This window comes from Rhodospirillales bacterium, assembly GCA_028824295.1.
Classification (GTDB): Bacteria; Pseudomonadota; Alphaproteobacteria; order TMED109; family TMED109; genus VXPW01.
In genome coordinates, this window is the sequence record JAPPED010000001.1 from 1 (window position 1) to 115343 (window position 115343).

Sequence of the window (115343 nt, forward strand, 5' to 3'; positions counted from 1 at the left end):
CTCATCGGGACGCTGGAAGTAGTTGGGTGGCCCGTAGTTGAAGGTAGTGCCGTCCCGGGGCACGAACTGGTCGCGCTCTACCTTGTAGTCGAAGCCGTCCAGATCCTGCGCCTTCAGCAGGCCAAAGTCCGAAAAGGTGCCCTGGGGCTGGGTGGCGGAGCCAGAACACATGGTCAGATCGCTGCTCAAGGCACACGAACTGTAGTCCCGGTCCCCTTGGAGGACCGCCTCGATATCGCGGTACGTTGCATAGACCGTGACGTTGCCCCGGCCGCCACCGAAGCCAGTTCCGGCCACCAGCGATGCATTCGAGATGTCGCCATCCCGGATCGAACCGTCGGCAGTTTGGTAGCCGGCCTCCCGCACGATTCGCTGCCAGCGCCCGTCATCGTTGCCGTGCTGGTACTGGCTGAATTGATACTGAAGCTTGACGCCCTCGAAGTCGTTCAGGAGCCGGAAATTCACGACACCGGCCACAGCGTCCGATCCGTAGGTGGCCGAGGCGCCGCCCGTCAGCACGTCGACGGTCTCGATCAGCGCGCCCGGGATCTGGTTGACGTCGGCGCCGATGCCCCCTTGGAGCGGCGACCCGACCGGGACGCGGCGGCCGTTGACCAAAACGAGCGTACGGGCGGCCCCCAGCCGGCGGAGATTGAGCGTTGCCGTACCGGTGGCGCTGTTGGACTGGCCTGCCCCCTGTTGGACGAATACCTGCGGGAGGTCGCGGAGCATGTCCTCCACCCGGACGGTGCCCCGGGATGATAGGTCCTCCGCATCCGTCCGCACCAAGGGACTGGAGCTGGTCAGATCAGGCCTTCGGATGCGCGTTCCAGTTACGATCAGCCGCTCAAGCTGCTGCAGTTCCGGGTCGGTGGCAGGATTCTCGTGATCCGATGCCAGGGAGGCTTTCGGGTCGGCCAGCAGGAGCAACGTCACGACGGCCCAACAGCTAATTCGCAAGAAGGTACGTGCCATCGTGTTTCCTCCCCGACGGTCTGCCTTCCCAGGCCGTTTGCCACGGAAGGCATCCGCTGCGCTCGGCGCCGCCAGCGGACAGCTCGTGACTGCCGCTGGACCAGAAATCGCCAATTGGGCGAGCGGTTGCCTGAGGACACCCGTCGATCATGTCGGCCGCGTGTCCGGACCCGCCGACATCGCCGCGATCGGCGGCGCGGGGGGTGGGCGCTTCACGATCCCTGACGCGGGAGATCGTACACCAGGCCCAGTCCTCGCACGTCCGCGTAGGGCCCAAGCGCGATGTGTAGCTGCCATACTCGCTGGCCCGATGCGCTCGGCTCTCCATGACTCCGGTAGCGTGCCGGTGACGGACCCTGCTTCTGCTTCCACCCTTTGGGCTACGGGACCCATGATCAATGGGTACATCGCCACCGCGGTTGACGGGCCCCGGGGCGTCGACGAGAACAAGGTGCCGCGCCGTCGGGCGTGGCGGCATCCGCATCTGCCGGGCGTCCGTGACCTTCATGCCCGGGAACCGTTAGGCCGGAAGCACGCGGGCGCAGGCCGTCTTGCGAGGGTGCCAGCATGAGTGCTCGCCCAACTCTGCATCTGCTCAAGATCGCTCAGGGGATCGAGTCGCCGGTCGCGCTACGCCGGGCGCAGCAGCGTCGCCTCCGCTCGGCTGCCAAGGGGCAAGGGCGGCTCGCCCATTTCACCCGTAATCGTCCGGTGCGCGCTGCCGAACTCTTGGCGGGCGGGTCGATCTACTGGGTGATCCGGGGGCATATCTCGGTTCGACAGCGTTTGCTGGACATCGTGGACGCGACCAATGCCAGAGGTACCCAAGGGGTGGAACTGGTGTTTCACCCGGACTTGGTCACGACCGAACCGCGCCGCCATCGGGCGTTCCAGGGCTGGCGGTATCTCGATGCAAGCCTGGCGCCGCCGGACCGGGCCACCGTCATTGATCCAGGTCTGCCCGACTCGTTGGCCCGAGACCTGTATCGTCTTGGATTGCTGTAACGGCCTCAGCTGCAGCATGCACCACGCGGCGTGAATCCATATCTTCACTTTTGCGCGCTACGATTTCACGGTGCATCCCAATTGGAGTTTCCCCATGAAGAAATTTGCAGGTCTGTTGATCGCCGGAGTATTTACTGCCGGTCTCGCCCCCGCCGCGTCGGACGCGCATGTCGAGATGCGCCCGATGCTGACCCTCGGGATGGCCAAGGCCATGGCCGATGCCTGCGAGGCGTTTCGCGAGACCCAAGAGAACTTCCGGGCCGTCAACATTGCGATTGTTGATCGTGGGGCGGACCTGGTGCTGTTCCGACGCCAGAACGACGCTTTCCTCGGCAGCTTCGAGATCGCATTGCGGAAGGCGCAGTCGGCTGCCCGCCTGCCCATTCCAACGCGCACGCTCGGCGAAATCGTGCACGGGAAGGACGGACAACCCGGCCGGGCGCCCGCGCTTGGCGAGTTTCACCATGTGACCGCCTTGACCGGAGGACTGCCGATTCGCATGGCTGACGGTGCGTTGGTCGGCGCGATTGGCATCAGCGGCGCGACGGGAGACCAGGACGAGCAGTGCGCGCAGGCGGCGATCGACGCGGTCGCCGACATGCTGCAGTAGGAGCGTCCGATGCACGACCTCGCCGTCCGCAATGCGTTGATCGTCGACGGTACCGGCAAGCCGTCGTTTCACGGTGACTTGGCGGTGGAAAACGGGCAGGTGGTTGCCCGGGGCGGCGAGGTCGGCAGCGCCCGGGAGACGATCGATGCGGACGGGCTGGCGCTGGCACCCGGGATTGTCGACACGCATACGCATTTCGATGCACAGCTGACCTGGGATCCGAGCGCCTCGCCATCGCCGTCGCTGGGTGTCACCACCGTCGTGATCGGCAATTGCGGCTTCACGATCGCGCCGTGCCGCGAACAGGACCGCGACGCGACGTTGCGGAATCTCACGCATGTGGAAGGCATGTCGCTGTCGGCACTTCGGGAAGGCGTGCGCTGGGAGTTCGAGAGTTTTCCGGAATACCTGGACCTGCTGGCACGATGCGGACTGGTTCCGAACGTGGCGTCGTACATTGGACACTCGTCGGTCCGGACGTACGTGATGGGTCAGGCGGCGACGGAACGAGAGGCCACCGACGATGAGATCAGCCGGATGGCGGAGATCGTGCGCGATTCCGTCACCGCCGGCGCGATCGGATTCTCGACAACCACGTTCGAGGGACACAACGGCGAGAACGGCGTCCCCATGCCATCGCGCTTCGCCTCGGAAGCTGAGGTGGGGGCCCTGGTGCGGGCGATGGGCGAGACCGGACGCGGGATTTTCATGCTGACTGCCGGTAGCGGGACCAAGCTCGGCACTCTCGAGAAGATGGGCGCGGAAGCCCGTCGACCGGTGCTCGTGGCTGCTTTCCTCCACAATCCGACCCGCCCGGACGGGGTCCGGCTGGGATTGGCGCGGCTCGATGCGGCTGCCAAGCGCGGCAACGAGATGTGGGGCCAGGTCTCGTGCCGGCCCCTCAGCTTGGAGTTCACGATGGCAAGCCCCTACCTGTTCGAGGGGTTGAGCGCCTGGAAGCCGGCAATGACGGCCGACGGCACGGAAGGCCTGCAATCGGTCTACGCGTCAGGGGAGTTCCGTGCTGCGGTACGGGCAGAACTTGCGGTCCCGGCCAAGGTTCGGATCTTCAACGGGGACTGGGAAAAGATCATCGTCCGGGAGGTGTCCCCGGGCGGCAATTCGGCGCTCGAGGAACGGTCGCTGCGCGATCTCGCGACCGCAGCGGGACAAGACCCCCTTGACTGGCTGCTGGATCATGCGATCGAAGGAGGCCTTGAGACGTTGTTCGTGGCCCAGCTGCTGAACACCGATGAAAATGCGGTGAGCGAGGCCCTGGTCCACGACCGAAGCCTGGTTAGCCTGTCGGACGCAGGAGCTCATCTCACGTTCTTCTGCGACGCGGGGTTTGGCCTGCACCTGCTTGGTCACTGGGTGCGTGACCGGGAATTGTTCTCGCTGGAAGAGGGTGTACACCGCCTGAGCGGCCGCCCTGCCGACATCATGCGGATTCCGGGACGGGGCCGGCTCGTGCCCGGGCAGGCGGCCGACATGATGCTGTTTGATCCGGATCGGGTTGGCGTGGGCTTGTCGAAGCGGGTCCACGATCTGCCGTCGGGGGCACCGCGGCTGGTGGCAACGGCGGAAGGGCTGCATGGCGTGTGGGTCAACGGTATCCGGGTAACCAGTCCTGAGGGAACATCTGTTTCCGGGGCGACGCCGGGACAGCTGGTCCGGTCGTTTCACGCCTGAACGCGGACCTGCGCCCGGCGAGGGGAGATGACATCCCTCTCCGACGCAGCGAACCTGGCACGACACCTCGCCTCCACCGGGCTTGCCCGTATACGATCCGGTGGCCGTGGACGGAATGAAGAGGGAGCAGCCGATGCGAAGTGATCTCGGCGAATGGCGGGAGCCCACTGCGCTTGTCGAAACCGACACACTCGAATCCGAACTTGCAAGTCCGGATCTTCGAATCGTGGACTGCACCACGTGGCTGCTGCCAGCCGAGCCAGGTGATGACGCTCCCTATCGTGTCGTCCCCGGAATCGCCGAATACGAGGCCGGCCACATTCCTGGCGCAGTGTTTCTGGATATCCAGGAAACCATCTCGGATCCGGACACCCGTCTTCGCTTCATGGCGCCATCCGCGGAACGGTTTGCGTCGGCAATCGGACGGCTCGGGATCGGCAACGGTTCCCGCGTGGTGCTCTATTCGAACGGCAGCATCATGTGGGCGACCCGGGTCTGGTGGATGCTGCGGTCGTTCGGTTTCGACGGAGCGTCCGTGCTGGACGGAGGATTCGGAAAATGGCAGGCCGAGGGACGCCCGGTCTCGACCGACCGGGAAAGCTATCCCCCGGCCTGCTTCGATGCCTGCCCGCGGGCCGGGTTCTTCGTCGACCGGCATCATGTCCTAGCCAGGCTAGGCGACCCCGCCGCCACCATGGTGAACGCGCTCGCGCCCGAGTTTTTCCTGGGGTCGGGGCCCAGCCGATACGGGCGCCCCGGCCGCATTCCCGGAAGCGTCAGCGTTCCTGCGGCAAGCCTGCTCGACCCGTCGGACGGAACCTTCGTCTCTCTGGACGAGGCCCGACGCGCGCATGAAGCCGTCGGCGTGAGCCCGGACCGGCACGTGGTCGCCTACTGCGGGGGCGGCATCTCCGCGACCGTTGGGCTGTTCCTGCTGCACCAGCTCGGATATCCGGACCTGACTCTCTACGACGCATCGATGGGGGAGTGGGCTCGGGATCCCGAACTTCCGATCGAGAAGGGCCCTCCGGGAAGTACCGACTGAACGGTGATCGCCGGCCAGCCTCTCCAGGTTGGCGGTGCGCTACGGCGCGTTATGGTGGCTACCATCCTCTCGTTTCTTTGGATAGGCAGATGGGTCTCACATTCAAGAAACTGCACCCGTCCTTTGTGGCTGAAGCAAGCCGGGTGGATCTTCGTGATGTCCATGACGACGCGGAGCTCGAGGCGATTCGGCAAGCAATGGATCGCTACGCGATACTCGTCTTCCGCGGGCAGCAGTTGTCGAGTGACGAGCATCTTGCCTTCGCGACCCGGTTCGATGGCACACTGCACCGCAAGACCGGCATCAGCGTGCTCCAGCCCAGCCGTTTCGGCGACGAGGCGCTCACGGACGTCTCCAACATCGGCGCGGACGGCGAGGTTCTTGGCGTCGATGCGCGGCAACGCTCCTACGTCCTTGCCAACCGACTCTGGCACACCGACGCGTCGTTTCAGGACCCGAGGGGCCGTTATTCGATGCTGGCCGCTCTGGCGGTGCCGCCGGTTGCGGCGGACACCGAGTTTGCCGATATGCGGACCGCCTACGACACGCTGCCCGAAACAAGAAGGGTGGGCCTCGAGGGGCTCCGCGTGCACCACTCGATCGCGTATTCGCGCCAGACCCTGGGCTTCGAGTTTTCCGCAGAAGAGAGCGACCGTCTCAAGGGAGCCACGCATCCGCTGTTGCTGATGAACCCACGGAATGGGCGGCACTCGCTCTACCTCGCATCCCACGCATCCCGGATCGTCGATCGGCCCGTCGCGGACGGACGCCTGCTGCTCCGGGACCTGATGGAGCATGCCACGCGACCGGAGTTCGTGTATCGCCATTCCTGGCGTGAAGGCGATGTCGTGATCTGGGACAATCGCGCAACCATGCACCGTGCCTGCCCGTTCGAGGACACCGTCCACCGGCGCGAGATGCGCCGGGTGACGACGCTCGACATCGGCGATCCGTCCAGAGTCGCACAGCCAGCCTAAACAACCGCAGCCACCGCATTTGACGCGGGCGGACGCTGACTGTCGCCGTTCAGGGGCAACCGAAGTCCGCGGCGGGGCAAGCGTGGGTAACTGCCTGGTCTACGGTGCGGCCGGGTTCGGTTCAGCCCTGTTCCTGCGATGACGGAAACCGATGGTGGTGCGGCTCCCAGCGGACGGTGCGCAGGACACCGCCGCGTCCGTCAATCCGACGGTTCAGGCAGACTAGGCCGGCGGGGTACTGGCGGTACCCCGCCGGGAGCAATACCAGGATTGGCGGGTGCTAGAGGTTCTGGGCGCTCACCATTGCGAACAGCATCGGTACCGACAGCATCGTGTTTGTTCGCGAGAAGAGCATCGCGGTACGGGCGGAAGCAGCCTTCGTGTCGGCGTCTGCCTCGACGAGACCCAAGGCCTTCTGCTGGTTGGGCCAAATCACGAACCAGACGTTGAACCACATGATGATTCCCAGCCACATGCCGATGCCCAGCAATGTCTGCGAAGAGGTTCCGCCGACGATACCGAGTGTCAGGGTTTCGATGATGTAGCCGTTCATCCACGCGAGAATCAGGCCGGTCACGATCGTGGCCATGGCTCCCCATCGGAACCAGCACAGGGCAAGTGGGGCGATGACCTTGGAAATCGCGGGTTTCTGGTCGTCCGGAATTTCCGGCATGCTGGGAATCTGGACAAAGTTGAAGTACCAGAGCAGGCCGATCCACATCACTCCTGAAATGACGTGCAACCATCTCAGAAAGAAAGCGGGGAACGCGTCGGCCGAATACCCCATGACCATGTAGTAGAAGATGAAGAGCACGAGGGCCAGCACGAAACCGGCGATGACGGTATTCCGAAGGGAAGTGAGAATGGCGGCCATTAGGGACTCCCGCAGACTGTTGCGATAGGCACGAACTCCCGGCGCTCCGCGCTGCCGTTCGCGGTACGACTATACCAAAGCGCAGGTAGCGGCTTGGGGCGCCAATGTGGGTTGCGATCCGCCGCGCAGGTGATGCAGCGTTGAACACGAACACCGGGATCCTTGCACAACACATTGTTTGTACATCAACTACGAATAACCAGTCGCTAGCGGCGCAGTTCCGGAATCGCCTGCCGCCATGCTTGTCAACCTCGATGCATGCCGACGCACAATGCATTGTCCGGAGTCTCGGTAAGACGCCGCGAACCCGGAGCTGGGAGCGCAGTACAGGGCGCCTCCCAGGAGGCTGCGGCGGCAGAGCGGCGCGCAAACTGCGCCGGGGGCTTCGATCCGCCGGGAGGAACCTTGGAGAGTGGTTACGGGGCAGGGCCCCAGGGAGCTACGACGCAGGACTTTCCGCAGGGGCCGTGATGCCGAAGTCCGTTGCCCAGCCTAGGCCGGCTTCAAAGGTCGTGCGGGGGCGATACTCGCAGCCGACCCAGCCCGCATAACCGTTCGCATCGAGCATCCGGAGCAGCTTCCCTCCGTCGATCTCGCTGCCGTCCGGCTCGTGCCGTCCGGGAAGTCCGGCGATCTGCACGTGTCGGACCAGCGACCTAAAGCGGGCGTAGGCTGCTTTCACGTCTCCTTCCATGATGCGGGTGTGATAGAGGTCGAACTGCAGACGGACGTTGTCGCGGGCGACGGCGGTAATGAGTTGTCGCGCGTGGTGCAGTCTGGAGAGGTGGTACCCGGGTACGTCGCGGTCATTCAACGGTTCGATCAGAACGTCGATGTCGAATCGACGGGCCTCTTCAGCCGCATGACGTAAATTGTCGACAAAGCAGGCGTCGCAGGCTTCCCGTTCCTCGGACCGCAGCCCTGCCATGACATGGATACGTGGGCAGGTCAGCTGCGTCGCGTAGTCCAGCGCCTGCCCGAACGCCGAGCGGAAATCTGCTTGGCGGCCGGGTTGGGCGGCGAGCCCGCGCTCGCCGCTGCTCCAGTCGCCTGGCGGCGTGTTGATGAGCACCAACTGGACGTCGGCCGCTCGGATCCACGTCTTTAGTTCCGCTGCCGTCCAATCGTAAGGGAACAGGATTTCGATCCCGCGAAATCCTGCGGCACGCACGCGTTCCGCCCGCTCCGGCAGCGGTTCATCCGCGAAGAGCATGGTCAGATTAGCGGCTAGGCGCAGCACCGGGGTTCCTCACTGAAGGGTATGGCCAAGTGTGGTCGGAGTGGCTGGATTCGAACCAGCGGCCCCTGCCTCCCGAAGACAGTGCTCTACCAGGCTGAGCTACACTCCGCGCCTACCGGCCAGCATATAGCCCGTCCGACGGCGTGGGCGCAATCCTGCAACCGCACGATGATCAAATCAGCGGTCGGATGAAATCGGTTACTGCTTGCGGCTGCAGGCCAGACAAGCCAAATCGGCGAGCGCTTCGCGGCACGGGCTGGGGGGCAGGACTTCGAGCGCAGCAATTGCATTGTCGCTGCAGGCGACTGCGCGCTCCTGCGTCAGGGCAACGGTACCTCGACAGCGGATGATCCGGCACGCTTCAGCGAAGTCGTCAGGCGTCTGCTGTCCCTTTCCCAGTGTCCGATCCCAGAAATCGCGCTCGCGCCGGTCGGCCTGCGCATAGGCAATGATGACGGGCAGCGTCAGGCGGCCTTCGCGGAAATCGCCACCGGTGGGTTTGCCGGTCTCGTGAGATTCGCCCAGGTAGTCCAGGGCGTCATCCGTCAGTTGAAATGCGGTTCCGACCTGTTCGCCATAGCGGTCAAGCCCAGCAAGCACGTCAGGGCCGCATTCAACCAGGTGACCGCCGACGGCGGCGGCGGCGGCAAACAGTTGTGCCGTCTTGGCCCTGACCACTTCCAAATATTCGTTCTCCGTCGTTGTCGTTTTGCCGGTGGTGACGAGCTGCAGAACTTCGCCCTGAACGATGACCGCAGCGGCATTGGACAACAGGCGCAGAACCGGCAGTGACCCGTCGGCGACCATCAGCCGGAACGCCTGGCTGAACAGGAAATCGCCCACCAGCACGCTGGCGGCGTTACCCCAAATGGCGTTCGCCGACTTGAGCCCCCGGCGTTCCAGGCTGTTGTCGACGACATCGTCGTGCAGGAGGGTCGCGGTATGAATGAATTCGATCACTGCGGCCAACCCGATATGGCGGTGGCCTTGGTAACCCGCGGCGCGGGCGCCGAGCAGCGTGACGAGGGGGCGGATGCGCTTCCCACCGGCATCGGTCACGTGCCTGGCCAGTTCCGGGATCAGGGCGACGGAACTGGCGAGGTTCGCATTGATCGTGTGGTCGACGCGAGCAAGATCGTCCGCGACCAACGCCTTCACCGCGGCAAGACTTGATCGGTCGGCCCGGCGTTCGCCTCCGCTCGCTGCATTCACGACGTGACCTCCACGCCTCCGTGCTAGCGCGCGGAACCGTCCGGTTCCAGCATAGGGAGGGGCTCAAGAAAGGGCCAATATCCCGTCGACTACAGCCTGCGCGTCGCGTGTTTGTGCAGGTAGGTGATTCGGCCGGGATAGGCGCTGAGGCGTGTTCGCGTGCAGCATCGCTCGGCTCGCCTGCGTGGGCGCGGAATGCTCCCGCAACGGAAAGTCCCGCAACGATGCACGAGCCTTCCTGTCGGACTGGTCGCCAGCCCTGGTTATGAGCGAACCAGGTTCTCCCGGAACAACCTTACGCCGTCTGCGCGGGCGGCAGTCGGGCGTGTGTCGTCTGAGATCAGTGGCGACGGGTGCCGGTGCCGGGCAAACCGGTGCCGGCCGCGGTCAGGAGATCGGCATGGAGCACAAGCCGCGAACGGTGTTGCGCCTGCGCGTCCAGCGTTGCCGGTGAGCGGTCGCGCGAACCGGATGCTCGCCCGGTGACCTTGCCCCCGTATCGGCGGGCGGGAACTCGCAATCCTGCGGCTTCGCACGACCAGACGGACAGCCAGAATCTGCTCCCGTAGCGACGGTGTTCGTAACGTTCAACCACCGGTTGCAGCGCAGAATGCGGCGGGATTCGCCGGTACACGGCTTCAATGCTAGCATCCTCGCCGATGCCAGCGTCTGCTAGCGGCTGTTGGCGTCGGTCCGGGATGTCCCGGATCAAGTGGATGTGGCGGTCCAAAGCGGAACGCCGGGCTGGAACGTAGACGCGTGCTCGTTCACGCGTCTAAATGTTTCAGACCCCGGTGTAAGCGGCGGCCGGCACCGAACTGGGAGGAGCCTGTATGAGGTTCGAGAGATTGGGCAGCCTGCGCCCACTTGCCGTCGGAGCAATTGGCGCGGCATTGCTCGCCGGTACCGCGCTTGCCGGCAACGTTACCCATGACCGTCTGGTCAATAGTGAGACCGAGCCGGAAAATTGGATCAACCATCACGGCAACTATGAGGCCCACCGATTCTCGGGTCTCCGCGAAATCAACAAGGACACCGTCGGCGATCTGAAGGTCGCGTTTACCTACGCCATGGGCAGCATCCAGGGCGGCGGCACGGACCCGGTGGTGTTTCCGTTCGCGGGCCTGGAAGGCACAACGATTGCCGAGGATGGATTCCTCTACCTGACCACTGGTTGGGGAGTGGTGACCAAGCTCGACGTGCGTGGTGGCAAGCCGATCACGGTGTGGAGGTCGGACCCCGAGCCCGACAAGGACTGGGCACCGAGCGTGCTGTGCTGCGGCATCAACAACCGTGGCGTGGCGCTGCACGGCAACACGGTGCTGTCGCCGGTCATCGACGGTCGCATACGCGCCCTGAACAAGACCGACGGAAGCTTGATCTGGGAGGCCCAGGTGGCTGACCCGGGCATCGCCGAGACCATAACCGGCGCGCCACTGATCGTCAGAGACACGGTGGTGACCGGCATGGCCGGCGCTGAGTTCGGTGTCCGCGGCTGGATTGCTGCGCTTGACATCAACACCGGCGAGGAAATCTGGCGCACCCACACCATTCCTGGGCCGGGCGAGCCTGGCCACGAGACGTGGAAGGACGACTACGGTGCATGGAAGACCGGTGGTGGTTCGACTTGGGTAACCGGTTCCTACGACCCCGAGTTGAACATCATCGTCTGGGGCACGGCCAACCCGGGTCCGGACTGGGACAACGCCTACCGTCCCGGCGACAACCTCTGGACCGACAGCACCATCGCGGTGGACGCGACCACGGGTGAATTCCTGTGGGGCTTCCAGCACACGCCGAACGACCCGTACGACTACGACTCGATTGCGGAGAACACGTTCGTTGACACCGTGATCAACGGCCAGTTCGTGCGCGCGACCCTGCACGCCAACCGCAACGGTTACGCCTACGCGCTCGACCGTGCAACCGGCGAGTACGTCTGGGGCACGCAGTTCGTCAAGAAGCTGAACTGGACGGACGGTCTCGACGAGAACGGCCGACCCAACGCGTACGATCCGAACGTGGACGTTCAGCACTACATTCCGGGTACGGCGGCGTACCGTGGCGACTTGACCGAAGTCGGCGCGCGGAGCGAGATCGAAGGCATTTCCTGCCCGGCGCACACCGGCGGGAAGAACTGGCCTCCGACCTCCTACAGCCCGCACACCGGCCTGTACTACATTCCGGTGATCGAGAGCTGCAACAAGGCGTTTGCTGCGGTTTCTCCGAAGAACTTCGACCCGTCAACGCGGCAGTGGTTCCTCGGCGGAGCGCCGTACTTCACCTTCGACGACCCGCGCTCGGGCCGGATCACCGGCAGCGTGACGGCGATCGACGTATCGACCGGCGTGGTCGTGCGCAAGTGGGAGACCGAGTTCCCGATGCTGGGCGGCATTCTGTCGACAGCCGGCGGCTTGGTGTTCACCGGCACGGCTGATGGTGCCGTGGTCGCGCTCGACGACACCACGCTCGAGGAGCTGTGGCGCTTCGAGACCGGCTCGTCGATCAACGCACCGCCAATGACGTACGAGGCTGACGGCAAGCAGTACATTGCCATTCAGGTCGGCCTGGGCGGCGCCTGGCCGCAGTGGTTCACCGACTCGACACCCGAGTTGAAAGCCGCTGTGCCGAGCAACGTCCTGTACGTGTTCGCGCTCTAAACGGCGTATTTCGATGCGGGCCGGCCGCTTGCGGCCGGCCCGCACTTTGTTTCTCCGGGCGCGACTGGTCGCTCCAGCCCCCGGCGGTGACGCGTCTCAGAAATTGATCTGAAAAGCTAAGCGTCCCACAGAAGCGTCTTACACAGGCCGGGCTCCGCCAGTGGGCCGGATTTCACGACATGCACGATTTCAACAAGCAAGGACGAGTCCTCGTCGGTCTGACGGCGGCAACAGTTGTTGGCCTGGCGGCATTCGCAATGCCGGTTGGCCCGGCCATAGCGGCCGATGAGAAACCACGACGTTCAGGCCCACCGCCAATCGTGTTCACGGAATTTCCGAACGAGTGCGCCCGCTGCCACAAGGCGGATGGTCGTGGCGGACCAGCGTACGGCGGTTTCGCGGCCGACCTACGCGTCACGCTGCTCGATCACGATGGCCTGGTTTACGTGATCACCGTCGGGATTCGTGACCGCGGCATGCCAGAGTTCAAGAGCACGATGTCGAAGCGCGAAATAGCCGGCATCGCGACCTACATCGAAGATCACATCAAGGGCGTCTATTTCGACGATGCCGGCAACCGGATTACGGCTGAAGAGGCGGCGCAACTGGAAGGTCCGCGCCGCGCTGTTTCGCAGCAATAGTGTCTGAGACGGCAGACCGGAGCTTCGTTACGAACCGAAACCGGCCCCGCTGATCGCGTGGCGCCGCCAACGGAAGTTCCCGGAGCGGGTTACTCCGCCTCTGCGCGCAACGCTGCCTTGAGCTGCTCAGGCGTCAACATGCGTTCCAGTCGGCGCTTCCACGGGATCAGATAATCCTCGCCCTCGGCGATGGCCTTTGTGATCCATTGGTGCGCTTCAACGTTGTCATGGTGCTGGCCTTTGCCCGCCTGCAAATGAACCATCTTGAACAGCATGCGCCCGCCGAGGAAACCGGCCGCGCGTGCACGGGACGCCCATCGATAGGCATCGCTGTAGTCCCCACTTTCGCGCGCCGCGTCATACGCTTCGCGACCGATCATGTACATGGCGTGCACGTCGCCGTTCTCGGCCTTGCACAAGTTGCCTTCCGGCCCCAGCGGACAATCTTCGGCTGCCGCCTGCACCACACTGGCGCTTACGATGAGTGCGAAAAAGGGAGCCGCCCACTTCATTTCAGGTTCCTTCTGAATGTCATTCCGATCCGGTGAGGGACCATTATTGGCGGACCGTGCGAACGGTCAATTCGCCGGCTCGGCGCATTTCCCGGCACAGCCGCCCTGAAAGAGAGCGGAGCGGTCCGTGGCTCAGGACGACCGACACGGCGCACTGAGTTCAATGGCTTCCACAAAGGCCACTGCCGCGGGTTCGCGCATCAACGGGGGCCGTCGCCCGACCCAGGTCACGAACGTTGCCGACAGGTCACGCAGATCCTCGGGAACCGTGACGCACTGCCAGCGCGGCGAGCCGTCAAGGGCGAACTGCCCGGCTTCAATCATCGTGACGATCGCGCCGACGACAGCCCGGCACTGAACCATCAGCATCCAGCGGTAAAACTGTTCGCCGACCACGTCCTTCGAGCCCTCGATTTCCTGGCTGCAGGCAAATTTGAGGTCGGATCCGGTTACGACTGCATCGATCGGACCGTTAGGCGGCGATCCACCCGCCGCGAGTGCGGACCCCGCACCCATGGTTGCGGAGAGCCCGAGAACCACTCCGATCATCGCCCAATTGCGAAGCCGTTTACCCATGACGGCGAATCTCCCATCCACGCGCTGTCGCCCATCGGCGAGCGCATGTGCCTAGTGCTTGCGTTTCATTGCCGGCCTGACCTGCCGCCAGGCCTTGGCCGGTCCCCTAGGTTCTGCCGTCTCGGTCGCGGCGCGATGCTTCCAGAAGATCGAAGGTTAGGCCCTTCGAATCGGAGGCGGTTACGCGGACTGTCTGAAGGCGGTCGGGAAGGTCGAAATAGAAGTCCGGATTGGTGGCGAGCGCAGCCGAGGTCACCAGGTCGGCGATCGGGCCTGCGCTGTCGGCGAGGGTGACGGTGTCCACGTAGTAGGCGGGGACGACTGCGCCGTCCTCGTCAGTCACAAGGCCGGTATCCATAGGATGAGTGATGCGCAACTTGAGCCGCGTCGCGCTATTTGGTCGCCGGAATCGCTTCATCGCGATCGTGCCGACCGGATTCTCCGCGCTGCCCGATCCGCCAGCGGCGGTGCAACCGCCAGGATTCATGACCTCAACCCTGACGCTTGCTACGTGCCAAACGCCATCAGCGTCGCGGGCCGCAGCGCGGACTGGCGTCGTCTGCTCCAGGCGGATGTTCATCCCCACCGAGCGGATCTCCCGCCGCGGGAACATTCTGGCAGCGGTCTGGATGGGATTGTTTTCCGCGATCACCACCACTTCCTCGACCGGTTGCACGCGGTCGGACAGCTCGATCACCACCGGCACGCTGAACGCGTCCTCGACCTGACGCGGGATGATCAGCCGGACCTGGAAGTCATACTTGACCGGTCCATCGCCGAGAAACTCGGTGTGCATGTCTTCCCACAAGGCCGAGCGCATCGGATCGTAGTCTCCTGCCTGCGGCGCGCCGGCGGCCGTCAGGAGGGCGGCGCAGGCTGCCACGAGGGCGATGCCGGGTCGGTTCATTTGCACGAACTCCGCGTGTTGCCAGGTCGCTGCACCCTATCAGAAGCTGCGATCAGCGAACAATCCGCCCAATGGCCTTCTGCTGCGGGTGCCGGTGTGTCACGGATCGCATGTGCTATCCAACTTGTCGATAATTCCGACCGACGGCAAGTACACCGAGGTGGTCGTTGCCGGGGGAGCCCGCCTTCGGGTGACCACCCAACATGGCCGCCGGGAGCGCACTGGAGATACGTGATGCAGGAATTGCTGCGAACGAATGACGTGGTCCGGCTCGAATATGTCCGCGCGGTCCTGGGCGAGGAAGGCATCGAGACCTTCGTGTTTGACGGACACATGAGCATCACGGAGGGAAGCATCGGGATTCTGCCGAGGCGGCTGATGGTGGCTCAAGAGGATGCTGACCGCGCGCGGACAATTCTGCGAGAGGTCGGCGAGGAAATTGGCCCTGATGAGCGGGCGGTCTGGTAGGGCGTCTGATAGACGTGTCCGATCCACTGCGATAGGTTGCGCGCATGCCCATTTCGCTGTCGTTCTGGCGTCGGCGCACGCCAACGATTCCACTAGTGCGCTTGGCTGGCGTGGTCGGGATGCGAACCCGACCCGTGGGCCCGGAGGCCGTGACGGCAACCGGGATATTCCCTGTCCTCCGCCGCGCGTTCTCGGCCCGGGGAGCGAAGGCGGTTGCCTTGGCCATCAACTCGCCGGGAGGATCGCCGGTGCAGTGTGGCCTGATTTCACGCGAAGTGCGGCACCTTGCCAACAAGCATGACTTGCCGGTTCTGGCATTCGTTGAGGACATCGCCGCATCGGGCGGGTATTGGCTGGCCTGTGCGGCTGACGAGATCTTTGCCTTGTCGTCCTCTGTGGTCGGCAGCATCGGCGTCATCAACGCGGGTTTCGGGTTTCCGCAGCTCCTCGAGCGCTTCGGCGTCGAGCGTCGCGTGTACGCCGAAGGCAAGCACAAGGGCATGATGGACCCGTTCTCGCCGGTGCGGGAGGAAGACGTTGCAGTCCTGCAGGCGGTGCTCAAGGACATTCGGGCAGACTTTCTCGAGCATGTTCAGGAGCGCCGGGGCGGCCGGCTGAAGGACGATCCCGAGCAGGTGTTCAGCGCTGCTGTCTGGAGCGGTCGCGGCGCCTTGGAACTCGGACTGATCGATGAATTGGGGGACATGGGAACCGTGTTGCGGGAACGGTTCGGCGACAACGTCAGGATCCGGGACTTCACTCCGAAACGCCGCTGGTTCCGGTCGCCTCTAGGGGCCCGCGCCGGCGCTGAGGTGGCCGGAGGCCTGCTGGACGCCCTCGAAGAACGAGCCATGTATGCGCGCTATGGTCTGTAAGATTAAGTGTCCCGCTGACTGCCGCTTGGTGGCGGCGCGTTCGGAGACCTGAGCCGTGTTTGGATTTAGCCTCCCCAAGCTACTGCTCCTGATCGTGCTTCTGCTGGTCGTGTGGTACGGGTTCAAGCTGATCGAGCACCGCACCAGTCGGCGCGACGAGATAGAGAAGGCGGCGGAAGCGGCGGTTCGCCGGAACGTAGCACAGCGACAATCGAAGGAACGTTCCTCCAGCGTGGAGACCGCGGAATGCGCCACGTGTGGCAGTTTCGTACCGCGGGAATCCCCCACGGCATGTGAGCGCAGCGACTGCCCGCATCCGGCGGCTTGACCGCATCCCTGTCACCTTCGTAGGTTGCGCGTCCTTTGGCGCCCGTTCGGGGATGGCTCCGTGCACACGCGTGACACCTCGTTCCAGGGCCTGATCGCCATGCTGCAGGACTACTGGGCGGCCCAGGGCTGCGTGGTCCTCCAGCCGCTCGACATGGAGGTTGGCGCCGGTACCTTTCACCCGGCGACCACGCTCCGTGCGCTGGGGCCGGAACCCTGGAAGGCGGTCTACGTGCAGCCGTGTCGACGACCGTCGGACGGCCGATACGGCGACAACCCGAACCGCCTCCAGCATTACTACCAGCTGCAAGTGGTGCTGAAGCCGTCCCCCGCAGATATGCAGGAGCGTTACCTCGGAAGTCTCGCCGCGCTGGGAATTGACCCGCTGGTCCATGACATCCGGTTCGTCGAGGACGACTGGGAGAGCCCTACGCTGGGTGCTTGGGGGCTTGGTTGGGAAGTGTGGTGCGATGGCATGGAAGTCACCCAATACACGTACTTCCAGCAGGTTGGTGGTCTGGACTGCCGCCCTGTCACCGGCGAGATCACGTACGGAATGGAACGATTGGCCATGTACGTGCAGGGTGTTGACGACGTCTACAGGCTCCGCTGGAACCAGGAGGGAGTGACGTACGGGGACGTGTTTCAGGAGAACGAACGCCAGCAGTCCGCCTACAACTTCGACACGGTCGATCCCGACAAGCTGATCCGTCGCTTCAACGATTCAGAGGAAGAGTGCAGGGCCCTGCTGGCCGGCGGTCTGGTCCTGCCGGCGTACGAGCAGTGCATTCGCGCTTCACACACCTTCAATCAACTGGATGCGCGGGGCGCCATCGGCGTGGCAGTTCGGGCCGACTACATCCTCCGCGTCCGCGCCATGGCAGCGTCGTGCTGCGAACAATGGATGGAAATGGTCGCCGGCGTGCAGGCCGATTCGACAGATGCCTGAACTCCTGCTGGAAGTGCGCTCGGAGGAAATCCCGGCCGGGGCCCAGCGCCCGGCAGCGGAGGCGTTGGCACGGTCGCTGACAAAGGCGGTTGCTGACGCGGGTCTTCGTCCCGGCGACATTGCCTGCTGGTCGACGCCTCGCCGCATTGCGGTGCGGGTGTCGGATCTCCCGGCCGTCCGGCCAGCGTCACGGGTCGAGCGCCGGGGCCCGCGCGTGGGCGCTCCAGACACCGCCGTCGACGGATTCTGCCGGGCCAACGAGACCGAGCGGGAACGGCTTGAGATTCGGGAGCTGTCGAAGGGGCAGTTCTATTTCGCCGTGCTCGAAGCGCCGCCCGTCCCGGCAAAGCAGCTGCTTCGGGACCTGCTGCCCGGTGCGGTGAGCCAGGTCCCGTGGCAAAAATCGATGCGTTGGGGCGACGGTGATTTCCGTTGGATACGTCCTTTGCGCGGAATCTTGTGCTTGTTTGACGGGGAGGCGGTGACCTTCGAACTGGGCGGGGTCGGGAGTGGTGCGCAGACGGCCGGGCATCCGTTCCACGCACCGGAAACGTTCACGGTGAGCTCGTTCGCGGAATACTCCGATCAGCTTTGTTCGAGACATGTACTTCTCGACCCTGATGCGCGCCGCGAACGCATTCTCAAGGACGGACATGCGGCCGCCGCCCGCGCAGGCTTCACCATCGCTGCAGATGACGGCTTGGCAGAGGAACTTGCCGGGCTCACGGAGTGGCCGGTCATTCTGCTGGGGCATTTCGACGAGTCGTTTCTGCAGCTCCCTGCAGAGGTCCTGACGACGACGATGCGCCGGCATCAGCGGTACCTGCCGCTCGCTCATGAGGACGGGACTCCGGCACCTGCCTTTCTCATGGCTGCGGACGTAGAAGCGAAGGACGGAGGTGCGGCCGTTGTCGCCGGCAACGAACGGGTCCTGCGGGCGCGCTTGCAGGATGCGGCGTTCTTCTGGCAGGGGGATCGGAAGATCCCGCTCGCGGACCGGGTGCAGCAACTTGAGGACGTGGTGTTCCACGCCAAGCTGGGGTCCATGGCTGACAAGGCCCGGCGTCTGGAGACGCTGGCCCGCAGACTGTGCCGGGATCTCCAATGGGAGTGTGAGGAAGCCGCCGCTCAGACAGCGCGCCTCGCGAAGGCGGACCTCACAACGGATCTGGTTGGGGAATTTCCGGAACTCCAGGGGATTGTCGGCGGGCACCTCGCGCGCGCCGAGGGGTTGGGCCCCGAGGTGAGTGACGCGATCTCCGAGCACTATCGTCCGCTCGGACCGCACGATTGCTGCCCGACCGCGCCGGTGGCTGCCCTCGTCGCGCTGGTGGACAAGCTCGATACGCTGGTCGGCTTTTTCTGGAAGGGAGAACGGCCCAGTGGATCGGGCGATCCGCTCGCTCTTCGCCGGGCGGCGCTCGGTCTGATCCGTATTGCCCTGGAAAATGACCTGCGCCTGTCTGTCGATGATCTTCTGCAGCATGCCCTGACGGTGCACACGACCGGGGGCGACCGGGACCTTCCGTCATCGGAGTTCGCCGACGTTCGAGAGGATTTGCGAGACTTCCTGAATGAGCGGCTCCGTGTCCATTTGCGGACGGCCGGGGCGCGTCATGACCATGTAGCGGCGACCCTGGAAGCCGGTTCCGGCGTGTTTCGGGATTTGCCGGGCCTGGCGGACCGGGTGTCGCTCCTGGCCGAATTTCTTGCGACGTCGGAAGGTGCAGCCCTCCAAGCCTTGTACCGACGTGCCGCCAATATCGTGAAGATCGAATCTCGGAAGGACGACTCGGCGATGGATGGTCCGATTGACACCCGGCTCTTTTCCCAACCGGAGGAACGCGACCTGCATGGTGCCGTGCAGATGCACGGCCGGGCGGCTCTCCAGTGCATCCGCGACGATGATTTCCTGGGCGCGCTTGAAAGGCTTTCGCAGTTGCGGGAGCCAATCGATCGTTTTTTCGATGCCGTCAGGGTGAATGCGGAAGATGCTGATCTGCGCGCCAATCGTCTCCGGCTGCTGGCGTCGCTAGAGGACACCATCGTGCGGGCCGCCGACTTTTCGAAACTGGAAGGCGGAGAGTCCGGTCGTCATGACTAAACACGTGTACCGGTTTGGTGGCGGCCACGCCGACGGACGCGCCGACATGCGCGAACTCCTGGGTGGAAAGGGCGCAAATCTCGCTGAGATGAACGGCCTGGGACTGCCCGTACCGCCGGGCTTCACCATCACGACGGCGGTATGCGGGCATTGCCAGAATCACGACGGGGCCTACCCGACAGGTCTGGAGGACGAAGTCGAAGGTGCGCTGACATCCGTCGAGACCATGACCGGGACCGGATTCGGCGACCCGGTTCTGCCGTTGCTGGTGTCGGTGCGATCAGGGGCCGCAGTCTCAATGCCCGGCATGCTGGACACCGTGCTGAATCTCGGCTTGAACGACGCCACCCGCGAAGGACTGGCGGTCTCCAGCGGTGACGCGCGGTTTGCCGCCGACAGCCACCGGCGCTTCATTCAAATGTACGGGAACGTGGTCTTGGGTGTCTCGCACCGGATGTTCGAGGACGTCCTGGACGAGGTCAAGTTCGCCAGGGGTGCGCAGCTGGACACCGAGCTGTCCGCTGACGACTGGTTGTCGGTCATCGAGCGCTACCGCGCACTGATCCAGGAGCAGACCGGCACGCCGTTCCCTGACGATCCGCGCGCCCAGCTGTGGGGAGCCGTCGGCGCGGTGTTCCGAAGCTGGGGCAACGCTCGTGCGGTCACGTACCGCGAACTCCACGGACTCGATCACGCCGGCGGCACGGCGGTAAACGTGCAGGCCATGGTATTCGGCAACATGGGGGAGGACTCCTGCACGGGGGTGGCCTTTACCCGAGACCCCTCTACCGGCGAGGCTGCCTACTACGGGGAGTACTTGCCGAACGCACAGGGTGAGGATGTCGTGGCGGGAATCCGAACGCCGAGATCCCTGACGTCAGGCCGCGTGGCCGACCAGGACGGCCTGCCGATGGAACAGGCGATGCCCGAGGTGTTCGCGGAGCTGACAGATGCCTTTACCCGGCTGGAAACGCATTACCGGGACATGCAGGACATCGAATTCACGGTGCAGAAGGGAAAGCTCTGGATTCTGCAGACCCGGAGCGGCAAGCGCTCCACCAAGGCGGCACTGCGAATTGCAGTCGACCTGGCCAATCAGGGCTTGATCAGCCGGTCGGAAGCCATCCTCCGGATCGAGCCTGAACGGCTGGATCAGCTCCTGCACCCGACGCTGGACCCCACGGCGCACACTCGCGTAATCGTGCGCGGCCTCCCGGCTTCGCCTGGCGCGGCTTCCGGCAGTGCGGTGTTCAGCGCCGACGAAGCCGAGCGCCGAGGAAACGCCGGAGAAGACGTCATCCTCGTTCGTTCGGAAACGAGCCCCGAAGATATCCACGGCATGCACGCAGCGCGGGGCATCCTGACCAACCGCGGCGGGCAAACGAGTCACGCTGCGGTCGTGGCCCGCGGCATGGGTCGCCCCTGCGTGGTTGGCGCCGGCGAACTCGTCATCAGTCGTGACACGCGATCGGCCAAGGCCACCTCGTGCGATTTCCGCGAGGGAGACTTGATCACCATTGACGGCTCGACGGGATCGGTGATGTTGGGCAAAGTCCCGACGATCGATCCCGAGCTGCCGGAAGCGTTTCACGAGCTCATGGGCTGGGCGGACGGTATTCGGAAGCTCCGGATCCGTGCCAACGCGGAAACGCCGGTTGACGCGGAGACCGCCCGAAGATTCGGCGCTGAAGGCATCGGCCTCTGCCGCACCGAGCACATGTTCTTCGATGGCGAGCGCATTCTTGCAATGCGGCAGATGATCATGGCCGAGAATCCCGAGGAGCGGCGGGCGGCACTTGCGCGGATCGCCCCGATGCAGCGGCAGGATTTCGTCGAGCTGTTTGGCATCATGGCCGGAATGCCGGTGACGATCAGACTCCTCGACCCGCCGCTGCACGAGTTTCTACCGGCCAACATGGATGAGCTGGGCGACGTCGCGGCCCGAACCGGAGTGGATCCCCAGGCACTGCGTCGCCGTGCCATGGAACTCTCGGAAGCAAACCCGATGCTGGGTCACAGAGGCTCACGCCTTGGGATCTCCTACCCGGAGATCTACGACATGCAGGTCAGGGCGATTTTCGAGGCTCTTCATGAAACCGCCGGTGCCCCGGTGGATCTCGAAATCATGCTGCCGCTGGTGTTCAGCCGGGCGGAGGTCAATCTGCTGCGGGCCCGGATCGCTCGCGTGGCGGAAGAGGTGGCGACGGACAAAGGTTGGTCGCCCAGCTACACGGTGGGCACGATGATTGAGCTGCCGCGGGCAGCCTTGGCCGCGGGGTCGATAGCGGAGAGCGCTGATTTCTTCAGCTTTGGCACGAATGACCTCACGCAGACGACCTTCGGAATCAGCCGAGACGATGCGGCTCGTTTCCTTGCGGGATACCTGGAAGCGGGCGTGTTCGCCGTTGATCCGTTTGTGTCCATTGATCCCGAAGGCGTGGGTGAGCTCATCCAGATCGCCGCCGAGCGGGGACGGGCGGCGCGCCCTGAATTGAAGCTGGGGCTTTGTGGAGAACATGGCGGGGATCCCGCTTCCGTCGCGCACTGCCATGCTTGGGGGCTCGACTACGTGTCCTGCTCTCCGTACCGAGTACCCATCGCCCGCTTGGCTGCAGCCCGCGCTGCGGTAGAGGCTAACGACTGACACTCTGAGGTCGCTGAGTGAATTGGACTCGGCGAATGGATGCTCGGATCCGACCTACCGTGCGGGGCTAGGCACCGGACCGCGTCTCCCATCTTCGGACGATCACGTTGGTCCCGTGTTTGCTGGGCCGACCGGGCCATGCCGGCCAGCCGAGGTGTCTGAACCTGCGTTACCCGCACCGCACAAAGAACAGTGCCCACGGCCACATGTTCTCTTCCTCCTCCGTGGCCGGGCGGTTGCCCGGCGGATCGAACACCAGCCAGAGCGGCCCTCGCCCCCCGATGCCGTGGGGTCGACCATTTGCCCGGGTTGCCAGCACCCAATTCCGCGCTCCGACATCTTCTGCCGATATTTCGGTTGCGAACCCGTCGAGGGCTAGGGTGCGAAGTGGTCCGCTGCTGCAGCCCGCTGCCTTCAGGACGTCTACCAGCAATGGCCCGGAGAAGGTGATGGGATGCTGCCAGTCCTGGTACGCGATCCGAATCTCCGTCACGCCTAGCTCTTCCAGCATGGCCCGATCGAACACGACTGCCTTGTCGAAGGTCTGGTCGTGATACCTGAAGAAAGCGTCGTTTTGTTCGTCGAACGCTGACCGGTTAGCAGCGGATACACTGCCCGCCACCGTGAGTATCACCGGACCCGCCGGCGACTTCATATCTGCTGCCGACGTCATCTGGGTAAACCCGAGTATCAGTATGGCTGATACGAAGACAGGAAGTGCTCTCACGGAACTCTCCTTTCCGGAACACGCACCGCGGACTTGCGGATGACTCGAGCCTATAGGGGGCGGAGGATTGTGTGAGTACAGTTCCTGCGCGGGACGCGGGTATCCGGGCCGGCCAAATGAGTGTCCCCGAAGCTGCGGCCCGGCCGGGTCTGAGAGCGATGCTGCCGTTCATTGAGCTCTGTCAGTTGGGAAATGAACCGAGCCCGCGGGCCCATCCGACTGATCCGTTCCGAGACTGGCTTGGTCAGGCTGGCTACGGGGACACCGTCACGATCATGAAGAATAACGAAAAGATTATTATAAACAGATAGATGACCTTTATTTTGAAATATATTATGAAGACTTGTCCGAACGAGAAGTCGTGGTGATATCAGCATGGTGAAGCAAGGCGGGCGTGGAATTGGAAACGTCGTCGTAGCAAGCGTGCCTCGGAATCAGGGACCGGCATGCTACGGATGGGCGAGATCGTTCCTATCATCGGCAGGCTGCCGCACCGGGATGGGGGCCGGGCATCTTCTGCATATCGGGATCCGATGGTAAAATCTGTAATGGTCGATCGCGCATCGTTTTCAGGCGATTGCCGGTTGACGGTGCTATGGCCATTGCCTAGGTTCGACCGGGCCTGCGGCCGTGGCGGAACTGGTAGACGCGCAGCGTTGAGGGCGCTGTGGAGGAAACTCCGTGGAGGTTCGAGTCCTCTCGGCCGCACCATTTGTCGGGTGCGGCGTGCAGGCGGCTGTGGCGGAATTGGCAGACGCGCTGGCTTCAGGTGCCAGTGGGGGCAACCCCGTGGAGGTTCGAGTCCTCTCAGCCGCACCACGCTGTTGCACGCCTCAGGCCGGTCAGCAATGATTAGCCGGAGTTTCGCTTTGTGTATGGCGGCCCTTGTCCTTGCCGCATGCGCCCGTACTGCGCCGCCGGCGCCCGTCGTATCCGACCAGCCCGGTGCGGGCGGCCAGGAATCCCCCCGGACCAGCCCAGCCGGTGAGGCAGTCGCGGCCGGAACCGTGATCGTCAAGCGAGGCGACACCTATTCCGAGATTGCCGAGACGCACGGGGTGTCGACGCGGGCGCTCATCGAAATCAACGGCGCGAACCCCCCTTACACGATCTATCCCGGCGACGTCCTGCGCCTGCCGCAGCCCAGGATGTACACCGTCGCAGAAGGTGATAACGCGACCAAGATCGCCCGCTGTCACGGCGTGGACATCTGGTCGCTGGTGCAACTGAACAAGCTGCAGCACCCCTACCGATTGTCGGTCGGAAGCAAGCTGCGCATTCCCCGGCGGATACGGACTCCGCACTGCCCGGAGGAACGCACGCAGATCGTGGGAACCGTGCCGGCGGCACCTGCAGCGCCGGCAGAGTCCGCCGCCGGCGCCGCACCGGTTCCGGCCGTAGCCCCTGGAGCTGTAGCCGCCATTCCTGACCCGACCGCGCCGGCGGTACCGGCAGCACCGGCTCCCGAAGGCGCGGCACCGACTGTGCCGCCGGCCCCGATTCCTGCCAGGCAGAGTGCTGGTAGCGCCAAGTTCTTATGGCCCGCCGAGGGGCAAATTGCTTCGCGCTTCGGCACGAAATCGGGAGGGCTCAAGAACGACGGCATCAACATCACCGCTCCCGCCGGGAGCCCGGTGCGCGCTACGGCGGACGGGACGGTGGCATACGCCGGGAATGAGCTTCAGGCCTACGGCAACCTGGTCCTCATCAAGCACGAGGGAGGTTGGATGTCGGCGTATGCACACAATCAGGAACTGAAGGTCGCGCGTGGTGACCGGGTGCTGCAAGGTCAGACGATCGCGCAGGTGGGTCAGACCGGTAACGTACCCAACCCGCAAGTGCACTTTGAGCTACGAACCGGGCAGGGAAGGCCGGTCGACCCGCTCGAGCACCTTGGCAAGTGACGGCGTCAGGGCAGCGCGATTTTCAGTTGTCCCGCCCGGTCCTGAATGAACTGCCAGGCCACCCGACCGGAACGGGCACCGCGGGTGACGGACCACTCAAGCGCCGCCCGGCGTAGTGAATCGTCCGTGGGCAGTCCGTAGTAGGCGGCGTAGCCTACGACGATTTCGAGGTAATCGTCCTGGGAACAGGAATGAAACCCGAGCCACAAGCCGAAGCGGTCACTCATGGAGACCTTTTCCTCGACCGCTTCCGAGGGGCTGATTGATGTTGAGCGCTCGTTTTCGATCATCGAGCGGGCCATCAGGTGGCGCCGGTTGGATGTAGCGTAGAACAAGGTATTCGCGGGGCGGCCTTCCACGCCTCCCTCCAGCATGGCCTTCAGCGACCGGTACGAGGCATCACCCGCTTCAAAGGACAGGTCGTCACAGAACAGCACGTAGCGTTCGGGCCTGGGGCGCAAGGCTTGAAGAAGCGCGGGAAGCGTTTCGATGTCCTCGCGCGCGATCTCGACCAGCCGCAGCGGATCCTCGGCCCGGTCGGCGTTCACCGCAGCGTGCACGGCCTTGACCAGTGAACTCTTCCCGGTTCCACGGGCGCCCCACAGCAGGGCATTGTTTGCCGGGAAGCCATCCGCGAAGCGACGGGTATTCTCGAGGAGGATGCAGCGGGCGCGGTCGATCCCGCGAAGTAGTTCCAGGGGAATCCGGTTCACATCCGGAACCGGTCGCAGGCACTGCACCTTCCCGTCCCAAAGGAACGCGTCATGGTCGGTATCGGGTACCGCTGCTTCAGGGGGCGGTGCCAGGCGCTCCAGCGCATCGGCCACCCTTTGCAGGAGGCCGTCCTGAGATTCTGCTTTGTTCAATGTGCGTGTCCCGGGATATCGGCCTGCCACGAACACCGCGGCCCCGACCGAGCGCGGGGGCAGGGCAGCGAAGCGTCGTTTGCAAGGACCCAGGGCCGAGGCGGGGCACGAGCATAACCCAATGCGGGGACGCGGGCTCACCCTGGGACCGGTTGCGGCGGTGCAGGCCGCGCCTGTATAGTCTGCGCCTTCCATTCAGGAGTGGTCGCAAATGCTCATCGCGCCGGCGTTTGCCCAAGGCGCGTCCGCTGACGGCGGAAGCTCCTTCTTGATCCAGCTGTTGCCGCTGGTCCTGATCTTCGCCGTCTTCTATTTCTTGCTGATCCGGCCGCAGCAGAAGCGCCTGAAGGAGCACAAGGCCATGGTTGCCGCCGTCAAGCGCGGAGACCAGGTCGTGACGGCGGGTGGAGTCAAGGGACGCGTGACCTACATCGACGACGACCAGACCATTTCCGTCGAGATCGCACCAGACATCACCGTGAAGGTGGTGCGGGATACGCTGTCCCAGGTAGTACCGAAGGGCGGCTCTTCGGGGTCCGGCCAAAACCAGTCAACAGCCAAGTCTTGAGCGGTATGCGCCGCCTGTCACAAGGAATCCCGGCGTGATTCACGTACCGCGCTGGCAGATTGCCGTCGCTGTCATCGCCGTGGTCTTTGCCGTCGTGTATTCGGCGCCGAACTTTCTTCCCTCGTCGGTCTCCTGGCTGCCGGGCGATCCCGTCCGTTTAGGATTGGACCTGCAGGGAGGATCGCATCTTCTTCTCAGAGTCGATTCCGACGTGGTGCTGGAGGAGCGGCTCGAATCCGTGTTGGACGAGATCCGGACCCGGTATCGGGCTGCCGGGATCGGGTACACGGACATTGGTGTCAGGCAGCTGACCGGAGGGCTGACGCTGACGGATCCGGCGCAGGGGGAACAGGCGCAGGAGCTGGCCGAGGAGGCCGACGAAACGCTGGAGATCGACATCGATAGCAGCGGACGGATGACGTTCCGGCTTGATTCCGCTGCGGAAAAGGAACTGCGCATCTCTGCGCTGTCGCAGTCGCAGGAGGTGATCCGCCGCCGGATCGACGAGACGGGGACCAACGAGCCCACGATTCAACGCCAAGGCGACGACCGCATTCTTGTGCAGCTTCCGGGTGTTGATGACCCCGAACGAATCAAGCGTCTCCTGGGCCAGACCGCCAAGATGAACTTCCGCATGGTCGACGAGACCGCCTCGATCCCGGAGGCGCTGGCGGGGCGCGTGCCGCCCGGATCCGAGCTTCTTTATGAGGATGACGGGTCAGAGCAGGGCATCCCGATCGTGGTTCGACGCCGCGTCGGCGTGAGCGGTGACAATCTGGTTGGCGCGGCGCCGGTGATTGATCAAAACAATCAGCCGGTCGTGAGCCTTCGGTTCGACGCAGCTGGCGCCCGACGTTTCGGTGACTTGACCACGGAGAACGTCGGCCGCCGCTTCGCAATCGTGCTTGATGGACGCGTCATCAGTGCTCCCGTCATTCGCGAGCCGATCCCGGGCGGCAGTGGGCAAATCTCTGGCAACTTCACGTTTGAAACTGCCAGTGATCTGGCCCTTCTGCTGAGGGCTGGCGCATTGCCGGCACCGCTGGTGATCTTGGAAGAACGCACCGTCGGCCCAAGTCTGGGCCGCGATTCGATCGCCGCCGGGACCTTGGCCGGTCAGGTCGCGCTGTTGCTGGTGATCATCTACATGGTCGCGGTCTACGGTTTGTTCGGCGTGGCTGCCGATATTGCGTTGGCGGTGAATATCGCCCTCCTTCTCGGCATTCTGTCGGCGCTTGGAGCGACCCTGACGTTGCCGGGTATCGCCGGAATTGCGCTGACGATCGGGATGGCGGTGGATGCGAACGTGCTCATCTTCGAGCGCATCCGCGAGGAGACGCGGCGGGGACGATCACCGGTGTCCGCAATCGATACCGGTTACCGCCAGGCACTGCGTGCCATCATCGATGCGAACGTCACAACGTTGATTGCCGCGCTCGTGCTGTTCCAGATGGGTTCAGGGCCGATTCGCGGGTTCGCGGTCACACTTGCGGTTGGTGTGTTCACGACCATGTTCTGCTCGTTGATCATCAGTCGACTGCTGGTGCTGACGTGGCTCAGCCGTACCCGTCCCCAGGTCCTGAAGGTTTGAGAGGAACGCGGTGATGCGGCTCAGGCTGATTCCCGACGACACCACGCTGCAGATCATCCCGCTGCGCCGGCACGCGATGATCGGGTCGGTCGTGGCCATTGTGGCGTCCGCCGTGCTGTACGTGGCCATCGGGCTCAATTTCGGGATCGACTTCCGCGGCGGGATCCTGATCGAAGTCCGGATTCCGGAAGTACCACAGGTCACAGAGGTGCGGGGCGCATTCGAAGGGGCCGGTCTCGGCGAGGTCGCCATTCAGGAGTTTGGCGAGGAAACCGACTTTCTGGTGCGGATCGAGCGGCAGCCCGGCGGGGACGAGGCACAGCAGGCCGCGGTCGAGACAGCACGGTCGCATCTGGCAGCCGCATTCGGCGATGCCGTCGAATATCGACGGGTGGAATTTGTCGGCCCGACCGTCAGCCAGGACCTTCTCCGTGGCGGCGCTATCGCGGTGCTGCTCGCCGTCGTGGCAATGCTCCTTTACATCATGTTCCGGTTTGAGATGGCGTTTGCGTGGGGAGCGGTCGTGGCGCTGGTCCACGACGTGATTCTCACGATCGGCGTGTTTTCGATCACCGGGCTAGAATTCAATGTGGCCACGGTGGCGGCGCTGCTCCTCATTGTCGGCTACTCGATGAACGACACGGTCGTCGTCTATGACCGTGTTCGGGAAAACCTGAGGAAATACAAGAAGACGAGCCTTGATTTGGTGCTTAACCGGAGCATCAACGAGACGCTCTCCCGTACGGTCAACACCACGGTGACGACAATATTGGCCCTGGGGGCCCTGATTCTGCTGGGCGGACCGGTGGTTCAGGATTTCAGTTTCGCCATGATCTGGGGGATCACAGTCGGCACCTATTCGTCCATTTTCCTCGCGGCACCGCTCCTGTTGACGTTCGGTGTGCGCCGCGGTGCGGAGACCCCGGGGCCGAAGGCTGAAGGTGAGAGGGCCGCCTGAGGAAGACGGGGCGCTCGTCCGGGTAGACGGCTACGGACCCACCGGGTTCACGATATCGGGACGTCGCCTTCAGGGACCCGTCATTCTGCGCGCAAACGAGGCGGTTGTCTGGGCAGGCTTCAGCGATTCCGGACTGGAAGAGGCCGCGGCCCGCGACCTGCTCGCCGATTTCAGGCCACCGGGAATAGTTCTGGTCGGAACGGGCCAAAGCAGGGTCGTCCCCGGTACTTCGTTCCTTGCGTGGTTTCGGACACGCGGCTTCGAGCCCGACCTGATGGCCACCGGCGCCGCGTGTCGAACATGGAATGTGCTGGCCATGGAAGGCCGGGAGGTGATCGCGGGACTCATCCCGTCGGGGTGGGTCCCCGGGCAGGAAACGGAATCGTGAGCCCGGCGAGCATCCGGCCTCGCTGCCGAACGGACCGCGTCGTCACTGGCCGGTGCGCGGCCGGGTTATCGAACTCAGACGGGCGTGAGCTTGGTCCGGAGAAACTGGCCGGTGTAGCTCCCCGGGGCCTACATGACGGTTTCCGGCGATCGCTGCGGTATCGACCGGGGTAGGAGCGAGAATCACCGGGGCTGGGCGTGCCCGAATTGACAGGGGTCGCGGGCGATTCCGTCAAGGGATTCCTAAAGTTCGAGTTCGCTGTGCGAACCCAAACGGACAAGCTCCAACATATCTGGACCGTGCATGCGGTAGATCAGCACGAGGTCAGGGCGAAGATGACAATCTCGACAGTCGCCCCAAGGCCCGGACAGTGCATGGTCACGGTATCGCGCTTCGAGTGGGCGGTCTGTGGCAAGGTTCCGAATGACAGCTGCGAGCTCAATCTGAATCGTATTCCGATGTCGGCCTTTCCGCTCCCGCTGGTAATCGCGCTTGAATTGACGAGTCCATCGAACAGATCGAGCGCTATCCTGTTTCGTCATCGCGCTCAAGCTGAACGAAGAGGTCTTCGACAGAGTCAGCGGCTTCCAGTTCTCCGCGGCGGGCAGCCTTGATTGCGGCTATGGTCGTGGCATTGGGCACGAGCGGATCGAACGGCAGACGACGCTCAGCAACAATCCGCCGCATCATCATCCGAAATGCGTCGGAAACGGTCAGGCCAACGGCGTCCAGGATGGCGGATGCCTCATCCTTGGTGGCCTGGTCGATGCGAGCGCGGACGACCGTGTGCATGTAGCTCCCCTTCGAGCAAACTATTGGGCCATATTATGGCCCAAATAATGCGCGTCCGGCAAGACGTTCAACGCGTGCATCGCTCGATCAGTAACAGGTGGGAGCAGGCCGGTAGGGACACGTTGTAGTTCGGTCGTCTTGCCAACTCCGGACCCTCCCATCAGCCACCCTTCGAACGTAACGACACCCATCCTTTGTGGACTCCCGACAGGCGTTTGCAGATGGGCAATGCTGGCCCCGGCCGCGGTCTGTTTTTCCCGCCCAGCTGGGTCATTTTGACCGGAAGGCGGACGAAAACGACTATGTTTCAACGTTATGCATCACAGGCACGGTAGCAGATCGAGAAGCGGCTGCTTTCCGTAGCAACGCGGACTCGTTGGTGAGCCCGGCGCCGATTCTGGCTGCGATGCCGGACGGGCCGCGTCATCATGGGCCGGTGTGCGGCCGGGCCATGGTCCTCAGACGGGCGTGAGCTTGGTCCTGAGAAATTGGCCGGTGTAGCTCCCCGGCGCCTGCATGACGGTTTCCGGCGATCCCTGCGCGACCACTTGGCCACCGCCGGCGCCGCCATCCGGTCCCAGGTCGATGATCCAGTCTGCCTGCTTGATCACGTCGAGGTGGTGCTCAATCACGAGGACCGTGTTGCCCTGATCGACCAAGGCGTGAAGGACCTGGAGCAACGTCCGGACGTCTTCGAAATGAAGGCCTGTGGTCGGCTCGTCCAGCAGATAGAGGGTTCGGCCGGTCGCTCGCCTCGAGAGTTCCTTCGACAACTTGACCCGCTGGGCTTCGCCGCCCGAAAGCGTGGTCGCGCGCTGCCCGAGACGGACGTAGCCGAGCCCGACCCGCCGCAGGGTTTCAAGTTTGTCCCGGATGGTCGGAATGGCGGCAAAGAACTGGGCGGCCGACGTGACGTCCATGTCGAGAACGTCGGCGATGGAGTGGTCCCGGTATCGGATCTCGAGGGTCTCCCGATTGTATCGCCGGCCCTTGCATGCATCGCAGGTGACGTAGACCGGGGCCAGGAAGTGCATCTCGATCTTGATCACCCCGTCACCTTGACAGGCCTCGCAACGCCCTCCCTTGACGTTGAATGAGAAGCGACCCGGTCGATACCCGCGTGCGCGCGCTTCTGGCAACTGCGTGAACCAGTCACGAATCGGCCCGAACGCGCCCGTGTACGTGGCCGGATTCGAGCGCGGGGTTCGCCCAATCGGCGACTGGTCGATGTCGATGACCTTGTCAAACAGCCACGAACCGTGGATGCGTTCGTCCTGGCGATCCGGATGGGCGAGGGAAGAGCGGAGGAGCGGATGCAACGTGTCGAGGACCAGGCTCGACTTGCCGCTGCCTGAGACGCCGGTCACACAGATGAGGAGCCCTGCGGGGACATCGACTTCAACGTTCCGGAGATTGTTGGTGTTGATGTCGCGCAGGCTGAGCGTTCGTTCCGGCACCGGCTGACGGCGGTTCTCGGGTACGGGAATCGTGCGTTCGCCACTGAGGTACTGGCCGGTGAGGCTGTCCGCATGCGCCTTCAAGTCCTGGGGGGTTCCGGTGGCGACGACATGCCCGCCCGTTTCTCCGGCGCCGGGCCCCATGTCCACCACGAAGTCGGCAGCCAATATGGAATCCTCATCGTGTTCCACGACCAGCACGGTATTGCCGAGGTCCCGAAGGTTCTTGAGGGTCTCAAGCAAGCGAGCGTTGTCTTTCTGATGAAGCCCGATCGAGGGTTCATCCAGGACGTAGAGGACGCCGGTCAGACCTGATCCAATCTGGGATGCAAGCCGGATTCGCTGGCTTTCGCCGCCGGAAAGCGTGGCCGAGCCCCGCGCCAGGGTCAGGTATTCGAGGCCGACGTCCATGAGGAACCCGAGCCGAAGGGACAATTCCCGGAGAGTGCGTTCGGCGATGGTCCGGCTTTGCGCATCGAGCGTGGCCGGAAGCTCGTCGTCTACCCAGGCCTTGGCATCGGCGATTGTCATTTCGGACACAGTGCCGATATGCCGCTCGCCGATGCGAACGGCCAGCGCCTCGGTCCGGAGGCGATGGCCTTGGCAGGCGTGGCATCGGACCTTGGCGCGGTAGCTGCCTAGTTGTTCGCGTACCGACGGCTCGGAAGCTTCCTGCCAGCGCTTTTCGAGCGACGGAACTACCCCTGGAAATGGTCGGGTCAGCGTGCGGGCCGTGGCCGTGTCTCCGTACTCGATGGCCACATCGGTTGTCCCGGACCCGTGAAGAATGGTCTCCCGCACGGACTTGGGCAGGCGGCCCCATGGCCTGTCCAGGGAAAATCCGAAATGACGCGCCATCCCCTCAAGGGCTTGCAGGTAGTACCCTGACGGCGGCACTTCCCAAGGCTCGATGGCACCGGCACGGAGCGTCAGCTTCGGGTTGGGGATGATGAGGTCAGGATCGAAGAATTCGACGACGCCAATCCCGCCGCATCGATTGCACCACCCGGATGGACTGTTGAATGAGAACAGCCGTGGCTCAATCTCATCGATGGTGAAGCCGGAGACGGGGCAGGCAAAGCGGGCCGAGAAGGTCACTCGTTCGGATGAATCAGCATCTTCGGCAATCAGCAGACCGTCGGACAGCCGAAGCGCGGTCTCAGTGCTGTCCGCAAGACGCGATTCAAGACCTTCCCGGGTCACGATGCGGTCGACCACCACTTCGATGTCGTGGTTGCGGTGGCGATCGAGCGTCGGTGGGTCGTCGGTCTCGTACAGCGCCCCGTCAATCTTCACTCGTTGGAAACCCTGCCGCAGGAGGTCTTCCAAGTCCTTTCTGAACTCACCCTTGCGGTTTCGCACCACCGGACTGAGAAGGAGGAGACGCGTCCCCGGCGGACGCGCCATCATCGCGTCGACCATTTGCGTAACCGTCTGGCTGGTGATGGGTAGACCGGTCGCCGGGGAATAGGGGACCCCGACCCGGGCGAACAGGAGTCGCAGGTAGTCCTGAATCTCGGTGACGGTTCCGACGGTTGAGCGCGGATTGTGCGAAACGTTCTTTTGGTCAACCGCAATGGCGGGGGAGAGACCCTCGATCTGGTCGACGTCGGGCTTCTCGACCATTTCGAGAAACTGTCTGGCGTAGGCGGACAGGCTTTCGACGTAGCGGCGTTGCCCTTCAGCGTAGACCGTGTCGAACGCCAACGACGACTTCCCCGAACCAGATAGTCCGGTAATGACGACGAGGCGTCCCCGTGGGATCGTCACGTCGATGGACTTCAGGTTGTGCGTGCGTGCACCACGGATGGAGAGCATGCCGCTCGAACGGTCAGCGGCTTCCGCGGGATCCTGAGGCGCGGATGCTGACTTGAATCTGCCCGAGAAAGGCGGATGGATCTTGTGTACGGCCATCGGAAAATCCGCTCCGGATGCGATGCTATTCTAGTCGCCGGAACGGCAGGCCACTTCCAATGCCAATACCGCCGTACAGCCGCAAATGCAGTACGGGGCGGCCGAATCGTGTATATTTTCCGAATACATGGTACTGCAGAGTACGCAGGCTTCCTTATCAAGATAGAGAGTGCTGAATTGAGTCAAGGAAACGATTTATGGTGATGAGTGTTAACAAGGTAATCCTATTGGGGAATGTTGGACGTGATCCTGAAATCCGCGAGCTTCCGAACGGCGGACGCGTGGCCAATTTTTCGATCGCCACAGAAGAGCGCTGGCGTGACAAGCAGACCGGCGAGCAGCGCGAGCGGACCGAATGGCACCGGATAGTGGTGTTCAATCCGATGCTGATCGACATTGTCGATGACCGGGTCTTCAAGGGAACCCGCGTATACATCGAAGGCCAGCTCCAAACCCGCCGCTGGCAAGATCCTTCGGGTTACGACCGGTTTACCACGGAGATTGCGCTGCAGCGATTTGGCAGCCGCATCATCGTGCTGAACGACCGTCGCTACGACGATAGTCACGACGATTCGACGGCGGCACGGGGTCGGGGGACGTATCCATCCCGGACGCAGGCCGAACATTCACACGACGCTGATTACGACGAAGAAGTGCCGTTCTAGGTGCTGTGCTGGCGGACCACGATCCGAGTCGCCCCCGCCTGTTCCCATCACTCGCAGCTGCTGAAATATGACTTCTGAAGCCGGTCCAGGACAAGGCATGCCGCCTGCCGGAGACGCAGTCTCGACCGTAACGATTGTGGATGAGATGCGCCGGTCGTATCTCGACTATGCCATGAGCGTGATCGTGAGCAGAGCGCTCCCGGACGCCCGCGATGGCCTCAAGCCGGTCCACCGCCGGATTCTCTACGCGATGTTTGAGAACGGATACGGCTGGAACCGACCGTACCGCAAATCGGCGCGCGTGGTCGGCGACGTGATGGGGAAATACCACCCGCACGGGGATAGCGCCATCTACGACGCGATGGTCCGAATGGCGCAAGACTTCTCGATGCGGCTCGAGCTGATCGACGGACAGGGCAATTTTGGCTCCATCGATGGCGACCCGCCCGCGGCCATGCGGTACACCGAAGTGCGGATGGCGCGGGCGGCCGCCACGATGCTGGAAGACATCGAGTTCGAGACCGTCGATTTCCAGGACAACTACGATGCTTCGGCCTCGGAGCCGTCAGTGTTGCCCGCGCGATTTCCCAACTTGCTGGTGAATGGCACAGGCGGAATCGCGGTCGGGATGGCGACCAATGTGCCGCCGCATAATCTGGTCGAAGTGATCTCGGCCTGCCTGGCGCTGATCGACGATCCAACCCTCTCCGTCCAGGCGCTGACCCGGTACATCCCGGGACCTGATTTCCCAACCGGTGGACTGATCATCGGCAGGAGCGGGTGCCTCGAGGGCTACTGTACGGGCCGTGGTCGGGTGGTCATGCGCGGCCGGGCGACGGTGGAGGATCGAGGGAAGAATCGCTCGTCCATCATCATCAGCGAGATACCCTTCCAGGTCATCAAGGCCCGCATGATCGAGCAGATCGCCGATCGCGTGCGGAGCAAGGACATCGAAGGAGTGAGTGCACTCCGTGACGAGTCCGATCGTGACGGCCTGCGCATCGTGGTCGAGTTGAAGGGGGGCATGACACCGGCCGTCGTGCTCAACCAGCTGTACAAGTTCACCAGCCTCCAGACATCGTTTGGGATCAACGCGCTCGCACTTCACGATGGAAAGCCTGAATGCCTCGACCTGAAGCAGCTGCTTGAGGCCTTTCTCTCGTTCCGCGAGAGCGTCATCACCAAGCGAACACTGTTTCTGCTGAAGAAGGCCCGGGCGCAGGCGCACGTGCTGCTGGGGCTCGTCATTGCCGTAGCGAATCTTGACGCCGTAATGGCCCTGATCCGTGCCGCAGCGGACGCTGCCGCGGCTCGCGAACAGCTCGTCAACCGTGCCTGGCCTGCCGCGGAGGTCGGAGCTTACCTTGAGTTAATTGCGGAGCCGGGCCGGGAGATGGCGGCGGACGGCACGTGCCGGCTTACCGAGCGTCAGGCAAAGGCCATCTTGGATCTGCAGCTCCACCGATTGACCGGCCTGGAGCGGGAAAAGATCGGCAGTGAACTGCGGGACAAAGCGAAGGAAATCGACAGGTATCTGGAAACCCTTCGTTCCCGACCCCGCTTGCTGGAAATTCTTCGAGCCGAACTGGAGCAGATTCGGGATCAGTTTGGGACACCGCGCCGAACTGAAATCGTTGATGGTGACGAAGATGCCGATCGGGACGACCTGATCGAGCGCGAAGACATGGTGGTGACGCTTACACGGGATGGTTACGTCAAGCGTACTGAGCTTGCCGCCTACCGATCGCAACGCCGGGGCGGCAAGGGACGCTCCGCGATGGCGGTCAAGGACGACGACTTTGTCACCCATGTATTCACGGCCAGTACCCATGACCCAGTGCTGTTTTTCACGTCGCACGGCATCGTTCATCGCCGGAAGGTGTACGACTTGCCACTCGGTACGCCGCAAGCGCGCGGCCGTCCGATCGTGAACGTGTTGCGTATCGATGGCGAAGAGCAAATCACGACCATGCTGCCGCAGCCTTCGGAAGCGACAGACGAGGAGGCCGCTTCCGAGCTGGTGTTCGCCACTCGTGCAGGTTACGTGCGCCGCAATCGGATGTCGGATTTCGCCTCGATCAACGTGAATGGCAAGATCGCCATGAAGCTCGATCCCGGGGACACGCTCGTCGGGGTAGCAGAGGTGGCGCCGGACATGGATCTCATGCTGGCGACTCGACGGGGCAGGGCCATCCGGTTTCCCTTGAATGAAGTGCGGGTCTTCGTCGGTCGTGCATCGCGTGGGGTGAGGGGCGTCCGCTTCCAAAAGAAACAACACGATGAAGTGATCGGAATGTCAGTGCTTCCACACACGGACGCCTCGCCGGAGCTACGAAAACAGTATCTGCGCTATACCGCGAGCCTTCGGCGGAACGAAACACCCGTTGATCCGCCGGAGACTGCAGTGCTCAAGCAGCTGGCAGTTGAAGAGGTGTTCATGCTGTCCGTTACAGAACAAGGATTTGGAAAGCAGACCTCATCGCACGAGTATCGGACGACAGCAAGAGGGGGGCAGGGAGTGATCAATATCCAGACGGTGGGTCGTAACGGTCCTGCGGTCTGCTGTTTCCCGGTTGCCCAGACGGATGAGGTGATGGTCGTGACGGATCTGGGACGCATCATTCGTTGCCCGGTGAGCGACATCCGGGTGGCCGGAAGGGGTGCTCAGGGCGTTCGGGTCCTCCGTCTCGACAGCAGCGAGAAAGTGGTGTCGGTGACACGCTTCGATGCATCAGAGGATGATGAGGCCCCGGGCGGGCCTCCTCCGACCCGAATTCCGGAAGAAATGAGCAGCAATGATGGTGAGGTTGCCTGATGCCTGAGCGCATTGCCGTGTACCCAGGAACCTTCGACCCGGTGACGACAGGGCATCTGGACATCATCCAGCGGGCGACGCGCATTTGCGATCGGCTGGTGGTCGGTGTTGCCGACAACGTTGACAAGCGGCCCTTGTTCACGCCGGATGAGCGAGCCGACATGGTGCAGGGCGAGATCGACGCACTTGCGGGAAAGCTGGACGCAGCGGTCGAGGTACAGACGTTCGCAATCCTGCTGACCAAGTTTGTCAACGACGTGGGCGGATCGATTATTGTGCGCGGACTACGGGCCGTGACGGACTTTGACTACGAGTTTCAAATGGCCGGAATGAACGCCCGGCTTCGGCCCGACATTGAGACGGTGTTTCTGATGGCCAGTGAGCGCCATCAGTTCATTGCGTCTCGCCTGGTCAAGGAAATCTGCCTCCTTGGAGGTGACATTTCGGGATTTGTATCGCCGCGGATCCTTGCCCGAATCAACGACCGCATTCAGCAATCTTCATAAGGGACCTTCGGAATGCCCTGGACAATTTCCACTTCACTCGTTGCGGGCGGCTTCGCCCTGTTGGGCCTTGGCATCGCGGCCACGGCGCAAGCTGAAGAACAAAATCGCATTCACATGGAACTAAAGGACGGGACGGTCGTGATCAAACTCCGGCCTGATCTGGCTCCGAACCATGTCGCCCGCATCAGCGAACTGATAAGGGACGGCTTCTACGATGGGCTGAAGTTCCATCGGGTGATTGATGGGTTCATGGCGCAGACCGGGGATCCTCTGGGCAACGGTACAGGTGGATCTGGCCAGAATATTGCCGCGGAGTTCTCCGATTTTCCGCACATTCGGGGCACGGTTTCAATGGCCCGGGCCCAGGATCCGAACAGCGCTGATAGCCAATTCTTCATCGTCTTCGACGATGCTCGTTTTCTTGACCGGCAGTACACGGTCTGGGGAGAGGTCGAAGAGGGGATGGAACACGTCGACGCGATTAAGCGTGGCGGTGGACCAAACGGAATGGTGACGGACCCTGACATCATTGTCCGGATGTACTTTCCGGAAAGCTAGGCATTCAAGGAACGGTCCGGAGCCCGCCAGATATACTGACCCCGGTAGGGAGCCTGTAGCTCAGTCGGTAGAGCAACTGACTTTTAATCAGTAGGTCCAGGGTTCGAATCCCTGCGGGCTCACCAATCTAAACAACGGGCTCGGCTGGATCCGGTCATCAGAAAGTTTGAACGAGTCCCCGTTTTAGCCGAGACCGACAAACCCGAACCGGGCGTGCCAGACCCGCCTTTTCCGCGGCCGTTTCCGGTCCATTCGACGATGGTGGCGAGGTTGCCGCGCAATGTGGTGTGGATCTCGCCCCACTTCTCGCCGGGGGTGAGCACGATACGCTCGATCAGCCCCTGGATGCCGGGGCGCAGGATCACGCTGTCGCCCGAGATCGCGGAGTCCTTGTAGGTCGCGGCGACGGTCCAGCCCTCGCGCTCGGCGTGTTCTCGGCAGACCCGGAACTGGTCTTCGATGGAAGCGGCCCGCTGCTGGTCGGAGGAATAGCGGGCATAGAGCGCGGCGCGGATGGTCATCGGATAGGGTCTCCCATCGGTCGTGCGCCTCCTTCTCCGGCGGCGCATTGTCGTGGGCGGCGCGGGTCGCCTCGACCCGCTCGCGCGCGATCTGGCGTCCGAGCGGGAATCATCCGGTTCGCGGTGCCTCAAGGTCGAACAGCGGGATGTCCATCGCGCGGGCAACGTCGTTCATCCGCCGGTCATAGCTCGCCAACGCCACCCCCTGCCCGTGTTCGGCCAGATACGCGCACGACGCCAGATGCAGGGCGTCGAGGGTGCGCAGCGCGTCGGGGCCGGGAAAGGCGTCCAGCGCCCGCGCCTGCACCGAAGGCGATAGCTCCAGCATCGCGACCCGGCCGATCAGCCAGCGCGCCGCCTCGCCGTAGGACTCCGCGAGCCCGCGCGCATGCAGCGGGGTCCATATCTCGTATTCCAGCAGCCGGCTGGAAAACAGCGTCTCGTCCCAGAGCGAAGCGGGCGGCTGCCGGTTCTCGGCCAGAAGATGCGCGAGCGCGACGGACGAATCGAGGTAGATCACCGGTCGCGCCGGCTCTCGTCCAGATCGGCCAGGATTTCTTCCAGCGTGGCGACGGGCTTGGGCTTGGGCGGCGGTCCCGAGGCGGTCAGCCTCGGCGGCGTCAGCACGCCGGATCGCACCGCCTCGGCCAGGAAGGCGTCGGCGAGGATCGGGCTACGGGTCTCCCGGAGTGGGCCAAGCTCCGCCACCACTTGGTCCCGGTCGGTCACCAGGATCGTCTCGCCGGAGGACGCAAGCCGGACGTATTCGCTCAACTTGCTGTTTAGAACCTTGATGCCGACCGATCTCATGCTGTAAAGGTAGCGACCGGACGCTACCTGGTCAACTCGGTTCGCATCATGGTCTCCGGTTTCTCGGGAATCGGCGGCCGTGACGGGCGCGCCTCGCGACGGAGTCCGGGTCCGTCGCCGGCGTTGTGTCTGGTCAGGAGGAGGGGAGACTAGTACCTGAGTTGCTCGAAGGTCGCCGTTCCGTGCAATGTGACCCGGTCACGAAGGACGAGAGCGGAAATCAGTCAGGCCCTCGAGGCTGCAGCCGAATCGTCAGGATGTCGGTGTCGTGATACTGCTGGTGCCGTACCGACGTGGCGTAGTGACGGAGCAGCCGCAAAGGTGTCTCTGACTCGTTGGGAAGATCCGTGACACCTTCACTCAGCATCGCAAGCTGATCTTCCAGGTTCATGCTGGTACCGCCGGCGATGAACTCCAGGTCCGCTGACAGTTCATCGGGTCTGGCCACCACGAGCAGCTGGCGGTCCGGGTCTTGGCTGCCATCCCCGAGCAAGAGATGCACTGCTTCTTCGCCGACGGCGCGCAGCCGGATCGTCATCTGCTCGTCGAACTGCGTTCGCCGGGCGAAGTCGGCCAGGAATTCGTCAATCTCGGTCAGCGCATCACTGGAGAGAGCAGTGCGGATCCGTCTGGGTCTCTTGCTGGTCAGATCGAGAAAGCCTGACAGGACAATGACGCAGATCCCTCCGGCCGTCATGCCATGGCCCAGCAATGCTCCCCAGGCACCCTCCAGGAACTCCGGGTAGACAAGGTCGAACTGGAAGGCGAGACCGATCCAAAAGGCGAAACCGACGATCAAGCTCTTTCGGTAGTCAAGCCCGTCGTTGATCAGGATCTTCACGCCAAACACGAACAGGAGGGCGATGAGCACCGCAATGTAGGCACCCACCACTGGACCCGGCATCGCAACAATGGCGGCCACGGGTTTCGGCAGGAACGCCAGCACAATGAACAGCAGGCCGACGCATACGCCAACGGAGCGAGCGCCGACACCTGTCAGTTCGGCGATCGAGATGCTGTTCCCGTACGTCGTGTTGGGAACTGTCCCGCTGATGCCAGACATGAGGTTGCCGAGGCCGTCAGCATTGATGGCTCCCTGGACAGACCGGAAGTCAATGGCGCGCTGCCGGCGCCAGGAAGCCCGCTGGATGGCGATGGCATCACCCAGCGTGTCCATCGCGCCTACAAGCGTGATGATCAGAAATCCAGGAAGTAGAGCCCAGAATGTGGCGTCAAAGCTCAAGTCGAGGCCCGGGTAAGCGCTGAATGAGGGGAGACCGATCCACGGGGCGTCCGCGACACGATCGACGTCATAAATTCCGAATGCCAATCCGGCTAGACCTCCGGCAACAAGCCCGACAGCAGGCGCCCAGACACGCCAGGTTCCGGTGCATCTCAGCGCAATCAGGATGATGGTGGCCAGGGTGATGACCGCGGTGACAGGTCCGGCAGCTGGCGCCACGCCTTCCGGAATATCCATGAACTTCCGGAAGACAATGGGCGTGATGCTCACCGGAATGAGCATGAGCACAGTGCCGGCAACGGTAGGCGTAAACACGCGCCGCAGGGCGGCCATCTTGGCGCCAAGGATGAACTGGACGAAGGAGGAGGCGACGATGAGGGTGGCCAGCAGTCCCGGCCCTCCTTGTTCGAGTGCCGTTACGCTGACCGCCAGGAATGCCGAGGTGCTGCCCATCACCAGGATGTACCCAGCTCCCAGCCTTCCGATGCGGACCGCCTGCACGATCGTGGCTAGTCCGCTCACCACCAGCGCCGCAAACACTGCCCAGGTCAGGTAGGCCTCGCTCTCGCCGGCCGTCGTGATGAGCACCGCCGGTATGAAGACCACGCCGGCAGCGGATAGAACGGTGTACTGGAGCCCCAAGCCAACAGTTAAGGGGATGGAGGGGCGTTCATCGGCCTCGTAACGGACCCCGTGATTGATGGCGGGAGGAGCTGTAGTCATCGTCGGACTCGAAACAAAATGGTCGGGACTGATACACCGGGAAGTCGAGCTGCCAGGCGGAAACCCGGAGGATAATGCAACAGACCGGAACTGACCGTGCAGTGCAGCTCGCGGCATGCTGCGCAATGCGTGGTTAGCCCCCGTTTGTCATCCGCCGCGGTTCGTGACGGAGGTGATCCAATCTGTCCGGGAACATAACGACCTTTGGGTGCGAAGGCGCAAGGCCCGCCGGAGACCCTGCCGACGATGGATCTGGCGGCGTTGGTGAGACGATCCGACAAATTCTGGGGTCGAGGCCGCAATCGGTGCGGTCGTGCGTCGAAGGACCGCGTTCGTTGCTCGCCATTCCATCGAGTCTTTCGAAGGTACCCGGGCTTCCGGTCCCGTTGGCACTTGGCTTAAGTTAGGTGGATTTAACGGCGCTTTTTTGTTTTTCTTTCGTAAAGAGGAAGGAATCACGTCAATGGGTAGCTTTTTGGCGAGTCTGGGCGAGGCAGTTGGCTTGATCGTGACCGGTGACCCGGACCTCCTGGAAATCATCGGGCTGTCGCTCCGAGTCACGCTGACCGCCGTTGCTGCTGCCTGCGTCATTGGCTTGCCGATCGGCGCGGTGGTCGGCGCACTTCGATTCCCTGGCCGGTCACTGGCAGGGGTCATCCTCAATTCCCTGATGGGGCTGCCCCCCGTGGTCGTGGGACTGATGGTTTACATGGCGCTGTCGGCCGGCGGACCGCTGGGGCCGCTCGGGCTGCTCTACACGCCGACGGCCATGATCATTGCGCAGACGATCCTGGTCACGCCGATCGTCGCGGCGTTGACCAAACAGATCGTGGAAGACCTCCATGCTGACTACGCCGAGCAGTTTGCCTCGCTTGAGGTCGGCCCCTTCGATCGGGTGGTCGCACTGTTGTGGGATGCGCGTTTCAGCCTCATGACGGTGGCGCTGGCAGGGTTCGGACGTGCGGTCGCCGAGGTGGGTGCCGTGATCATGGTTGGCGGCAACATCAACCATGTGACTCGTGTCATGACCACCACCATTGCCCTGGAGACCTCGAAGGGCAACCTAGAAGTCGCCCTGGCCCTGGGTGTCGTCCTTCTCACCATCGCCCTGATCGTGAACGGAGCCGTGATGACATTCAGGGCTACGGCAGCACGGGTGACGTATGCTTGAAACGGAATTCAATGTGCGATCGCCAGCACCCGCCTGGCGCGAAGAGACGCAGCGCGCGGCATCACCCGAGGTGCTCCTTGAGACGCGCGCACTCTGCTTCGACGCAGGTGGAAGACGGCTCATCGATCGCATCGACATCGATATCCGCGCGGGCAGGCGGACAATGATCATGGGCGCCAACGGGACCGGCAAGAGCCTACTGCTCCGGCTCCTACACGGTCTCATCCCGCCAACGAGAGGAGAGGTGCTCTGGCGAGGCCGGCCACTTGACCGGAGGGGTCGACACGCGCAGGCGATGGTGTTTCAGCGCCCGGTCATGCTGCGCCGATCGGTTATCGCCAATCTTCGTTTCGCCCTCGCAGTGCGGGGCTTTACGGGTTCAGAACGCGCCATGAGAGAGACCGAGGCCTTGCAGCGGGCACAACTCGAAGGACTGGCCGCCCGACAGGCCTGCGTGCTGTCCGCGGGTGAACAACAGCGCCTCGCCGTTGCCCGGGCGCTTTCCTGCGCACCCCGGATACTGTTTCTTGACGAGCCGACGGCAAGCCTTGATCCGGTCTCTACCCACGCAGTAGAGCAGCTCATTCGAGAGGCCCATGCTGACGGAGTCACCATCGTCCTCGCGACGCACGATGTGGGACAGGCGCGACGGCTAGGTGACGATCTGGTGTTCATGCATGCCGGTCGCGTTGTCGAAACCGGTCGCGTGTCCAATGTTCTCACTGCGCCGCGTTCGGAAGCGGCCCGGGCCTGGCTCGAAGGGCGCCTATACCTGGATTCATCGTCGTAACGGAAGATTCTCGGAGCAAGCGTGTACGTCATGACCCGAAGGACGCTGCTCGGCCTAACTGTCGCCGCAGTGGCGATCCTTGGGCAAAGCGACAGGTCGTCCGCGACCGAGAAGTTCATTGTCGTCCAGTCGACCACATCGACCGATCATTCAGGCCTGTTCGATCGCATCCTTCCGGTGTTTCGGGAGAAGACCGGCATCGAGGTACGCGTTGTTGCGGTGGGAACCGGCCAAGCGATCAAGAATGCGGCGAATGGCGACGGCGACGTGCTGTTTGTCCATGACAGGGTCGCAGAGAACGAGTTTGTTGCAGATGGCCATGGCGTCAGTCGGGCGGACGTCATGTACAACGATTTCATCATTGTCGGCCCGCCCGCTGATCCCGCTGGTGTGGCCGGCGCAACCGATGCCGTGGTCGCCTTGTCGAGGATTGCCGATTCGGATGCACTGTTTGCCTCGCGCGGAGACGACAGCGGAACGCACAAGACAGAATTGCGGCTCTGGCATCAAGCAGGAGTGGATGCGGTCGCCGCTTCGGGTTCCTGGTACCGCGAAACCGGCTCAGGCATGGGAGGAACCCTTAATACCGCAATCGGACTGGGTGCCTACACCATGGTTGATCGGGCAACCTGGATCAGCTTCGGCAACAAGCATGGCTACCGGGTTATGGTCGAAGGCGATCCGCGGCTCTTCAACCAGTACGGCATCATCTTGGTGAACCCGGACAGACATCCGCGGGTAAAGGCCAAGTGGGGCCAGCAGTTTGTCGACTGGGTTCTTTCCAGCGACGGCCAGACCGCAATTGCGTCCTACAAGGTCGACGGTCGGCAAGTCTTTTTCCCGAATGCCCGGCGGGTGCCATAGAGGCTGCGCTCTGATCAGAACCCATTGATCGCGACACTTTGCGGCAACGTCTGGCCGGCACATGTGCCGATCGGTGCTGGCCCGAGAGGGTCCTACGGCGATAGCCAGCGCACGGTCCCGAGGTCGGTCAGACGGTAGCCGCCCATGGATGCAGCCTTGCGCCGCAGAGGTTCGTTGCGGGCAAACGCCAACAGTGTCTGTACGGGTTCCGTGAAATACGCACGGCGATTGATCAACAAGTCGAACCGCTCCTCGACGAGCGGCAGGAACGGCAGGTGGAACTGGCGTGCCATAGCTTCGATTCCCATCGCGGCATCGGCTTCACCGGCTGCCACTGCTGCGGCTGCATCGCTTTCGGTCCGGGCAAGGCCGCTGGACGGGACCAAGTCGTTCAGCGTTAACCCCGCCTTGGCCAGCAGATCCTCGAAGATTGCCGCGGCGCCTGCTCCCGGTTGGCGGAGGGCGACTCGTTTCCCTTTCAAGTCAGCCATTTGCGTCACTTCGCCCTGCACCCGATCCGACAGGATCAGTCCCCGCGCCCGCACCGCCCACGCAATGAGAACGCTGGCGCGGATTCCCATCTCTTCAGCCGTCTGCACGTTCCAGCCCCGGTGTTCCGGGATATGGATGCCGGCTAGGGCCGCCCGCCCTTCGGAGAATCGCTTGAGGCCGTCGACGCTGCCGTTGAAGAGGGTTGCCAGAGTTGAACCGGATTCTCTTACCGCCCAGTCAAGCAGTGGGTCATGCGAGCCGGTAAGCACAGCGGGCCGTTCCCGGGGCATCGATGTGCCCGCACCCTCGATCCACGCCAGGATCTCGGCACTGGGGAAGAGCAGCTTTCCGGTGACCCTGCGGTGCGGAATCCCGCCGCTAGCAGCCAGATCATAGACCTTGCGTTCCTTCACACGGAGCAGCGCTGCCACCTCTTTCGTCGTCAGGTACAGCGGGTGGTCCCTCTGCGCGTCCGCCTGCATCGCCTGTCTCATGCCTCCAGGAACCGCACCATCCGCAGCGCAATGCATACAGGATATGCGGGCGACTTGGTGGTTCCACTCTTGGGCACGGGTTACCCGCATCGCTGATGGCGCACGGCATGGTGCGCCGGCCTCGATGACGAAACCGTCGGAGCCCCCTCGCGGCCGAAGCGGCCCACAGGGCCGTTACAATCCGCTGGATGGGATTCGCTACGACCATCCTGAGCGCCGGTGGTATTGAGAGGTCGTGGGCCAAGGGTGCGCTGGTCCTGGCAGCGTCAGGCTGCCTGCTGGCCGGCGGGCCCGCATTGGCCCAATGCCAAGACGACGCACCAATGGTCTTGCACGGCTCATTGCCTCTGTCGCCCGAACCGGAGAGCCTAGTGCTGCTTCGGCACGCCTTGACCCGCTCCCATGACCCCGATGCACGCACCGGGCCTGAACGGGCTGCTCTCATCGCGAGTCTCGACAGGATTCTGACCCGCATAAGAACGACTTGGCCCGACATGGCAGCGGTCACGGCTCGCCCTCTCTGGCAACCTGGGCGGCTGATCCTGCATTCGGACCCGTCACTGGGTGGGAAGGTCCTGCGGGGGCTTGGAGAACGCGGAGCACTCGCTCCGTTCTGTACCGGCCACGCAGGGTTTGATGCGCTCAATCGAGCCGTTGGCCTTAGGGCAATTGCAACGTTTCACCACCTGCCGGACATGTTCGTGATGGATTTCGATTCGGACTTGGACGTTCCGGGCGTTGCCGCGCGGTACGAATCCCTTGATGGGATGATCACTGCGTCACCGGACGCCCCGATGGGAGACGGCCCCGGGATCCAGGTGTCGCGCTCGAATGGCGAATGGTTCCTGGTGTTCCGCCAGGCGTGGGAGGATTGTCCGTCCGGTTGCATGTATTCCGAGATCCACTTTTTCGTTGCCGATGAGCGCAGGGTTGCCCGAATCCATTACGAGAAAGCGGCTCGGATGGAAGAGTTCTCGGACATCCTCGCCGCACGTGGTTGGCGGCTCCAGTGACGCATCTGCGTCTGTTCCCGCGATCGACCCAAGTGTCGTCTTGGACTGAAGACTACCGGCAAGAGGACCCGGAGCTGCCACGGCGGCGATCCGCACGCGTGGATTCACCAGAAGGGGATGAAGTGCGGATGTGGCAATCGCGGCACGTTGGGGCAGGCCCGAGCGGCCCTAATCCCTCGCGAAACGCAGGCGCTTCGGGAGGCTCCGGCGGGCTTTCCTGTCAGCTGGAGCCGAATTCCCATCCCTGCGTCGGCATGCTAGGAATGCTGGCTTTCCGGTCGGGCGACTTGCAGCGCTGACCGCGACAGGCCAAGCCCATGCACCAGACCAGCGATATCGAGATTGCGCGTGCCGCCAACCTTCTTCCCATCCAGGAAGTTGGCGAAGGACTGCAGATTCCGGCGAGGCACCTGGTTCCATGGGGTCGAAGCGTCGCCAAACTCGACCTGGATTTCATCGACTCGATGTCGGGACGCCCCGACGGCAAGCTCGTGCTGGTGACGGCCATCACGCCCACCCCTGCCGGAGAAGGCAAGACCACCACAACGGTCGGGCTGGGCGACGCCTTCAATCGCGTCGGCAAGCGAGCGGCGATTTGCCTTCGGGAGCCCAGCCTTGGGCCGTGCTTTGGGCTCAAGGGGGGCGCTGCCGGTGGCGGTTACGCGCAGGTGGTCCCGATGGAGGACATTAACCTCCACTTTACCGGCGACTTCCATGCCATCGGTGCCGCCCACAATCTCCTGGCCGCGATGGTTGACAATCACGTGTACTGGGGAAACGCGCTGCAGCTTGACGCGCGACGGGAAGGATGGCGCCGGGTCGTGGACATGAACGACCGGGCCCTGCGCGACGTGGTGCTGTCCCTCGGGGGCGTCAGCAACGGCTTTCCGCGGCAGTCCGGGTTCGACATCACCGTGGCATCGGAGGTCATGGCCATCTTCTGCCTGGCCGAGGGCATCGCCGACCTCGAGCGGCGGTTGGGCAACATTGTCGTCGGGCGGACCCGGGAGCGCGAGCCTCGCCGGGCGCGGGACCTGCAGGCGGACGGTGCAATGGCGGTGCTGCTCAAGAACGCACTGATGCCGAACCTGGTCCAGACTCTTGAGAACAACCCGGCGTTCGTGCACGGGGGACCGTTCGCCAATATCGCCCATGGCTGCAATTCGGCGATCGCGACTCGCGCCGCGTTGAAGCTTGCGGATTACGTGGTGACCGAGGCGGGGTTCGGAGCCGACCTCGGGGCTGAGAAGTTCTTTGACATCAAGTGTCGAAAGGCCGGACTCACGCCGGCCGCGGCCGTTGTGGTCGCGACGGTGCGGGCGCTGAAAATGCATGGCGGCGTGGCGGTGAAGGATCTGGGAAGCGAGGACCTCGAGGCCGTCCAGAGGGGCCTTGAGAATCTCGGCCGGCATCTGGACAACGTCGCGAAGTTCGGTGTACCGGCAGTGGTTGCAGTGAATTGCTTTACCAGCGACACCCAGTCGGAAATTGCGGCGATCCAGGATTACTGCGCTGCACGTGGAACGGTGGCAGTTCCCTGCACCCATTGGGCGGACGGCAGTGCCGGCACGGAGTTGCTCGCCCGCAGCGTGCTGGACCAGATCGAGGGTAATCCGACGTCATTTCAGCCCCTCTATCCCGATGATCTTGGCCTCTGGGAAAAGATCGAGTTAATCGCACGGGAGATCTACGGGGCTGCATCCGCATCCGCGCCCGCGAGCGTTCGGTCGCAGATTGAAAGATTCGAGGACGAGGGCTACGGGCACTATCCGGTGTGCATGGCCAAGACGCAGTACAGTTTTTCCACGGATCCTGCCCGCAAGGGAGCGCCGACCGGCCACACCCTTTCCGTGCGCGAAGTCCGAATCGCTGCAGGCGCCGAGTTCCTCGTGGCGATCTGCGGAAACATGATGACGATGCCTGGTCTGCCGCGAGAGCCCGCGGCCAATCGTATCCGTCTGGACGCCCAAGGTCAGGTAGAAGGGCTGTTCTGACAGGCGGCGATCGCTCGCCCTCGTTGTCATGCACCTGGTACTCTGACACACGCAGAGAGACTCCAGGAACGCGCGGACATCGCTGCAGCACGGCGTCCGGCATCCTTCTAGCCCTCTGTGACGTTCAGGAGGGTACGAGTGACTCGAACTCAGTCGAGATTGATAGAAAGGATAGGAAGAAAGAGGCAATTAAAATAGTGTGTTGAATGATTATTTTCACGACTATCTGAAGAACATTGCGATGTTGTTCCCGCACGCTGCCGACGATGGCGTGTGGGGAGCTGTTGGGCGGTACACGTGTCAGTTCGGTTGCTGGCGGCGGTCCGTCGGACAGTGTGGAACGACTAGTGCAGTGCTGCACGGATGAAAGGACACAGCCAGGGAAACCCCGTAACGATGCGCTGTACAGCTCTCCGGAGCCGCACGTAGGCGCACTGGTTGACTTCTGATCCGACTGTGGGCATGACACGTCGGAACGTGCGACGAGCGGGTGTCGGCATGCGGATTCCGTCTTCACCTGCTTTGCAGCTAGCGCGTCGCGGCGCATCTGCCCCAGGGCGGGCTCTCCGACGGTTCCTGCGTCTCTTCGCGGGGGCCGGTCGTGACCTGGCACCGCTGATCGGCGTCGTCGCTTTCTTCCAGTTCGTCATCTTTCGCCAACCGCTGCCCGACTTCGAATCCATCCTGCTGGGATTGGTCTTCGTTGTCCTAGGGCTAGCCATGTTCATTCACGGGCTGGAGACCAGCCTGTTCCCCATCGGGGAGGACATGGCGAATGCCCTCACGGCGAAGGCGAGTGTGCCGTGGCTCCTGGTCTTTGCTTTCGGCTTGGGTTTCGGGACCACGGTTGCCGAACCGGCATTGATCGCGGTGGCAGGGGAGGCCGGCAAGATTGCCGCCGAGGCTGGCATGATCGAAGCGACGCCGGCAGCAATCGAGCACTGGTCAAATCGGCTTCGGCAGGTTGTTGCTGTCTCCGTGGGCTCGTCGATCGTGCTCGGGGTCATGCGCATCATCCGCGGATGGCCGATCCACTTCATCGTGATCGGTGGCTACATGGTGGTGCTGGTCATGACGGCATTCACGCCGCCTGAATTCGTGGGAATCGCGTATGACGCGGGTGGCGTGACCACGTCGACCATCACGGTGCCTCTCGTGGCCGCGCTCGGGGTTGGATTGTCGACGGGGATCCGCGGCCGAAGCCCGGTTACGGACGGTTTCGGAATGATTGCGCTCGCGAGTCTCTTTCCGATCATCTTTGTGCTCGGTTACGGAATGGCGTCGTGACCGGTATCGGTCAGGCAGCCGTCGACCTCGTGCCGGCACTGCTGCAGACCCTCTCCGACGTGCTCCCGATCATCCTTCTCCTGTTTGTTTTTCAGGTCGTGGTCCTGCGTCGCCCGTTGCGTCATCCTGGCAGGAAACTGATCGGCCTAGGCTACGTCGTTGCCGGCTTGGCCCTTTTTGGTGCCGGACTGGAAAGCGCCTTGTTTCCCCTGGGCCGAAGCATGGCTGCGCAGTTGACAGCGCCTGACTTCCTGGGGCTGACCGAAGGCGAAATCGGGCCACCCGGCGCGTACCTGTGGGTGTACGTCTTTGCAGCTGCGATCGGGTTTGCCACTACAGTGGCGGAACCGGCTTTAATCACGGTCTCCATCAAGGCCGAACAGGTGTCCGCCGGCACGATCCGGGCGTTTCCGCTCCGGCTGGCCGTCGCCCTGGGAGTCGCGGTCGGGGTGGCGCTTGGAACCTATCGGATCGTTTCGGGTACGCCACTCCACTGGTACATCATGGCGGGCTACCTGTTGGTTGCCGCACAGACAATCTGGGCGCAGCGGGTCATGATCCCGATTGCCTACGATTCCGGCGGCGTCACCACTTCGACCGTGACTGTTCCCGTGGTTTCTGCACTGGGAATCAGTTTGGCCGCGGCGATTCCGGGCCGCAGCCCGCTTGTCGATGGTTTTGGACTGATTGCCTTCGCCAGCCTCTTTCCGATCATTTCGGTACTGGCCTACGCGTGGACGGCGGCTTGGCTGCTGCGTTACCGTCGCTGGACCAGACGACGCGAGAGGACCTCATGAAGCTGAAGCTCATCATTGCCATCGTTCCCGATACCCGCACGGAGGACTTGCAGGAAGCGGCACGGGCGGCCGGGGCTACGGGCATCACCGTCATCCACCAGGCGCGTGGCGAGGGCCGCGCGCCCGCGAAGACGTTCCTTGGCATGGACACGCAACTGATGTGCGATGCCCTGATGCTCGTGGTGGCGGCCAGTCGGGCTGAACGTGTCTTGGCAGCCATCACGGAGGCCGGTGGCCTCGAAGAAGAGGAGGGGGCGGGCGTGGCGTTCCAGCTTGACGTTGAAGCGGCCAGGGGATTCCTCACGCAGTTGCCTGACTGACGATCCGAAACCGGGGTCGCCTTGTTGTCGGACGGCGGGGTCTGCCGCCGGAAGACGAATCGTCCGCTATCGCCCCTTACGCCCCGTACGAAGCCGGATCTCGAACACCCCCTCACGCTCGACAATTCCCAGGAGCTCGTGGCCGGCGATCTCGCAAAAGGCCGTGAAGTCTGCCGGTGCGGACGAATCGTCAGCGCTGATCAGGGCTTCGCTGCCGGACGACACGCGCCGCAATGCCTTCCGGGCCCGAATGACGGGCAGCGGGCACCGAAGCCCCCGATAATCAAGCATGATCAGCGATTCGTCGGTCATGAAGGCGTCTTGCCTGCCTTCTCGTCATTCCTGACCCGTTTCGCGATCCGGAAGGCCGCAACTCCCGCCGGCATCCCACTGTAGACTGCGACCTGGATGAGGGTCTCTCGTATCTCTTCCCACGTGCATCCATTGCGACGCGCACCTCGAACGTGCAACTCGAATTCTTCGTCTCGGCCAAGGGTGGCCAGAATGCAGAGGTTGTTGAGACTGCGGCGCGCCATGCTCAGCCCATCACGGCCCCAGACACCGCCCCAGCAGTACTCAGTGAGCAGATTCTGAAAATCGTCCGTCAGCGGATCACTGTGCCCGGTCGCCCGATCAACATACCGATCACCCAGGACTTTTCTCCGAATTTCAAGGCCCTGCTGGTAGCGTTCCTCAGACATGGTGGTACTCCGTTCCGTCACATCCCAAACAAAATGTAGCTGTACTGCATGACGACAGCGCGGAGCATGGGGAACCCCCGATCAGCCGCGACCGCGGACACTGGCCGGTAAAGCGAGCCGATCGGCTGCGAAGTGCTGCCAAGTTTCGGCCCATCGTGCTCGGAAATTGAGGTTGGCTCGAGCGCACCGGCGGCTGCGCGATTGTCCCGCTCCATTTCACCGGGTTACTATGAAGGTCGTCAGCAGCCGGTAAGATTCTCCTGATGCACGATCTCTTGATTAGGGGCGGCACCGTTGTCGATGGCACCGGTGCCAGGGCTCGGACTGCTGACGTGGCGGTGCAGGGAGATATCGTGACGGCGGTGGGGACCGTGGACGGTCCCGCAAGACGGACCATCGATGCGGACGGGGCACTGGTGCTGCCCGGTTGGGTGGACATTCATACGCACTACGACGGCCAGGCGACCTGGGATGCCGAGCTGACACCCTCCTCGCTGCACGGCGTTACCACGACGGTGTTCGGAAATTGTGGGGTCGGCTTCGCTCCTGTGCGTCCGGGCAGCGAGCCCTATCTCATTAACCTGATGGAAGGGGTGGAGGACATCCCGGGTACGGTCTTGTCGGAAGGCGTTGATTTTCGGTGGGAATCGTTTCCCGAATACATGGACGTCCTGGCCGAAACCCCTCGGACAATGGATGTGGCGGCGCAAATCCCGCACGGCGTGCTCCGGTTCTACGTGATGGGGGAGCGTGGCGCCGACCATGAAGCGGCGCCCACAGAAGATGAAATCAGTCAGATGCGGGATCTGGCCGAAGCAGCGCTGCGCGCGGGCGCAGTCGGGATCTCGACATCAAGGACGACCAAGCACAGGGCCGCCGATGGCCGCATGACGCCCGGTTTGTCGGCCGACCGCGCGGAACTGTCCGGGTTGGCTGAGGCCATGCGGAGGGCAGGGGCAGGAGTGTTCCAGTGCAACACGGACTTCGGTCCCGGCGAGTACGAGATCCTGGAGGGGATCGCCCGGCGTTCGGGGCGTCCGCTCTCGGTGCTCTTGCTGCAGATCGACCGTGAACCCCAGTTGTGGCGGCAAACGCTGGGGGCCATCGAGCGCTCGAATCAGGCTGGGCTGCAGGTCAGAGGTCAGGTCGGATGCCGTCCCATCGGCGTGATGATGGGCCTGGAAACCAGCATGAATCCGTTCAAGACGCACCCGGCTTGGGAGTCGATTGCAGGTCTGTCGCCGAGAGACCGTATCGCGGCCCTTCAAATCCCGGACCTGCAAAGACGGCTGGTCGAAGAGCGGCCAACGGACCCGTACACCAAGTTCATGGACTATGGGCTGACCCGGGCATCCGAGTTCACACCGGGGTTCGACTATGAACCGGTACCGAACGAAACCGTTCACGCGAGGGCGGCTGCAGCAAATCGAACGGCGTGGGATCTTGCCCTCGAACTTATGCTCGAATCCGATGGCAAGGGGTTGCTGTTCTTCCCATTTGAGAATTATGCTGATGGAGATTTGACCGTTATCCGCACGTTACTGGAATCACCGCACACGGTGTGCGGCCTTGGCGACGGGGGTGCACACGTTGCGACGCTGTGTGATGCGGGGTACCCGACTTTCCTGCTTTCGTACTGGGCTCGTGACCGCGTCAAGGGGCCGGGCCTGCCCCTGGAGCACTTGGTGCACAAGCAGACATTGGCAACGGCCAGTTCGTACGGTTTGCACGATCGGGGGCAGCTGAGACCCGGATTCCGTGCAGACATCAACGTCATTGACTTCGATTCGCTGAAGGTGACGCGGCCCGAAATCGTCTATGATCTTCCCGCTGGCGGGAAACGTCTCCTGCAGGGTGCCGAGGGATACCTTCACACGATAGCCTCTGGGGTGGAGGTGCGGTCGATGGGCGAATTTACGGGTGCGCGGCCCGGCCGCCTGTTGCGGGGGGCGACAGCGCTGCCGGCAGAGACGCAAGCGACGGCGTAAGCCAGATGCGAAGGAAACCGCTTGAAGGCGCTGCGGCCCCGCCGCTCCGCACAGATCGGTACCCGAGGGTGCAATCACGGAGCGCGCGTCCGGGCAACCGCCTTGACCGCAGGAATCGGTTCGTCGGCCTGATTCGTCGGGCCGCGCTGGTGGCCGTGATCGGCTATGTCGCGTTCCACGTGCTCAGGGGTGATTTCACGCCTAATGCGCTGCTTGAACAGAAGCGCGAAATTCAAGCGGCCGAAGACACGGTGTCGGAGCTTCAGGTAGTTCACGATCGTCTGGAGGATCGGGTTTCCCGGCTGTCACGAAACTCGCTGGACCTGGATCTTCTGGAGGAGAGGGTCCGCGTCATGCTGGGCTGGGCCAGGCCCGATGAATACGTGTTCGTAATTGATTCAGACGAAGCCGGACAGTGATCGGCTCAGGCCCGCGGGGTAGTTCCTGATGGCCGCTTCGAAACGGGTGAAAGAAGGGGCGCGGGAACTCTCGCCGCTGGCGAGCCTCGCGGCCCGGGCGGCGGCATCGTATGAACCGATGCCCAATGGGCATGAGCAGGTGGATTTGGGTTTGCCACCAGGTGAGCTGCTCGACATCCACCGCCGCATGCTGCTTCTGCGACGACTGGAAGAGCGGATCGGACAGCTGTACGCGATGGGCGAGATCGGCGGATTTTGTCATCTCTACATCGGCCAGGAGGCAGTCGCCGTCGGGATGGAGCGCGCGACCCGATCGGATGATCCCGTCATCACGGCCTATCGATGTCACGCGCACATGGTTGTCCGGGGGGTTGCTCCGGAACTGGTGATCGGAGAGCTGCTGGGCAAGGCCGAAGGGGTTTCGGGAGGGAAGGGCGGCTCGATGCACATGTTCGATCCTGCCCGGAACTTCTATGGCGGCCATGGCATCGTCGGAGCCCAGGTTCCACTTGGAACAGGAATAGCTTTTGCCCTCAAGTATCGGAAAACCGACCGTGTATGCGTGACGTACTTTGGGGATGGCGCGATCAGTCAGGGGCAGGTGGCTGAAGCCTTCAACATGGCAGCACTCTGGAAGCTTCCGATCGTGTACGTGGTCGAGAACAACCAGTATGGAATGGGGACTGCCGTCGACCGAGCCAGCGCGGTATCCGCCCTGCACAAACGAGGTGAGTCTTTCGGAATTCCCGGACAGGAAGTCGATGGAATGGATCCAGTCGCAGTGGAGCGGGCAGGAAAGACGGCGCTGGAACATGCCCGTTCCGGGCGGGGGCCGATGCTCCTGGAGATGAAGACCTATCGCTACCGTGGCCACTCCATGTCAGACCCGGCTCTATACCGGACCCGAGAAGAAGTGCAGAAAGTCCGCGACGAACGGGACCCGATTTCGCGCGTGGCCGATCTGCTCGTGAACGCCGGGGTGGTCGACGCCGATCAGCTGAAAGCGGTGGATCGTGAAATCCGGGCAATGGTGATGGAGGCCGTTACAGCGGCGCAAGCCATGCCGGACGCCGACCCGGCTGAACTCATGACCGACATCTACTCCGGCGGCAGCTGACGTCCAATGCGCGAGATATCCGTGCGCGAAGCCATTCGGGACGCGATGGCCGAAGAGATGCGACGAGACGAGTCCGTGTTCCTGATGGGCGAGGAGGTGGCCGAATACGAGGGTGCCTACAAAGTCAGTCAGGGGCTGCTGGAGGAATTCGGGCCGGAGCGTGTGGTCGACACCCCGATTACTGAAGCCGGATTCGCGGGCGTCGGTGTGGGGGCCGCGATGATGGGCCTGCGTCCCATCGTGGAGTTCATGACGTGGAATTTCGCGATGCAGGCAATTGATCAGATCGTCAATTCTGCGGCGAAGACCAGATACATGTCTGGTGGTCGTTTGAGCTTGCCCATTGTCTTTCGCGGGCCGAATGGCGCCGCCTCGCAAGTGGCTGCCCAGCACAGCCAGGACTACGGGGCTTGGTACGCGCACGTGCCCGGGCTCAAGGTAGTGGCACCGTTCGATGCTGCCGACGCGAAGGGATTGCTGACGGCTGCGATTCGGGATCCCGACCCTGTCGTGTTTCTCGAGCACGAGTTGCTCTATGGCGACACGGGGCAAGTGCCCGATGGGGAGCATGTGGCGGAACTGGGTCGAGCAAGGATCGTCCGACCGGGACGGGATGTGACGCTGGTAAGCTGGTCGCGCGGGGTGGCAGCAACGCTGGCCGCGGCCGAAACGCTCGCGGAACAGGATATCGAGGTGGAGGTCATTGACCTTCGGACGCTGCGACCGCTCGATCGTGCAACTGTGCTTGGCTCGGTGCAGCGGACACACAGAATCGTATGTGTGGAGGAAGGGTGGCCCAGCTGCGGAATCGGAGCCGAGATCATTGCGACTGTCACCGCCGAGGCGTTTGATGCACTGGATGCCCCACCGAGGCGGGTAAGCGGAGCGGAAGTGCCCATGCCATACGCTGCACATCTCGAGGCTCTGGCCCTACCGAACGTCGAAACTGTTGTCCGCGTCGCGCGCGAAGTGAGCTACGTCGATGTCTGAAGCCCGCTGGCAGCTAGGGGAATTTGAATCATGCCGACACTGATCCGGATGCCGGCACTATCGCCGACCATGACGGAAGGCACGCTTGCCCGATGGCTCAAGAAGGAGGGTGACGGTGTCGAGCCGGGGGATGTGATTGCAGAAATCGAGACCGACAAGGCAACGATGGAAGTCGAGGCGGTTGATGAGGGCACGCTCGGCAAGATTCTCGTCGCGGATGGAACGGAGGGCGTTGCCGTCAATTCCGTAATTGCGGTTCTGATGGGTGAGGGAGAGGATTCACAGGCTCTGGAGGATGCGACGGCCGGTCTCGACGAACAATCCGTGCCTCAGTCAGCTGCAAGGACGGAATCGACCGCTCCCGCACCCGCGTCTGCCACGGATATGTCAGCCAAAGCCGTTTCAGCGCCGGCACCAGTGCCAGAGACAGCGGCACCGAAGCAGCCGACGTCGAAACCAGACCGCGTTGCGGCTAGCCCGCTGGCGCGCCGCATGGCGGCACAATCGGGGCTTGATTTGGGATCCATCCGCGGGTCGGGACCGCATGGACGAATTGTCAAGGCAGACATTGACCGGATCCTCCAAGCTGGCACCGTGCCTGTAGCGAGCGAGGCCGAACAGCCGCCGGAACGAATTGAACTGAGCAACGTCAGGAGGGTCATTGCCGCCCGACTACTGGAAGCCAAGCAGACGATTCCGCACTTCTACTTGGAGACGGACGCTGATGCCGGCGCCCTTCTTGATCTGCGAAGACGCATCAACGCCGACCTGGAGCGGGAACGGCGGGTTAGCGTGAACGATCTCGTCGTCAAGGCCACGGCGATGGCCTTGCGACGTGTGCCTCAGGTGAATTCGGCCTGGGGAGGCGACCACATCGTGAGGCATCGACAGGTCCATGTCGCGGTTGCGGTTGCGGTCGATGACGGGCTCTTTACCCCGGTTGTACGAAACACTGATCGCAAGGGGATCCTTGAGATTGCCGGCGAGATTCGGGCGCTCGTGGACAAGACCCGGTCTGGCAAGCTGATGCCCGAGGAGTATCAGGGTGGCACGTTCAGCGTGTCCAATCTGGGCATGTATGGAATTGAGGCTTTTGCAGCCGTGATCAATCCGCCTCAGGGCGGGATTCTGGCGGTTGGCGCGGCCACCGAGAGACCGATCGTGCGCGATGGCACGGTGAAGTCCGCGCCGGTGATGACTCTGACTCTGTCGGGAGACCACCGGGTGATCGACGGGGCGGTCGGTGCCCGCTGGTTGGCGGAGCTCCGAGCATTCATTGAAGATCCCGCCTTGATGCTGGTTTAGAGCCGTGCCGCAAACAGAGTACGACGTCGCCGTGATCGGCGGCGGCCCGGGCGGATACGTGGCCGCCATTCGCGCTGCCCAGCTGGGAATGCGAGCGGTGGTGGTGGAACGTGAGCACTTGGGGGGCATCTGCCTCAACTGGGGATGTATCCCGACCAAGGCGCTGCTGCGAAGCGCGGAGATCCGCCACATGCTGGCTGAAGCCGAAACGCATGGCTTCACATTTGGTCAAGTAAAGCTCGACGTTGGCAAGCTCGTTGCGCGAAGCCGGACGGTTGCTGACCAGCTCACCCGCGGCGTCGGGCACCTGCTGAAGAAGCACAAGGTGGACGTGGTGGAAGGGAGCGGGTCGCTTGCCGGGGCCGGCCGTGTCCGAGTGGCGCAGGACGGCGCAGACGAGCAACTCTTGTCGGCTTCCCATACGATCATTGCGACCGGCGCGCGGGCTCGGGCATTGCCGGGTATCGAGCCCGACGGCCAGCGAATTTGGACCTACCGGGAAGCCCTGTTGCCGGACGCCGTTCCCAAGCGCCTCCTGGTTGTTGGATCCGGTGCCATCGGCATGGAATTCGCGAGCTTTTTCGGGGACTTGGGGTCGGAAATTATCGTGGTGGAGGTGCAGGATCGGATCGTACCTAACGAGGATGCCGAAATTTCCGCGCTTGCCGAAAAGATCTTTCGTTCCCAGGGCATGCGGCTACTCACGAATTCCGCCGTCCAGTCAGTCCAATCGAAAGGTCAGGCACTCCACGTAACGGTCCAGCTTCCCGACAAGACAACGGACACGGTGGCTGTAGACAAGCTGATCCTTGCGGTGGGAATTACGGGAAACGTGGAAGAGATTGGTCTCGAAGCGGCGGGGGTCGAGGTTGAAGGGGGGCACATCAAGACGAATTCAGTCGGGGCGACCGGGGTTCCAGGCATTCATGCGATCGGGGACGTTACCGGGCCGCCCTGGCTGGCTCACAAGGCCAGTCACGAAGGAATCGCATGTGTTGAAGGCATCGCAGGCATGGAACCCCATCCACCGGATACGTCCCGCATTCCGGCGTGCACCTATTGCCGCCCGCAGATTGCCAGTATCGGATTGACAGAGGCCGCAGCCGCGGCGGCTGGACACGACGTCAAGATCGGAAGGTTTCCGTTCCTCGCCAACGGCAAGGCCATTGCGCTGGGCGAGGCCGAGGGGCTCATGAAGACGGTCTTTGATGAAACGACAGGAGAACTTCTCGGAGCCCACATGATCGGCACGGAAGTGACTGAACTGATTCAGGGATTTGCGATTGCCAGAACAATGGAAGCGACCGAGTTGGACTTGATGCATACCATATTCCCGCATCCTACTCTGTCAGAAATGATGCATGAATCGACGCTGCAGGCATTCGACCGTGCCATTCATATCTGAAGCTCGAGGGTCCGCCATCGTCGGGCCTTCCCGGTCGGAATGGCCGAAGCTTGGAAGCGCGGTCGGTTGCTTGCAACGGCGGGATCGTAGTTGCCGCTTGAAGCGCGCCGAATGCAGACCTCATTAGGTCATTGAGGTCAACCATGCACCCACGAACCGGATACATCAGCACTGCCCATCTGGCCCCCGCGTCCGGTGCCAAGCCGTCGCGGAAGCCGCCTTGGATTCGGGTCAAGGCGCCTACGTCCGAAGGCTATCAAAGGACGAAGGAGCTCGTTCACGGACTGAGCCTGCGGACTGTGTGCGAAGAAGCCGCCTGTCCGAATATCGGCGAATGCTGGAGCCAGGGTCACGCGACCATGATGGTGCTCGGGGAGATCTGCACGCGCAAGTGCGCGTTTTGCAATATCGCCACAGGACGGCCACAGCCCGTCGACCCCGGCGAGCCCCAGCGGCTTGCAGATGCAGTGGCGGCTCTGGGCCTCACCCACGTGGTAATCACGTCAGTCGACCGCGATGACCTGGTCGACGGCGGTGCGGGTCATTTCGCGGCCTGCATCGGCGCCATTCGCGCCACCAGTCCCGGGGTGACCGTAGAGGTCTTGACCCCGGACTTTCAGCGGAAAGCCGGTGCCCTGGAAGTTATCGCCGAGGCGGCGCCGGACGTGTTCAATCACAATCTGGAAACCGTTCCACGTCTCTACCGGACGGTTCGGCGCGCCGCCGACTATGCCCACAGCCTGGGCCTCTTCGTCCGGATGCGGGCACTGAACCCGAAGATCTTCACCAAGTCGGGGCTCATGGTCGGATTGGGGGAGACCGACGCGGAAGTTCTGGCGGTTATGGACGACATGCGCACGCACGATGTCGATTTCCTGACGGTTGGGCAGTACTTGCAGCCAACGCTCGGACATCATCCGATCGATCGTTTTGTCTCTCCCGAGGAATTCGGGGTGCTGGAGGCGGAAGCCCGCATGCGCGGATTCCTGCTGGTATCGGCTTCTCCGCTGACCCGTTCCTCCTATCACGCAGATCAGGACTTCCGAAAATTGCAAGCGGCACGCCGTTTTAGAACAGGCACGACCCCCGGGCACGGTACTGACCACGCCTGCCATGAGCGTGTGTCCCGCGCCTGATTCAGGTAGTACGGATGCCACGCCATGCTGAACGCAGGGTTTCTGCGTTTACGCCGGAGCAACTGTTCGACCTTGTTGTCGATGTCGAGAGATACCCGGAGTTCCTCCCCTGGTGCCTGGGCGCTGCCATCACCGCACAGCACGAGGACGGTTTCGAGGCCGATCTGGCCATTGGTTTTCGTCTGCTTCGCGCCAGCTACCGCAGCAGGATCACGCATCACAGGCCAACACGCATCGACGTAAAGCTTGTCCGCGGGCCGTTTCGCCACCTCGTCAACCACTGGCGCTTCGAACAGGTGGACGGGCTGAAGACGGAGATCGATTTCGAGGTCGATTTTGAATTTCGTTCAACCGTATTCTCGAAGGCCATGTCACCGCTATTTGGCGTTGCCGTTCAGCGCATGGTCCACGAGTTTGAACGGAGGGCGCAGCGCCTGTACTCTGGTACACCCGAGGCCCGCGCAAAAGTCATCGGGTAGCATCGGGCCAGATGGAACGGGCTGGCAGGGCCACAGGCCGTTAGGTATCGACACCAGATTGTCGCGACAGACATGGAAGTGGTTTAGGCCGGGTTGCGCGGTGCAAATCCTTCCAGGCAGCGCGCCAAGGTTTCGATCCGACTGAGTTCCTGGTCCAGCATCGCAAACACGGAATCCAGGCTCCGTTCTTCCTCATCGAGAAGCCACCGGCGACACGTTCGGATCCAAACGTATGCGAGCGCCGTCGCGCGAACAGTTCGCTCAAATTCGCTGCCTGCCAATCCCGCCGCGTCCAAGACGTTTCCCATCGATGTTTGGATGCGGCCAAACGTGCGGGCGGCGGAGTTTGGACAGCGTAGCGCGTGGGAGCCAAACTCGCGGAACGCGGCACGATGTGGGGCCAACACGTCCAAGCGGCACATCAATGCTTCCAGCAGCCTCTCCTTGGGGGAGGCAGCGGCGAAATCCTCTTCGTCCAGAGCCGCAATTACGCGTTCGTCGGTTTGGCGGGCAAGGGCGTCCAAAACATCATCCCGACCTGAGAAGCGGGCTTCGGCAGTTTCGGGGTCTACTTCGGCCATACGGGCTAGATCGGCCACCGTCGCTGACCGCCAGTCGCCTTCCTCAGCGGCACGGAGGGCGGCCTGCACCAAGCGTCCCGTCAACGAATTGTCAGTAGACACGGCACTCCCGGTCGCCGGAGGGGTTCACACCACCCCAAAGGCAAGCATGGCTTCCGCTACCTTGCGGAAGCCGGCGATGTTGGCGCCAGCAACGTAGTCGATGGAGTCGCTGTCTTCGCGTCCGAATTCGACGCACCGACCGTGGATATCGGACATGATTTGTTCAAGCTGACGCTCCATGTCGGCAAGCGTCCACGACAAGCGTGCGGAGTTTTGGCTCATCTCCAGCCCGGAAACCGCCACTCCCCCGGCATTGGCTGCCTTGGCCGGACCGAACATTACGCCAGAATCGGTCAACACCGGGACAGCATCAAGCTCCGTCGGCATGTTGGCGCCTTCGCAGACAGCCGTGACGCCGCCCTCGATCAGGCGACGGGCATCCTCGGTGCCGATTTCATTTTGCGTGGCGCATGGAAGCGCGACGTCGCACGGGACCATCCAGGGCCGGGCATCGGCATGGTAGGTGGCCGATGCGAATCGCTCTGCGTACTCGGCAATGCGACCGCGCCGAACTTCCTTCAATTCCCGCACCCAGCGAAGTTTATCGTCGTCGATTCCGTCTGGATCATGAATGCATCCACCTGAATCGGAAAGCGTCTGAACGATCGCGCCCGACTGCAGTGCCCGTTCGGCTGCGTGCAGCGAAACGTTGCCGGAACCGGAGATACTGATGCGGAGGCCGCTCAAATTTCGGCCGACCTCGTTCAGCATGTGTTCGAGAAACAGCACCACCCCATACCCCGTGGCCTCGGTCCGGATCAGACTGCCTCCAAACTCCATTCCTTTCCCTGTCAGGACACCCTCGAACGACCCGGTAATCCGCTTGTACTGTCCGAACATGTAGCCGATTTCCCTGACGCCGACGCCGATGTCGCCGGCGGGCACATCAAGGTTGGGTCCGATGTGGCGATAGAGCTCATTGATGAATGATTGGCAAAATCGCATCACTTCAGCCGGCGACTTACCTTTCGGATTGAAGTTTGCACCGCCTTTGCCAGCGCCCATCGGTAATCCGGTGAGACTGTTCTTGAACGTCTGCTCGAAGGCCAGAAACTTGAGGATGCTCGGCGTGACCGTGTGGCTGAAGCGAAGGCCTCCCTTATAGGGGCCGATGGCGTTGTTCATCTGCACGCGAAACCCACGGTTGACGATGATCTCGCCAGCATCGTTCTGCCAGGACACACGAAACGAGACCATGCGGTCGGGCTCGGTCATGCGCTCCAGGATTCGAAGCTCTTGGTAAACAGGATGCCGGTTGATGTACGGCAAGAGGGTGTTCGCTACCTCGTAAACCGCTTGATGAAATTCGCGCTCGCCGGGATTACGGACGACGAGGCCGTCCATGAATTTCTGCAGTTGAGCCGGCTGGCATCTGCCAGGCATCATTGCTTTCCATACACGCTCGGTTCAGCCCGCTCGCGCATTCAGGAATCCAAGTTCAGCCATCCCGGCGATCCCGATCGAACGCCGCCGGAAATCCGACCAGTTGTCGTAGATGCGCTGATTGATCTCATCGTCGGCGGCAGTTTCCGCCACGACCTCGTCACTCACCTCGAACCACCGAGCCAGGATGTCGGCAGGCAGATGCTCAATTGTGGCTCCGTAGTCCTGGATCAGGCGTTCGAGGGCAAGCGCGTTGTTGGAGGTGAATTCAGCGAGCATCTGGGTGGTTTCTGCCTCGGCAGCCACTTGCACGAGAGACTGAAGGCGCTTGGGAAGTTCTTCAAAGGCTTCCTTGTTGACCATCAGGGAGAGCGTGGTGCCGGGTTCGTGTACGCCAGGTCCGTAGCAGTAAGGCGCCACCTTGTAGAATCCGTGCGCAAGGTCCATCCAGGGGCCACCCCATTCCGCGGCATCGATCACTCCGGATTGCAGGGACGGCATGACCTCGCCCCCGGGAAGATTGATCGTTGTAGCTCCGAGCCGTGCAAGCACCTCTGATTGCAGCCCTGCCATCCGCACGCGAAGACCTTGCAGGTCCGCCAAGCTCTCCAGGCGCTTTCGAAACCAGCCGATCATCTGCATGCCGGCATTGCCCGCGACAAACGCCTTCAGGCCGTAGCGACTGTAGAGTTCGTCCCACAACTCCTGGCCGCCGCCATAACGGATCCACGCGATCTGCTCAAGCGGTGCCAAGCCGCCCGGAACGGAGCCGAAGAAAGCAGTGCTGCGGTTCTTGGAGATCCAGTAGTAGGGCGAGTCATGGCCCATCTCGGCCTTACCCTCACGGACAGCGTCAAACACTTCGAACGCCGGCACGAATTCTCCGGCCGCGAAGAGCTTGATCGTAAGCTCGCCATCCGAAAGCTCGGTAATGCGATCAGCGATGCGCTGGGCGCCGGTGCCGATGCCTGGGAAATTCTTTTGCCAACATGTGACCATCTTCCAACGGCGTTCACTGCGCGCGTAGGCAGGAGCGCCGATGGTGGTCGCCGCAGCGGTCGCGCCACCAGCAAGAAACGTCCGTCGGTCGAGAGGTAGATTTGACATAGATGGCCCCCAGCGAAGGCAAGCGCGAAAGCACCCGCTGCGAAGCATAGCCAGTGCAGAAAACTTCGTGCTGCGGGGATAGGGCCGGGGAGCACGTCACACGTCGGCTGCCCCGTGCAGGAGAAGCCGGGGGCGGCAGGCTCCGCCTGGGTACGCTCGTTCAAGGGCCTTGTTGGAATTGCGAACCGTGCAGCATCGCATTCCGAAGAAACGCGCGGTTCCACAAACTTAGAACAAGGCAGACAGGACCGAAGTGAGAGCAGACACAGACACGGAGACGGGGATCAACGGCTTCCGGACGGTCGATGAACAGTGTCCGTAGGACATGCTCGAGGGAACCGCCTCAGGATGGCGGGCCGGCCCAACCCCCCATGCTGCCGGATCTCTGCCCGTACCTCGGCATTCCGCGAGGTGAACACGGCGCCCGTGGTGGCTGCTTGGAAGGCCAGGAGCAGCGGCGTAGTGAGTGATCGAGGATCGGTCGCCTTCGGCGACACAGTCACCACGTGTCAATGCAAGGGCGTTTCTTGCCGGTACGGGGTGGGGGAGGAGGGCAGGCTCTAAGTCCCTCGACGATCCAACGGCGGGTATCCGCCGGATCGATCACGTCATCGATCTCAAACAGTGATGCCGTATTGATTGCCTTGCCTTGCTCGTACATCCCGGCAACACGTTCTTCGTAGCGTGCCTTGCGTTCCTCGGGGTCTTCGATCGCGGCGAGCTCATCTCGATATCCCAGCTTGACGGCGCCCTCGAGTCCCATCCCGCCGAATTCTCCGGTCGGCCAGGAGATGGCGAAGAACGGGGCGTGAAAGCTTCCGGCAGCCATGGCCTGCGCGCCCAGTCCGTAGGACTTTCGCAAGACGATCGTGAACATGGGCACGGTGACGCTGGAGCCAATCACATACAAGCGGCAGCAATGCCTGACCAGCGCAGTTTTCTCGGCCTCGGGACCGACCATGTTGCCAGGGGTGTCGCAGAGACAAAGGATCGGAATGTCGAACGCGTCGCACAACTGCATGAAGCGGGCCGCCTTGTCGGCGCCATCGCTGTCAACGGCTCCGGCGAGATGCAGCGGGTTATTCGCGACCAGCCCGATGGGGCGGCCTTCAATTCGCACCAGCGCGGTTACCATGCCTGCGCCAAAGCCCCGTCGCAGCTCGAGCACCGACCCTTCGTCGGCCAGGAGCTCTATCACCTTTCGCACGTCGTAGGTACGGAGGCGGTTCTCGGGAACGACATGGCGAAGCTGGCGCTGGTCGGCTGCCGACCAGTCCGTGATGGATCCCTGAAAGTACGACAGGTACTGCTTTGCGACCTGCACGGCTTCCGCTTCGTCTTCGACCTGGATGTCAACCACCCCGTTGGGGACCTGCACCTCCAGCGGTCCAACCTCCTCGGGCTTGAAGATGCCAAGGCCGCCACCTTCGATCATGGCAGGGCCGCCCATGCCGATATTGGTGTTGCGGGTGGCGATGACGACATCGCAGCAGCCCAGCACAACCGCATTCCCGGCGAAGCAGCGTCCAGACGCAATGCCGACGAGCGGCACGAGGCCGCTCAAGCGCCCGAAGAGATGAAAGGCCGGGATGTGCAGGTCGGCGGCAAACACGATGTCCGTATCGCCCGGTCGGCCACCACCGCCTTCTGTGAAGAACACCATGGGCAGGCGCCAGTTCTCGGCGAGGGCAAACATCCGGTCTTTCTTGTGATGATTGAACTTGCCCTGCGTGCCCGCCAGCACCGTGTAGTCGTAAGCCATGACCATGCAACGCGAGTGGGCGTCGTCGAACATTTCGCCGTTCACCCGGCCCATCCCTGCGATCAGGCCATCTGCGGGCGTCCGGTCGATCAGCTCTTCCATCGGATACCGCTGACGCCTGGCTGCGATCACCAGCGATCCATATTCAATGAAGGAGCCGGCGTCGATCAGGTCATCGATGTTCTCGCGGGCAGTTCGCTGGCCGGTGCGACGCCGGCGCGCCACGGCCTTGGGACGCCGTTCATCCTGGGTTCGGGCTTGGCGATCAAGAACTTCCGCAAGATCGGGGCGGATGTACTCAAGGTCGAGCGATGACGTTTCGTCCGCGCCCGATGCTTCCAGCGTGGCGGCATCTATCACGGCGACCGGGCTACCTTCGGCCACCGTGTCATCCAGGGAAACCAGAATTCGGGATACGTAGCCTGCGTGCCCGGAGGCGACCACGTGCTGCATCTTCATGGCTTCCATGACCAGCAGTTCGCCCCCCTCCGGAACAGCATCTCCTTCGGACACCAGGATTTCGACCACGGTTCCCTGGATCGGAGCTCGTACGGCGCCAGGTTCAAGCGTTGCCGTGACGGCAGACGGGGAAACCGTCTGCACCGCATTCTTCCCGTGATCCAGGACGGCAAGCGGATCAGCTGGGTCGATCTGGGCACCGACGATAACGGCGCCGCCAGCGGTTTCTTGCTCTGCACCGTCCGCCGGAAGTGCCAGCTGGTCCAATAAACCTTCCACGAGTTCTGTGTGCAGGAGCCCGGACTCGACCTCGGGTCGCACCAAGAGTCTTTGCAGGAACCGAAGGTTGGTAGCCAAACCGGAAATCCGAAACTCGCCCAGCGCCCGGACAAGCTTCCTGGTGGCAGCCTGATATGAGGTGCCGCGCACGACCACCTTGGCCAACAGCGAATCAAAACTCGGATGGGGAGAGAATCCGGTGCCCCCGTGCGTGTCCACCCGGATGCCCGGTCCAGTCGGCGGCTGAAACAAATGAGCAGTTCCTGCGGCCGGTCGCACCTGGCCGTCCGGTCGCAGAATTTCCGCGTTGACACGGGCCTGAATCGCGCAGCCCTGCGGGCGACGACCGTTGACCGCTTCCGACAGCGGCGTTCCTGCCGCTAGATCGAACTGCAGCCCGACAAGATCGATTCCGAAGACTTCTTCTGTAACCGTGTGCTCGACCTGAAGCCTGGGATTGGTCTCGATAAAGTGAAACTCGCCGGATTCTTCCAGTAGGAATTCGAATGTGCCGAGGTTCGCGAACTGGGCGGCCTTGGCCATCGACACGGCGCATTCGACGATCTGATCGCGCAGCTCATCAGGCAGGTTGGGTGCCGGTGCAATCTCGAGCAATTTCTGCCGCCGGCGCTGCAGGCTGCATTCGCGCTCGCCGAAAGCCACGACCGCGCCGCTGCCATCGCCGGCAATCTGGACTTCGATATGGCGCGGCTGCGGAACCAAGCGTTCCACGTACAGCGCCTTGTTGGCGAACGCCCGCTCCGCTTCTTCCTCGCATCGCGACCACTCCCGGTCGAGCTCATCAAGGCTGCGCACCGCCCGCATCCCCCGGCCGCCACCGCCGCCGGCCGCCTTGATCATGACTGCTTCGCCGTCCATCAGGGCGCCCAAGAACTCGCGAGCATCTTCGAGCCCGGTGCCCGCCGCCGTGCCTGGGAGTACAGGGACCCCGCATTGACGGGCAAATTCGCGAGCCCGGCTCTTGTCGCCAAAGAGCTCAAGCGTGTCCGGAGCAGGGCCTACGAACGTCTGCCCGTTTGCGGCTGCGGCGCTCGCAAACGTTGCGTTCTCGCTAAGGAAGCCGTAGCCGGGATGGATGGCATCGCAATCGGCCGAGTTGGCCGCCTCAAGGACCTGCTCGTGGTTGAGGTAGGCGGCCACGCCTCGGCCGGGGAGTGGTTGACGGAGCCAGTTATCGCTGCCCGCAGGAAAGGGCGAGTCATCCTCTGGATGGACCAGGACCGGTACAAGGCCTTTCTCGCAGGCCGCCCGCGCAATCCGGACGGCAATCTCGCCGCGGTTGGCAATTAGTACGCGCTTCAAAGCTGTCTCCCGAACGTCAACACTGGTTGTCGGAGATGCGCGGGACACGGTACGGTAAGGTGACCCGGGCCCGCAGCGGTACCGCCGCCGGTACCACCCCAAAGGGATCAGCCGCTACAGTACTTGAGCCTCCGTTCAATTGTGACTGTGGATCCCGCAAGTTGCAGTCGGGCCTTACGCTAGGGGCGCTGCAACGCTACAACGACGCCCGGAAGGACCTGCGCAGGTCAATCTGCCCCCACCTGTTGCTGCCAGCCTGCTGCTGACGAAAGGATTGCCATGCCGCTTCCATCCTATCTGGAGGGACGTCTCTCGCTGCCGTTGATCGGGGCACCTCTGTTCATCGTTTCCAATCCCGATCTCGTCATCGAACAGTGCAAGGCGGGAATCATGGGCGCATTTCCCGCGCTCAATGCGCGGCCGCCGGAGATGCTCGATCAGTGGATCGGCCGCATCAAGTCGGAGCTCGACGCCCATGCCAAGGCTCATCCTGGAGCGATCGTGGCGCCGTTTGCGGTCAATCAGATCGTGCATCGTTCCAACGAGCGGCTGGAGCACGATGTCGACGTTTGCGTCAAGCACGAAGTCCCGTTCATCATTTCCAGCTTGCAGGCCCCGACCGCCATCGAGCGGCAAATCCATTCATACGGCGGGCGAATTTATCACGACGTCACAACCATTCGGCACGCGAAGAAGGCTCTGGACGAAGGCGCGGACGGGCTGATCCTGGTCTGTGCCGGGGCAGGCGGCCACGCCGGGACAATGAGTCCGTTCGCCCTGGTCGCTGAAGTCCGCCAATTTTTCGATGGCCCGATCATTCTTTCCGGAGCCATGGCCACGGGGGGCCAGATTCTGGCCGCGCAGGCGATGGGAGCGGATCTCGCGTACTTCGGGACGCGGTTCATCGCATCGAAGGAAGCCAACGCCTCGGATCGCTACAAACAGATGGTGGTGGAGAGCCAGGCCGCAGACATTGTCTACACGAGCCTGTTTTCGGGAGTGAAGGGCAACTACCTGGCTCACAGCATCGCCGAGGCAGGTCTGGATCCGGCCAATCTGCCGGAGGCCGACAAGTCCAAGATGGATTTCCGATCACGCGGGAGCGTCGAACGGCGCACTTGGCGCGACATATGGAGTGCCGGGCAGAGCTCGGGGATGATTACGGACGTACCGTCGACCACGGAAATCGTCGAACGGCTTCGCCGCGAATACGAATCGGCCAAACAGGGCCTGTGGGCACAGAGCGAACCGTTCCTGGCATCTGCCGCATGACCTCCCCGGGACCGGCTCCATGTGCGGAACCGGCAAGACTGATCGACGAGCCGTGCTGATCCTCCAGGGTGTCTTCGCACAGCTCGCGGTGATGAGCGACAAACACGTTGTCGAACTTTGTGGAGGACAGTCGAGTCTGCTGCGCGATCCCGCGTCAAACCGCATTCTGAACCGTGCGGACGCGACGCATCTTTCCTTGAACCGAGCGGCGGTTATGGTCCCCGCCTGACGAACCGTTGCAACTGCGTGGTGTGTCCGCCCAAGGCACTGCCCCCTGATCGCTGGCGGGAGGGGCGGGCCCCGACCAGCCAACTTTGTCATTGGGAGTCGAACATGCGCGAGCGAATCTTGGGAGTGGCGGCAATTGTTGCGTGTATGTCCACTCCTGCATCGGCTGACATCAAGATCGGGTTTGTCACCACGCTGACCACGCCGGCGGCTGTCATCGGGCGCGACATGCGCGACGCGGTGGAACTGGCACTTGAGCACATCGATCATCGGATGGGCCAGGAATCCGTCGAGGTCATCTACGGGGACGACGAGTTCAACGCCCAGAAAGGGAAGCAGGCAACCGAACGCCTCGTTTTGCGGGACAATGTCGATCTGGTGACCGGCTATATCTGGTCCAACGTCCTCTTGGCCTCGGCACCGGTAGTCCTGAACGCCAATAAGTTTCTGATAAGTGCCAACGCGGGCCCCTCACCGATGGCCGGTCGACGGTGTCACCAGAACTTCTTCAATATTTCTTGGCAGAACGATCAAACGCCGATGGCGCTGGGCGAGCTGCTCAACCAGGAGGGCATCCAGACGCTGTATATCGTGGCGCCCAACTATGTTGCCGGCCAGAACATGGTGGCGGGTGTTGAGCGCAGCTTCACAGGCGAGGTTGTCGGAAAGGATATGACCGTCTGGCCTTCGCAACGGGATTGGTCGGCCGAGCTTTCAAAGATCAAGGCAGCTGGCCCCGAAGCGGTCTTCATGTTCTATCCCGGCCCGGCCGGTCCGGCGTTCGTTAAGCAGTATCAGCAGGCCGGGCTCATTGAAACGATACCCCTGTTCTCCGTATACACGTTCGATTCCATCAGCCTGCCATTGTTCCAGGACGCTGGAATTGATTCTGTGCTCGGGAGCAAGATGACGCAATTCTGGGCACCGGACATGGATAACGAGCAAAACAGGAAGTTCGTGGCCGCATTTCGTGACAAGTATGGGCGCTACCCGTCGTTCTACGCTGCTCAAAGCTATGATTCGATCTTCTTCATCAAGTCTGCAGTTGAGGCTGTGAACGGCAATATCCAGGATCTCGACGGCATGCGTGCAGCCCTGCGGAAGGCCGAGTTTCCGTCGGTGCGCGGCACGTTCCGAATGGGGACCAACCACTTTCCAATCCAGAACTTTTATGAGCGTAGGGTGGTGCTGGACACCGAGGGCAACTGGACCACTTCCGTCGGCCCGGTTGTCCTCGAGAACCACCAGGATCCGTATGCCGGCGAGTGTGCGATGGAAGGCTGACTCGCTGTAGCCTCAGCCGACGGCTCGCCGCACATGGACTGATCGACACGGGGTGGTTCCCGGTCCCTGACGGGAGCGCCACAGGCAATGGACTACGTCCTGCTAGTTGAACAGCTGCTGAACGGATTCCAGCTCGGAATCATCTTGTTCCTAATGGCTGCCGGACTCACACTGGTGTTCGGGATCATGGACCTGGTGAACCTGGCGCACGGGTCCTTGTTCATGATCGGGGCATTTGTCGGCGGGACGCTGGCGCTCGCAACCGATTCGTTTGTTCTAGGCGCCATCCTCATGGTGCCCGCCATGTTTGTCATCGGCATTCTGCTCGAAACGATTGCCCTTCGGACCCTCTATCACCGAAGTCATCTTGATCAGGTACTTGCAACCTTCGGGCTGATTTTGTTTTTCAATGAGGCCACGCGCCTGATCTGGGGACCGGAAGGGCTCGTGATCCCGCTGCCTGATTTCCTGGAAGGTACGGTGGCACTGGGAGCGGGAATCACCTATCCGCTGTATCGGGTTGTCATCATTGGCGTTGGACTGCTTGTGGCGCTTGGTCTCTACCTGCTGGTGGCCAAGACCCGGTTCGGGATGCTGGTTCGGGCGGGGGCCTCCAATCGCACAATGGCCGGGGCGCTCGGAGTGAACATTCCCGTACTGTTCACCCTCGTGTTCGGGATTGGGGCGGTCCTGGCCGGCCTGGCGGGCCTCATCATCACGCCAATCACCCAGGCAGCGATCGGGATGGGTGAGGACGTGTTGATCCTCGCCTTCGTCGTCATCGTGATCGGAGGGATCGGTTCGGTGCGTGGCGCGTTCGTTGCCGCCGTTCTCACCGGCGTGATCGACACGATGGGGCGGTCGTTCCTTGACTTGCTGCTGTTGCTCGTGCTGCCGGCCAACGCTGCCGAAGCGGCCGGCCCGGCGCTGGCATCGATGCTGATTTACATCCTTATGGCCGGCATCTTGTTCTTTCGGCCGCAAGGTTTGTTTCCCCCGCGCGGGGCGACGGCGATCCTGTGACGCACCGGTTGACGCCTGCAGGCGCCGTGACCGCCTTGGTACTGGTCTTGTGCGCAGCCATTCCGTACCTGGCGCCGGCGCTCGACGAACCGTTCTACGTCATCGTGTTCGCCCGGATCATGATCTGGGCCATCGCGGCGGTGAGTCTGAACTTGATCATGGGGTACGGCGGCATGATCAGCTTTGGCCATGCGGTCTACCTCGGCATCGGTGGGTATGCGGTGGCCATCCTGGGGTTCCACGACATCACTAGCGCGTGGGTGCAGCTGCCGGTAGCCGTCGGGCTAAGCGCCGTGGTTGCACTGGTGTTTGGCGTCATCTGCCTGCGCACCCGCGGCATCTATTTCATCATGATCACCTTGGCGCTCGCGCAGATGGTCTACTTCCTGAGCGTGAGTGCAGAGCGATACGGCAGCGACGATGGACTGAACATCCTGTGGCGGAGTGATTTTGGGACCCGCTTCTTCGATTTGGAGGACAGCGTGGTTATGTACTACACGATCTTCGCCGTGCTCCTGGGATGCCTGCTTGTCAAGTGGAGAATCGTGATGTCACGTTTTGGCATGGTGCTGCGGGCATCAAGTGCCAATGACACACGTGTTCAAGCTGCAGGCATCCCGACGTTCCGGTACCGACTTGTGGCATTCGTGATTGCCGGAATCATGTGCGGGCTCGCCGGATTTCTGCAGGCCAATCTCGAGCGTTTCGTATCACCGGACATGATGAACTGGCACCGGTCAGGAGAACTGATCCTCATGACGGTACTGGGCGGCACGTCAACCTTATTCGGCCCCGTCGTCGGGGCTGTCGTATTCCTCATGCTGTCCGAAATCTTGTCAACAATAACGATCCACTGGCACTTGGTATTCGGGCCGTTTCTGGTGATCGTGGTGCTGTTTGCGCGTGGCGGCGTCATGGGTCTGCTGGGATCGAGAGCGAGGCATGACTGAGAACACTCGGGATGCCGATCTGGTAGCGCAGGGATTGAGCAAGAGCTTCGGCGGACTTCAGGCGGCGACGGATCTCTCCGTGAGCGCTCGGCGCGGCGAGATCCACGCGGTGATCGGACCCAACGGTGCCGGCAAGACGACCTTCGTTCACATGCTTTCCGGTTTCCTCCGGCCCGACAGCGGCAAGATCGAGTTCCGGGGGCATGACATTACTGACCTTTCGCCCGCCGCCCGGGTACAACGCGGGTTGGCGCGGTCATTCCAGATCACCAGCGTATTCCGTGAGTTCACCGTGTTGGAGAATGTGGTTCTTCCCGTCCAGTCCCGACAAGGCCACAGCTTCCGGTTCTGGCGACCGGTGCTGAACGATCCGACCTTGCTTGAGCCGGCTCGGGCGCTGCTCGAGGAAGTGGGACTGGGTGATCGGGCCGAGGCCGTTGCCGGCCATCTCGCACATGGCGAACAGCGTCAATTGGAAATCGCGATTGCTCTGGCAACTAGGCCCTCGTTCCTCCTGCTCGATGAGCCGATGGCCGGTATGGGACCCGACGAGAACCGTACCTTGATTGACTTTCTGGGAGAGCTGAAGACGGATCACGGGATGCTGTTGGTCGAGCACGATCTTGACGCCGTGTTTGCCTTGGCCGATCGGATCACGGTGCTCGTTTACGGTCGGGTAGTGGCGTCGGGCAGCCCGGACGAGATCCGAAAGGATGCGCTGGTGCAGAACGCGTACCTCGGTGAGACACAGATGTGATGCTCGAAGTCCATGGTGTCGATGCCTTCTACGGCGACAGCCAGGTCCTGTTTGGCATGACCATCGCCGTACGATCCGGCGAGGTCGTGACATTGTTAGGCCGCAACGGGATGGGAAAGACCACGACAGTTCGGGCAATTCTGGGGATCATCAAGCCGCGCGCCGGAACGGTCACGTTCAACGGAACGCGCTTGGACCGGTTGCCGTCCTATGCCGTTGCGAGGGCAGGGATTGGACTGGTTCCTGAAGGCCGTCAGATCTTTCCCAATCTGTCGGTTCGCGAAAACCTGATCGCGACCGCACGGTCCCGAAGGCATCAGGGAGAGCCCTGGACGCTCGAACGGGTCGTTGAGCTGTTTCCGGCCCTGGGCGCCCGGCTCGGGAGTGCCGGCAATCAGTTGTCAGGCGGCGAACAGCAAATGCTCGCGATCGGCCGTGCCCTCATGACCAACCCGCAACTGATGATCATGGACGAGGCCACCGAGGGACTGGCGCCACTGGTACGGCAGGAGATCTGGGGATGTCTGGCCAGTCTGAAGGACGCAAAGCAGGCAGTCCTGGTGATCGACAAGAACGTCGAGATGCTGACGCGGCTTGCTGATCTTCACCACATTGTCGAAAAGGGCACGGTAGTCTGGAAGGGGACGAGCGAGGAGCTCCGCGGAAACACCTCGCTGCAAACGCGTTACCTCGGGGTCTAGGTCCGCAGGCGAAAACGCTGAATTTTGCCGGTTGCCGTCTTGGGCAGATCGTCCACGAATTCCACCCATCGCGGATACTTGTAACGGGCCAACCCTTCCCGGCAAAACGTCTTTAGTTCTTCGGCCAGTGCAGCCGGTTGGGCCGCAGGGACCTTCAACACGACGAATGCCTCGGGCTTGACCAACCCGTCGTCATCGGCGCGCCCGACCACGGCGGCCTCCAGTACAGCGTGATGGGCGACCAGGCGAGCTTCAATTTCCACTGGAGAAACCCATATTCCGCCGACCTTGAGCATGTCGTCGCTCCGGCCATGGCAGGTGAAGTATCCCTCTGCGTCCCGGCTGTATGAATCCCCGGTGCAAATCCACCCACCGGACAAGGCCTGAGCTGTGCGCTCGGGCTGATTCCAGTACCGGGACATCACAGAACCCCCTCGGACCCAAAGGTGACCGACGTCTCCGTCCGGAACTTCGGAACCGTGATCATCGAGGATGCGCGCTTCATAGCCGGGCACCAGCTTGCCACTGATCCCGGGCCTGACATCGGAATCTCGATTGGCGATGAAGATGTGAAGAATTTCCGTCGTCCCGATGCCGTCCAGAATCGCGAGGCCGGTCCGTTCCCGCCAGCCCTCAAGGATCTTGCCTGGCAACGGTTCACCGGCTGAAACACACGCGCGCAAACTCGACAGATTGGGAGATATCTCATCTAGTGTGCTGAGTTGCTGTGCGAACATGGTGGGAACTGCGTAGTAGATCGTGGGGCGAAAATGCTCGATATGCTCGAACATGTTCGTGGGAGCGGGACGCCCGGCGAACAGCACGGATTGGCCACCGGTCCACAAGGGAAACGTCATGGCGTTTCCCAGGCCGTAGGCAAAAAATAGCTTCGCTGCTGAAAAGTGTACGTCATCAGCAGTGATGCCCAGTACGTCGACTCCGTAGCACTGGCTGGTGATCACCATGTCCCGGTGGGCGTGGACAACCCCCTTGGGCGGACCCGTGGACCCGGATGTGTAGAGCCAGAAACAGTCCGAATCGGCCGCCGCTGGAGCCGGAAAAAGGTTTGGATCGGCTGTGGCCGCCAGGGCCGCGAACGTGTCGCCGGCTCCGTCCACGGGCATCTGATGAGGCAAGGGCGACGACAGCGCGCTGAGCGCGGTCTTTACTTCAGCACCGAACTCAGGAGACCAGAGCACGCAAGCTGCTCCGGAATCCTCGATCATGTATTTGAAATCGTTGGAACGGAGCAGTGTGTTGATGGGAACCGGTACGAACCCAGCCTTGATCGCGCCCCAGAACACGAAGAAGAAAGCGGGGCAGTCCTTGATCACCATGACGACCCGGTCACCCGGATGAAGTCCGAGGTCGGTCAACGCGTTTCCGGCACGATTTACCTGTTCGAGAAGCTCTCCGTAGGTGGTGTCTCCATCGACATCCCGAATTGCGACGCGGTCGCTCCGACCGTCCGCGACGTGGCGGTCGATGAATGCGACGGCGGCATTAAACGGGTCTGCAAACGTCAGCGTGGCCGGTTGCGCCGTCGTGTCGACGTCGACCGTGTTGTCATCCATGGCCTAGCGGAACAAGACGTATTCGTAGTCGAAGGGCTGGCCATGGATACCCCGTTTCGGCGGGGCGATCCATCCTGCAATCTTGCCGGGGTCGGTGACCGGAATCATCAGGGAGCGCACGAAGTCACGCTCTTCCTCCGTCGGTAGCCAGGAGTGCTTGCTGCGTTCCCAGCTCTCGGCGTCGAGCAGTTCGCCGCTGGGGGAGGCTTCGATCTCGGAAAAGATCCCAATTGACCGGTTGAACTTCTCATCAGGGAGCGTGAGTTCAAAATCGACGTCGTGCGCGCCAATGACCTTGTTGAAACGATCCAGACCGCGTTGGCTGTCAAGCGTGAAGTCACGGCGCAGCATCAGGTTCATGCCTGCACGCGCCGAAATGATCTGGGTCTCGATCCCACCTGGGCTCACTCTCGGAATCTCAAGCTGCGTATCAACAAGCCGATGGTCGTCGTCCCGTTTCTCCTCCTGATAACGACCCTTCAGGCCCATCCCGAAGTAATTGGCTGCATTGGTTGACCGTTCAGAGCCAAACAAGTCCAGGCAGATCGAGTAGTGGAAGTTGATCCACTTCTGAATCATCTGCAAGGGGACACCACCCACCGCGCGAACGTCATCGGTGTCGAACTCGCGCATCAACTCGCAGGTACGCTGCACCACCCGCATGAGACCCGTTTCACCGACGAACATGTGATGGGCTTCTTCGGTGAGCATGAAACGACACGTTCGTGACAGGGGGTCGAACCCTGATTCCGCGAGCGCCGCCAGCTGGAATTTGCCGTCACGATCCTGGAAGTACGTGAACATGAAGAACGAGAGCCAGTCGTCTGTCCGCTCGTTGAATGCCTGCAGAATCCGAGGTCTGTCGGGATCTCCGGCGTGGCGCTCGAGCAGGGCTTCCGCTTCCTCCCGGCCGTCACGGCCAAAATGGGCATGGAGCAGGTACACCATCGCCCAGAGGTGTCGGCCTTCTTCAACATTCACCTGGTAGAGGTTCCGCAAGTCGTACAGCGATGGGGCCGTGCGGCCGAGTTGCCGCTGCTGCTCGACCGAAGCCGGCTCGGTGTCGCCTTGGGTCACGATCAGCCGACGCAGTTCCGTGCGGTACTCCCCCGGAACCTCGGTCCAGGCGGGCAAGCCCTTGTGATCCCCGAATCCGATCACGCGATTCGCGTCCGGCCGCGCGAGGAAGATCCCCCAGCGGTAATCCGGCATGCGGACATGGTCGAAATGAGCCCAGCCGTCCGAATCCACACTGATTGCCGTCCGCAGGTAGACACGAAATTCGCTTGATTCGGCAGGTCCCATTTCGTTCCACCACCGAAGGTAGGCAGGCTGCCACCTTTCAAGCGCGCGCAGCAGCCGGCGATCATCCCCTAGGTCGACATTGTTCGGAATGGTTTCGTTGTAGTTCGCTTGCATGACTTCAGACCCGACCGCGATCAAACTCTGGTTGCTTCCCCGATCCATACAGTTCCAGAGCTCCTCCGCTGCCAACGGCGTTCGGACGCAGAAAGATCCAGTTCTGCCAGGCGCTCAAACGGGCGAAAATCTTGCTTTCGATGGTTTCCGGGCCCGGAAAGCGGAGACTGGCCTCCATGCCGGTGAGAGCATCGGGCGAGAACGCAGCGCGTTCCTCTACGGCCAGCCGAACCTCGTCCGTCCAGTCGATGTCATCCGGTGCAAACGTCACCAACCCCAGTTCCTCCGCTTCTTCCGCGATCAGATCACGGCCGACGTGCTCCTGAAGGACCTCCAGCGCGGACGCGTCGCCCAAGAAACGTGTCTCCAGTCGACTTAACCCGGTACACATGAGGAGCGGCCCGAAATTCATGCGGGTGGGACGAATCACTGCAGGCGGCAAATTGGAGCCTTCGAAAGTTCCCGTGAGCATAAAGGACCGGTCTGCTGCGAGAGCCAATTCCAGGAGCGTGCCGGAAAAACAAGAACCGGGCTCGATCAATGCAATCAGGGAGCGTGACGACACATCGATGCGCTTCAGTGTCCTTCGCAGAAAAAGCGTGATTTCGCGAACAAGCCAATGCTGGGAATGCTCCAGCAAGAAATCGTCATAGGCGGCGACAAGAGGTACTTCACCAGTGGTTCGAAAAACCCAGGTACCGATGTCGGGTTCGTTAAATCTCAAATGGAGAACCGCGTCATCCAGTTCGCGCGCAACGGCAAGCGCCCAGAAACGGTCGCCGCAGGCCATCATTTCTTCCGGACTGGCCGGAGGCGGGCTGTCGGGTCCGTGAAGCAGGAAAGTGGTGGTCCTTGCAGCTCGATCGATGGCAACCGTGAGATTGGGATATCTGACTGCCTCTGAAGAGATCACGCGGTCAAGTTGCGCAAGCGGCATGCCCTCGGCGCTAGTCGGGCGATCGGACCTCGCGGCCAGTGATTCGGCCCGGCCGCGGGCGACCTCCGCCAGTCTTGTACGGGGCGCTAGGGCATCCACGAGCTTCCAGTTGAGCGCCCGCTGCCCTCGAAGGCCTTCACCGGTGGTGCAAAAGAAGTCGGCGCGATCACGCCGTACGCGCCGCTTGTCGACGATGCGGGTGAGGCCACCGGTACCGGGCAGCACGGCGAGCAATGGCACCTCGGGCAGGGAAACCGCGCTGGAGCCGTCATCGACCAGCACGATGTCTTCGCAGGCCAGTGCCAGCTCGTAGCCGCCGCCCGCTGCGGTGCCATTGATCATGCAGAGGTAAGCTTGCCCGGATTGCGATGTAGCCTCTTCGATGGCATTTCTGGTTTCGTTCGTGAATTTGCAGAAATTCACTTTGTCCGCATGCCTGGCGGCAGCCAGCATCGGGATATTCGCTCCGGCAGAGAACACGCGGTCCTTCGCGGAGGTGATCACGACAGCCCCCACCTCCGGATGCTCGAATCGGAGGCGCTGCACGGCATCATGCAGCTCGATGTCGACGCCGAGGTCGTAGGAGTTGAGTTTCAACTCATACCCGGTCCGAATTCCTGCTTTCTCGTCGACATCTAGCGTCAACGTGGCGACTCGACCGTCGATTTCCATTCGCCAGTGCTTGTAACGGTCCGGGTGTGCATCGAAGTTGATGATCGGGTGCGGAGGTGCCGTCGAGGCCTGGTTGTCCATTGATGCCTGCGTATCCGTTTGTGGATGCGGTTCCGCGCTGCCGGTCGGCCGCCAGTATGCTCGTCCGACAGCAGACAGCTTGACCCGGAGCAGTACTTGTCGTGTCAGCTCGGTTCGATGATGTTGTACAGCACGTTGTGGCGGCAGGCCATCGTCTCGAATACTTCTGGACCCGTGAACGCAGGAACCGTGAGCCGGTCCTGATCTTTCTGCACGAAGGCCTTGGATCGGCAGCGCTTTGGCGAGACTTTCCGACGCAGCTGGCAAGGGCAACCGGACTTCCCGGGTTGGTCTACTCGCGGTACGGCCACGGTGCCTCGGATGTCCTCGAGGATGGCCGCGCTGTCACCTACATGCACGATGAAGCGCTCATGAGCCTGCCCGAGCTTCGCAACGAACTGGCCCTCGATGATGTGATCCTGGTAGGGCACAGTGACGGCGCCTCAATCGCGCTGATTCATGCAGCTGCGGCGGATTTGCCCGTGCGCTCTGTGATCCTCGAGGCTCCCCACGTCGTTGTTGAGGATCTCACGATCGCGAGCATCGAGCACGCGGCCGAGGCCTACATGAACTCTGCCCTGGCAGATCGGATCGCGCGGCATCATGCTGATGGAGCCAAGACCTTCTTTGGCTGGAATCGCATCTGGCTGGATCCGGCGTTTCGAAGCTGGAGCATTGAGGAGCATTTGCCGAACGTCCGGTGCCCGGTGCTCGTGGTCCAGGGGATGGATGATGAGTACGGAACCCTGCTGCAGGTTGATCGCATCGTGCAACGATGTTCAGGTCCGGTACAAACGTTCGTACTACCGGATTGTCGCCATGCGCCGCACCGCGATCATCCAGAAACGGTACTTGGACGCATGACGAAGTTCATCGAGCAGAGCCTTCAGCCGGCCGTGCGGACAGAAGTCTCCGGCTAGCACACCCCAGAAAGTTTCGGTCAGGTGCGTAAGGAAGTCTCGCTTCGTGCTGACGAGACCGAACCGCGGATGGAGCACGTCGGTGAGAAAGCGCTTCAAGATGGAGATCAGTGGATCAGTGTAAGTGGTATCTCTTCTCGATTACAAAGTCAGCGCTATTATAACACGTTACCGTGTACCTATAAACATTTTGTGAGGAAGTGATATCGCATCAGCGGCTGCTGTAGAGAAACCACGCCCGTCTACGAACACCGACGAATGGCCGTTCGAACCCCGCTTCCGTCAGTGTTACCATCGGTGGTACCCGGCACCGTGCCTTGGGACTCGCCGCATCGGGTCCGTACACGCCATCTTCGATGCACCGCTACGGTAGACGACGGCCAAGAGGCTGTCCGTGCTCATGTGTCGGGTCATGGACCCGACACACGCCCCGGTGCTTACATAGGTTGAATTTGCCAGGTTCCGTCGGGGTTCCGGCAGGCCCGGCCCACGCCGGTGTGAAGCTCACCGCCGATCACGATTTCCTGGACAAACTCACGGCAGTAGGTGTCACCGACCAGTACTGCAGGCCGTGGTGTAACCGTGCCTGAGTTTCCGGAATCCGGATTTGACCAAGCAACGGCTGAGCCACTCGGGGAGTGCTCAAGCGCGTTCTGGGCTGTCCGTTCCGCGTAGAGCTGGTCGGCCTTGTCGAGGCTTGCGCCGATCTCGCCGCCTAGCGCTGCGCCAATGAGTGTGCCGACTCCGACAGCAACAAGCTTCCCGTCGCCGTCGCCAATCTGCGAGCCAGCGAGACCGCCAGCGATGGCGCCCGCCAACGTTCCGAACTCCTGCTTCGGACCACCGGACTGGCAGCCCGCCAACCCGACCGTGAGGGCAAGCAGCAAGATGGAGCTACAAGAGACGAGCTTGGTGTTCATGGTAGGGGTTCCTTGCAGTAGTGCGCGGGCTCGCCCGCAAACCAGACGGCGTACGTGCCAACATGGTCAATTCTAGAATGTAGGGCGAAAATTTTGGGACTTATATCGAAAGGTCGACGTTCGGTCTTCCTCCAATATCTGCTTTCCCGTCAAGACATTGTGCATTGGCGGGAGCGAAATTAGCACGAGCCCGTCGCTCAGGCGAGCGGCGTCGGCGTTGGCCAATTCGCTGCCCCGTCAATATCACCGCACTGCGGGTTGGCACGGCATCATGGAGCGGCGGACAAAGCGAGCTGGGTGAAAACCAATCTGCATCCCACAGGGGGTCCTCCCGCAGACGAAGTTCATTCACGCTGGACATGGGCGGGCGGCCCGGTGTGGCGAAGTGCTTTCCTCCTACGTCAATCCCTATGGCTAATCCTCAGAAATTTCGTCGTTTGTCCAGACAGGTCTGAGCAGCGGCTTGAGGCCCGGAAGCGGCGGTATCAGCGCCGCCTCGCCCGGCAGCGCCGCGGCTCGAGACGGCGCGAGCGCACCCGGCGACGGCCGGCGCGCACGCAGCGGCGGATCGCGCAACGGCACCGCGACTGGCAGCACCAGGTGAGCCGGTCGCTGGCCAAGGGCACGGTGGTGATCGAGGCATGGCGGACGCGCGCGATGACCGCGTCGGCGAAGGCCACGGCGGCGACGCCCGGCCGGCATGTCCGGCAGGAGGCCGGCCTGAACCGCGGGATCCTGGCGACCGGCTGGAGCGGTCTCCGGACGACGCTCGCGTACAAGGCGCCGCGGCTGGTTGCGGTGGACCCGGCCCACACCTGCCGGACCTGCGCCGCGTGTGGCCATGCGGACGCGGCCTCGCGCCGCACCCAGGCGAGTTTCGAGTGCGTGGCCTGCGGCCACGGGGATCACGCGGAACTGAACGCGGCCCGCAACATCCCGCGTCGGGGATTGGCGCTGATGCACGGCGAGGGGCGATCGCATTCAGCGACCTCGTCGATCCGTGAAACGGATCGACGGCTGGCGGCGTAAGCTGTCAAGTATTCGATATAAGTCCCATTGCGAACTTGCTGGCCGGGCATGAAACCGTTGCCCGCACTACGCGGGAGGCGTTTCCCGTCGCGATTCTGGGTGGCAATAAACCTACTGCCGCTCTGCTGACCCAGCGCGTGGAAGTGCACGAAAAACCGCCTGGATGCTCCGGAGCATGCTCGGCGATTGAACCTCCACATGAACCCCGGTGGCGTAGTCACATCGAAGCGTTAGCCACTAGAAGTCGAGCCGTTGCAGCATTTTGGTAACCAGGGAGTGGTTCGAATCGGACAGAATTTCGAGAAAGCTGAAATGGTTGCAGCCCTCTGCGGTGACGAATTCGACGGGGATATCGTGGTCGCGGAGAAGCGCCTCGAACGCGCGTGATTGTTCCACCCAGCCGGAGGGTTCGGCTTCGCCAGCGGCGACCAGAGTGGGCCAAGTGTGATGTGGAGTGCGCTGCAGCACATCGTTCCGCGCGGCTTCAACAGCATCCAGGCCGATTTCTTCGTTGATCGGTAGTGTGCGTGCAACTGCGGGTTCGTAAATCCCGGAAATCGCGAACACCCCCTAGACCTGTTCCGGGCGCATCACTTCCGGCGGAAATGTTTCCGTCATCATCATGCTGGCGAGATGGGCGCCTGCCGAATGGCCGTACAGGAAGATCCGGTTTGGGTCTCCGCCATAGCTGTCGGCATGCCGCGCCGCCCAGATCAGACCCGCACGTATTTCGTTGGCGATTGTGCTCACGGTCACATCCGGGCAAAGGTCGTAGTTGAGGTTGAGAAACACTGCGCCAGCGTCGACGAAGGGGAGCGCCAGATGCGTGTGGTCGTCCTTGTCCAGGGCGCGCCAGTAACCGCCGTGAATAAACACCACCAGCGGGGCGCCCTGGTCGCCTGACGGGCCCTTGAGGATGTCGACCGTCTGCTTTGCCCCGGATCCGTATCGCACGTCGAAGTGTGAATCGCCGGCCAGCCGTTCCCGGGCCGCTGCCGCGGCCGTCGCCGCATTTTCGAGGTAGGAGTCTGCAGACGGAACTGCAATACGAGGATTGAAGTGAGCTTCGCGCTCCTGCAGCGTCAAGGTTCTCCAAGTGGTTTTCATCGCGATCCTCTCCGCTATCGTCCGGTGGCTTGCGGTCTTGCGGGCCGCGGCGCCGGACCAGAAACTGCCAACTGCGCGGCTTCACTTGCCGGCGGCGATTTCCATACTAAGGGGGCCTTTCGCGGCGCCAAGGCGTTCAGAGAACGCATTTCTGAAGTGTGTCCGATCCGCTTTCGGAGATTGGGATCAACAGGATGTCTGAGCGCCGCTACAAGTTTTGGGGCTGGGGGTACGAGGATCAAATCCCAGAGGCCGGAGAAGTCGCAGCCACGGTTGCAAGAGTGTCCGAACTTACCCGGGTCAGTCCCGGAACGGAGATGCGGTGGCCCACGCTTGATTGCGTAACGCTGCCTGACCCGCGAATTCAACCGCCGTCTGTTCTTGTCAGCATTGCGTCTACCGACACGCATGCTCGGGCCGCGCACACGTACGGAAAGTCGTTCCCGGACTATGTCCGGGCGTTTGATCACGACTTCAAATGTGCTCCGGATCTCGTCATGTGGCCGCGAAACGAACACGATGTAGTTGCCATTCTGGACTGGGCCTCCGACGCCGATGTGGCAGTCATCCCCTTTGGCGGAGGATCGAGCGTGGTCGGAGGAGTGGAGCCTGCCGTGGGCGAAAGGTTCGCCGGCACGGTCAGCATGGACTTGCGGAAACTCAACCGCGTGACCGACGTGGATACCGCAGCCCGTGCTGCCTGTATCGAAGCGGGCGCTCTCGGGCCCGTGCTGGAACGACAACTCAAGCCGCATGGTCTGACCCTTCGGCACTTTCCGCAATCTTTTGAGTTCTCGACACTGGGAGGCTGGATCGCGACCAGGTCCGGCGGCCATTTTGCGACATTGCAGACCCATATCGAGGATTCCATTGAATCACTTCGGGTCGTATCCCCGCGCGGAACGTTGGAAACTCGTCGGTTGCCAGGTTCGGGAGCAGGGCCCAGCCCCGATCGTCTCTTCGCTGGATCGGAGGGGGCACTTGGCGTCATTACGTCTGCATGGATGCGCGTGCTGCCGCGGCCCGTTTATCGACGAAGCGCCGCCGTATGGTTCGAACAGTTCCCGGATGCGGCCAACGCTGCCCAGGGAGTGGTTCAGGCGGGCTTGTGGCCGGCGAATTGCCGCGTGATCGACGCGGAAGAAGCGCGGCTCACAGGCGTCGGTAACGGCAGTCGTCATCTGCTGGTACTGGGATTTGAGAGCGCGAACCATCGGGTTGATGCATGGATGGAAGAGGCACTCCAGTGCGCCGCTGAATTCGGTGGGATCTCCGACGAGAGCAGTAGGGACGCCCCTAACCGAAGTGGCGCGGCGAGTACCTGGTGAGAAGCCTTCATGGGCGCGCCCTTCGTTCGAGAGACATTGATTGCCCATGGATTTATCGTGGATGCGGTCGAAACGGCGATTACGTGGGACCAGTTTCCGAAATTGCACCGCGCGGTCAGAGACAGCATTGGAGACGCAATTCTTCGGGTAACCGGTGCGCCGGGACATGTCACTTGCCGGTTCACGCATGTCTATGCCGACGGTCCCGCACCGTACTTCACGTTCCACGCGAAAGCGCCGAACGGCGGTGCCATCCAAGCCTGGCAAACGATCAAGGCAGCGGCCAGCGAAGCAATATTGGCTGCGGGCGGGACGATCACGCATCATCATGCGGTGGGGCGCGATCACCTGCCGTGGTACACGAAACAGCGTCCAGCACTCTTCGGATGCGCACTCGCGGCAGCGAAGAAGGAACTGGACCCGGCCGGAATTCTCAATCCCGGTGTGTTAATCGGGCTCAACTCATGAAGTTCGCGCTGTCCGCCGCCGCCGCGGCATTCCTGTTGACCAGCCCCGTGGCTGCGGAGCCCTTTGTTGACTGGCTCGACGGCGTGCGCTCCGAAGCATTGGCCAACGGGGTAGGGCGGTCAGTATTGGATGCTGCTCTCCGAGATCTGGAGGGCCCGCTCCCGCGTGTGCTGGAGCTCGACCGCAAGCAGTGGAAAAGGGACGTAACCCTCGATTGGTACCTCAATCGGGTGATCAGTGACGAGCGTGTCGACAGAGGGCGCGAAATGGGTCGGCGTTACCGAAACCTCTTGACGCAGGTCAGCGAGACATACGGGGTTCAGCCGCGTTTCATTCTGGCAATTTGGGGTATCGAGACCCACTATGGGAAGATCACCGGAGGGTTTCCGGTGCTGGGCGCACTGGCGACACTCGCCTTTGACGGCCGACGGCAGGAGTTCTTTCGAGGCGAGCTCCTGGAAGCCCTCAGCATCATGGAGCGGGAACGCATGGAACCTGCTTCCATGCTCGGATCATGGGCCGGCGCGATGGGACAAAGCCAATTCATGCCCACAAGCTTCAGCAACTTTGCACAGGACTACGATGGCGACGGGCGTCGGGATATCTGGACGACGGAAGCTGATGTTTTCGCGTCCATTGCGCATTACCTCAAGCGTCACGGCTGGCGGGATGACATCACGTGGGGAAGGGGGGTCAAACTTCCCTCGGGCTTTGATCCTGATTTGATTGGTCTCGACGTTACTCGCACGATTCCCGAATGGCAGACGCTGGGTGTTCGGCGGGTCAACGGAACCGACCTTCCTTCCCGGGCCTTGGTGGCGTCCGTGGTGGCCCCGGATTACCCGCACGGAGATGCATTCCTCGTATACGAGAACTTCCGAGTTACGCTGACGTACAACCGGTCGAGCTTCTATGCGACTGCCGTGGGAATCCTTTCGGACCGAATCGCCCGGGGGCTCTGAGATGCGTCTTGCAGCGGCTTTCACCATGTTCGTGTGCGCTGCGCTGTTGATGTCAGCGTGCAGCAAGCCTGCTCCCGTGGTGATGCGGCAGGGGATCCCGCAGAGCACGCCGCAGGACACGCCGCAAGTGTCCAGCAGCGGCGGAATCTACAAGGTTGGAGCGCCCTATACCGTTGCAGGTCGAAGGTACACACCCAAGGTTCAGCCGAACTATCGAGCTGAGGGGCTTGCCTCGTGGTACGGACCAAAGTTCCACGGCAAACGGACAGCCAACGGCGAGATCTTTGATCAGTACGCCCTGACTGCCGCGCACAAGACCTTGCCGTTGCCCAGCAAGGTGCGGGTTACCAATCTCGACAACGGTCGCCAGCTCGTGGTGAGGGTCAATGACCGAGGGCCGTTCGTTGGAGATCGCATCATCGATCTCTCTCGCCGGTCAGCCCAGTTGCTTGGCGTGGAGAAAGTCGGGGTGGCCCCGGTTCGCCTTGAGCTGATCGACAGCGGTCCGCATCTCCTGACGGAGCCGCTACAGCGGGAGCAGGAGGCACATGAACCCGTGATGCCGGCCAGGATGGGTCGCGTATACGTCCAGGTGGGCGCTTTTCGACTTCCCGACAATGCCCAGCGGCTTGCCTGGAAGTTGTCGGAGTTTGGTGACCCCAGCATCCACACGAGCACGAATCGCCTGTGGCACCGCGTGCGATTCGGACCGTTCTCATCTGCCCAGGAGGCGGACGTGTTCGTCCAGAAGCTGGAGCGTGCGGGGTATCTTCCGAATGTGGTGGTCCAGGTCCGATAACGGTCTGTCATGCGTCGAGATGGGGCCCGGCACTTGTTGCCGGTGTAATGACTGCCTGGTCCCATTTAGCTCGGGTGATTTCTGTTCGCGGAGCGGCGAGACAATTGGGCTCATGACACGCACTCAACGCCTTTGCACTCCCCGTGCTCGTGCCGGGAGGCGGTCGATTCGATCCTCCGTTGATCAGGCGGTTTGCCGGACGTCCTTCATGGGGTGTTGGGGAGAACGTTCCCGTCGGGGACCCGCAGCAGGTGACAAGACATGCGTCCGCCAACTTCTGGCTCATGCTCGCCCGCCGATATCCGCTTTGGACTCCGCAACGAACGCAGTGGGCCATGCGGCACTCGAGTACTTGCCGCCGGGTTCATCTGGTTGGGTAGGCGAGCCGACCTCGACAACCCTGATGGCACGGACTCCAATCGTTTCCGGAACTCGCCCCCTTAGACCTTGCATCCACGGGGTTTGGGCGTGATCACTTGAACAAGTTGAAGTAATAGCGGACGTTGATATTGAACCGCTTCTCCCAGTCGGTGTCTGCGTTGGCGCCAAAGTCGCCACTTTGTCCGACGAACCAGTTGCCGTCGGAGAACCCGAGGTCGGTGTATACGTACACACCACCCCAGTACCACGAGGCGCCGATTGTCCACAATGAACTGTTGTTGAATTCGTCGTTTGCCTTCAGAATCGAACTCCATTCGACGTATGGTGTAACGCTATCGAGCCACGACAACTCTGACGCATCAATGCCGCCGTACCGAAGCGAAACGGAGGGAATCCACCCCTCAGACGCGATCAGGTCGGTGTAGTCATATGCACCAACGAGGATGAGGTCGCCGGTTTCCCAAGGCGTATCATCGGTGATGTCGTACTTGTAATACGACAGTTGAGAAACAAGCTTCAGGTCACCGAAGGAGGTCGTTCCGTGTACAGAGGCAGCGAAATGATTGGCACCGCTGTCGTCGATGTTTGTCCCTTCGAGCTGTCCGTACTGGAGGGACGCTCCAATGTCTCCGCCGCCGGCCATCGGGTAAACAACCCGTACATTTAACTGTCCGTTTTCTTTGAAGCCAGCCTCACCGATGTCTTCGTAAATCCTGGTTACGGGATCGTAATTGTACCGGGAGCTGTCGAGGCTTTCGCCGTCCCAGTGTCCCTCATCCCGAAAGAAGTAGGCGAGGTCAATGTCCAGGCCGCCGACGGACGTCGTCCATCTGACTCCAAGATCCATGTCATCGATGAGCCCGACGTAAAAGTGCTGGTCGAAGTACCAACTCGACGACACTCCGTAGTCGCCGGGGCCGAAGGGGACACGCACGATACCGGCCCGAACCGTACCAAAGTCGTCCGTTTGATACCCCAGCCATGCCGTGTGCATCATGCTGTAACCGTCGTACCACCGGTACTCCACCCTGCCGATGAGGCCGTTGTGGTTGAGGTCTGCGTTGAGGCGGAAAATCTCTAGATCCACGTCCCCAAGGTTTTCGCCTCGGCGGCCGTCGTAGTCGCCATACACCCAGTTCACTCCCAGCGCGCCGCCAATACTGACGGGACTGTCTTGGGCCGTCGCGTAACGGGGCGGGATCAGGAGGAGGGCAAGGCCTAGTGCGATGATTCCGATGGGTGGTATGGCGTCTCGCGTCAGTTTCTGCATGTCGTCAATCGCCTTGTTGGTCGAAATGCCTGGGAATCAGGCGCCTTTGCCATCCTACGAGAGGCGTGAACTATCGTTAGCTTGGTGGTCGCGGCCGAATATCCACTCCACGTAAAGGTGACACCGTATGACCTTATCGCGCCACTACTGCTAGGACAACCCGATTCGCCGGGCCCAATCATCCCCAGTCGTTTCTGCAGGCGGGTCGACTGTCCGTCTCGGAGGTAGCTCATCTTGCGTGACCCCCAGGAAGTTGTTGGCAGTCTCACCGGACGGGCTTCGGGGGAGGCAGTAGGGCTGACGGCGTTGCGGCCGCATTGGCTGCAACAGCTTCCGCCCACAAGCCGCTCTTGCGCGTGCCGCCGGGACCGCCCCTAGGTGCTCCTTTGCGCTGCTGTGATTGCTTAGCCGGTGGCAAGTTCCCGGACGCGTGCGAGGACGCGCTATCGCATGAGCGGGGTGGCATCCAACGCTGGGGCCGGCAGGCCGATGGGCCCTGAGGGATGGCGCGCGCTGCGACGTATGGAAACGATCCGGCGAACCTTGTGAGCGTTCTGCGGACGGCAATATGAATTCCAATATGAAAAACAGAACAACTGCTTAAGTGATTATAGTGAGAAACATCAGCAATTGTCATAATCCTCATTATGCGCAAATAAGATGCGTCTGAAGCCGCCCTCTTTCGGCGACGGAGACATCCCTGCTCCTTCCCAACCCGGCGCTCGGGATGGTCCCGAACTCGTTTGCTCACAACCCATAGACGGCTTCTGCAGCGAACACGAACAGTGCTTCGATAGCCAAGCAGGTTCCAATGGTCGCGCGGGCCAGGACGCCCCGGTAGGTCCTCCAAAGCCAAATGAAGAGCCCTGCGCAGAGCAGGAATTCCGCGGGAGCCAGCACCGCGGCCCCGTAACGAACATCCCAGTAAGAGAACGGACTCATGTACGTCCACTCGGAAAACGGCCAGAACGGCGGATGACCATCGCCTGCATGGAGTGGTATGTCCGTGAGCACATGCAGAATCGCGGCCCCCGCGAAGGCAACAGCCCACCAGTGCCTCGTCAGGAGCCCAAAGGCTGCGCATGCGAGGAAAATCGGGATCGAGTTCGAGATCGCAAAGATTTCTTGCCAGAATTCCGAGAAATAGTCCGTACCAAAGATCTGCTGACCTGTTCGACCCACCACCCACCCCTGCCAAAGCACCATTGCGATGATGGTGGCATCGGGAAGGAAAGCGCCGGCGAAAGCCGCAGCGTTTCTGGACTTCATGCCGGGCCGACCGCAGGCTGCGAGTCCCATGAGCAGATGCGCGGGCGTATTCATTCGTTTGTCGCCAAGACGATCGGCGTTAACGGAGCTACAGCGGGATTCGGAACAGGGCGCGCAATCCCCCTGCAGGCGAGTCTGCTAGCTCGATTTCGCCGCCGTGACTTCGAGCAATGTCCCGGGCAATCGTGAGCCCAAGGCCCGTACCTCCAGACATCCTCCCGTTGTCGAGCTGCCGGAACGGTTTGAAGGCTTCTTCACGATGTTCGGCAGGAATGCCTGGTCCGTCGTCATCAATCACGATATGGGCACCGTCCTTTTGTTGCGTCAGGCTGACTTCCAGCAGATGCCCTTGCCGCAATGCATTTTCTACGAGATTGGTGATGGCCCGACGGACTGCTCCTGCCCGAACCCGCGCACGTACTGGCTCGCACCGACTGAGTTCGATGCGGCCGCAACCATCGTCCAATCGCGCGACGACGTTGCGCAACAGTTCTGCCAGGTCGACGTTATCAGGGGCCTCCTCCCCTTCTCCCTGCGCAAATGCGAGATACGATTCAATCATGAATTCCATCTCGTCGAGATCGGCTTTCATGCTGTTCCGGTCTTCGGTGTCACCCAGCAGTTCCAGCTGTAGACGAAGCCGTGTGACGAGAGTCCGCAAGTCGTGGCTTACGCCCGCCAGAAACTCGGTGCGTTGTTCGATTTGAGCCTGGATCCGGTCCCGCATTGTCAGGAATTCCTGTGCCACTCTCCGGACCTCCGTGGCACCTCGAACAACAAGGGGGGCGCGCGTATCTCCACGACCGAAGCGTTCAGCTGCTCTGGCAACAGCGCGAAGGGGAAGGACCTGTTGCCGCAAGAAATAGACGGCCAGCACGAACGCGAGAACCGAGCTCACGATCATCAGAGAGATAAAGATATTGGTCGTGGAACTCGACACATGCTCGATCGGCGCGACGACGGTCAGAACACCTGAAGGAAGCCCCACTTGTACCTCCACAGCGTCATCATGCGATCGGGTGTCATACCGGTATGAATAATCGAGCCTTCTGCCGAGCATTCGTTCCAGCGCATAGTCCAGGTAGCTGTCAGCCGGGTGCAGGCGGCCCGAGTCCAACGTTACGCCGGGCTCGAAGTGAAGTCGGATGTTGAAAGCCTCTTGACTTTGGCTGATGACCGCGTGGGCCTGTTCGGGGGCATTGGCGATCTGTTTGCTGATCGAGTTGAGCTGATTGGCGAACTGGTATGCGAGCTGGCGCCCGACTTCCTCCCAGTGTTCTTCGTAAAAGATTGCCGCAAGGAGCAGTTGCAGGAGTACCAAGGGCACGGCGACGATGACAAGGGCCCGTCCAAAGAACCCTCGTGGCAGTACCCGCCGTACTTCCAGACTAGGCCGCTCAAATGGCAAGAGCTTCATCAGGGGCTCGCGCGAAGCGCATAACCGGTGCCACGAATTGAGATGATGTGACGAGCTGAGCGGGCGTTCTCACCGAGCTTCCGGCGAAGACGGTTAATGCAGACATCGACGCTCCGCTCCCCAAGTGAGCTCTCGTGCCCCAGTTTGTCGCGCCTTACCGGTTTGCCAAGGGCCCTGGCCAAATGCACCAGCACTTCACCCTCACGCGCGGTGAGCATGACCGGTCCCGAACGATTCCAAAGGCGACGGCGTTCAAGGTCAAAACGGTACTCGCCGAAATGCACCCATCCTGGAGGGGTGTCCGATTTGACGCGGCGCAGGAGGCTGGCGACACGTAACGAAAGCTCGTGCGGATCGAACGGCTTCCCCATGTAATCGTCCGCTCCCGCTTCCAGTCCCTCTATCCGGTGCCTGGTTTCTTTCCGTGCGGTCAGAAACAGGATGGGCACGTTACCCATCGTCCGCAGCGAACGCGCGAAGGTGAGCCCGTCTTCGCCCGGCATGCTTACGTCAAGCACGATCAGGTCATAGGCTATTCCCTTCAGGCGTTCCTTTGCTTCGCTGGCATTTCGAGCGACATCAACGAGATACCCCTGCCCGGAAAGATACCGCTGCAAGAGATTTCGCAACCGAGAATCATCGTCAACGACAAGCAACCTGGAATCGATTGATCTGGTCTTGGCTTGCAGCGAACCACTCACAGCGTCGTTCCAATCCGTTCCCGGTCATCCGGCTCCATGAGCGCTTCGAGAAACGCATGAACCGCAGCGCTGCCGCTTGGGCCAGCATGCTGCAAGGCAGATTCAATTCGTGCTCGTTGCGCATGCAGCAAGGACAGCTCAAGTGCGCGCCCAGCGTCGGTTAGGGTCAGAATGCCCCGTCGTCCGTCAGTTGGATCCCGCCGCCGTTCGACCAGTCTTGCCTCCATGAGTTCGCGCAGCACCCTGGTCAGAGCCTGTTTGGTGATTCCTAGCGTCGCCAGCAACTCGTGCACGGGAATGCTTCCGGCCCGCTCAATGAAATAGAGCGCTCGATGGTGCGCGCGGCCGAGGCCGCGACTTGCCAGGACGCGATCCGCATCGCCGGTAAATGCGCGATAGCCGAAGAAAAGGCGTTCTGCGATTGCACGTGTAGCGGAGTCCGACATAAATGCGTCAGCCATGTTGACGTTTCTAGCGGTAAGGTACTACGATGCGGTCCTTTCCGGAACGGTACCAGCGGTTCCTGTGGGGCACCTCCCATGATTGAAGATTATGGCCGACTGCCCGGACAGCTCTGGCTCGACGGCAAACTGCTGCCTTGGGGTGACGCGCAGCTTCACGTGCTCAGCCACGCCTTGCATTACGCCAGTTCCGTGTTTGAAGGCGAGAGGGCTTACGGCGGGAAAATCTTTAAGGAGCAGGAGCACACGGATCGCTTGATCCACTCCGCCACCACACTGGGGATGGAGTTCCCCTGCTCTGGAGAGGAACTCAGCCAGGCCCGGCACGCTGTGCTTGAGGCCAACGGAATCGTCGATGGGTACGTCCGGCCGGTGGTGTGGCGCGGCAGTGAAATGATGGGGATTTCAGCCCAACGCAACACCATCCATATCGCAGTGGCTGCATGGGAATGGCCGTCCTATTTCTCGCCGGAAGCCCGTTTGAAGGGGATCCGCTTGGCGCTTGCTGACTGGCGGCGTCCGTCCCCCGAAACCGCGCCCGTAAACACAAAGGCCGCCGGGCTCTACATGACGTGTACGCTTGCCAAGCACGCCGCCGAGCGTGACGGCTACGACGACGCACTGATGCTTGATCATCGGGGGCGGGTTGCGGAAACCACGGGCGCCAACATTTTTTTTGTGCGGGATGGTGTCATTCACACACCGGTGCCGGACTGCTTTTTGGATGGAATTACCCGTCGCACGGCTATCGGGATCGCCAAGGCAAATGGAATCGAGGTAATCGAGGAAGTGATCATGCCCGAAGAAATCAGTCGGGCGGAGGAGGTTTTTGTGACCGGTACTGCAGCCGAGGTCACGCCGGTGTCAGTAATCGGCGAGCACACCTACAAGCCGGGCAAAATCTGCCGGCTGATGATTGAAGAGTATGCCAAGCTGACATGCGGCTGACTTCGAAGACGGCCGATCGAATGGTATCAGCTGATTGACGGTTCAACCTGCCACTTCGCCGCAGCGACGTCGTCTCGAGCCTGGGCCTGCACCCAACGTTCACCATCCTCGGTTTCTTCGCGTTTCCAGAAAGGAGCCTTGGTCTTCAGCCAGTCGATCAGAAACTGGCAACTCTCCAGGGCTGCCTGCCGGTGGCGAGCGGCCGTTACCACGAGCACGATGCGGTCCCCAGGTACCATGCGACCGTATCGGTGGACGATGAGACTCGCGCACAGGTCCCAGCGCTGGTTCGCCTCCTGTTCGATGGCCGCGAGCATGCGCTCAGTCATGCCGGGGTAGTGCTCCAGGGTCATCGCCCGCAGCGCTGGACCGTTCTCGGGATCGTCCCGGACCACTCCGATAAAGCTCGCCACGCCGCCGATTGCGGTGTGCCCATCCAACAGTTGGTCGATTTCAGCCCCCGGTTCGAAATCGCCGCCCTGAACACGAATCACTACATCATCCCCCGGTCATGGGCGGGAAGAAAGCTACTTCATCACCCGTGGCTATCGGATGGGCAAACGAGACGTGCTCGTGATTGACAGCTGCCCGGAGGACTTCGCTGTCCCGGAACGCTTCAGCATGTTCCTTGCTTTGGGTGGCAAGCCACAGCGCGAGCTCGCCCACCGTGGTCACCGTGTCCGGTGGATTCACGTGCTCCCGGGCCGTCCCAACGCGGTCACGCACCCACGCGAAATAGAGTACTTCCACGGAACGCGCTCTAGCCTGCCAGTCGGCCACGGCGAAAATCTTCTTGGGCAGCATGAACTTCCGACAGCGTGTTCATAACAAACCCGCCGCTGCGCGCAACCGTCTCACGAAGCGGTCGTCCGGAGACTAACAGGAACCGGGCTCCGTCTGCTCCTGCTGACACGCGAAGCTCCGTACCGTGGGAAAGTACCGCGAACGTCTCGCCGCCGAGTGGATGCACGCTCAGATCGTCGCCAGGAAACTCGAGTGAACCATTGATCATGTAGATGAACGCGTTGTGATCACTCGGGACTGGTTCCACGACCGCAGCCCCAGCGCCCAAGTCAAAGTCAAAGTAGCGTGGTTCGGTCAGCGGCTGGCGGACCGGTCCGGTGGTACCCCTCCCCGTTGTGCCCGCAATCACCTTGACCGTTACTTGACTCCCTCTTTCTTCAACCGGGATTTCATCAGAGTCAAACTCTTGGTAACTGGCATCTGTCATCTTGTGGGATCTCGGCAGATTTACCCAGAGTTGAAAGCCGGCCACCGAACCTGCGGTGGTTTCCGGCATTTCCGAATGCACCACGCCGCGGCCAGCGGTCATCCACTGCACGCCCCCGGACTGCAACAAGCTTTCGTGTCCAGCGCTGTCGACGTGCCGGATCTGGCCCGCGAGCAAGTACGTTACGGTCTCGAACCCACGATGCGGATGCGGCGGAACCCCCGCACTCCGGCCCTCTTGAGGGTTCACTGAGAACACATCTAGCAGCAGGAACGGGTCGACCATGTCGAGTTCCGGAACGCCGATCAGGCGTCTGACTTCAATCCCGTCGCCCTCGGTTTCGGCGCGACCAGAGAACACGGTGCGCGGGATGCGGTACTTGGGCGTAACTCGTTCCAGCATCATTCCTCGCGATGGCCAGTTGCGATGGCGTCAAGGCTAGGGACCGCGTGCTTTTCATGGTTTGCAGAAGTGCGGACTTGCGCGCTCCAGCATTCTAGAAGGCGGTCCAATGGGATCCCAATGCTCGTGTGGCGCAGGCGCGGGCGTCAAGTCCGATCCGAGTTCAGGGCACGGACGAAGCGCAATGTGTAGAGACTGCCACTCCAGATGCTAAGTGCAACGCTGCTCCACAGGAGCCCCAATCCGGCGGTGATAAGCCATTCGGCCGTCGCTATGGCCGGCGCCAGCAAAATCGTGCTCAGGGCAAGAAACTGCAATGCTGTCTTGGCTTTGGCAACCGGTGAGACCGCCAAGGCTCCCCTGCCCTCTTCCATTTGCCGCAAGCCGCCCACCAGGAAGTCGCGGGCAATCAAGACTGCTGCGGCCAGCGCCGGAACGCGTCCATCTGCAGCCAGCATGATCAGTGCCGCGGCATGCATGACCTTGTCCGCAACCGGATCTAGGATCGCCCCGAGCTCGGTCACCATGTTCAGGCGTCGGGCGATCCATCCATCCAGTGCATCACTGATGCCTGCGATGACGAATATGCTGCCGGCTCCCCAAATCCCCCAGGGCCCAGGCAGATAGAAGCACGCAACGAAAGGGACTACCAGCACGATACGTGCACAGGTCACGAGCAGGGCCGCATTCAACGTGTTGGCTTCAGACATCGCTAGAGAAATGATCGTGGATGGTGCGGGCCACTGTTGCACTGATGCCTTCTACCTGCAGCAATTCGGCGAATGTCGCATCTCGAATTGCCCGAAGCGAGCCGAAATGCAAGATCAGCGCCCGCTTGCGGCGCGGCCCGATACCTGGCAATTGATCCAGCTCCGACTGGATTCCGGCGCGCAGCCGGCGAGCACGATGTCCTTCGATCGCGAACCGATGCGCTTCGTCGCGAAGTCGCTGCAGGAAATACAGTACCGGGTCATCCGTGGCTAGCGAGATCGGGCGCTCAAAACCAGCGTAGAAGAGCTCCCGTCCTGCATTGCGGTCCGGCCCCTTGGCAACGCCGACGACCGCAGGCCCGCGGCTTCCGACTTCTGCCAACGCCCCGACCGCGGCACTGCGATGACCTGCGCCTCCGTCAATCAGAACGAGGTCCGGCCATTGGCCCTTGCTCCGGTCTGGATCCTCGCGCTGGAGCCTCTTAAAGCGCCTCAGCAGTACTTCCCTCATCATCGCGTAGTCATCACTTGGGTCGGCATTTCGGACATTGAACCGGCGATAGGAGGCTTTCGCAAAGCCATCCGGTCCGGCGACGATCATTGCGCCCACCGGGTGCGTTCCCTGCAGATGACTGTTGTCGAAGACCTCAACGCGGCGTGGTGCGTGCGGCAAACCGAAAACCTCCACCAAGGCATCCAGCAGTTCCAGCTGATTGGAACGTTCGGAGATGCGGCGAGCCAATGCGGCTTTCGCGTTGTCTTCGCCGGCGCGCACTGCCTGTCGTTTATCGCCTCGTTGCGGGACAAGGATTGCAACACGCCGCCCCACCTTGATGGAAAGCGCCTCTGCCAACAGTTCCATGTCCGGAACCTTGTCGTTGAGCAGCAGGGTCTTCGGCGGTGCCTGGGTGTCATAAAACTGTGAAATGAAGGCCCCCAGCACCGTGGCAGGAGGAATCTCCTTGCCATGCATCGGGAAATGCGTGCGATTGCCAAAGTTGCTGCCGCCGCGGAAAAAGAACACTTGGACGGCAATCTGCCCGCCCTGTTCTGCAACGGCGAAAACGTCCGCATCGCCCACATGTTGCAAATCGCCGCCGCGAGCAGTCTGAATCGTATTCAATGCCTGGATCCGATCTCGCAGGACCGCGGCACGTTCGAACTCTAGATCGGCACTGGCACGATCCATTGCGGAGCGTAGGGATGCCTGAACTTCCTTACCGCCGCCGCCCAGGAAACGCCTCAGCTGTTCGACGAAGCCGGCATACTCGGAATCTCCCACCCTCCCGACGCAAGGGGCGGAACAGCGGCGGATCTGATATTGGAGACAGGGTCGGTCACGCGCCTCAAATTCCCTATCGGTACAAGTGCGCAACGGAAAGGCGCGCTGGAGGGCGTTCAAGGTTACGTTGACAGCTCGGACAGAGGCAAATGGCCCGAAATAGTGTCCGTCCCTTCGCTTGCGTCCTCGATGTTTCAGGAGTTGCGGCCATGCGTGATCTGTACGAAGGTGGATGTAAGGATAAGATTTGTCATCCCGCAAGAGGATGTTGTATCGAGGCCGAAGCTTCTTGATTCGATTGGCCTCTAGCAATAACGCCTCGGCTTCGTGTTCCGTCACTGTGAACTCGATATGTCTGACCTGTGCGATCATCCGCCGAAGACGGATCGGCAAACGCTGGACTGACGAGTACGTAGCCACCCGGTTCCGCAGCACACGTGCCTTCCCCACGTACAGCACTTCCCGGTCTGCCGCTTCCATCTGGTAGACGCCGGGTCGGGCGGGGAGTGAGCGCGCCGCGGCGCGCACCACTTCCGCTCCGATCTGCAGGTCGCTTTGCCCGCTTCCATTCGGGCTGGCGTCAGATGGACCGGATGGATTCAAGTGTTTCAAAGGACCAGGTGTTCGCGGTTCCATGCCTGACTTTGACTTGCCGAAAGCGAGCGATCAACCGCTCCCCTCGATTTAATGCTGAACTGGTATTGTGGAAAACCCTGTGGAAAAACTCACCGTGGCCCGCTCAATCGCTTGTGTCTAATGGATAAACTGCTTGGAAAGCGCGATTCTCAAGTACGCTCATGAGATTCTAACTGATTGAATTACAAAACTTATCCGCTATTCCCAATTCTCCATCAAGCTGCGACTGCCGAATTGGTGTCTCCGGTTGGTCAGTCGCAGCACGAAACATACTTCTTGTGAATAAAACGCCTGCAACTACAGGTTGGTAGCGCTTGCATCTTGGACGATGAGCCTTCAACGAGTCTGCCGTACCCTTACCCCCAACGCGGCTGCATTGGGGAGCACGTCCGGTTTTAGCACCGTGACATTGACGCTGACTGCTCCGTCAAAACTGAGGCAGCAGGTGGCGACACGGTCGGCAAGTGTCTCGACCAACTGGATATGGCCGGCTGCCGCCAGGCGTCGGATGGCCGCTACCACGTCCTCGTAACTGACGACCTGTTTGAGGTCGTCACCATGTCGATTGGGTTTGACCTCCAGCTCGACGTCAACAAGGACACGCTGCACGCTGCTGCGTTCGTGCCGATGAACGCCAATCAGGCATTCGACTTCCAAACCCTGAACAAGAAGTGTGCGGGAATCAGCCACGGACCGGCTCATCTGGAGCGGGGTGAAGCCACCCAAGATGCTGGCCTCCGTCCGGTGCGATCATCTGCCCGGTAACTGATTTCGCGCCGACCAAGTAGACCAGCGCGTCAGAAATATCTTCCGGCGAAGGGCCAGGCGACAAAGGCAGTCGGTTGCGTGTGGCATGGAAGCCGGCCTCTCCTTCGGACTGGCTGGACAGCGTCGGCCCGGGGCCGATCGCATTGACACGAATTCGCGGGGCCAATTCCAGGGCAAGGATGCGGGTTGCGGCCCAGAGGCCTGCTCGGCTCACACTGTATGAAAGGTAGTGCGGTGTCACGGTCCAAACTCTGGGGTCCAGCAGATTGACGATCAGGCCAGATGTGGATGCAGGCAGCAGGTCTGCAAACACACGGCTAAGTACCATGGGAGCCCTGAGGTTTAGCTCGAGATGATCGTCCCAGGACGTCCGAGTTCCGGTAAGCAGTGTGTCGTGGGCAAAATGCGAAGCATTGTTGACCAAGATCGTACAAGGACCAAGCTGTTGCGTTGCCGCCCGCAATAGCTGTTGTGCAGCTTCGTCCGATCGCAAGTCCGCAGAGAACGCGTGGGCTACGCCTCCGCTATCTGTTATCTCCTTGACGAGTCTTGCCGCCGCATTTCCTGAGCGCATGTGATGTATCGCGACCGGGTATCCAAGCCGTGCAAGCGCCCTCACCAATGCTGCGCCGATGCGGCGGCCTCCCCCGGTCACCAAGGCCATTCCTCGTCCAGAATCGCTGCCCATGTCAATGACGCCTTGAACGGGCTCGGCCGGAATTCCCGACGGTCCGCCGCCGCCGTGGCGGCGATCTGGGCGCCACGCTTGGAGACAACCCCAGTTCGTTGTCCCGAAGTGCCTTCAGCTCATCGCGTACTAACGCAGCTTCTTCGAACTCAAGCGCAGCGGCGTGCTGATGCATGCGTTCTTCCAGTTCGGCTTCGTAGGCTTCCCTGTTGTGCCCGATGCGATGCGGAACTTCGGGGCTGATTTCTACCGTTACGTGATCCTGCTCATGAATGCTGCCCAATACATCAGCGATCTCCTTCCTCACCGTTTCTGCCTGAATTCCGTGAGCACGATTCCACTGCATCTGCAGTTCCCTGCGCCGGCGCGTCTCCTCCAAAGCCCCCTTGAGCGAATCAGTCTCCTGATCGGCGTACAGGACGACCCGGCCGTCTATATTCCGTGCCGCTCGTCCAATCGTTTGAATTAGGGACGTCCGAGATCGCAGGAATCCTTCCTTGTCGGCATCGAGAATGGCAACCAGCGCACATTCGGGAATGTCCAGCCCTTCTCGTAGGAGGTTGATACCGACCAGGATATCGAACACACCGCGCCGAAGGTCGCGAATAATTTCGATTCGTTCCAGCGTATCGACGTCGGAGTGCAGGTAACGAACTCGGAGGCCGGCTTCTTCCAGGTATTCGGTCAAATTCTCGGCCATGCGCTTGGTGAGGGTGGTAACGAGCACACGGCCGCCCTGCTCGGCGACGGCGCGCGCCTCCCCTAGCAGATCATCGACCTGATTGCCTGCCGGACGGACCTCACACTCCGGATCCACCAGGCCGGTTGGCCGAATCACCTGTTCGACCGCTCTGCCGCCAGTGTGCTCGAGTTCCCATGGACCGGGTGTCGCGGACACCAGCACGGTAGCGGGCCGCATTGCATCCCATTCCTCGAATTTCAGCGGACGGTTGTCAACGCACGACGGGAGCCTGAAACCGTGAGTAGCCAGCGTTGTCTTGCGGTTAAAGTCCCCTCGAAACATTCCACGCAGCTGGGGGACCGTGACGTGGCTTTCATCCACGAACAAGATCGAATTCTCCGGCAAATACTCAAACAATGTGGGTGGTGGCTCCCCGGGGCGCCGCCCCGTCAGATAGCGGGAGTAATTCTCGATGCCTGCACAACTTCCGGTTGCTGCCATCATTTCCAGGTCGAAATTGGTCCGTTCTTCCAAACGCTGACGTTCAAGCAGTTTCCCCGACCCCTCCAGTTCCGACAATCGCTCAGCAAGTTCAACCCGAATCCGCTCAATAGCTTGTGCAAGGGTCGGCTTCGGTGTGACGTAGTGGCTGTTCGCGTATATGCGCACCTCGTCCATTGTGGCGGTGCGTTCTCCGGTCAGAGGGTCGAACTCGGAAAGTCGCTCGACCGTCTCGCCGAAGAGATCAACCCGCCATGCACGGTCTTCAAGATGGGCCGGAAAGATTTCGATCGTGTCTCCTCGAGCACGGAACGTCCCCCGAACCAGGTTCATGTCGTTTCTGCGGTAATGCAATTCGACCAAGCGGGCAAGGAGCGCATTCCGTTCGACACGACCACCGGTCCTCAGTTCGATGATCATTCGCGTATAGGTTTCGAGCGGCCCTATCCCGTAAATACATGAAACGCTCGCAACAATGACGACGTGGCTTTGCTCAAAAAGAGCCCGGGTTGCCGCATGGCGCATGCGATCGATGTGTTCGTTGATCGAAGCGTCTTTTTCTATGTATGTGTCCGTTCGGGGGACATAGGCTTCGGGCTGGTAGTAGTCGTAGTACGAGACGAAGTACTCGACGGCGTTGTGGGGGAACAGCGACTTCATCTCGCCATACAGCTGTGCCGCCAAGGTCTTGTTGTGGGCAAGAATCAGTGCCGTGCGCTGCAGCTGATGAATGACGTTCGCCATCGTGAAGGTCTTGCCGGAACCGGTAACGCCCAGAAGTACTTGCTCGCGTCGACCCTGCGTTAGGCCATCAACGAGTTCCGCGATTGCCTTCGGTTGGTCTCCAGCTGGATCCACGTCCGCGATCAGCTGGAACTTGTTGGAAATCTTCGAAGTCCGCTCCGGTACCAGTTCCGCGACCTTTTGCACTAGTGGTGGCCCCATCCCTCAGCTAAAGCCAACTCGCGAATTCGTTTCATGGCCGAGCGGATCTCGTCGACGCCCGCAGCGTAGCTCAAACGGATGTAACCCTCGCCCATCGCACCGAAGCTGGTTCCAGCCACCGTCGCGATGTGCAACTCCTCCAGCAGGCGATCCTGCAATTCCAATGCCGGGATGCCAGTACCTTCGACGTTGGGCATGGCGTAGAACGCGCCCTCTGGGCGAATCATCCGCAACCCGGGAAGTGTCTTGACCTCTTCGATCAACACCTCGCGACGTTCGGCAAATGCGGTGACCATCGCGTCGACATCGTCCTGGGGACCTTCCAGCGCAGCAATTGCCGCATGCTGAGTGGCGGCGTTGGTACAACTGACTGAGTTGATGTTCAATCGTACCGCGTGCTCAACGAGCGCTTCCGGCCAAATCGCATATCCGATCCGCCAGCCTGTCATGGCGTAGGTCTTGGACCATCCATCCAGCATGATGAGACGGTCACGCAGATGAGAGTAGCGCAGCATCGATGCAAACTCGGAGCCCGGATACACGATTCGCGAATAGATCTCGTCGGAAAGAATGGCCACGTGGGGATGATCGGCGAGCCCTTCTGCTAGTCGATCGAGCACTGGAACTGGGATCACGCCTCCGGTTGGATTGGCGGGACTGTTGACAATGATCAGTCGCGTCTTCGCCGTTATCTGTCCAAGCACTTCGTCGGGATCGAATGCAAATCCGTCCGCCTCCGCTAGCGCGATCGGCACGGGTGTCGCGCCGGTAAATCGAATCGCAGATTCGTAGATGGGAAATCCCGGGTTTGGGTACATGATTTCCCGGCCGGGCGCGCCAAACATGAGAATCGCGTGCCACATGGTCACCTTGCCCCCCGGAACGATCACCACGTGGTCGGGATTCGCCTCGACTTTACGGCGGGCGGAAATGTCGGCGGCCACCGCCTCCCGAAGCGGAAGGATCCCGTTGGCTGGCGTGTACCCGTGATGCCCATCCCGCAACGCCGCGACGGCCGCTTCGACGATGTGGCCGGGAGTCCGGAAATCTGGTTGCCCGATGCCTAGATTGATGACGTCCTTACCTTGCCGTTCAAGTTCGGCTGCACGGCCGAGTACAACAAATGCGCTCTCGGTACCCAGACGCTCCATCCCGTCCATAAGTGCGAGCTTCGACACGCGCCGATCCTCCGGTTCCATCGCTTCCAATTTGCCCGGCAGTATAAGTGGGGAATTCACATTCACCGATGAGCAGATGACACCACCAAGACATCCATTGCCGGCATCACCTTGCTCGGGCATCTCATCCACCGGCGTGGTCTTGACGTCAATCGGCCCCGTACTGACCAAGCGGGATCGCCCGGCACCCGCTGGTCGTCGCCGGTGCAGCGTACGCCGTTCCACGTGGCGAGACGCGGTTGCCCGGGTGACCATCACCGTGGTCGCAACCTCGCCGTCCCCACCCCTTCGGAAGCCTGTTTGTCGACAATCCATCAAGGATCCGCGCGTCCACGGTCCGCTCGTCGAGTGTGTCAGTCCGTCATCGTTTGCGAGCCAGTTACGAACAAGTCCGCCTCTCGAAGATCTTCCACTGTATTGACGTTGAAGAACGGATCCACGGTCGTGATGTCCCACTCGACGACGGCGACGCGGAAATTCGAAGTGAACGCATCGATCTTTCTGATGCCGTCGGCCAAGGCCTGCCCAAGGTCGGCAAGAACTGAGACAGGCCAGCACGCAACGACCGGGTGCTGGCGACCACCGGAACCGGCAATCGAGATCGATGCTCCCGTCGAATTTCGAGCTTCGGCAAGACGGGTGACAAGGTTTGCCGGTAGAAACGGGGCATCGACAGGAACAGTTGTGACCAGCGCCGTAGAGCCGGCTTCGCGCGTTGACCAGGCAAGCACCGCGTGTATGCCTGCCAGAGGACCCGCACCTCCCTCGTCAGCAAAGCCGTCTGGCACAACCGGAGAATTCAGGAATTGAAACCGCTCCGGATTGCCGTTGGCATTGATCACAATTCGATCGACTTGAGGAGCCAGGCAATCGTGGGCCCGCGCGATCATGGGACGATCGCCTACGCGGACCAATCCCTTGTCACCACGACCCAGGCGCCTGCCTTGCCCGCCCGCCAGCAGGGCGCCGACGTGGACTACGGCCGACATTATTGGGGGACCGCGCCCTTTCGAATACTGGTTGGTGGATCGTCGGGCACCTTTGCTGGATCGACATCGAGAACCAGGCGTTGGATTCCTGCCAGCGCCAGAAATCGCCGGCCACGCACCCGGCCAACCAACGTCAGATTGGCCCGTTCGGCAAGCTCTACGCCCTGGGCCGTAAATCCTGATCGCGATACCAGGGCTGGGATTCCCATTTGCACCGTCTTGATGACCATCTCACTGGTTAGGCGTCCGGTCGTATAGAGCAGCATTCGCGAGGCGTCGACGCGATTGATCCACAGCCACCCGGCAATCATGTCCGCGGCGTTATGCCGACCAACATCTTCGACATACAGCAGCACCCGTTCTCCGTCGCAGAGCGCGCAGCCATGAATCGCGCCGGATTTGAGATACAGGGAGGGCTGCAGAGTGATCTTTCGACTAAGGGAATAAAGTGCGGAGGTCGGAAACCGGACATCCGGATCCAGCTCGGCTTCTTCAAAACACTCCATTACCTGCCCGAAGATTGTCCCCACCGCGCAACCGGATGTGCGGATGCGATGACGCATCATTTCTTCGTAGTCAGTCGTGCGTTCCGTTCGTACGACCACCGCTTCACCTTCTTCGTCGTATTCCACCGAGTTGATGGTGTCGTCCCTATGGAGCATCGTTTGATTCACGAGGTACCCAACGGCCAGCAGTTCAGGATGCTCACCGACGGTCATGGCCGTCACGATTTCCTGGTCATTGAGGAAGATGGTCAACGGCCGTTCGGCAACCACGAACGCCGTCACTCGCCGACCTTCGTGATCGATCCCTGAGACCTCCCGCGTCAGATTCGGATCGTCAGGGCTGGGAGCGATCAGGAACTCCCCGGACGGGTCTTGGCCAGAGCACTCCGGTAGTCCGGTCACGTGACGCTCTTTAGGCATGTGAATTACGAAGACTGGATAACGGCATTGAGTTCGAAGCGGAAATCAATTTCCGGAATATGAATTTCGGCAGTTGCCTTAAGCGGCTGTTCAGGCAGCCGCTGGGCGGTAGCGGCCGAACGAATGGCGGTCTCAATTTCACGTTGGGCGTTGACACCAAGCGTCTTCAGAAAACGGCGCAGGCTCCGATTGAGTGTTTCTTCGTCCATGTCGGTCTCCTTTCGGCCATGGTGGCGGAAGCCATCCAATACGTGCAAGATACATTTAGCTCGTCATGAACCGATTTGCTGGAGAATGCTAATGAAGGCATTTCTGGTAGCATTGTTCGCCACTGGCGCGATAGCTCTTCTCACTGCAATAACGTTGCCGAGTTGGGCGGATTGTTACGGTCAGGACGCGAGAGTCGGCACACACGTACGCCTGTAGGCACCGCCGCGCGTCTCTGCATGGGCCCGACTGGGCTGCAGGCCTGCTCTTCTAGCCGCGTATCCCCTCTCCCGCTGCAATTACTTGCGGTGCGCGTCGCGAAAATCGGCAAACTCTTTGCGCAGCGACCGCAGTTCCTGAAGCACTGTGTCCGGTTCCGCGGCCTCGTTCTCCGCTGGCATCGATGCGGCGGTACGTTCCTCCGCGTGCATGGTCTGCATCGAATCAATCACGATTGCAATGAACAGATTGAGCACCGTAAAGCTAGAAATGACGATGAAGGAAACGAATACGATCCAGGCCCATGAGTACTGTTGCAGAATCGGACGAACGATCCCCATTGACCAGCTCTCCAAGGTCATGATCTGGAAGAGGGAAAACATCGAATCGCCGACCGTGCCGAACCATCCAGGAAAGGCTGGCCCAAACAGGTTGGTGGTTATCACGGCATAGACGTAGAAGATCAGCAGCAGCAGCACTCCGATTGCGGCCACTCCTGGCACTGCGTGCAAGAGCGCACCCACCACTCTCCGTAGCCGAGGAATTGCCGAGACCACACGCAATACACGGAGCACGCGCAAGGCACGAAGCACCAACAACGAATCTGCGGCGGGAGCAAGCGTGATAGCGACAATGGTGAAGTCAAAGATCCCCCAGGGATCAAGAAAGAACCGGAGCCCGCGTGCGGCGATCCTAAGACCGATCTCGATGCAAAAGATCGTGATGACGATTCGGTCGAAGATACGGAGTTCCTCACCGACGACTGCCATCACCGACGGAGATGTTTCGAAACCCAGAGCAATCGCGTTCAGCACGATCAATGTCATCGTCGTGTAGCGGAACCCTCTGGTATCGACCAGTTCACGAACTCCGTCTCTCAGCCGAGCAATTCGGCTTCGGTTCCCGTCGGACGGGTCGGTCGCGAGATATTTTCGGAGGGATGCAGACCTGACTGAATCGATATGTCGTAACCGCCGCAGCAAATGCGATGCGCCCGAAACTTGATGAAACTTCAAAGACAAGTCTCCAATGCAACCCTTGGAACAGCCGGCATGTTCTGCCTGTTCTTCGCGTGGCATGCCTCTTCGCGACATGGCACATGACGAACGTGGCGTGGTGACAACCACGCGCCGTCCGCGACCATTCAACACGTGATGGCGATGATTCGCGCGAAGCCCGGGGTTGCGCGTGCGATCGTCAGCGCAGTGCTCTGGGTCCTCTGATCGTCAGCGAACTTCGCATCTGAAAACGCCCAAGAGTTCTGTTGTGGCTAGCCTTGGCCCTCCCTGACGGCGGATGGAACAGCGTCGTCCTCCGCCGGCGCCTCCTCGGCGCTAGCCGCCCAGAGACTGTGGTGCTGTTCAGCCCATGCTGCGTCTACACGGCCGCTTCCCATCGCCTGAAATGCCCCCTCCATGCCTATTGTACCGATGTATATGTGTGCGAACATGACCACAATCAGCCCCAACGACACCACTGAATGCCACAGTTGAGCAAGCTGCATTTCTTGCATTGACGTCAGGGTTTCCGGAAAACCGAAACCGAAGAGATTCAGAAAGGCGAAGGTCTTACCGAACATCGGAAAAGCGAACGGCAGCAACAAGGCAAGGCCGGAAAGGCTTACGGATATCCCACCCAGCACCACGATCCAGAAGATCGCCTTCTGACCGGCATTGAACCGGTCCGCGGCGGGGTGATGCCGGTCCGACAACAGGCCGCCGCCTTGCCGAAGCCATTTCAGGTCAACCCGGCTGGGAATGTTGTGCCGCACCCAGAGGACGACCATCAACGCGACGCCGAACATGAATGGGAAAGCCACGAAGTTGTGAAGGAGCTTGCCTGCCTCGGTCACGGTCGCGAATGCCTCTTTACCGATGACGGGGATAAAGAGATACCGGCCATACAACAGATTGAGGCCGGACAGGGCGAGCACAATGAAACTGGTTGCGGTCATCCAGTGGGCGAAGCGTTCAATCCCGTTGAACCGTACCACTTCCCTACGGGTCGGCTTGCCTGCCAGTGAAATGCGTCCACGCCACGCATAGAACAGGACCAACAGTACCAGCGTAGCGAACATGCCCCATGCGCCTATGACTGTAACCGGCCCGTTTCGAATCGACCGCCAAATCTCCCCTTCCGACTGTATGAGAACCCCGGCTTGAGAATCCGGAATCGACACTCGGCCAGCGGTACCAGTGCGGACGTCTCGCCATCCGTCGGACTTGCTGCTTTGTTCGACGACGGCATGAGAATCGCCGATCACGACCGCAGCGCCCATGATGGCGGCCCCGTAACCAGCCGCGGTCAAGCCGACAATTACGCCGACCGCCGTCAGGAAGGAGCGCAGCTGCTGCGACATCACCACTCAGAACCGCTGGTATTCGGCACGGCGTCCTAACGCCTCTCGGGTTTCAGCACTCAGCTGCTGGTCAGGCGCGCCGGCGTAGGTTCCCTTGCCGGTGTCCAGTCGACGGCCCTGCTCGCTTTCCCTGCAACCGACAAGGGCCACCAAGACAATGAAGCAGAGCGAGCTCAGGTATCGGAACCGTATGCCGTGTTCCATCCCCAAACTCCGCCTCCGAAACCGCGCGCCGTAACCCGCTCCCGGTAAATGTCCGATACGGCGTCTGCGTCACCCGCCAACAGCGCCTTGGTCGAACACATCTCGGCGCAAAGAGGAAGCTTTCCTTCGGCCAGGCGATTTCTGCCGTATAGCGCAAATTCTTCCTCGGACCCGTCCTCCTCGGGGCCTCCGGCGCAGAATGTGCACTTGTCCATCTTGCCGCGCCCACCAAAGTTACCTGCCTGCGGATACTGCGGGGCCCCGAACGGACAAGCGTAGAAGCAGTAACCGCAGCCAATGCACAGGTCCTTGTCATGCAGTACCACGCCCTCATCGGTCTGGTAAAAGCAATCGACCGGACATACCGCCATGCAGGGTGCGTCGGAACAGTGCATGCAGGCTGTCGAAATCGACCGCTCGCCCGGCTGCCCGTCATTGATCGTGACCACTCGCCGGCGATTTACTCCCCAAGGTACCTCGTGCTCGTTCTTGCACGCTGTGACGCAGGCGTTGCACTCAATGCAGCGATCAGCATCACAAAGGAACTTCATGCGGGCCATTGTTGAAGTCCTCCTCAGGCCGCTGTGATGCGGCAGAGCGTAACCTTGCTCTCCTGCATCTGGGTCACGGAATCGTAGCCGTAAGTACCGATGGTGTTTGACGATTCTCCGAGCACGTACGGGTCAGCGCCTTCAGGGTACCGGTGACGGAGATCTTGCCCCATGAACCGGCCACCGAAGTGAAACGGCATAAATGCCACCCCTGGATCGACCCGGCGGGTTACCAGCGCCTTGACAAGCACGCGCCCTCCTTCCGGTCCCTCAACCCAGATGTCGTCACCATCCTGGAAGCCGGCGTTATTCGCGTCGCGCGGATGAACTTCGCAGAACATCTCCTGCTGCAATTCGGCCAGCCATGGGTTTGACCGGCTCTCGTCGCCGCCCCCTTCATATTCCACGAGCCGCCCCGTCGTGAGGATGATGGGATAGTCCTTGGAGTAGTCCCGCTGCTGAATCGATCGATAAAGTACCGGGACTCGGTATCCGCGCGTGTCCTCGTAAGTGGGGTAGTCGGACACAAGATCACGGCGCGTCGTGTAGAGCGGTTCACGGTGAAGCGGGACCGGGTCCGGGAAATTCCAGACAACCGCCCGGGCTTTCGCGTTTCCGAACGGAGCGCATCCGTGACGTATGGCCACCCGCTGAATCCCGCCGGAGAGATCCGTCTTCCAATTGGTCTTGTCTCCGGCAATTGACTCGATTACAGCCCGTTCCTCCTCTGTCAGGTCTCCGTCCCAACCAAGCCGCTTCAGCATCGCCATTGTGAACTCGGGATACCCGTCTTCGATTTCGGAATCCTTGCTGAATGAACCGTCTGCCAGAAGATTCTCACCATCCCTTAAAACACCGAAACGCGCTCGAAAGGTCAGCCCGCCGTCGGCGACGGCCTGTGAGGTGTCGTAGAGGATGGGAGTTCCCGGGTGAGCCAGCTGCTCGTTGCCCCAGCAGGGCCAGGGAAGCCCGTAATACTCGCCGTCACAGGGGCCACCCTCCGCCTTGAGCGTGGTGCGGTCAAAGGTGCCCATATTGGCCATGTGCTTGCGCAGACGTTCGGGCGTTTGACCGGTGTACCCGATCGTCCACATGCCACGATTGAACTCTCGCGTGATGTCCTCGATGACCGGTTCGTGGTCTCGAACTTCGATGTTGCGGAATAGCGGCCCGTCTATTTCGAGTTGCTTCGCGAGCCGGTAAATGATCTCGTGATCGGGCTTCGATTCAAACAGTGGCTCGACAACTCGTTCGCGCCACTGCAGTGAGCGGTTCGACGCCGTGACGGAGCCGTAGGTCTCGAACTGTGTCGCCGCAGGAAGCAGGTATACGCCGTCCTGGCGTTCGTGCAGCACAGCGGTCAACGTGGGATACGGATCCACCACGACCAGCAGGTCAAGCTTGTTCATTGCCCGACGCATGTCCGGGAGACGTGTCTGGGAATTCGGCGCGTGCCCCCAGAAGATCATGGCCTTGAGGGTTTCGGGCTGATCCAGGTTCTCCTTGTCCTCGAGAACGCCGTCCACCCACCTGGATACCGGGATTCCCTTCGATTGCATCAATTCCGACGAAGAGAAGCGCGTGGCCAGGGTCTCGTACGATACCCCCCAAACCCGGGCCCAATGCTTCCATGCGCCTTCCGAGAGCCCGTAATAGCCTGGCAGCGTGTGGCTCAGCACCCCGAGGTCGGTAGCGCCCTGGACATTGTCATGACCGCGGAAAATATTCGTCCCGCCTCCGGCCTTACCCATATTTCCCAAGGCCAACTGGAGGATGCAGTACGCGCGGGTATTGTTGTTCCCGGTGGTGTGCTGGGTCCCTCCCATGCACCAGATGACCGTACCGGGTCGATTCTCTGCCATCGTCTTGGTGATTTGGCGAACCTGCTCACCCGGAACACCGGTGACACGCTCGGTTTCCGCCGGTGTCCATCGGGCGACTTCCTCGCGGATCTGGTCGAGTCCCCACACCCGCGACTGGATGAAGGACTCGTCCTCCCAACCGTTTTCGAACAAGTGCCACAGCATGCCCCAGACCAGGGCCACGTCCGAGCCCGGACGGATGCGGACATACTCGTCAGCGTGCGCGGCAGTACGCGTGAAGCGCGGGTCGACCACGATGAATGGCGCGCCTTTTTCCTTGGCCTTCAGCAAATGCACCATGGAGACCGGATGCGCTTCGGCCGGATTTCCTCCGATCAAGAAAATGGACTTGGAATTGTGGATATCGTTGTAACTATTCGTCATTGCGCCGTAGCCCCAAGTATTGGCCACGCCCGCAACTGTGGTCGAATGACAGATACGCGCTTGATGATCGACGTTATTGGTGCCCCAGAATGCTGCGAACTTGCGGAAGAGGTAGGCCTGTTCGTTATTGTGCTTAGCTGATCCGAGCCAGTACACCGAATCCGGCCCCGCTGTTGTTCGGATCCGTTCAAGTTCCGCGCCAACTTCTTCGATCGCCCGGTCCCAATCGAGCCGCTCCCAGCGACCGCCAACCAACTTCATCGGGTATCTGAGACGGCGTTCTCCGTGGGCGTGCTCCCTTACTGACGCCCCTTTCGCGCAATGCGCTCCGAGGTTGAACGGGCTGTCGAAACTGGGTTCTTGACCAATCCAGACCCCGTTCTGCACTTCTGCGGTAACCGCGCACCCGACTGAACAATGCGTGCATACGGACAACACGTTTTCAATGCCGTCGCTTCCGGTGAGCGCCGTATCCGCGGCTTCAACCCGCCCTCCCGGCACGAGTCCTGCGAGCGCGGAGCCAGCGGCAACGACGCCCGAATTGCGAAGAAAGGCCCGGCGGTCAAGCGCGGTGCCGGCGATGGATGATCGAGAAGACATCAGGACACCTGCAATAAGCTTGAAGAAAACCGCTAGAAGCGCGCCAGCCGGTACACCGTGCGGACGTGCTCGGTTTCACGGTAGCGTGCGTGCGATCTGGAGGGCTTTGACGAGGCGGGGGCGGTTGATGGGCGGCGTATGGCCAATGCTGCCGCCCCGGTGACACCTGCTGCGGCGAAGAGCTTGCGGCGACTTAGGCCGCGACGGCGGGACTTGCGCTGAGAATCGGTCGAATCTTGTGGCATACGCTCCTCCTTCGTTTACCACCCCAGAAGCATAGCGGTACCTGATCGCAATTGCTCGGCCAAATTTGAAATCGGTGTTCGGCGGGGAGTCGAGGAGAAAACAATGCCATGGCCCGGGGTTTGCCGGAGCTTCGATGGTGGCAAGACGGCACATCGCACCGCCGGAGGGGTATCTGTGACCATCATCCGTTGGAGCACTTGCGCGGGCGTCCGCGAGGTTGGAGTTGGAATCAAGACGCGGCCGCGCCAACTCCGACCTGGAACGGGCTGATCGCGTGCTTCCTGGATAGACCGGGCGCTCGAACCTGCATCCTGAAGAGAAGCTGAAGGCACTACCTCGGTGATGGCGCTCGGTAACCTTCAAGCGCCCTCCGATTGCAGCCATGGGGCAAGCTTCTGTGACCCCCCGTCAGTTTACGGACAGCTGGCGAACGGTCCTGCCATGTGCGCAATCGGGATAGGGGGGAGCCTCGCGGCTCCACCCCTCCCACACCACCGTGCGTACGGGTCCGTACACGGCGGTTCGACGGATTTAAGCCGTGGCCGGTCCCGCCACGGAGGCGAGTCCGAGCCGGTCGAAGAAGTTATTGGGGAGCGCGTAGGAGAGCGCGGGGCTGTTGCCGAGCCGCCATGGACCGTGAGCACTGCCGGCGGTGTTCGCCGCCAGCTGCTTGCCCACGCCAAGACGGTGTAGCGCCGCAAAGCGGGTACGCCCGCGCTTCCATTGCCGCCAGACGATGGCACGGAGCCTTCGTCTGACCCATTGGTCGAGGCGACGCAGCACCGAGGGCGTCTCGCAGAAGCCGAAGTAGCCCCGCCACCCGGCGAGGTAGCGGGACAGCTCCATGACGAGATGGGCGAGGCTGACGCTCTTCGTGCAGCGCGTCAGTTCCCGGACCCTGGCCTTGAACCGGGCGAGCGCTTGCGGCGCGATCCGCCGCCTGGGCGCCTGCCCGACCGTCAAGCTGAAGCCCAGGAAGGCCCGTGCCACCGGACGATCCACCGCGCTCTTGCCTGCGTTCACCGTCAGCTTCAGCCGCCGGGCAAGGAAGCCGGTCACGCTCGCCATGACCCGCTCGCCCGCCCGCCGGGACCGCACATAGATGTTGCAGTCATCGGCGTAACGAACGAAGCGGTGGCCACGCTTCTCCAGTTCCTGGTCCAGGACGTCAAGCATCAGATTCGACAGCAAGGGTGAGAGCGTGTCAGTGCCGGATGAAAACTCCCCGATAGCGCCGAAGTAAAAGTCCCCAGTCGGCCGGCCACCAGCCCCATCAGGATGTCGTGATTGACCCGGTCGAAGAACTTCTCCAGATCGAGGTCGACCACGATGCCGAAGCCCGCGCGGATGTGCTCCTGTGCGCGCCCGATCGCCTGATGGGCCGAGCGTCCGGGCCGGAACCCGTAGCTCGCGTCCGAGAAGCTTCCGTCCCAGTCCTCCTGCAGCACCTGCATCACTGCCTGCTGGATGAAGCGGTCGAGCACCGTCGGCACACCCAGCGGGCGAACCCCGCCCGAGGCCTTCGGGATCTCCACCCACCGCACCGGCTGCGGTTCGTAGGTGCCATCGAGGAGCCGGGACCTGATCTCGGGCCAGTGGCTTCTCAGGTGAGCGCCCAGATCGCCGGTCGTCATGCCGTCGACACCGGGCGCCCCCCGGTTGCGCCGGACACGCGCCAGCGCCTTCTTCAGATTGCCGGGCTGGAGGACCGCCGCCATCGACGGTCCCGGTCCGGCGGCCGGGCGTTCGGGGTCGGCACGCGCCATGCGGGCTTCGGTCCCTTGGCTCCCGGCGCTCCGGGCTTCACCCTTCGCCACCGGCTCCAAGGCCAGTTCCAACTGGATCTTCTGCCGCCTGGTCCGCATGAGCGCACCGTCCTCATGACCCTGTCCATCGTTCAGGCCTTCGTCGGCAAGCCGACTACTATGCCGTCTGCTGACTTCCGCGCTGCGATCGCGACCCTTGCGGGAACGCTCAGTCCGGGACGTGCCGGACGCGGCGCGGACCTCCCGAGGTAAGACCAGCCGCCTTCGCCACACACCCGCCGGATTTACCACCCCGGGCCTTGATGGCTATGGACTTCGCGGTCATTTGCCCGCTCGTCCGCCCGGGTAGGCCTCGTATCCGGTTCTTGTCCATCGGGGCGCGGCTTTGCTCCGCGCTTCCTTCAAACCCTGCCTTACAACAGCGCCCTTGCGCTTCGCTAATCCTTCACCGCCATCAGGTTGGATAGAGGACTTGCACTTCCAAGCTGTTGGTCATGCTCGGCACACCAAAAAAAGGGCGGCGGTCGGATGACCGCCGCCCAAGCGTTGTTTAGGGAATAGGTATCAGGCTTCTTGCATCGCCGCCTTGACCTTCTCCGCAGTGATCGGCCACGAACGTACGCGTGCGCCCACCGCTGCTTGGATGGCGTTGGCAATCGCGGGCCCGACAACCGTCACGACGGGCTCGCCCGTCCCGGCCGGGTAGTGGCCGTTCTGGATGATGCTGACGTCGATTTCAGGCACCTGGTTGATCCGCATCGGCGTCCAGGTGTCGAAGTTCGACTGTTCGATCGAACCGTCCTTCATCGTGATGTTCTCGTAGAGAACCCTCGATGTCCCGTAGATTGCGGAACCCTGGATCTGCGCCAGCACACCGTCCGGATTGACGGCGGTGCCCACGTCCATCGCGATGGAAAGCTTCCTTACGGTCGGCTCTCCGGATTCGGGGTCAACGTGCACCTCAGCGACGCACGCCGTCCACGTCGGGGAGCCACGCTCCTGCGACGTAACGCTGGCAATTCCCTGACCCGTGTTGGCGGGGAGAGGCTTCACGCCGTAACCCGCGCGTCCCGCAGCAACCAGCAGTGCGTTGCGCAGACGCTCCGAGCCACCCACCGTGTTCGGCGGGGTACCGACGTTCTTGCCCACAGCCTTCAGAAGCGAAGTCCGGAACTCGAGCGGGTCGCGTCCGACTGCGTGCGCGGCTTCGTCGAGGAACGACTCAACAGCCCACATCGTCCAGGTCGGTGCAACTGCACGGAGCTGTCCCGGAGGGGTCGCGCTCTGACCAACAATGTTCTCAATGGAACGTACGTACTGGTTCGGAACGTTGTACCAGTGGTCCGATCCGTTCGTGGAGAACGGGTCGATCTTGCCCTTCTTGTCTACTGATTCCGCCAAGAAGCCCGGAGCCTGCCGCTTGGTCGCCCAAGCCGAGCAGACAGTGTGAACCATCGTGTCCAGATCACCGGCGACGTTCACCCCACCTTTCACGGTCTGGTAGGTGAGCGACTGGTGGAAGTCGAACATCACGTCCTGCTCGCGGGTGAACACGAGCTTGACGGGACGCCCGGCTGCCTTGGCCGCCAGGGCCGCTGGAATCATCGCATCCGGCTCAAGCCGCCGTCCGAAGCCAGTACCTGCGTACTGCTGGTGGTGGACCACATTGGCCGGTTCCACACCGAGTGCTTCAGCCGTCATAGCCGTGCATCGGGTGGACCACTGGCACGCCGTGAAGAGGTGCCAGACCCCGTCCTGCTCCATGGCCACGCAGTTCATCGGCTCCATCATGCCGTGGTAGCCGAGGCTCGTTTCGTACTCGGCCTCGACGACGGTCGCGGCATTGCTCATGCCTGCGTCCGTGTCGCCGTCGATTACCCAGGCAAACCCTTCGCCGTCGGCAGTTGCCTTCTTGGCGTAGCCAAGAATGTCTGCAGTGCTGACGTTGGCGTTCGGACCGAGATCCCAATCGACGGAAACGGCATCGGCGGCCTTTTCGGCTGCCCAGATCGTCTCGGCGAGCACGATCGCGTAGCCGCGCTGGACTCCGGTCGGATCCTCGATGATTTCGGTTCCGATGTATCCATCGATGCCGCTAGCGGCCGAGTCGTCGACCGAGTTCGGCATCGCACCCCAGCGGGTGGGCCAGGTGACGATCCGACCGTACGCCATGTTCGGAACGAACACGTCGATGCCGTACCGGGCGGTGCCGTCGATCTTTGCCGGAATGTCGAGAGCCGGAACCGACGTGCCGACGAGTTTGTACTCGCCAAACTTCTTCAGTTCGATGGCTTTCATTTCATCTTCGCTGAAGGTCCGGTCGATCGGGCCCGCGCTGATGATTTCGGAATAGGTCGTCGACTGACCGGTGCCCGTGTGAGTGACGGTGCTGTTTGCAGCGGAACACTCGCTGGCCGGCACGCCAAGCATGTTGGCACCAGCCTCCACGAGAGCCATCCGCGCGGCCGCACCGATCCGCGAGTTGCGGTCGAACGTCCAGTTCACCGACCACGAACCGCCAGTGATCATCAGACCCCACTTTTCGTGGCTGTCTGGGTAGTCAATGCGGACGTCGTTCCAGTCGATTTCCAACTCTTCGGCAACTGCCTGCGCCAATGCGGTGCCGACGTGCTGCCCCATTTCCGTCTTGGTGATGTGGACAGTCGCGATCCCGCTGGGCTCCATGGTCAGGAACAAGCTGGGCTCGAAATTGCCAGCCGCCAGGGCCTCGCGGGCACCGCCGGTCAAGTGTGGCAGGACTGAGTAGCCGACCACCAATCCAGTGCCGGCAACAGCGGAGCCGACCAGAATGTCGCGGCGCGTTGCGCCACCCAAGTCTTTCATGTGCTTGGTCATGGTCAGGCCTCCTGCATCATCTGGGCAGCCCGACGGACACCCTGCTTGATCCGAGCGTACGTTGAGCAGCGGCAGATGTTGCCTTGCATGGCATCGAGAATCTCTGCATCACTCGGGCTGGAGTTGGACTCAAGGAACGCAGCGGCATTCATCATCTGCCCGGACTGGCAGTACCCGCACTGGGGAATCTGCAACTCCAGCCACGCCTTCTGCACCGGATGCTGACCCTTCGGGTCGAGGCCTTCAATCGTAGTGATCGTCGCACCTTCGGCGTCCGACAACTGCAGCTGGCAGGACCGCACTGCTTCACCATTAAGGTGAACAGTACAGGCCCCACAGAGGCCAATGCCGCATCCAAACTTCGTGCCGGTTAGACGCAGACCTTCGCGAATGACCCACAGCAGTTTGGTGTCCCCCGGTGCATCGACGACGTGCGACACGCCGTTGATGTTAAGAACAGCCATAATCCCTCCTCAGGAATACAAAGGGGAACCGCCGACGACACAGATTCGCCAAAGCGGCGAAGCTGCAAGCGAGCAACGACAGACCCCGGTTTCGTCCATTGTAGTTTGGGGCGCCAAATTGGGCAAGCTGGCAAAGGCGAATTTGGCTGTAACAGCGCGTCAACTGCGGTCCTCAATTGGAACAAACGGACGTTCCGATACGCCGGTATACAGCTGGCGCGGACGTCCGATCCGCTGAGCGGGATCTTCGATCATCTCGTTCCACTGGGCGACCCATCCGACGGTGCGGGCGACTGCAAACAGTACGGTGAACAAACTGGGCGGAAAACCAATGGCTTGTAGCGTAATCCCAGAATAAAAGTCGACATTAGGATACAGCTTCTTCTCAACGAAGTAGTCGTCCTCCAAGGCAATGCGCTCCAACTCCCTGGCAAGCCGAAACATTGGCTCGTTCTCTTTTCCCAAGGCGCCGAGGACTTCGTGAGCGGTCGACTGCATGACGCGCGCCCGAGGATCGTAGTTTTTGTAGACACGGTGCCCGAAGCCCATCAAGCGAAACGGGTCGGCGGAGTCACGCGCGCGGTCAATAAACGACTTCACCCGCGAAACGTCACCGATTTCCTGGAGCATGCTGATCACCGCCTCGTTGGCGCCACCGTGCGCAGGCCCCCATAGCGACGCAATCCCCGCGGCCACACATGCAAACGGGTTGGCACCGGACGAGCCCGCGAGCCGTACCGTGGAAGTCGAGG

General features: G+C 61.8%; 103 protein-coding genes, 4 tRNA genes and 5 pseudogenes (1 of these 112 running past the window's edge). 55 read left to right on the plus strand and 57 right to left on the minus strand.

What is annotated here, in order from left to right; translation table 11 throughout:
- Positions 1-975 (minus strand): TonB-dependent receptor plug domain-containing protein (locus OXH60_00005; protein MDE0710509.1); only part of this gene is annotated, 975 nt, incomplete at its 3' end.
- Positions 976-1542: 567 nt separating this feature from the next.
- Here OXH60_00005 and OXH60_00010 point away from each other — a divergent pair.
- The 5 genes from OXH60_00010 (at position 1543) to OXH60_00030 (ending at position 6304) form a co-directional block, all read left to right on the plus strand.
- The gene (locus tag OXH60_00010) at positions 1543-1980 is read left to right on the plus strand and encodes a DUF1489 family protein (protein MDE0710510.1); all 438 of its coding nucleotides are present in this window, start codon (positions 1543-1545) and stop codon (positions 1978-1980) included.
- Between the two features lie 94 nt (positions 1981-2074).
- On the plus strand, positions 2075-2590 hold the full coding sequence (locus tag OXH60_00015; GenBank protein ID MDE0710511.1) for a heme-binding protein: 516 nt from the start codon (positions 2075-2077) through the stop codon (positions 2588-2590).
- 9 nt (positions 2591-2599) lie between these two features.
- The gene (locus tag OXH60_00020; GenBank protein ID MDE0710512.1) at positions 2600-4282 is read left to right on the plus strand and encodes an amidohydrolase family protein; all 1683 of its coding nucleotides are present in this window, start codon (positions 2600-2602) and stop codon (positions 4280-4282) included.
- A 133-nt stretch (positions 4283-4415) separates the two neighbouring features.
- Positions 4416-5327, plus strand: coding sequence for a sulfurtransferase (locus tag OXH60_00025; GenBank protein MDE0710513.1), 912 nt, complete (start codon positions 4416-4418; stop codon positions 5325-5327).
- An 89-nt stretch (positions 5328-5416) separates the two neighbouring features.
- Positions 5417-6304 (plus strand): TauD/TfdA family dioxygenase, encoded by an 888-nt coding sequence (locus OXH60_00030; protein MDE0710514.1) that lies wholly within the window; start codon positions 5417-5419, stop codon positions 6302-6304.
- Positions 6305-6584: 280 nt separating this feature from the next.
- On the opposite strand, the gene OXH60_00035 is transcribed toward OXH60_00030, so the two are convergent.
- The 4 genes from OXH60_00035 to OXH60_00050 form a co-directional block, all read right to left on the minus strand.
- Positions 6585-7178, minus strand: coding sequence for a urate hydroxylase PuuD (locus OXH60_00035; protein MDE0710515.1), 594 nt, complete (start codon positions 7176-7178; stop codon positions 6585-6587).
- 439 nt (positions 7179-7617) lie between these two features.
- Entirely contained in the window at positions 7618-8418 is an 801-nt protein-coding gene (locus tag OXH60_00040) for a TIM barrel protein (GenBank protein MDE0710516.1), read from the minus strand.
- 32 nt (positions 8419-8450) lie between these two features.
- A tRNA-Pro gene (locus OXH60_00045) sits at positions 8451-8527 on the minus strand.
- Between the two features lie 89 nt (positions 8528-8616).
- Positions 8617-9630, minus strand: coding sequence for a polyprenyl synthetase family protein (locus OXH60_00050; protein ID MDE0710517.1), 1014 nt, complete (start codon positions 9628-9630; stop codon positions 8617-8619).
- 833 nt (positions 9631-10463) lie between these two features.
- Here OXH60_00050 and OXH60_00055 point away from each other — a divergent pair.
- The gene (locus OXH60_00055; GenBank protein MDE0710518.1) at positions 10464-12290 is read left to right on the plus strand and encodes a PQQ-dependent dehydrogenase, methanol/ethanol family; all 1827 of its coding nucleotides are present in this window, start codon (positions 10464-10466) and stop codon (positions 12288-12290) included.
- 179 nt (positions 12291-12469) lie between these two features.
- A complete protein-coding gene (locus OXH60_00060; protein MDE0710519.1) occupies positions 12470-12931 on the plus strand; it encodes a cytochrome c in 462 nt (153 codons plus the stop codon).
- A gap of 89 nt (positions 12932-13020) precedes the next feature.
- Here the strand turns inward: OXH60_00060 and OXH60_00065 are convergent, their stop codons facing one another.
- The 3 genes from OXH60_00065 to OXH60_00075 form a co-directional block, all read right to left on the minus strand.
- A complete protein-coding gene (locus OXH60_00065) occupies positions 13021-13443 on the minus strand; it encodes a hypothetical protein (GenBank protein ID MDE0710520.1) in 423 nt (140 codons plus the stop codon).
- Positions 13444-13575: 132 nt separating this feature from the next.
- Complete coding sequence (locus tag OXH60_00070; GenBank protein ID MDE0710521.1) at positions 13576-14019, minus strand: hypothetical protein; 444 nt, start codon at positions 14017-14019, stop codon at positions 13576-13578.
- A gap of 106 nt (positions 14020-14125) precedes the next feature.
- Complete coding sequence (locus OXH60_00075) at positions 14126-14926, minus strand: quinoprotein dehydrogenase-associated SoxYZ-like carrier (protein MDE0710522.1); 801 nt, start codon at positions 14924-14926, stop codon at positions 14126-14128.
- 234 nt (positions 14927-15160) lie between these two features.
- Here OXH60_00075 and OXH60_00080 point away from each other — a divergent pair, with 234 nt between their 5' ends.
- Genes OXH60_00080 through ppdK form a run of 6 tightly spaced genes read left to right on the plus strand, consistent with a single transcriptional unit; the run spans position 15161 to position 22293 of the window.
- On the plus strand, positions 15161-15394 hold the full coding sequence (locus tag OXH60_00080) for a DUF2007 domain-containing protein (protein ID MDE0710523.1): 234 nt from the start codon (positions 15161-15163) through the stop codon (positions 15392-15394).
- A 44-nt stretch (positions 15395-15438) separates the two neighbouring features.
- A complete protein-coding gene (locus OXH60_00085; protein ID MDE0710524.1) occupies positions 15439-16269 on the plus strand; it encodes a S49 family peptidase in 831 nt (276 codons plus the stop codon).
- 55 nt (positions 16270-16324) lie between these two features.
- Positions 16325-16597: a hypothetical protein gene (locus tag OXH60_00090; GenBank protein MDE0710525.1), complete on the plus strand. Its 273-nt coding sequence runs from the start codon at positions 16325-16327 to the stop codon at positions 16595-16597.
- Between the two features lie 60 nt (positions 16598-16657).
- The gene (locus OXH60_00095; protein MDE0710526.1) at positions 16658-17545 is read left to right on the plus strand and encodes a glycine--tRNA ligase subunit alpha; all 888 of its coding nucleotides are present in this window, start codon (positions 16658-16660) and stop codon (positions 17543-17545) included.
- A complete protein-coding gene (glyS, locus tag OXH60_00100) occupies positions 17538-19649 on the plus strand; it encodes a glycine--tRNA ligase subunit beta (GenBank protein MDE0710527.1) in 2112 nt (703 codons plus the stop codon). Before OXH60_00095 ends, glyS begins: the two co-directional genes overlap by 8 nt.
- A complete protein-coding gene (gene ppdK / locus OXH60_00105) occupies positions 19642-22293 on the plus strand; it encodes a pyruvate, phosphate dikinase (GenBank protein ID MDE0710528.1) in 2652 nt (883 codons plus the stop codon). Before glyS ends, ppdK begins: the two co-directional genes overlap by 8 nt.
- 169 nt (positions 22294-22462) lie before the next feature.
- Here ppdK and OXH60_00110 read toward each other — a convergent pair whose 3' ends face one another.
- Entirely contained in the window at positions 22463-23020 is a 558-nt protein-coding gene (locus tag OXH60_00110; GenBank protein ID MDE0710529.1) for a hypothetical protein, read from the minus strand.
- Between the two features lie 624 nt (positions 23021-23644).
- On the opposite strand from OXH60_00110, the gene OXH60_00115 reads away from it, so the two are divergent.
- From OXH60_00115 to OXH60_00125, 3 genes are all read left to right on the plus strand, one after another.
- Positions 23645-23731: transfer RNA gene (locus OXH60_00115), tRNA-Leu, on the plus strand.
- 21 nt (positions 23732-23752) lie between these two features.
- Positions 23753-23839: transfer RNA gene (locus tag OXH60_00120), tRNA-Leu, on the plus strand.
- 56 nt (positions 23840-23895) lie between these two features.
- On the plus strand, positions 23896-24924 hold the full coding sequence (locus OXH60_00125) for a LysM peptidoglycan-binding domain-containing M23 family metallopeptidase (GenBank protein ID MDE0710530.1): 1029 nt from the start codon (positions 23896-23898) through the stop codon (positions 24922-24924).
- A 5-nt stretch (positions 24925-24929) separates the two neighbouring features.
- Here OXH60_00125 and OXH60_00130 read toward each other — a convergent pair whose 3' ends face one another.
- A complete protein-coding gene (locus OXH60_00130) occupies positions 24930-25790 on the minus strand; it encodes an ATP-binding protein (protein ID MDE0710531.1) in 861 nt (286 codons plus the stop codon).
- Positions 25791-26001: 211 nt separating this feature from the next.
- On the opposite strand from OXH60_00130, the gene yajC reads away from it, so the two are divergent.
- Genes yajC through OXH60_00150 form a run of 4 tightly spaced genes read left to right on the plus strand, consistent with a single transcriptional unit; the run spans position 26002 to position 29295 of the window.
- Positions 26002-26358: a preprotein translocase subunit YajC gene (gene yajC, locus OXH60_00135; protein MDE0710532.1), complete on the plus strand. Its 357-nt coding sequence runs from the start codon at positions 26002-26004 to the stop codon at positions 26356-26358.
- A gap of 34 nt (positions 26359-26392) precedes the next feature.
- Positions 26393-27949 (plus strand): protein translocase subunit SecD, encoded by a 1557-nt coding sequence (gene secD, locus OXH60_00140; protein MDE0710533.1) that lies wholly within the window; start codon positions 26393-26395, stop codon positions 27947-27949.
- Between the two features lie 13 nt (positions 27950-27962).
- Positions 27963-28907: a protein translocase subunit SecF gene (secF, locus tag OXH60_00145; protein ID MDE0710534.1), complete on the plus strand. Its 945-nt coding sequence runs from the start codon at positions 27963-27965 to the stop codon at positions 28905-28907.
- Positions 28891-29295 carry an Mth938-like domain-containing protein gene (locus tag OXH60_00150; GenBank protein MDE0710535.1) on the plus strand — a complete coding sequence of 135 codons (405 nt, stop codon included), beginning with the start codon at positions 28891-28893 and terminating at the stop codon, positions 29293-29295. Before secF ends, OXH60_00150 begins: the two co-directional genes overlap by 17 nt.
- Positions 29296-29537: 242 nt before the next feature.
- On the opposite strand, the gene OXH60_00155 is transcribed toward OXH60_00150, so the two are convergent.
- The 3 genes from OXH60_00155 to uvrA form a co-directional block, all read right to left on the minus strand.
- A complete protein-coding gene (locus tag OXH60_00155) occupies positions 29538-29837 on the minus strand; it encodes a type II toxin-antitoxin system YafQ family toxin (protein MDE0710536.1) in 300 nt (99 codons plus the stop codon).
- Entirely contained in the window at positions 29821-30087 is a 267-nt protein-coding gene (locus OXH60_00160; GenBank protein ID MDE0710537.1) for a type II toxin-antitoxin system RelB/DinJ family antitoxin, read from the minus strand. The genes OXH60_00155 and OXH60_00160 overlap by 17 nt, the downstream gene beginning before the upstream one ends.
- A gap of 458 nt (positions 30088-30545) precedes the next feature.
- On the minus strand, positions 30546-33362 hold the full coding sequence (gene uvrA / locus OXH60_00165; GenBank protein MDE0710538.1) for an excinuclease ABC subunit UvrA: 2817 nt from the start codon (positions 33360-33362) through the stop codon (positions 30546-30548).
- 293 nt (positions 33363-33655) lie between these two features.
- On the opposite strand from uvrA, the gene ssb reads away from it, so the two are divergent.
- The 5 genes from ssb (at position 33656) to OXH60_00190 (ending at position 38127) form a co-directional block, all read left to right on the plus strand.
- Positions 33656-34123 (plus strand): single-stranded DNA-binding protein, encoded by a 468-nt coding sequence (ssb, locus tag OXH60_00170; GenBank protein MDE0710539.1) that lies wholly within the window; start codon positions 33656-33658, stop codon positions 34121-34123.
- Positions 34124-34220: 97 nt separating this feature from the next.
- Complete coding sequence (gene gyrA / locus OXH60_00175; protein ID MDE0710540.1) at positions 34221-36938, plus strand: DNA gyrase subunit A; 2718 nt, start codon at positions 34221-34223, stop codon at positions 36936-36938.
- Positions 36938-37444, plus strand: coding sequence for a pantetheine-phosphate adenylyltransferase (gene coaD / locus OXH60_00180; GenBank protein MDE0710541.1), 507 nt, complete (start codon positions 36938-36940; stop codon positions 37442-37444). Before gyrA ends, coaD begins: the two co-directional genes overlap by 1 nt.
- A gap of 114 nt (positions 37445-37558) precedes the next feature.
- Positions 37559-38002: a peptidylprolyl isomerase gene (locus OXH60_00185; GenBank protein MDE0710542.1), complete on the plus strand. Its 444-nt coding sequence runs from the start codon at positions 37559-37561 to the stop codon at positions 38000-38002.
- Positions 38003-38051: 49 nt separating this feature from the next.
- Positions 38052-38127 (plus strand) — tRNA-Lys (locus OXH60_00190).
- Here the strand turns inward: OXH60_00190 and OXH60_00195 are convergent.
- From OXH60_00195 to OXH60_00210, 4 genes are all read right to left on the minus strand, one after another.
- The gene (locus tag OXH60_00195; GenBank protein ID MDE0710543.1) at positions 38122-38523 is read right to left on the minus strand and encodes a recombinase family protein; all 402 of its coding nucleotides are present in this window, start codon (positions 38521-38523) and stop codon (positions 38122-38124) included. The genes OXH60_00190 and OXH60_00195 overlap by 6 nt on opposite strands.
- Positions 38524-38632: 109 nt before the next feature.
- Positions 38633-39043, minus strand: a complete 411-nt coding sequence (locus tag OXH60_00200; GenBank protein MDE0710544.1) for a PIN domain-containing protein — start codon at positions 39041-39043, stop codon at positions 38633-38635.
- Positions 39040-39297 carry a hypothetical protein gene (locus tag OXH60_00205; protein ID MDE0710545.1) on the minus strand — a complete coding sequence of 86 codons (258 nt, stop codon included), beginning with the start codon at positions 39295-39297 and terminating at the stop codon, positions 39040-39042. Before OXH60_00205 ends, OXH60_00200 begins: the two co-directional genes overlap by 4 nt.
- A gap of 256 nt (positions 39298-39553) precedes the next feature.
- On the minus strand, positions 39554-41299 hold the full coding sequence (locus tag OXH60_00210; protein ID MDE0710546.1) for a hypothetical protein: 1746 nt from the start codon (positions 41297-41299) through the stop codon (positions 39554-39556).
- Positions 41300-41762: 463 nt separating this feature from the next.
- Between OXH60_00210 and OXH60_00215 the strand changes: the two genes are divergently transcribed.
- From OXH60_00215 to OXH60_00225, 3 genes are read left to right on the plus strand one after another with little or no spacing between them, the layout of a single operon-like run.
- On the plus strand, positions 41763-42470 hold the full coding sequence (locus OXH60_00215; GenBank protein ID MDE0710547.1) for an ABC transporter permease: 708 nt from the start codon (positions 41763-41765) through the stop codon (positions 42468-42470).
- 13 nt (positions 42471-42483) lie between these two features.
- Complete coding sequence (locus OXH60_00220; protein MDE0710548.1) at positions 42484-43260, plus strand: ATP-binding cassette domain-containing protein; 777 nt, start codon at positions 42484-42486, stop codon at positions 43258-43260.
- Positions 43261-43290: 30 nt separating this feature from the next.
- Positions 43291-44124, plus strand: a complete 834-nt coding sequence (locus OXH60_00225) for a substrate-binding domain-containing protein (GenBank protein MDE0710549.1) — start codon at positions 43291-43293, stop codon at positions 44122-44124.
- A gap of 92 nt (positions 44125-44216) precedes the next feature.
- Here the strand turns inward: OXH60_00225 and OXH60_00230 are convergent, their stop codons facing one another.
- Positions 44217-45098, minus strand: coding sequence for a helix-turn-helix transcriptional regulator (locus OXH60_00230; protein ID MDE0710550.1), 882 nt, complete (start codon positions 45096-45098; stop codon positions 44217-44219).
- Between the two features lie 383 nt (positions 45099-45481).
- Between OXH60_00230 and OXH60_00235 the strand changes: the two genes are divergently transcribed.
- From OXH60_00235 to OXH60_00255, 5 genes are all read left to right on the plus strand, one after another.
- Complete coding sequence (locus tag OXH60_00235) at positions 45482-46123, plus strand: hypothetical protein (protein ID MDE0710551.1); 642 nt, start codon at positions 45482-45484, stop codon at positions 46121-46123.
- A gap of 317 nt (positions 46124-46440) precedes the next feature.
- Positions 46441-48117: a formate--tetrahydrofolate ligase gene (locus OXH60_00240; GenBank protein MDE0710552.1), complete on the plus strand. Its 1677-nt coding sequence runs from the start codon at positions 46441-46443 to the stop codon at positions 48115-48117.
- A gap of 462 nt (positions 48118-48579) precedes the next feature.
- Entirely contained in the window at positions 48580-49404 is an 825-nt protein-coding gene (locus OXH60_00245) for a DUF1538 domain-containing protein (protein ID MDE0710553.1), read from the plus strand.
- Positions 49401-50201 (plus strand): DUF1538 domain-containing protein, encoded by an 801-nt coding sequence (locus OXH60_00250; GenBank protein MDE0710554.1) that lies wholly within the window; start codon positions 49401-49403, stop codon positions 50199-50201. The genes OXH60_00245 and OXH60_00250 overlap by 4 nt, the downstream gene beginning before the upstream one ends.
- On the plus strand, positions 50198-50521 hold the full coding sequence (locus OXH60_00255; protein ID MDE0710555.1) for a P-II family nitrogen regulator: 324 nt from the start codon (positions 50198-50200) through the stop codon (positions 50519-50521). The genes OXH60_00250 and OXH60_00255 overlap by 4 nt, the downstream gene beginning before the upstream one ends.
- A gap of 66 nt (positions 50522-50587) precedes the next feature.
- Here the strand turns inward: OXH60_00255 and OXH60_00260 are convergent, their stop codons facing one another.
- Both OXH60_00260 and OXH60_00265 read right to left on the minus strand, forming a co-directional pair.
- Positions 50588-50833: a sulfurtransferase TusA family protein gene (locus tag OXH60_00260; protein ID MDE0710556.1), complete on the minus strand. Its 246-nt coding sequence runs from the start codon at positions 50831-50833 to the stop codon at positions 50588-50590.
- Positions 50830-51222: a carboxymuconolactone decarboxylase family protein gene (locus OXH60_00265; GenBank protein MDE0710557.1), complete on the minus strand. Its 393-nt coding sequence runs from the start codon at positions 51220-51222 to the stop codon at positions 50830-50832. The genes OXH60_00260 and OXH60_00265 overlap by 4 nt, the downstream gene beginning before the upstream one ends.
- A gap of 263 nt (positions 51223-51485) precedes the next feature.
- Between OXH60_00265 and OXH60_00270 the strand changes: the two genes are divergently transcribed.
- From OXH60_00270 to OXH60_00305, 8 genes and pseudogenes are all read left to right on the plus strand, one after another.
- Positions 51486-53210: an amidohydrolase family protein gene (locus OXH60_00270; protein ID MDE0710558.1), complete on the plus strand. Its 1725-nt coding sequence runs from the start codon at positions 51486-51488 to the stop codon at positions 53208-53210.
- Positions 53211-53278: 68 nt separating this feature from the next.
- Positions 53279-53629, plus strand: a complete 351-nt coding sequence (locus tag OXH60_00275) for a septum formation initiator family protein (protein MDE0710559.1) — start codon at positions 53279-53281, stop codon at positions 53627-53629.
- 28 nt (positions 53630-53657) lie between these two features.
- Complete coding sequence (pdhA, locus tag OXH60_00280; protein MDE0710560.1) at positions 53658-54746, plus strand: pyruvate dehydrogenase (acetyl-transferring) E1 component subunit alpha; 1089 nt, start codon at positions 53658-53660, stop codon at positions 54744-54746.
- Between the two features lie 15 nt (positions 54747-54761).
- Positions 54762-55736 (plus strand): annotated as a pseudogene (locus OXH60_00285) (pyruvate dehydrogenase complex E1 component subunit beta).
- A gap of 30 nt (positions 55737-55766) precedes the next feature.
- Positions 55767-57041 (plus strand): pyruvate dehydrogenase complex dihydrolipoamide acetyltransferase, encoded by a 1275-nt coding sequence (locus tag OXH60_00290; protein MDE0710561.1) that lies wholly within the window; start codon positions 55767-55769, stop codon positions 57039-57041.
- 4 nt (positions 57042-57045) lie between these two features.
- On the plus strand, positions 57046-58446 hold the full coding sequence (gene lpdA / locus OXH60_00295) for a dihydrolipoyl dehydrogenase (GenBank protein MDE0710562.1): 1401 nt from the start codon (positions 57046-57048) through the stop codon (positions 58444-58446).
- Between the two features lie 209 nt (positions 58447-58655).
- Positions 58656-59582, plus strand: a pseudogene (gene lipA, locus OXH60_00300) (lipoyl synthase).
- Positions 59583-59596: 14 nt separating this feature from the next.
- Positions 59597-60061 carry a type II toxin-antitoxin system RatA family toxin gene (locus tag OXH60_00305; GenBank protein ID MDE0710563.1) on the plus strand — a complete coding sequence of 155 codons (465 nt, stop codon included), beginning with the start codon at positions 59597-59599 and terminating at the stop codon, positions 60059-60061.
- 83 nt (positions 60062-60144) lie between these two features.
- Here the strand turns inward: OXH60_00305 and OXH60_00310 are convergent, their stop codons facing one another.
- The 4 genes from OXH60_00310 to OXH60_00325 all read right to left on the minus strand — a co-directional run bounded on the left by OXH60_00310 (position 60145) and on the right by OXH60_00325 (position 67057).
- The gene (locus tag OXH60_00310) at positions 60145-60744 is read right to left on the minus strand and encodes a hypothetical protein (protein MDE0710564.1); all 600 of its coding nucleotides are present in this window, start codon (positions 60742-60744) and stop codon (positions 60145-60147) included.
- 24 nt (positions 60745-60768) lie between these two features.
- Positions 60769-62127 carry an NADP-specific glutamate dehydrogenase gene (gene gdhA, locus OXH60_00315; protein MDE0710565.1) on the minus strand — a complete coding sequence of 453 codons (1359 nt, stop codon included), beginning with the start codon at positions 62125-62127 and terminating at the stop codon, positions 60769-60771.
- Positions 62128-62151: 24 nt separating this feature from the next.
- Complete coding sequence (locus tag OXH60_00320; protein ID MDE0710566.1) at positions 62152-63234, minus strand: TRAP transporter substrate-binding protein; 1083 nt, start codon at positions 63232-63234, stop codon at positions 62152-62154.
- A gap of 499 nt (positions 63235-63733) precedes the next feature.
- Positions 63734-67057, minus strand: a complete 3324-nt coding sequence (locus OXH60_00325) for a carbamoyl-phosphate synthase large subunit (GenBank protein MDE0710567.1) — start codon at positions 67055-67057, stop codon at positions 63734-63736.
- A gap of 279 nt (positions 67058-67336) precedes the next feature.
- On the opposite strand from OXH60_00325, the gene OXH60_00330 reads away from it, so the two are divergent.
- From OXH60_00330 to OXH60_00355, 6 genes are all read left to right on the plus strand, one after another.
- Positions 67337-68329: a nitronate monooxygenase family protein gene (locus tag OXH60_00330; protein MDE0710568.1), complete on the plus strand. Its 993-nt coding sequence runs from the start codon at positions 67337-67339 to the stop codon at positions 68327-68329.
- Positions 68330-68662: 333 nt separating this feature from the next.
- A complete protein-coding gene (locus OXH60_00335; protein ID MDE0710569.1) occupies positions 68663-69841 on the plus strand; it encodes an ABC transporter substrate-binding protein in 1179 nt (392 codons plus the stop codon).
- An 87-nt stretch (positions 69842-69928) separates the two neighbouring features.
- The gene (locus OXH60_00340) at positions 69929-70864 is read left to right on the plus strand and encodes a branched-chain amino acid ABC transporter permease (protein ID MDE0710570.1); all 936 of its coding nucleotides are present in this window, start codon (positions 69929-69931) and stop codon (positions 70862-70864) included.
- A gap of 26 nt (positions 70865-70890) precedes the next feature.
- The gene (locus OXH60_00345) at positions 70891-71814 is read left to right on the plus strand and encodes a branched-chain amino acid ABC transporter permease (GenBank protein ID MDE0710571.1); all 924 of its coding nucleotides are present in this window, start codon (positions 70891-70893) and stop codon (positions 71812-71814) included.
- Positions 71807-72571, plus strand: a complete 765-nt coding sequence (locus OXH60_00350; protein MDE0710572.1) for an ABC transporter ATP-binding protein — start codon at positions 71807-71809, stop codon at positions 72569-72571. Before OXH60_00345 ends, OXH60_00350 begins: the two co-directional genes overlap by 8 nt.
- Complete coding sequence (locus OXH60_00355; protein ID MDE0710573.1) at positions 72571-73272, plus strand: ABC transporter ATP-binding protein; 702 nt, start codon at positions 72571-72573, stop codon at positions 73270-73272. The genes OXH60_00350 and OXH60_00355 overlap by 1 nt, the downstream gene beginning before the upstream one ends.
- Here the strand turns inward: OXH60_00355 and OXH60_00360 are convergent.
- Genes OXH60_00360 through boxC form a run of 3 tightly spaced genes read right to left on the minus strand, consistent with a single transcriptional unit; the run spans position 73269 to position 77955 of the window.
- Complete coding sequence (locus OXH60_00360; protein ID MDE0710574.1) at positions 73269-74846, minus strand: benzoate-CoA ligase family protein; 1578 nt, start codon at positions 74844-74846, stop codon at positions 73269-73271. The genes OXH60_00355 and OXH60_00360 overlap by 4 nt on opposite strands.
- A 3-nt stretch (positions 74847-74849) precedes the next feature.
- On the minus strand, positions 74850-76313 hold the full coding sequence (gene boxB, locus OXH60_00365) for a benzoyl-CoA 2,3-epoxidase subunit BoxB (protein MDE0710575.1): 1464 nt from the start codon (positions 76311-76313) through the stop codon (positions 74850-74852).
- On the minus strand, positions 76270-77955 hold the full coding sequence (gene boxC / locus OXH60_00370; protein MDE0710576.1) for a 2,3-epoxybenzoyl-CoA dihydrolase: 1686 nt from the start codon (positions 77953-77955) through the stop codon (positions 76270-76272). The genes boxB and boxC overlap by 44 nt, the downstream gene beginning before the upstream one ends.
- Positions 77956-78056: 101 nt before the next feature.
- Between boxC and OXH60_00375 the strand changes: the two genes are divergently transcribed.
- Positions 78057-78875, plus strand: a complete 819-nt coding sequence (locus OXH60_00375; protein MDE0710577.1) for an alpha/beta hydrolase — start codon at positions 78057-78059, stop codon at positions 78873-78875.
- A gap of 437 nt (positions 78876-79312) precedes the next feature.
- Here the strand turns inward: OXH60_00375 and OXH60_00380 are convergent, their stop codons facing one another.
- A complete protein-coding gene (locus tag OXH60_00380) occupies positions 79313-79795 on the minus strand; it encodes an RT0821/Lpp0805 family surface protein (protein MDE0710578.1) in 483 nt (160 codons plus the stop codon).
- A gap of 600 nt (positions 79796-80395) precedes the next feature.
- Between OXH60_00380 and OXH60_00385 the strand changes: the two genes are divergently transcribed.
- A complete protein-coding gene (locus OXH60_00385) occupies positions 80396-80824 on the plus strand; it encodes a transposase (protein ID MDE0710579.1) in 429 nt (142 codons plus the stop codon).
- 35 nt (positions 80825-80859) lie between these two features.
- Positions 80860-81014: pseudogene (locus OXH60_00390) on the plus strand (DNA starvation/stationary phase protection protein).
- Positions 81015-81061: 47 nt separating this feature from the next.
- On the opposite strand, the gene OXH60_00395 reads toward OXH60_00390, so the two are convergent.
- Positions 81062-81391, minus strand: a complete 330-nt coding sequence (locus OXH60_00395; GenBank protein MDE0710580.1) for a hypothetical protein — start codon at positions 81389-81391, stop codon at positions 81062-81064.
- A 3-nt stretch (positions 81392-81394) separates the two neighbouring features.
- Positions 81395-81931 (minus strand): alpha/beta hydrolase, encoded by a 537-nt coding sequence (locus tag OXH60_00400; protein ID MDE0710581.1) that lies wholly within the window; start codon positions 81929-81931, stop codon positions 81395-81397.
- A 497-nt stretch (positions 81932-82428) separates the two neighbouring features.
- Here OXH60_00400 and OXH60_00405 point away from each other — a divergent pair.
- From OXH60_00405 to OXH60_00420, 4 genes and pseudogenes are all read left to right on the plus strand, one after another.
- Positions 82429-83727: pseudogene (locus OXH60_00405) on the plus strand (FAD-binding oxidoreductase).
- Complete coding sequence (locus OXH60_00410; GenBank protein ID MDE0710582.1) at positions 83724-84689, plus strand: lytic murein transglycosylase; 966 nt, start codon at positions 83724-83726, stop codon at positions 84687-84689. Before OXH60_00405 ends, OXH60_00410 begins: the two are co-directional and overlap by 4 nt.
- 211 nt (positions 84690-84900) lie before the next feature.
- A pseudogene (locus OXH60_00415) lies at positions 84901-85188 on the plus strand (septal ring lytic transglycosylase RlpA family protein).
- A gap of 72 nt (positions 85189-85260) precedes the next feature.
- Entirely contained in the window at positions 85261-85488 is a 228-nt protein-coding gene (locus OXH60_00420; GenBank protein MDE0710583.1) for an SPOR domain-containing protein, read from the plus strand.
- A 472-nt stretch (positions 85489-85960) separates the two neighbouring features.
- On the opposite strand, the gene OXH60_00425 is transcribed toward OXH60_00420, so the two are convergent.
- The 5 genes from OXH60_00425 to OXH60_00445 form a co-directional block, all read right to left on the minus strand.
- Positions 85961-87139 carry a hypothetical protein gene (locus OXH60_00425; protein MDE0710584.1) on the minus strand — a complete coding sequence of 393 codons (1179 nt, stop codon included), beginning with the start codon at positions 87137-87139 and terminating at the stop codon, positions 85961-85963.
- Positions 87140-87886: 747 nt separating this feature from the next.
- Positions 87887-88462, minus strand: coding sequence for a hypothetical protein (locus tag OXH60_00430; protein ID MDE0710585.1), 576 nt, complete (start codon positions 88460-88462; stop codon positions 87887-87889).
- Between the two features lie 34 nt (positions 88463-88496).
- Complete coding sequence (locus OXH60_00435; protein ID MDE0710586.1) at positions 88497-89825, minus strand: ATP-binding protein; 1329 nt, start codon at positions 89823-89825, stop codon at positions 88497-88499.
- Positions 89825-90526 carry a response regulator transcription factor gene (locus tag OXH60_00440; GenBank protein ID MDE0710587.1) on the minus strand — a complete coding sequence of 234 codons (702 nt, stop codon included), beginning with the start codon at positions 90524-90526 and terminating at the stop codon, positions 89825-89827. The genes OXH60_00435 and OXH60_00440 overlap by 1 nt, the downstream gene beginning before the upstream one ends.
- Positions 90523-90987, minus strand: a complete 465-nt coding sequence (locus OXH60_00445) for a MarR family transcriptional regulator (protein MDE0710588.1) — start codon at positions 90985-90987, stop codon at positions 90523-90525. Before OXH60_00445 ends, OXH60_00440 begins: the two co-directional genes overlap by 4 nt.
- A 78-nt stretch (positions 90988-91065) precedes the next feature.
- Between OXH60_00445 and OXH60_00450 the strand changes: the two genes are divergently transcribed.
- The gene (locus OXH60_00450; protein ID MDE0710589.1) at positions 91066-91935 is read left to right on the plus strand and encodes a branched-chain amino acid aminotransferase; all 870 of its coding nucleotides are present in this window, start codon (positions 91066-91068) and stop codon (positions 91933-91935) included.
- 26 nt (positions 91936-91961) lie between these two features.
- Here OXH60_00450 and OXH60_00455 read toward each other — a convergent pair whose 3' ends face one another.
- The 22 genes from OXH60_00455 to gltA form a co-directional block, all read right to left on the minus strand.
- Complete coding sequence (locus OXH60_00455) at positions 91962-92429, minus strand: molybdenum cofactor biosynthesis protein MoaE (protein MDE0710590.1); 468 nt, start codon at positions 92427-92429, stop codon at positions 91962-91964.
- 4 nt (positions 92430-92433) lie between these two features.
- Positions 92434-92685, minus strand: a complete 252-nt coding sequence (gene moaD / locus OXH60_00460) for a molybdopterin converting factor subunit 1 (protein MDE0710591.1) — start codon at positions 92683-92685, stop codon at positions 92434-92436.
- Positions 92686-92695: 10 nt separating this feature from the next.
- Positions 92696-93568 (minus strand): pirin family protein, encoded by an 873-nt coding sequence (locus OXH60_00465; protein ID MDE0710592.1) that lies wholly within the window; start codon positions 93566-93568, stop codon positions 92696-92698.
- 146 nt (positions 93569-93714) lie between these two features.
- A complete protein-coding gene (gene pgsA / locus OXH60_00470; protein ID MDE0710593.1) occupies positions 93715-94278 on the minus strand; it encodes a CDP-diacylglycerol--glycerol-3-phosphate 3-phosphatidyltransferase in 564 nt (187 codons plus the stop codon).
- Positions 94271-96196, minus strand: a complete 1926-nt coding sequence (gene uvrC, locus OXH60_00475; GenBank protein MDE0710594.1) for an excinuclease ABC subunit UvrC — start codon at positions 96194-96196, stop codon at positions 94271-94273. The genes pgsA and uvrC overlap by 8 nt, the downstream gene beginning before the upstream one ends.
- 336 nt (positions 96197-96532) lie before the next feature.
- The gene (locus tag OXH60_00480) at positions 96533-96886 is read right to left on the minus strand and encodes a dihydroneopterin aldolase (protein ID MDE0710595.1); all 354 of its coding nucleotides are present in this window, start codon (positions 96884-96886) and stop codon (positions 96533-96535) included.
- Entirely contained in the window at positions 96879-97652 is a 774-nt protein-coding gene (locus OXH60_00485; protein ID MDE0710596.1) for an SDR family oxidoreductase, read from the minus strand. The genes OXH60_00480 and OXH60_00485 overlap by 8 nt, the downstream gene beginning before the upstream one ends.
- 1 nt (position 97653) lies before the next feature.
- Positions 97654-99723, minus strand: a complete 2070-nt coding sequence (gene uvrB / locus OXH60_00490) for an excinuclease ABC subunit UvrB (protein ID MDE0710597.1) — start codon at positions 99721-99723, stop codon at positions 97654-97656.
- Between the two features lie 41 nt (positions 99724-99764).
- Positions 99765-100958, minus strand: coding sequence for an aminotransferase class I/II-fold pyridoxal phosphate-dependent enzyme (locus OXH60_00495; GenBank protein MDE0710598.1), 1194 nt, complete (start codon positions 100956-100958; stop codon positions 99765-99767).
- Positions 100959-101311: 353 nt separating this feature from the next.
- Positions 101312-101947 carry a molybdenum cofactor guanylyltransferase MobA gene (mobA, locus tag OXH60_00500; GenBank protein ID MDE0710599.1) on the minus strand — a complete coding sequence of 212 codons (636 nt, stop codon included), beginning with the start codon at positions 101945-101947 and terminating at the stop codon, positions 101312-101314.
- Positions 101947-102873, minus strand: a complete 927-nt coding sequence (locus tag OXH60_00505; protein MDE0710600.1) for a formate dehydrogenase accessory sulfurtransferase FdhD — start codon at positions 102871-102873, stop codon at positions 101947-101949. The genes mobA and OXH60_00505 overlap by 1 nt, the downstream gene beginning before the upstream one ends.
- A 5-nt stretch (positions 102874-102878) precedes the next feature.
- Complete coding sequence (locus OXH60_00510; protein ID MDE0710601.1) at positions 102879-103082, minus strand: DUF6494 family protein; 204 nt, start codon at positions 103080-103082, stop codon at positions 102879-102881.
- Between the two features lie 297 nt (positions 103083-103379).
- Entirely contained in the window at positions 103380-104315 is a 936-nt protein-coding gene (locus tag OXH60_00515) for an ion transporter (protein ID MDE0710602.1), read from the minus strand.
- 254 nt (positions 104316-104569) lie between these two features.
- Entirely contained in the window at positions 104570-105658 is a 1089-nt protein-coding gene (locus OXH60_00520; protein MDE0710603.1) for a formate dehydrogenase subunit gamma, read from the minus strand.
- A 6-nt stretch (positions 105659-105664) separates the two neighbouring features.
- On the minus strand, positions 105665-105862 hold the full coding sequence (locus tag OXH60_00525; protein MDE0710604.1) for a hypothetical protein: 198 nt from the start codon (positions 105860-105862) through the stop codon (positions 105665-105667).
- Positions 105832-106422, minus strand: a complete 591-nt coding sequence (fdh3B, locus tag OXH60_00530; protein MDE0710605.1) for a formate dehydrogenase FDH3 subunit beta — start codon at positions 106420-106422, stop codon at positions 105832-105834. Before fdh3B ends, OXH60_00525 begins: the two co-directional genes overlap by 31 nt.
- A 14-nt stretch (positions 106423-106436) precedes the next feature.
- Entirely contained in the window at positions 106437-109259 is a 2823-nt protein-coding gene (locus OXH60_00535) for a formate dehydrogenase subunit alpha (protein ID MDE0710606.1), read from the minus strand.
- A 777-nt stretch (positions 109260-110036) separates the two neighbouring features.
- The gene (locus OXH60_00540) at positions 110037-110681 is read right to left on the minus strand and encodes a hypothetical protein (GenBank protein ID MDE0710607.1); all 645 of its coding nucleotides are present in this window, start codon (positions 110679-110681) and stop codon (positions 110037-110039) included.
- Positions 110681-111370 (minus strand): reverse transcriptase domain-containing protein, encoded by a 690-nt coding sequence (locus tag OXH60_00545; GenBank protein MDE0710608.1) that lies wholly within the window; start codon positions 111368-111370, stop codon positions 110681-110683. Before OXH60_00545 ends, OXH60_00540 begins: the two co-directional genes overlap by 1 nt.
- Positions 111371-111835: 465 nt before the next feature.
- The gene (locus OXH60_00550; GenBank protein ID MDE0710609.1) at positions 111836-114127 is read right to left on the minus strand and encodes a molybdopterin-dependent oxidoreductase; all 2292 of its coding nucleotides are present in this window, start codon (positions 114125-114127) and stop codon (positions 111836-111838) included.
- Between the two features lie 2 nt (positions 114128-114129).
- Positions 114130-114591 (minus strand): (2Fe-2S)-binding protein, encoded by a 462-nt coding sequence (locus OXH60_00555; protein MDE0710610.1) that lies wholly within the window; start codon positions 114589-114591, stop codon positions 114130-114132.
- A gap of 159 nt (positions 114592-114750) precedes the next feature.
- Positions 114751-115343 carry the 3' end of a citrate synthase gene (gene gltA / locus OXH60_00560; GenBank protein ID MDE0710611.1) on the minus strand. The gene runs 709 nt beyond the window's last position, so only the last 593 of its 1302 coding nucleotides appear in the window; its start codon lies beyond the right edge, outside the window; its stop codon occupies positions 114751-114753.

Coding starts and splice junctions, on each gene's coding strand:
- OXH60_00010 (MDE0710510.1), top strand. CDS start 1,543: ATGAGTGCTCGCCCAACTCTGCATCTGCTCAAGATCGCTCAGGGGATC.
- OXH60_00015 (MDE0710511.1), top strand. CDS start 2,075: ATGAAGAAATTTGCAGGTCTGTTGATCGCCGGAGTATTTACTGCCGGT.
- OXH60_00020 (MDE0710512.1), top strand. CDS start 2,600: ATGCACGACCTCGCCGTCCGCAATGCGTTGATCGTCGACGGTACCGGC.
- OXH60_00025 (MDE0710513.1), top strand. CDS start 4,416: ATGCGAAGTGATCTCGGCGAATGGCGGGAGCCCACTGCGCTTGTCGAA.
- OXH60_00030 (MDE0710514.1), top strand. CDS start 5,417: ATGGGTCTCACATTCAAGAAACTGCACCCGTCCTTTGTGGCTGAAGCA.
- OXH60_00035 (MDE0710515.1), bottom strand. CDS start 7,178: ATGGCCGCCATTCTCACTTCCCTTCGGAATACCGTCATCGCCGGTTTC.
- OXH60_00055 (MDE0710518.1), top strand. CDS start 10,464: ATGAGGTTCGAGAGATTGGGCAGCCTGCGCCCACTTGCCGTCGGAGCA.
- OXH60_00060 (MDE0710519.1), top strand. CDS start 12,470: ATGCACGATTTCAACAAGCAAGGACGAGTCCTCGTCGGTCTGACGGCG.
- OXH60_00065 (MDE0710520.1), bottom strand. CDS start 13,443: ATGAAGTGGGCGGCTCCCTTTTTCGCACTCATCGTAAGCGCCAGTGTG.
- OXH60_00070 (MDE0710521.1), bottom strand. CDS start 14,019: ATGGGTAAACGGCTTCGCAATTGGGCGATGATCGGAGTGGTTCTCGGG.
- OXH60_00075 (MDE0710522.1), bottom strand. CDS start 14,926: ATGAACCGACCCGGCATCGCCCTCGTGGCAGCCTGCGCCGCCCTCCTG.
- OXH60_00080 (MDE0710523.1), top strand. CDS start 15,161: ATGCAGGAATTGCTGCGAACGAATGACGTGGTCCGGCTCGAATATGTC.
- OXH60_00085 (MDE0710524.1), top strand. CDS start 15,439: ATGCCCATTTCGCTGTCGTTCTGGCGTCGGCGCACGCCAACGATTCCA.
- glyS (MDE0710527.1), top strand. CDS start 17,538: ATGCCTGAACTCCTGCTGGAAGTGCGCTCGGAGGAAATCCCGGCCGGG.
- ppdK (MDE0710528.1), top strand. CDS start 19,642: ATGACTAAACACGTGTACCGGTTTGGTGGCGGCCACGCCGACGGACGC.
- OXH60_00125 (MDE0710530.1), top strand. CDS start 23,896: ATGGCGGCCCTTGTCCTTGCCGCATGCGCCCGTACTGCGCCGCCGGCG.
- yajC (MDE0710532.1), top strand. CDS start 26,002: ATGCTCATCGCGCCGGCGTTTGCCCAAGGCGCGTCCGCTGACGGCGGA.
- secF (MDE0710534.1), top strand. CDS start 27,963: ATGCGGCTCAGGCTGATTCCCGACGACACCACGCTGCAGATCATCCCG.
- OXH60_00155 (MDE0710536.1), bottom strand. CDS start 29,837: ATGACGAAACAGGATAGCGCTCGATCTGTTCGATGGACTCGTCAATTC.
- OXH60_00160 (MDE0710537.1), bottom strand. CDS start 30,087: ATGCACACGGTCGTCCGCGCTCGCATCGACCAGGCCACCAAGGATGAG.
- uvrA (MDE0710538.1), bottom strand. CDS start 33,362: ATGCTCTCCATCCGTGGTGCACGCACGCACAACCTGAAGTCCATCGAC.
- ssb (MDE0710539.1), top strand. CDS start 33,656: ATGGTGATGAGTGTTAACAAGGTAATCCTATTGGGGAATGTTGGACGT.
- gyrA (MDE0710540.1), top strand. CDS start 34,221: ATGCCGCCTGCCGGAGACGCAGTCTCGACCGTAACGATTGTGGATGAG.
- coaD (MDE0710541.1), top strand. CDS start 36,938: ATGCCTGAGCGCATTGCCGTGTACCCAGGAACCTTCGACCCGGTGACG.
- OXH60_00185 (MDE0710542.1), top strand. CDS start 37,559: ATGGAACTAAAGGACGGGACGGTCGTGATCAAACTCCGGCCTGATCTG.
- OXH60_00195 (MDE0710543.1), bottom strand. CDS start 38,523: ATGACCATCCGCGCCGCGCTCTATGCCCGCTATTCCTCCGACCAGCAG.
- OXH60_00210 (MDE0710546.1), bottom strand. CDS start 41,299: ATGACTACAGCTCCTCCCGCCATCAATCACGGGGTCCGTTACGAGGCC.
- OXH60_00215 (MDE0710547.1), top strand. CDS start 41,763: ATGGGTAGCTTTTTGGCGAGTCTGGGCGAGGCAGTTGGCTTGATCGTG.
- OXH60_00225 (MDE0710549.1), top strand. CDS start 43,291: ATGACCCGAAGGACGCTGCTCGGCCTAACTGTCGCCGCAGTGGCGATC.
- OXH60_00230 (MDE0710550.1), bottom strand. CDS start 45,098: ATGCAGGCGGACGCGCAGAGGGACCACCCGCTGTACCTGACGACGAAA.
- OXH60_00240 (MDE0710552.1), top strand. CDS start 46,441: ATGCACCAGACCAGCGATATCGAGATTGCGCGTGCCGCCAACCTTCTT.
- OXH60_00245 (MDE0710553.1), top strand. CDS start 48,580: ATGACACGTCGGAACGTGCGACGAGCGGGTGTCGGCATGCGGATTCCG.
- OXH60_00255 (MDE0710555.1), top strand. CDS start 50,198: ATGAAGCTGAAGCTCATCATTGCCATCGTTCCCGATACCCGCACGGAG.
- OXH60_00260 (MDE0710556.1), bottom strand. CDS start 50,833: ATGACCGACGAATCGCTGATCATGCTTGATTATCGGGGGCTTCGGTGC.
- OXH60_00265 (MDE0710557.1), bottom strand. CDS start 51,222: ATGTCTGAGGAACGCTACCAGCAGGGCCTTGAAATTCGGAGAAAAGTC.
- OXH60_00270 (MDE0710558.1), top strand. CDS start 51,486: ATGCACGATCTCTTGATTAGGGGCGGCACCGTTGTCGATGGCACCGGT.
- pdhA (MDE0710560.1), top strand. CDS start 53,658: ATGGCCGCTTCGAAACGGGTGAAAGAAGGGGCGCGGGAACTCTCGCCG.
- OXH60_00290 (MDE0710561.1), top strand. CDS start 55,767: ATGCCGACACTGATCCGGATGCCGGCACTATCGCCGACCATGACGGAA.
- OXH60_00305 (MDE0710563.1), top strand. CDS start 59,597: ATGCCACGCCATGCTGAACGCAGGGTTTCTGCGTTTACGCCGGAGCAA.
- gdhA (MDE0710565.1), bottom strand. CDS start 62,127: ATGCCTGGCAGATGCCAGCCGGCTCAACTGCAGAAATTCATGGACGGC.
- OXH60_00320 (MDE0710566.1), bottom strand. CDS start 63,234: ATGTCAAATCTACCTCTCGACCGACGGACGTTTCTTGCTGGTGGCGCG.
- OXH60_00330 (MDE0710568.1), top strand. CDS start 67,337: ATGCCGCTTCCATCCTATCTGGAGGGACGTCTCTCGCTGCCGTTGATC.
- OXH60_00335 (MDE0710569.1), top strand. CDS start 68,663: ATGCGCGAGCGAATCTTGGGAGTGGCGGCAATTGTTGCGTGTATGTCC.
- OXH60_00340 (MDE0710570.1), top strand. CDS start 69,929: ATGGACTACGTCCTGCTAGTTGAACAGCTGCTGAACGGATTCCAGCTC.
- OXH60_00350 (MDE0710572.1), top strand. CDS start 71,807: ATGACTGAGAACACTCGGGATGCCGATCTGGTAGCGCAGGGATTGAGC.
- OXH60_00355 (MDE0710573.1), top strand. CDS start 72,571: ATGCTCGAAGTCCATGGTGTCGATGCCTTCTACGGCGACAGCCAGGTC.
- OXH60_00360 (MDE0710574.1), bottom strand. CDS start 74,846: ATGGATGACAACACGGTCGACGTCGACACGACGGCGCAACCGGCCACG.
- boxB (MDE0710575.1), bottom strand. CDS start 76,313: ATGGATCGGGGAAGCAACCAGAGTTTGATCGCGGTCGGGTCTGAAGTC.
- boxC (MDE0710576.1), bottom strand. CDS start 77,955: ATGGACAACCAGGCCTCGACGGCACCTCCGCACCCGATCATCAACTTC.
- OXH60_00380 (MDE0710578.1), bottom strand. CDS start 79,795: ATGAACACCAAGCTCGTCTCTTGTAGCTCCATCTTGCTGCTTGCCCTC.
- OXH60_00400 (MDE0710581.1), bottom strand. CDS start 81,931: ATGAAAACCACTTGGAGAACCTTGACGCTGCAGGAGCGCGAAGCTCAC.
- OXH60_00410 (MDE0710582.1), top strand. CDS start 83,724: ATGAAGTTCGCGCTGTCCGCCGCCGCCGCGGCATTCCTGTTGACCAGC.
- OXH60_00420 (MDE0710583.1), top strand. CDS start 85,261: ATGGGTCGCGTATACGTCCAGGTGGGCGCTTTTCGACTTCCCGACAAT.
- OXH60_00425 (MDE0710584.1), bottom strand. CDS start 87,139: ATGCAGAAACTGACGCGAGACGCCATACCACCCATCGGAATCATCGCA.
- OXH60_00430 (MDE0710585.1), bottom strand. CDS start 88,462: ATGAATACGCCCGCGCATCTGCTCATGGGACTCGCAGCCTGCGGTCGG.
- OXH60_00435 (MDE0710586.1), bottom strand. CDS start 89,825: ATGAAGCTCTTGCCATTTGAGCGGCCTAGTCTGGAAGTACGGCGGGTA.
- OXH60_00445 (MDE0710588.1), bottom strand. CDS start 90,987: ATGGCTGACGCATTTATGTCGGACTCCGCTACACGTGCAATCGCAGAA.
- OXH60_00450 (MDE0710589.1), top strand. CDS start 91,066: ATGATTGAAGATTATGGCCGACTGCCCGGACAGCTCTGGCTCGACGGC.
- OXH60_00465 (MDE0710592.1), bottom strand. CDS start 93,568: ATGCTGGAACGAGTTACGCCCAAGTACCGCATCCCGCGCACCGTGTTC.
- pgsA (MDE0710593.1), bottom strand. CDS start 94,278: ATGTCTGAAGCCAACACGTTGAATGCGGCCCTGCTCGTGACCTGTGCA.
- uvrC (MDE0710594.1), bottom strand. CDS start 96,196: ATGGAACCGCGAACACCTGGTCCTTTGAAACACTTGAATCCATCCGGT.
- OXH60_00485 (MDE0710596.1), bottom strand. CDS start 97,652: ATGGGCAGCGATTCTGGACGAGGAATGGCCTTGGTGACCGGGGGAGGC.
- mobA (MDE0710599.1), bottom strand. CDS start 101,947: ATGTCGGCCGTAGTCCACGTCGGCGCCCTGCTGGCGGGCGGGCAAGGC.
- OXH60_00505 (MDE0710600.1), bottom strand. CDS start 102,873: ATGCCTAAAGAGCGTCACGTGACCGGACTACCGGAGTGCTCTGGCCAA.
- OXH60_00510 (MDE0710601.1), bottom strand. CDS start 103,082: ATGGACGAAGAAACACTCAATCGGAGCCTGCGCCGTTTTCTGAAGACG.
- OXH60_00520 (MDE0710603.1), bottom strand. CDS start 105,658: ATGTCGCAGCAGCTGCGCTCCTTCCTGACGGCGGTCGGCGTAATTGTC.
- OXH60_00525 (MDE0710604.1), bottom strand. CDS start 105,862: ATGGAACACGGCATACGGTTCCGATACCTGAGCTCGCTCTGCTTCATT.
- fdh3B (MDE0710605.1), bottom strand. CDS start 106,422: ATGGCCCGCATGAAGTTCCTTTGTGATGCTGATCGCTGCATTGAGTGC.
- OXH60_00535 (MDE0710606.1), bottom strand. CDS start 109,259: ATGTCTTCTCGATCATCCATCGCCGGCACCGCGCTTGACCGCCGGGCC.
- OXH60_00540 (MDE0710607.1), bottom strand. CDS start 110,681: ATGCTTGACGTCCTGGACCAGGAACTGGAGAAGCGTGGCCACCGCTTC.
- OXH60_00545 (MDE0710608.1), bottom strand. CDS start 111,370: ATGCGGACCAGGCGGCAGAAGATCCAGTTGGAACTGGCCTTGGAGCCG.
- OXH60_00550 (MDE0710609.1), bottom strand. CDS start 114,127: ATGACCAAGCACATGAAAGACTTGGGTGGCGCAACGCGCCGCGACATT.
- OXH60_00555 (MDE0710610.1), bottom strand. CDS start 114,591: ATGGCTGTTCTTAACATCAACGGCGTGTCGCACGTCGTCGATGCACCG.